The 115343-nt window shown below is 43.0% G+C and carries 104 protein-coding genes and 1 tRNA gene (1 of these 105 running past the window's edge); 48 read left to right on the plus strand and 57 right to left on the minus strand.

The window, feature by feature from the left end; all coding sequences use genetic code 11:
• From ACL6C3_RS19230 to ACL6C3_RS19255, 6 genes are all read right to left on the minus strand, one after another.
• Nucleotides 1–628 carry the beginning of a PAS domain S-box protein gene (locus ACL6C3_RS19230; RefSeq protein ID WP_413160643.1) on the minus strand. The gene continues 3290 nt to the left of window position 1, outside the view, so only the first 628 of its 3918 coding nucleotides appear in the window; its start codon is at nt 626–628; its stop codon lies beyond the left edge, outside the window.
• A 273-nt stretch (nt 629–901) separates the two neighbouring features.
• Nucleotides 902–3010, minus strand: coding sequence for a hypothetical protein (locus tag ACL6C3_RS19235; protein WP_413160644.1), 2109 nt, complete (start codon nt 3008–3010; stop codon nt 902–904).
• Between the two features lie 388 nt (nt 3011–3398).
• Nucleotides 3399–3929 carry an SMC-Scp complex subunit ScpB gene (gene scpB, locus ACL6C3_RS19240; protein WP_413160645.1) on the minus strand — a complete coding sequence of 177 codons (531 nt, stop codon included), beginning with the start codon at nt 3927–3929 and terminating at the stop codon, nt 3399–3401.
• 79 nt (nt 3930–4008) lie between these two features.
• A complete protein-coding gene (locus ACL6C3_RS19245; RefSeq protein ID WP_413160646.1) occupies nt 4009–4860 on the minus strand; it encodes an ABC transporter ATP-binding protein in 852 nt (283 codons plus the stop codon).
• A 50-nt stretch (nt 4861–4910) separates the two neighbouring features.
• Nucleotides 4911–5363, minus strand: a complete 453-nt coding sequence (locus ACL6C3_RS19250) for a tetratricopeptide repeat protein (protein ID WP_413160647.1) — start codon at nt 5361–5363, stop codon at nt 4911–4913.
• A complete protein-coding gene (locus tag ACL6C3_RS19255) occupies nt 5342–5524 on the minus strand; it encodes a hypothetical protein (RefSeq protein ID WP_413160648.1) in 183 nt (60 codons plus the stop codon). The genes ACL6C3_RS19250 and ACL6C3_RS19255 overlap by 22 nt, the downstream gene beginning before the upstream one ends.
• Nucleotides 5525–5615: 91 nt before the next feature.
• On the opposite strand from ACL6C3_RS19255, the gene ACL6C3_RS19260 reads away from it, so the two are divergent.
• Nucleotides 5616–7460: an iron uptake porin gene (locus tag ACL6C3_RS19260; protein WP_413160649.1), complete on the plus strand. Its 1845-nt coding sequence runs from the start codon at nt 5616–5618 to the stop codon at nt 7458–7460.
• A gap of 266 nt (nt 7461–7726) precedes the next feature.
• On the opposite strand, the gene ACL6C3_RS19265 is transcribed toward ACL6C3_RS19260, so the two are convergent.
• Nucleotides 7727–8824: a hypothetical protein gene (locus tag ACL6C3_RS19265; RefSeq protein ID WP_413160650.1), complete on the minus strand. Its 1098-nt coding sequence runs from the start codon at nt 8822–8824 to the stop codon at nt 7727–7729.
• A gap of 722 nt (nt 8825–9546) precedes the next feature.
• On the opposite strand from ACL6C3_RS19265, the gene ACL6C3_RS19270 reads away from it, so the two are divergent.
• Complete coding sequence (locus ACL6C3_RS19270) at nt 9547–11277, plus strand: iron uptake porin (RefSeq protein WP_413160651.1); 1731 nt, start codon at nt 9547–9549, stop codon at nt 11275–11277.
• A gap of 368 nt (nt 11278–11645) precedes the next feature.
• Here ACL6C3_RS19270 and ACL6C3_RS19275 read toward each other — a convergent pair whose 3' ends face one another.
• The 5 genes from ACL6C3_RS19275 to ACL6C3_RS19295 all read right to left on the minus strand — a co-directional run bounded on the left by ACL6C3_RS19275 (nt 11646) and on the right by ACL6C3_RS19295 (nt 18927).
• Nucleotides 11646–11912 (minus strand): hypothetical protein, encoded by a 267-nt coding sequence (locus ACL6C3_RS19275; protein ID WP_413160652.1) that lies wholly within the window; start codon nt 11910–11912, stop codon nt 11646–11648.
• 50 nt (nt 11913–11962) lie between these two features.
• The gene (locus ACL6C3_RS19280; RefSeq protein WP_413160653.1) at nt 11963–12427 is read right to left on the minus strand and encodes a hypothetical protein; all 465 of its coding nucleotides are present in this window, start codon (nt 12425–12427) and stop codon (nt 11963–11965) included.
• Nucleotides 12428–12738: 311 nt separating this feature from the next.
• Nucleotides 12739–13125 (minus strand): response regulator, encoded by a 387-nt coding sequence (locus ACL6C3_RS19285; protein ID WP_413160654.1) that lies wholly within the window; start codon nt 13123–13125, stop codon nt 12739–12741.
• Nucleotides 13115–16735 (minus strand): PAS domain S-box protein, encoded by a 3621-nt coding sequence (locus tag ACL6C3_RS19290; RefSeq protein ID WP_413160655.1) that lies wholly within the window; start codon nt 16733–16735, stop codon nt 13115–13117. The genes ACL6C3_RS19285 and ACL6C3_RS19290 overlap by 11 nt, the downstream gene beginning before the upstream one ends.
• A gap of 314 nt (nt 16736–17049) precedes the next feature.
• Nucleotides 17050–18927 (minus strand): response regulator, encoded by a 1878-nt coding sequence (locus ACL6C3_RS19295; protein WP_413160656.1) that lies wholly within the window; start codon nt 18925–18927, stop codon nt 17050–17052.
• A 646-nt stretch (nt 18928–19573) separates the two neighbouring features.
• On the opposite strand from ACL6C3_RS19295, the gene wecB reads away from it, so the two are divergent.
• Nucleotides 19574–20695, plus strand: a complete 1122-nt coding sequence (gene wecB, locus ACL6C3_RS19300) for a non-hydrolyzing UDP-N-acetylglucosamine 2-epimerase (RefSeq protein ID WP_413160657.1) — start codon at nt 19574–19576, stop codon at nt 20693–20695.
• A 1113-nt stretch (nt 20696–21808) separates the two neighbouring features.
• Here wecB and ACL6C3_RS19305 read toward each other — a convergent pair.
• Nucleotides 21809–22084, minus strand: a complete 276-nt coding sequence (locus tag ACL6C3_RS19305) for a MoaD/ThiS family protein (protein WP_413160658.1) — start codon at nt 22082–22084, stop codon at nt 21809–21811.
• A gap of 144 nt (nt 22085–22228) precedes the next feature.
• On the minus strand, nt 22229–23530 hold the full coding sequence (gene thrC / locus ACL6C3_RS19310) for a threonine synthase (protein ID WP_413160659.1): 1302 nt from the start codon (nt 23528–23530) through the stop codon (nt 22229–22231).
• Between the two features lie 341 nt (nt 23531–23871).
• Here thrC and ACL6C3_RS19315 point away from each other — a divergent pair, with 341 nt between their 5' ends.
• Both ACL6C3_RS19315 and ACL6C3_RS19320 read left to right on the plus strand, forming a co-directional pair.
• Complete coding sequence (locus ACL6C3_RS19315) at nt 23872–24501, plus strand: restriction endonuclease subunit R (protein WP_413160660.1); 630 nt, start codon at nt 23872–23874, stop codon at nt 24499–24501.
• A gap of 343 nt (nt 24502–24844) precedes the next feature.
• A complete protein-coding gene (locus tag ACL6C3_RS19320; protein ID WP_413160661.1) occupies nt 24845–25312 on the plus strand; it encodes a tetratricopeptide repeat protein in 468 nt (155 codons plus the stop codon).
• Nucleotides 25313–25409: 97 nt separating this feature from the next.
• On the opposite strand, the gene gloB is transcribed toward ACL6C3_RS19320, so the two are convergent.
• The gene (gloB, locus tag ACL6C3_RS19325) at nt 25410–26183 is read right to left on the minus strand and encodes a hydroxyacylglutathione hydrolase (RefSeq protein WP_413160662.1); all 774 of its coding nucleotides are present in this window, start codon (nt 26181–26183) and stop codon (nt 25410–25412) included.
• Nucleotides 26184–26365: 182 nt separating this feature from the next.
• Here gloB and ACL6C3_RS19330 point away from each other — a divergent pair, with 182 nt between their 5' ends.
• The 11 genes from ACL6C3_RS19330 to ACL6C3_RS19380 all read left to right on the plus strand — a co-directional run bounded on the left by ACL6C3_RS19330 (nt 26366) and on the right by ACL6C3_RS19380 (nt 37371).
• Nucleotides 26366–26575, plus strand: a complete 210-nt coding sequence (locus tag ACL6C3_RS19330; RefSeq protein WP_413160663.1) for a hypothetical protein — start codon at nt 26366–26368, stop codon at nt 26573–26575.
• A 10-nt stretch (nt 26576–26585) separates the two neighbouring features.
• Nucleotides 26586–27836 carry a glycosyltransferase gene (locus tag ACL6C3_RS19335; protein ID WP_413160664.1) on the plus strand — a complete coding sequence of 417 codons (1251 nt, stop codon included), beginning with the start codon at nt 26586–26588 and terminating at the stop codon, nt 27834–27836.
• A gap of 32 nt (nt 27837–27868) precedes the next feature.
• Nucleotides 27869–29053: a glycosyltransferase gene (locus tag ACL6C3_RS19340; protein ID WP_413160665.1), complete on the plus strand. Its 1185-nt coding sequence runs from the start codon at nt 27869–27871 to the stop codon at nt 29051–29053.
• A gap of 82 nt (nt 29054–29135) precedes the next feature.
• Nucleotides 29136–30062 carry a hypothetical protein gene (locus tag ACL6C3_RS19345; RefSeq protein WP_413160666.1) on the plus strand — a complete coding sequence of 309 codons (927 nt, stop codon included), beginning with the start codon at nt 29136–29138 and terminating at the stop codon, nt 30060–30062.
• A gap of 114 nt (nt 30063–30176) precedes the next feature.
• On the plus strand, nt 30177–31355 hold the full coding sequence (locus tag ACL6C3_RS19350; RefSeq protein WP_413160667.1) for a glycosyltransferase: 1179 nt from the start codon (nt 30177–30179) through the stop codon (nt 31353–31355).
• Nucleotides 31356–31399: 44 nt separating this feature from the next.
• Entirely contained in the window at nt 31400–33418 is a 2019-nt protein-coding gene (locus ACL6C3_RS19355; protein ID WP_413160668.1) for an ABC transporter ATP-binding protein, read from the plus strand.
• A 33-nt stretch (nt 33419–33451) separates the two neighbouring features.
• On the plus strand, nt 33452–34420 hold the full coding sequence (locus ACL6C3_RS19360; protein WP_413160669.1) for a glycosyltransferase family 10 domain-containing protein: 969 nt from the start codon (nt 33452–33454) through the stop codon (nt 34418–34420).
• Nucleotides 34421–34462: 42 nt separating this feature from the next.
• Nucleotides 34463–35434 carry an Npun_R2821/Npun_R2822 family protein gene (locus tag ACL6C3_RS19365; protein ID WP_413160670.1) on the plus strand — a complete coding sequence of 324 codons (972 nt, stop codon included), beginning with the start codon at nt 34463–34465 and terminating at the stop codon, nt 35432–35434.
• Between the two features lie 9 nt (nt 35435–35443).
• Nucleotides 35444–36331 carry an Npun_R2821/Npun_R2822 family protein gene (locus ACL6C3_RS19370; RefSeq protein ID WP_413168370.1) on the plus strand — a complete coding sequence of 296 codons (888 nt, stop codon included), beginning with the start codon at nt 35444–35446 and terminating at the stop codon, nt 36329–36331.
• Between the two features lie 13 nt (nt 36332–36344).
• Nucleotides 36345–36995, plus strand: coding sequence for an Npun_R2821/Npun_R2822 family protein (locus ACL6C3_RS19375; RefSeq protein ID WP_413160671.1), 651 nt, complete (start codon nt 36345–36347; stop codon nt 36993–36995).
• A gap of 4 nt (nt 36996–36999) precedes the next feature.
• Entirely contained in the window at nt 37000–37371 is a 372-nt protein-coding gene (locus tag ACL6C3_RS19380) for a hypothetical protein (protein ID WP_413160672.1), read from the plus strand.
• 53 nt (nt 37372–37424) lie between these two features.
• Here the strand turns inward: ACL6C3_RS19380 and ACL6C3_RS19385 are convergent, their stop codons facing one another.
• From ACL6C3_RS19385 to ACL6C3_RS19400, 4 genes are all read right to left on the minus strand, one after another.
• Entirely contained in the window at nt 37425–38318 is an 894-nt protein-coding gene (locus ACL6C3_RS19385) for a sulfotransferase (RefSeq protein WP_413160673.1), read from the minus strand.
• A gap of 115 nt (nt 38319–38433) precedes the next feature.
• Nucleotides 38434–40014, minus strand: a complete 1581-nt coding sequence (locus tag ACL6C3_RS19390) for a Na+/H+ antiporter (protein ID WP_413160674.1) — start codon at nt 40012–40014, stop codon at nt 38434–38436.
• Nucleotides 40015–40253: 239 nt separating this feature from the next.
• Nucleotides 40254–40376: a photosystem II protein Y gene (locus ACL6C3_RS19395; protein ID WP_413160675.1), complete on the minus strand. Its 123-nt coding sequence runs from the start codon at nt 40374–40376 to the stop codon at nt 40254–40256.
• A gap of 299 nt (nt 40377–40675) precedes the next feature.
• Nucleotides 40676–41248: a gamma carbonic anhydrase family protein gene (locus tag ACL6C3_RS19400; protein WP_413160676.1), complete on the minus strand. Its 573-nt coding sequence runs from the start codon at nt 41246–41248 to the stop codon at nt 40676–40678.
• A 108-nt stretch (nt 41249–41356) separates the two neighbouring features.
• On the opposite strand from ACL6C3_RS19400, the gene ACL6C3_RS19405 reads away from it, so the two are divergent.
• Both ACL6C3_RS19405 and ACL6C3_RS19410 read left to right on the plus strand, forming a co-directional pair.
• On the plus strand, nt 41357–41863 hold the full coding sequence (locus tag ACL6C3_RS19405) for a TIGR02652 family protein (RefSeq protein WP_413160677.1): 507 nt from the start codon (nt 41357–41359) through the stop codon (nt 41861–41863).
• 73 nt (nt 41864–41936) lie between these two features.
• The gene (locus ACL6C3_RS19410) at nt 41937–42377 is read left to right on the plus strand and encodes a VOC family protein (RefSeq protein ID WP_413160678.1); all 441 of its coding nucleotides are present in this window, start codon (nt 41937–41939) and stop codon (nt 42375–42377) included.
• A gap of 20 nt (nt 42378–42397) precedes the next feature.
• Here ACL6C3_RS19410 and ACL6C3_RS19415 read toward each other — a convergent pair whose 3' ends face one another.
• The 9 genes from ACL6C3_RS19415 to fabG form a co-directional block, all read right to left on the minus strand.
• Nucleotides 42398–42547, minus strand: a complete 150-nt coding sequence (locus tag ACL6C3_RS19415; protein ID WP_413160679.1) for a hypothetical protein — start codon at nt 42545–42547, stop codon at nt 42398–42400.
• A gap of 110 nt (nt 42548–42657) precedes the next feature.
• Nucleotides 42658–42816 carry a hypothetical protein gene (locus tag ACL6C3_RS19420; RefSeq protein WP_413160680.1) on the minus strand — a complete coding sequence of 53 codons (159 nt, stop codon included), beginning with the start codon at nt 42814–42816 and terminating at the stop codon, nt 42658–42660.
• A gap of 450 nt (nt 42817–43266) precedes the next feature.
• Nucleotides 43267–43851, minus strand: coding sequence for a peptidoglycan-binding domain-containing protein (locus ACL6C3_RS19425; RefSeq protein ID WP_413160681.1), 585 nt, complete (start codon nt 43849–43851; stop codon nt 43267–43269).
• A gap of 338 nt (nt 43852–44189) precedes the next feature.
• Nucleotides 44190–44792: a peptidoglycan-binding domain-containing protein gene (locus ACL6C3_RS19430; RefSeq protein ID WP_413160682.1), complete on the minus strand. Its 603-nt coding sequence runs from the start codon at nt 44790–44792 to the stop codon at nt 44190–44192.
• 349 nt (nt 44793–45141) lie between these two features.
• Nucleotides 45142–45729: a peptidoglycan-binding domain-containing protein gene (locus ACL6C3_RS19435; RefSeq protein ID WP_413160683.1), complete on the minus strand. Its 588-nt coding sequence runs from the start codon at nt 45727–45729 to the stop codon at nt 45142–45144.
• Nucleotides 45730–45926: 197 nt separating this feature from the next.
• Nucleotides 45927–46862 carry an ADP-ribosylglycohydrolase family protein gene (locus ACL6C3_RS19440; protein WP_413160684.1) on the minus strand — a complete coding sequence of 312 codons (936 nt, stop codon included), beginning with the start codon at nt 46860–46862 and terminating at the stop codon, nt 45927–45929.
• Nucleotides 46863–46939: 77 nt separating this feature from the next.
• Entirely contained in the window at nt 46940–48790 is a 1851-nt protein-coding gene (gene ftsH, locus ACL6C3_RS19445; protein ID WP_413160685.1) for an ATP-dependent zinc metalloprotease FtsH, read from the minus strand.
• Nucleotides 48791–49136: 346 nt separating this feature from the next.
• Nucleotides 49137–51044 carry an ATP-dependent zinc metalloprotease FtsH4 gene (gene ftsH4, locus ACL6C3_RS19450; protein ID WP_413160686.1) on the minus strand — a complete coding sequence of 636 codons (1908 nt, stop codon included), beginning with the start codon at nt 51042–51044 and terminating at the stop codon, nt 49137–49139.
• 314 nt (nt 51045–51358) lie between these two features.
• On the minus strand, nt 51359–52174 hold the full coding sequence (gene fabG, locus ACL6C3_RS19455) for a 3-oxoacyl-ACP reductase FabG (RefSeq protein ID WP_413160687.1): 816 nt from the start codon (nt 52172–52174) through the stop codon (nt 51359–51361).
• Nucleotides 52175–52216: 42 nt separating this feature from the next.
• Here fabG and ACL6C3_RS19460 point away from each other — a divergent pair, with 42 nt between their 5' ends.
• The 4 genes from ACL6C3_RS19460 to ACL6C3_RS19475 all read left to right on the plus strand — a co-directional run bounded on the left by ACL6C3_RS19460 (nt 52217) and on the right by ACL6C3_RS19475 (nt 54696).
• Complete coding sequence (locus ACL6C3_RS19460; RefSeq protein ID WP_413160688.1) at nt 52217–52804, plus strand: Uma2 family endonuclease; 588 nt, start codon at nt 52217–52219, stop codon at nt 52802–52804.
• A 228-nt stretch (nt 52805–53032) separates the two neighbouring features.
• Nucleotides 53033–53356: a hypothetical protein gene (locus ACL6C3_RS19465; RefSeq protein WP_413160689.1), complete on the plus strand. Its 324-nt coding sequence runs from the start codon at nt 53033–53035 to the stop codon at nt 53354–53356.
• A gap of 74 nt (nt 53357–53430) precedes the next feature.
• The gene (locus tag ACL6C3_RS19470) at nt 53431–54102 is read left to right on the plus strand and encodes a Fe2+-dependent dioxygenase (RefSeq protein WP_413160690.1); all 672 of its coding nucleotides are present in this window, start codon (nt 53431–53433) and stop codon (nt 54100–54102) included.
• A 30-nt stretch (nt 54103–54132) separates the two neighbouring features.
• The gene (locus ACL6C3_RS19475) at nt 54133–54696 is read left to right on the plus strand and encodes a PepSY domain-containing protein (RefSeq protein ID WP_413160691.1); all 564 of its coding nucleotides are present in this window, start codon (nt 54133–54135) and stop codon (nt 54694–54696) included.
• A 304-nt stretch (nt 54697–55000) separates the two neighbouring features.
• Here the strand turns inward: ACL6C3_RS19475 and ACL6C3_RS19480 are convergent, their stop codons facing one another.
• From ACL6C3_RS19480 to ACL6C3_RS19490, 3 genes are read right to left on the minus strand one after another with little or no spacing between them, the layout of a single operon-like run.
• Nucleotides 55001–56416, minus strand: coding sequence for a DUF1802 family protein (locus ACL6C3_RS19480; RefSeq protein ID WP_413160692.1), 1416 nt, complete (start codon nt 56414–56416; stop codon nt 55001–55003).
• Nucleotides 56417–56438: 22 nt separating this feature from the next.
• The gene (locus tag ACL6C3_RS19485) at nt 56439–58319 is read right to left on the minus strand and encodes a P-loop NTPase fold protein (protein ID WP_413160693.1); all 1881 of its coding nucleotides are present in this window, start codon (nt 58317–58319) and stop codon (nt 56439–56441) included.
• Nucleotides 58320–58360: 41 nt separating this feature from the next.
• Nucleotides 58361–59032, minus strand: a complete 672-nt coding sequence (locus ACL6C3_RS19490; protein WP_413160694.1) for a hypothetical protein — start codon at nt 59030–59032, stop codon at nt 58361–58363.
• 143 nt (nt 59033–59175) lie between these two features.
• Between ACL6C3_RS19490 and ACL6C3_RS19495 the strand changes: the two genes are divergently transcribed.
• Together ACL6C3_RS19495 and ACL6C3_RS19500 are read left to right on the plus strand one after the other, a co-directional pair.
• On the plus strand, nt 59176–59538 hold the full coding sequence (locus tag ACL6C3_RS19495) for a VOC family protein (protein ID WP_413168371.1): 363 nt from the start codon (nt 59176–59178) through the stop codon (nt 59536–59538).
• 8 nt (nt 59539–59546) lie between these two features.
• Nucleotides 59547–60842 (plus strand): recombinase family protein, encoded by a 1296-nt coding sequence (locus tag ACL6C3_RS19500; RefSeq protein ID WP_413160695.1) that lies wholly within the window; start codon nt 59547–59549, stop codon nt 60840–60842.
• 12 nt (nt 60843–60854) lie between these two features.
• On the opposite strand, the gene ACL6C3_RS19505 is transcribed toward ACL6C3_RS19500, so the two are convergent.
• Entirely contained in the window at nt 60855–61202 is a 348-nt protein-coding gene (locus ACL6C3_RS19505; RefSeq protein ID WP_413160696.1) for a hypothetical protein, read from the minus strand.
• A 13-nt stretch (nt 61203–61215) separates the two neighbouring features.
• Here ACL6C3_RS19505 and ACL6C3_RS19510 point away from each other — a divergent pair, with 13 nt between their 5' ends.
• On the plus strand, nt 61216–61374 hold the full coding sequence (locus ACL6C3_RS19510; RefSeq protein WP_413160697.1) for a hypothetical protein: 159 nt from the start codon (nt 61216–61218) through the stop codon (nt 61372–61374).
• Here ACL6C3_RS19510 and ACL6C3_RS19515 read toward each other — a convergent pair.
• The gene (locus ACL6C3_RS19515) at nt 61371–61529 is read right to left on the minus strand and encodes a hypothetical protein (RefSeq protein ID WP_413160698.1); all 159 of its coding nucleotides are present in this window, start codon (nt 61527–61529) and stop codon (nt 61371–61373) included. The two genes, ACL6C3_RS19510 and ACL6C3_RS19515, sit on opposite strands and share 4 nt — an antisense overlap.
• 636 nt (nt 61530–62165) lie before the next feature.
• On the opposite strand from ACL6C3_RS19515, the gene ACL6C3_RS19520 reads away from it, so the two are divergent.
• Entirely contained in the window at nt 62166–63878 is a 1713-nt protein-coding gene (locus ACL6C3_RS19520; RefSeq protein WP_413160699.1) for a metallophosphoesterase, read from the plus strand.
• Nucleotides 63879–64291: 413 nt separating this feature from the next.
• Complete coding sequence (locus ACL6C3_RS19525; protein WP_413160700.1) at nt 64292–66127, plus strand: aspartate kinase; 1836 nt, start codon at nt 64292–64294, stop codon at nt 66125–66127.
• Here the strand turns inward: ACL6C3_RS19525 and ACL6C3_RS19530 are convergent.
• On the minus strand, nt 66077–66280 hold the full coding sequence (locus ACL6C3_RS19530; protein WP_413160701.1) for a hypothetical protein: 204 nt from the start codon (nt 66278–66280) through the stop codon (nt 66077–66079). The two genes, ACL6C3_RS19525 and ACL6C3_RS19530, sit on opposite strands and share 51 nt — an antisense overlap.
• A gap of 151 nt (nt 66281–66431) precedes the next feature.
• On the opposite strand from ACL6C3_RS19530, the gene ACL6C3_RS19535 reads away from it, so the two are divergent.
• From ACL6C3_RS19535 to ACL6C3_RS19550, 4 genes are all read left to right on the plus strand, one after another.
• On the plus strand, nt 66432–67532 hold the full coding sequence (locus ACL6C3_RS19535) for a permease (RefSeq protein WP_413160702.1): 1101 nt from the start codon (nt 66432–66434) through the stop codon (nt 67530–67532).
• Between the two features lie 41 nt (nt 67533–67573).
• On the plus strand, nt 67574–68347 hold the full coding sequence (locus ACL6C3_RS19540; RefSeq protein ID WP_413168372.1) for a TIGR03943 family putative permease subunit: 774 nt from the start codon (nt 67574–67576) through the stop codon (nt 68345–68347).
• A 502-nt stretch (nt 68348–68849) separates the two neighbouring features.
• A complete protein-coding gene (locus ACL6C3_RS19545) occupies nt 68850–69152 on the plus strand; it encodes a GNAT family N-acetyltransferase (RefSeq protein ID WP_413160703.1) in 303 nt (100 codons plus the stop codon).
• 51 nt (nt 69153–69203) lie between these two features.
• Nucleotides 69204–70073 carry an Rpn family recombination-promoting nuclease/putative transposase gene (locus ACL6C3_RS19550; RefSeq protein WP_413160704.1) on the plus strand — a complete coding sequence of 290 codons (870 nt, stop codon included), beginning with the start codon at nt 69204–69206 and terminating at the stop codon, nt 70071–70073.
• Between the two features lie 144 nt (nt 70074–70217).
• On the opposite strand, the gene ACL6C3_RS19555 is transcribed toward ACL6C3_RS19550, so the two are convergent.
• The 7 genes from ACL6C3_RS19555 to ACL6C3_RS19585 form a co-directional block, all read right to left on the minus strand.
• Entirely contained in the window at nt 70218–70466 is a 249-nt protein-coding gene (locus tag ACL6C3_RS19555; protein WP_413160705.1) for a hypothetical protein, read from the minus strand.
• A gap of 157 nt (nt 70467–70623) precedes the next feature.
• Nucleotides 70624–71238 (minus strand): hypothetical protein, encoded by a 615-nt coding sequence (locus tag ACL6C3_RS19560; protein ID WP_413160706.1) that lies wholly within the window; start codon nt 71236–71238, stop codon nt 70624–70626.
• Between the two features lie 55 nt (nt 71239–71293).
• The gene (locus tag ACL6C3_RS19565; RefSeq protein ID WP_413160707.1) at nt 71294–71818 is read right to left on the minus strand and encodes an H-type lectin domain-containing protein; all 525 of its coding nucleotides are present in this window, start codon (nt 71816–71818) and stop codon (nt 71294–71296) included.
• A 55-nt stretch (nt 71819–71873) separates the two neighbouring features.
• Nucleotides 71874–72764 carry a GUN4 domain-containing protein gene (locus ACL6C3_RS19570; protein WP_413160708.1) on the minus strand — a complete coding sequence of 297 codons (891 nt, stop codon included), beginning with the start codon at nt 72762–72764 and terminating at the stop codon, nt 71874–71876.
• Between the two features lie 206 nt (nt 72765–72970).
• Nucleotides 72971–73897, minus strand: a complete 927-nt coding sequence (locus tag ACL6C3_RS19575) for a hypothetical protein (RefSeq protein ID WP_413160709.1) — start codon at nt 73895–73897, stop codon at nt 72971–72973.
• 241 nt (nt 73898–74138) lie between these two features.
• Nucleotides 74139–74633, minus strand: a complete 495-nt coding sequence (locus ACL6C3_RS19580) for a DUF427 domain-containing protein (protein ID WP_413160710.1) — start codon at nt 74631–74633, stop codon at nt 74139–74141.
• A gap of 104 nt (nt 74634–74737) precedes the next feature.
• Nucleotides 74738–76159, minus strand: coding sequence for a sodium/proline symporter (locus tag ACL6C3_RS19585; RefSeq protein ID WP_413160711.1), 1422 nt, complete (start codon nt 76157–76159; stop codon nt 74738–74740).
• Between the two features lie 329 nt (nt 76160–76488).
• Between ACL6C3_RS19585 and ftsH (ACL6C3_RS19590) the strand changes: the two genes are divergently transcribed.
• From ftsH (ACL6C3_RS19590) to hpsL, 5 genes are all read left to right on the plus strand, one after another.
• Nucleotides 76489–78411: an ATP-dependent zinc metalloprotease FtsH gene (gene ftsH / locus ACL6C3_RS19590; RefSeq protein ID WP_413168374.1), complete on the plus strand. Its 1923-nt coding sequence runs from the start codon at nt 76489–76491 to the stop codon at nt 78409–78411.
• Between the two features lie 95 nt (nt 78412–78506).
• Entirely contained in the window at nt 78507–78905 is a 399-nt protein-coding gene (locus tag ACL6C3_RS19595; RefSeq protein WP_413160712.1) for an MAPEG family protein, read from the plus strand.
• Nucleotides 78906–78969: 64 nt separating this feature from the next.
• Nucleotides 78970–79146 carry a hypothetical protein gene (locus tag ACL6C3_RS19600; protein ID WP_413160713.1) on the plus strand — a complete coding sequence of 59 codons (177 nt, stop codon included), beginning with the start codon at nt 78970–78972 and terminating at the stop codon, nt 79144–79146.
• Nucleotides 79136–79351 (plus strand): hypothetical protein, encoded by a 216-nt coding sequence (locus ACL6C3_RS19605; protein WP_413160714.1) that lies wholly within the window; start codon nt 79136–79138, stop codon nt 79349–79351. Before ACL6C3_RS19600 ends, ACL6C3_RS19605 begins: the two co-directional genes overlap by 11 nt.
• Nucleotides 79352–79393: 42 nt before the next feature.
• Nucleotides 79394–81049: a hormogonium polysaccharide biosynthesis protein HpsL gene (gene hpsL, locus ACL6C3_RS19610; protein ID WP_413160715.1), complete on the plus strand. Its 1656-nt coding sequence runs from the start codon at nt 79394–79396 to the stop codon at nt 81047–81049.
• Nucleotides 81050–81056: 7 nt separating this feature from the next.
• Here hpsL and ACL6C3_RS19615 read toward each other — a convergent pair whose 3' ends face one another.
• The 3 genes from ACL6C3_RS19615 to ACL6C3_RS19625 form a co-directional block, all read right to left on the minus strand.
• The gene (locus ACL6C3_RS19615; protein ID WP_413160716.1) at nt 81057–81632 is read right to left on the minus strand and encodes a DUF924 family protein; all 576 of its coding nucleotides are present in this window, start codon (nt 81630–81632) and stop codon (nt 81057–81059) included.
• 10 nt (nt 81633–81642) lie between these two features.
• On the minus strand, nt 81643–82269 hold the full coding sequence (locus ACL6C3_RS19620; RefSeq protein ID WP_413160717.1) for a CHAP domain-containing protein: 627 nt from the start codon (nt 82267–82269) through the stop codon (nt 81643–81645).
• 112 nt (nt 82270–82381) lie between these two features.
• Nucleotides 82382–83008, minus strand: coding sequence for a class I SAM-dependent methyltransferase (locus ACL6C3_RS19625; protein WP_413160718.1), 627 nt, complete (start codon nt 83006–83008; stop codon nt 82382–82384).
• A 127-nt stretch (nt 83009–83135) separates the two neighbouring features.
• Here ACL6C3_RS19625 and ACL6C3_RS19630 point away from each other — a divergent pair, with 127 nt between their 5' ends.
• The 4 genes from ACL6C3_RS19630 (at nt 83136) to ACL6C3_RS19645 (ending at nt 86684) form a co-directional block, all read left to right on the plus strand.
• Nucleotides 83136–83918, plus strand: a complete 783-nt coding sequence (locus ACL6C3_RS19630; RefSeq protein WP_413160719.1) for an SDR family NAD(P)-dependent oxidoreductase — start codon at nt 83136–83138, stop codon at nt 83916–83918.
• Between the two features lie 315 nt (nt 83919–84233).
• Nucleotides 84234–84698: a photosystem II protein PsbQ gene (psbQ, locus tag ACL6C3_RS19635; RefSeq protein WP_413160720.1), complete on the plus strand. Its 465-nt coding sequence runs from the start codon at nt 84234–84236 to the stop codon at nt 84696–84698.
• Between the two features lie 145 nt (nt 84699–84843).
• Entirely contained in the window at nt 84844–85968 is a 1125-nt protein-coding gene (locus ACL6C3_RS19640) for an NAD(P)/FAD-dependent oxidoreductase (RefSeq protein WP_413160721.1), read from the plus strand.
• A gap of 92 nt (nt 85969–86060) precedes the next feature.
• Nucleotides 86061–86684, plus strand: a complete 624-nt coding sequence (locus tag ACL6C3_RS19645) for a cupin (RefSeq protein ID WP_413160722.1) — start codon at nt 86061–86063, stop codon at nt 86682–86684.
• 225 nt (nt 86685–86909) lie between these two features.
• Here the strand turns inward: ACL6C3_RS19645 and ACL6C3_RS19650 are convergent, their stop codons facing one another.
• Entirely contained in the window at nt 86910–87734 is an 825-nt protein-coding gene (locus ACL6C3_RS19650; protein WP_413160723.1) for an HAD-IIB family hydrolase, read from the minus strand.
• 266 nt (nt 87735–88000) lie between these two features.
• Here ACL6C3_RS19650 and ACL6C3_RS19655 point away from each other — a divergent pair, with 266 nt between their 5' ends.
• Nucleotides 88001–88771, plus strand: coding sequence for an S-layer homology domain-containing protein (locus tag ACL6C3_RS19655; RefSeq protein ID WP_413160725.1), 771 nt, complete (start codon nt 88001–88003; stop codon nt 88769–88771).
• A 22-nt stretch (nt 88772–88793) separates the two neighbouring features.
• Here ACL6C3_RS19655 and ACL6C3_RS19660 read toward each other — a convergent pair whose 3' ends face one another.
• Together ACL6C3_RS19660 and ACL6C3_RS19665 are read right to left on the minus strand one after the other, a co-directional pair.
• A complete protein-coding gene (locus ACL6C3_RS19660; RefSeq protein WP_413160726.1) occupies nt 88794–89567 on the minus strand; it encodes a DUF4058 family protein in 774 nt (257 codons plus the stop codon).
• Nucleotides 89568–89615: 48 nt separating this feature from the next.
• A complete protein-coding gene (locus tag ACL6C3_RS19665; RefSeq protein WP_413160727.1) occupies nt 89616–91268 on the minus strand; it encodes an ABC transporter permease in 1653 nt (550 codons plus the stop codon).
• A 169-nt stretch (nt 91269–91437) separates the two neighbouring features.
• Between ACL6C3_RS19665 and ACL6C3_RS19670 the strand changes: the two genes are divergently transcribed.
• Together ACL6C3_RS19670 and ACL6C3_RS19675 are read left to right on the plus strand one after the other, a co-directional pair.
• Nucleotides 91438–92568 (plus strand): ABC transporter ATP-binding protein, encoded by a 1131-nt coding sequence (locus ACL6C3_RS19670; protein ID WP_413160728.1) that lies wholly within the window; start codon nt 91438–91440, stop codon nt 92566–92568.
• Between the two features lie 113 nt (nt 92569–92681).
• Nucleotides 92682–94559, plus strand: a complete 1878-nt coding sequence (locus ACL6C3_RS19675; RefSeq protein ID WP_413160729.1) for a hypothetical protein — start codon at nt 92682–92684, stop codon at nt 94557–94559.
• A 198-nt stretch (nt 94560–94757) separates the two neighbouring features.
• Here the strand turns inward: ACL6C3_RS19675 and ACL6C3_RS19680 are convergent, their stop codons facing one another.
• The 6 genes from ACL6C3_RS19680 to nadA form a co-directional block, all read right to left on the minus strand.
• The gene (locus ACL6C3_RS19680; RefSeq protein ID WP_413160731.1) at nt 94758–94874 is read right to left on the minus strand and encodes a photosystem I reaction center subunit VIII; all 117 of its coding nucleotides are present in this window, start codon (nt 94872–94874) and stop codon (nt 94758–94760) included.
• Nucleotides 94875–94982: 108 nt separating this feature from the next.
• Nucleotides 94983–95474 (minus strand): photosystem I reaction center protein subunit XI, encoded by a 492-nt coding sequence (locus tag ACL6C3_RS19685; RefSeq protein WP_413168375.1) that lies wholly within the window; start codon nt 95472–95474, stop codon nt 94983–94985.
• 121 nt (nt 95475–95595) lie between these two features.
• Nucleotides 95596–96300 (minus strand): TIGR04283 family arsenosugar biosynthesis glycosyltransferase, encoded by a 705-nt coding sequence (locus tag ACL6C3_RS19690; RefSeq protein ID WP_413160732.1) that lies wholly within the window; start codon nt 96298–96300, stop codon nt 95596–95598.
• A 190-nt stretch (nt 96301–96490) separates the two neighbouring features.
• On the minus strand, nt 96491–97078 hold the full coding sequence (locus tag ACL6C3_RS19695; protein WP_413160734.1) for a TIGR04282 family arsenosugar biosynthesis glycosyltransferase: 588 nt from the start codon (nt 97076–97078) through the stop codon (nt 96491–96493).
• Nucleotides 97079–97099: 21 nt separating this feature from the next.
• Nucleotides 97100–98827, minus strand: a complete 1728-nt coding sequence (locus ACL6C3_RS19700; RefSeq protein WP_413160736.1) for a DUF4157 domain-containing protein — start codon at nt 98825–98827, stop codon at nt 97100–97102.
• A gap of 249 nt (nt 98828–99076) precedes the next feature.
• A complete protein-coding gene (gene nadA / locus ACL6C3_RS19705) occupies nt 99077–100045 on the minus strand; it encodes a quinolinate synthase NadA (RefSeq protein ID WP_413160737.1) in 969 nt (322 codons plus the stop codon).
• A gap of 182 nt (nt 100046–100227) precedes the next feature.
• Between nadA and ACL6C3_RS19710 the strand changes: the two genes are divergently transcribed.
• Nucleotides 100228–101160, plus strand: coding sequence for a TIGR04168 family protein (locus tag ACL6C3_RS19710; RefSeq protein ID WP_413160738.1), 933 nt, complete (start codon nt 100228–100230; stop codon nt 101158–101160).
• A gap of 103 nt (nt 101161–101263) precedes the next feature.
• Nucleotides 101264–101351: transfer RNA gene (locus ACL6C3_RS19715), tRNA-Ser, on the plus strand.
• 97 nt (nt 101352–101448) lie between these two features.
• Here the strand turns inward: ACL6C3_RS19715 and ACL6C3_RS19720 are convergent.
• From ACL6C3_RS19720 to ACL6C3_RS19735, 4 genes are all read right to left on the minus strand, one after another.
• On the minus strand, nt 101449–102993 hold the full coding sequence (locus ACL6C3_RS19720; protein ID WP_413160739.1) for a pentapeptide repeat-containing protein: 1545 nt from the start codon (nt 102991–102993) through the stop codon (nt 101449–101451).
• 73 nt (nt 102994–103066) lie between these two features.
• A complete protein-coding gene (locus ACL6C3_RS19725; RefSeq protein WP_413160740.1) occupies nt 103067–103795 on the minus strand; it encodes a hypothetical protein in 729 nt (242 codons plus the stop codon).
• A 345-nt stretch (nt 103796–104140) separates the two neighbouring features.
• Nucleotides 104141–110566: a hypothetical protein gene (locus ACL6C3_RS19730; protein ID WP_413160741.1), complete on the minus strand. Its 6426-nt coding sequence runs from the start codon at nt 110564–110566 to the stop codon at nt 104141–104143.
• A gap of 803 nt (nt 110567–111369) precedes the next feature.
• Nucleotides 111370–112038, minus strand: coding sequence for a response regulator transcription factor (locus ACL6C3_RS19735; protein WP_413160742.1), 669 nt, complete (start codon nt 112036–112038; stop codon nt 111370–111372).
• 548 nt (nt 112039–112586) lie between these two features.
• Between ACL6C3_RS19735 and ACL6C3_RS19740 the strand changes: the two genes are divergently transcribed.
• From ACL6C3_RS19740 to ACL6C3_RS19750, 3 genes are all read left to right on the plus strand, one after another.
• Nucleotides 112587–113606 (plus strand): ATP-binding cassette domain-containing protein, encoded by a 1020-nt coding sequence (locus ACL6C3_RS19740; protein WP_413160743.1) that lies wholly within the window; start codon nt 112587–112589, stop codon nt 113604–113606.
• 221 nt (nt 113607–113827) lie between these two features.
• A complete protein-coding gene (locus ACL6C3_RS19745) occupies nt 113828–114712 on the plus strand; it encodes an ABC transporter permease (RefSeq protein WP_413160744.1) in 885 nt (294 codons plus the stop codon).
• Between the two features lie 65 nt (nt 114713–114777).
• On the plus strand, nt 114778–115203 hold the full coding sequence (locus ACL6C3_RS19750) for a hypothetical protein (RefSeq protein WP_413160746.1): 426 nt from the start codon (nt 114778–114780) through the stop codon (nt 115201–115203).
• The last annotated feature ends 140 nt before the right edge of the window (nt 115204–115343 follow it).

Consider the following 115343-nt stretch of genomic DNA (forward strand, 5'->3'; position numbering starts at 1 on the left):
CTTTTGTTTGAGTATCTTCTCTCGTTTTTTCTTCTACAAGAATCACCGAACTAACCCGATGAGTCGCCATCAGTTTAGCCACATCTCGCACGGAACAAGTGGGTAAAGCTTGAACGGTTTGAGTCATCATTACTTCTGCAACCTGTCGGAGTCGGAGTAAATGAGCGGGACGCAAAATTTGGTGTAGGGTAGCGTGACTGAGTAAACCAATAATTTCTTGATGATCGTCCAAAACGGGTAGATGGCGAATGCGATGACGCTGAAATAAGTTTAAAATTTGCAACAAATCTGTAGCATCAGACTGTCGCAATGTGATAATATTTTTGGTCATTATATCCCCAACAGTTTGACGGTGAAATTGAACCCCTTTCGCACTCAAACGTACAATATCCCGTTCAGTTAAAATACCGACTAATTCTTTCCCCTCCACAACGAGAAGACAACTGGCTTTAGCTTTTGTAAAGAGTAGGTGAGAATCTAGTTCTATTTCGTCCAAAGAACAAGTAGATACATGGCTACTCATTAAAGTCAGAGCATCACTGATGGTTGTTTTTGGTGTGACAATTAAAGGGTGGCGAATCAGTGCTTGTTCCCAGAGTCCATCTTCCAAAACAGAGTTAGATAACATAGCCAGTTCCTGTAAAAAAAAATTAAAATAAAGTCCTCTCCCTGTCGAGAAGTTGTTCGACCCCAATCATAGGGGTGCTGAGTCTTCTATTTTTAGAATAAACTGTTTAACTTCATTTAGCCACCGTGCAATTACTGAATTTTTCCAAATTTATTAAACATTAATAAAAACTTAAAATGATTTCCAAGCCAAAAAAGGAGATGAAGTTTTTTTCATCCCCAAGTGTTTGTATTGAAAAATTTTATTCAGCTTCGTAACTTTAGATGACTTCAGTTATAGTATAGAGAAGCTAGAATCATCTACGCTTCCACTGATGAGCGGATTGCTAGAAGTGGAGTCGCTAACCGTTGCATCTAATAGCGGATCGCTCGTACCAGTGCTAGAATCATCTACGGTTCCACTGATGAGCGCATCGCCAGAAGTGGAGTCGCTAACCGTTGAATCTAATAGCAGATCGCTGCTAGTAATCGATGAATCAGCAGTAATCAAACTGGTATCATTAGTAGTAGGATTGCTAACGGTCGCATCTAACAACGGATCACCCGAAGTTGAATCATTGACAGTCACATTAATTAAAGAATCACCCGAGGTTGAATCACTAACTGTTGTAGTATCACCTGAGGTTGTAGTCTCACCCGTCAAAGGGTCAACGGTATTATCAACCGTGTTATCTAGTGTATCTGTTGTTTGGTCAACGGTGGGGTCAAGGGTTTCTCCCGAGTCGGTTCCCAAGCTACCATCAACAATATCGGTGGTTTGATCAACCGTATCATCGATAATGTTATCAACAACATCGGTCGTTTGGTCAACGGTAGAATCAAGATTTCCGTCTAAACCACTATCAACAATATCGGTAGTTTGGTCAACGGTATCATCGATAATGTTATCAACAATATCGGTAGTTTGGTCAACAACGGGGTCAACGGTTTCTCCCAAATCTGTTCCTAAAGTATCGTCAACAATATCGGTGGTTTGATCAACCGTATCATCGATAATGTTATCAACAATATCGGTAGTTTGGTCAACAACGGGGTCAATGGTTTCTCCCAAATCTGTTCCTAAAGTATCGTCAACAATATCGGTAACTTGGTCAACGGTATCATCGATAATGTTATCAACAACATCGGTGGTTTGGTCAACGGTAGAATCAAGATTTCCGTCTAAACCACTATCAACAATATCGGTAGTTTGGTCAACGGTATCATCGATAATGTTATCAACAATATCGGTAGTTTGGTCAACAACGGGGTCAATGGTTTCTCCCAAATCTGTTCCTAAAGTATCGTCAACAATATCGGTAACTTGGTCAACCGTATCATCAAGATTTCCGTCTAAACCACTATCAACAACATCGGTAGTTTGGTCAACAGTATCATCAAGATTTCCGTCTAAACCACCATCAATAACATCGGTGGTTTCATCATTGGTAGAATCCAAAGCTGAGTTCTCAGTATTACCCCCATCATTACCTGTAATGTTATCAATTATGGGGGGATTTAAAATAATAGTAGGTTCGGAGAAAGTATTACCCTGGCTGGAATCACTAGGATTCACATCGTTAGTGTTTGTATTTTGAGCGTTTGTATTTTGAGCGTTTGTATTTTGAGCGTTTGTATTTTGACCGTTTGTATTTTGTTCGCTACTATTGCTAGTATTAGTTAAAGCTTTAAAATTCTGGGTAAAATCAGAACGATCAATCTGATTAACATCAACATTTTTGAGAACTGCTAAAAACTTACCCGTTGTTTTGTCTTGGATGATAGTATCCTTAGCATTCCTTCCAGTTCCTTGAAGAATGTTGAGGTTCTCAAAGGTTTGACTTTCGCCTAATTCAATTAAATCTTGTCCATTTTGAAAATCAGTGATAATACTCGCTCCATAAAGTTGAGAACTTCCTGTATTTTCACCAATAACAAAGAAGTCTTTTCCTTCACCCCCGGTTAACGTATCACTTCCCGCATCTCCGTAGACAATATCATCACCGAGATCGCCATAAATGAGATCATTTCCCTCACCACCATAAACGGTGTCGTTTCCTTTTCCACCATGAACGGTATCATCACCGCGATCGCCGCGAACAATATCATTATCGCGATCGCCTAATACGAAATCATTACCCGATCCGCCTTGAATATCATCGTTATTTTTCCCACCATGAATGGTATCATTTCCTTCTTCTCCAAAAAGCAAGTCATCATGTTGGTTTCCGAAAATGAAATCATCTCCACCCAAACCCCGCAAGATATCATTTCCTTCTAAACCAAACAGAAGTTCTTTCTTTTCTGTTCCTTTCACGTCGTCTACTTTGTCGGAGGAAAGTGATAATAAAAGATCGTGATTGGGGAATGTGCTGGTAAAAAAGGAAGCATTAAAGTTAGCCATGTCTCTATTCTCCTGCGTTGTTTGTGAGTGTTTTTAGAATGTGAGGTTGAAGCTTGAAAACCTTTATTTCTAAAAGCTTTTTGCTTACATTCACATCTTAGTGAGAACACCAGGTTAGAGACATCGGCTAATACGCTAATATTTTACTAAGCGAAAAAGCTAAGTTTTATCTACGCTAAATCACTGATTCGTGTAAGCGATTTGGCTTAGATGAAAGACTTAAATATTTGCAAAACATGATTGATCAAGATTGGGAATCCTGTAGGGGCGGGTTCTGCAATGGGCGTATATTACCCAGAAATAACTGATATAAACCCGCCCCTGTGTTAAGAAAAAACTCCAAGCCAAAAACCCAGCTTCTCAATAGAAACCAGGTTTTTGGGTGGATCTAATTTCCGGTTCCATTTTGCTCGGGTTCCTCCTCAGCCTTCATGGGAAGACTCAAAGAGAGTTGTTGAGGAAGCTTATCGACCTGAAAATATTGGTGAAATTTTTTGGTCACTTGTAACCAGTATGAGCGACTTTCTTTCTGTTTTCGCTTGTGAATAAATCCCAATTCTACTAATTCTTGAACCTGTTGATAAGCCCCCGAACCCCGCAGATCGACCAGATCGGTTTGAGCAATTCCGCCATTGAGGGCGATCGCCGCTAAAGTTCTTAACGCTCCGACTCCCAACTCGGGCTGTATCAAAGTATCCATCAAATCTGCATAGGTTTGACGCAATTGTAACGCATAGTATCCTTTCTTGGTTTCTACAACTTCCAAGGCGCTTTCTCGATGAGCATAGTCCGACATCAGTTGAATTAAAGCGTCTTCAACTTCTGAGCGATCGCATTTAATTAGTTCCGCCATATCATTTAAAGAAACGGGTTCACCTTTGAGATATAAAATGGCTTCAACTTTGGCTAATCTGCTCATATAATCGAATCATTCCAGTTATTTTTTCAGGGGGCTTTGGGCGGTAAAAGTCATCAAAAAGGGGAATTTTATCTAACTTTTAGTCTAACTGATGTCCGGTTAATTCTACAAAAATATCTTCTAAATTTGACGGGCGAACCATCAGTCCAGTTTTATCGGGTTGTTGTTCGAGATACAAATTAGCCGCTTCTAAATTGGGGAAAAATTTATATTCCCAAGACTCTTCTTTTTGTTTGACAACTAATCCTTCCCCGTGTTGTTGACGTAATTGTTGAAGTGTTCCCAAAGAGATTAACTTTCCGCCATCCATAATCCCAATGCGATCGCACAAATATTCGACTTCTTCCATATAATGAGTTGTCAATAATATGGTCATTCCTTGCTTATTCAAATCGAGAATAATTTCCCAGAGACGACGGCGAGTTTGAGGATCGAGTCCGACGGTGGGTTCATCGAGAAATAAAATATCGGGTTGATGGAGTAACGCCCGAGCAATTTGTAAGCGGCGCTTCATTCCTCCCGAAAGGGTTTTAACTAAAGCATCTCTTTTTTCGGTGAGTCCGACATAATCTAACCATTGGTTAATTCTGTGTTGACGTTGGGGGTTAGAAATATGATGAAGACGTCCGTGAAATTCCATATTTTCCCACACAGACAAATCGATATCAACGCTGGTTTGTTGTAAAACCACACCGATATGATTTTTCACCTGTAAACTCTGACGGACTGCATCATAACCCGCCACCGAAATTTCACCGCTACTCGGGCGAGTTAAAGTGGTTAACATCCGAATTGTTGTAGATTTTCCCGCCCCATTCGGTCCGAGTAAACCAAAAATTTCTCCGGGTTCAATGGTAAAACTGAGATCGTTAACAACCGGAATTTTATTATAAACTTTACAAACCTTTTGTAAATCAACTGCTGCGCCCATAAAAAGGAAAAATTCTTGGGATAAAAGACCTTATAAATTTTAACAGCAATTTATTCTCGCTGTCGGGCTAACTTTCTTTCGCGAATGGCTTCTAAATGTTGTTTGAGTAGAGAAAGCTGTTCGCCCTTTCCTTGTTCTCCATACAACTCGCTGGCGGTGAGAAGATAAACAACACTATCATCATCTTGGCGCAAATTTGCATAAGCCAAGCCGCAATTATGGTAAGCTTCAGCCAGAGTAGAAACCTGTTGAATGGCTCGGATGAAGTGATTAATCGCTTGACGATAATTTTTTTGTCCAAAGGCGTTATAACCTTGCTGAAACTGAACCGCCGCTTCAGTTCCGGCGGGCGAGTCGGGGAGGGCGGCAGGTATTGGAATGGGTTGTTCAAATAAAATCGAAAGACTACCTGCACCCTGGTAAGCGTAAATCATCGCACCAATTCCAACCCCCGCAACTACAGTAACTAAGGTCAACCAAGTTAGAAAGCTGGCAGTCTCCATAAAGCAGGGATATCAAGTATCAAACGAGTCAACTCAAAGATAATAGCATTTTGAGGTGAACGTTCAAAACGAACCCGAGTCATGCGATCGAGCGCGCCCGTACAGGAGAGTTGTGTTGGCGATCGATGGCGATTTGACGCGATCGCGCCAGTTCTCAACATTTACTGTAAAATGACCCATAATAAGACAAAGAGGAATTGGATATCATATAAAATTTATCCACCAAACCTCGATTCGTGTGAGGAGAGAGTAATGTCAGAACGATCACTGAAAGCTTGGCTGCTGAGTCCGGCTATTTTAGGCGCAAGTTTGCTGGCGTCATCGCCTGTATTAGCGGGAGTCTCTGTTACCCCCGAGACGGAATCAAAAACTTGGGAAATCGCTACAGAAGAAGCTTCTCAATTGCCCACATCTTACCCTGAACTGACGGGATCGCAACCGGAGCCATCGGAACCGTTAGCTCAGGTACCCGTTAATCCTCACAGTGGTGGTATTGGCCCGCAACAACAGATGGGTCAAGTTCCCGTTTCGGAGTTGGACGAGCCGGTAAATGTCGATTCTTCCCAACAGCTTAATGAATATTTTCAAGAGGGTCGGGGTACTCGGAAAAAACAGCAAGTCACTTCTGTTTCCCAACTGTCGGACGTACAACCGACGGACTGGGCGTTTCAGGCGTTACAATCTCTGGTGGAACGCTACGGCTGTATCGCGGGATATCCAGACGGAACTTATAAAGGAAACCGGGCTTTAACCCGTTATGAGTTCGCCGCCGGGATCAACGCCTGTTTAGAACGCATTAACGAACTGATCGGTGCCTCTACTGCTGACTTGGTGACCCGGGAAGACCTGGCGAGACTGCAACGGTTGATGGAAGAATTCGCCGCCGAACTCGCCGCCATCAGAGGTCGGGTAACGGTTCTCGAAGCTCGGGCCGCCGAACTCGAAGCCAATCAGTTCTCCACAACCACCAAGTTAAGAGGGGAAGTGATCTTCTTTATTGGGGATACTTTTGGCGATCGCGCCGAATATACGGTTGCCGGTGGGCCGAATGTTGACGATAGTGACGACCCGACCCAAAGTTACTTCGGTTATCGGGCGCGTTTAAACTTCGATACCAGCTTTACCGGGGAAGACTTGCTGCGGACTCGTTTGGAAGCCAAAGATGTTCCCAACTTAAGCCGCGAAAACCTGACCAATACTTTAATGACTCGTCTCGGTACCGATGGCGGAGAGGGAGACTTCATCCTTGATGACCTTTATTATCGTTTCCCGATTATGGACGGTAGAGGTCAAGTTTTCTTCGGTGCCAAGAGTTTGGACTTGGATGACGTTCAAGATCCTCTTAACCCCTTGCAAAGTACCGGTGGCGGTTCGTCCTCTCGCTTCGGTCGTTACAACCCCACCACATTCCGGGGACCGGAAGGAACGGGGGCGGCGCTCAAGTATCAGCTTAATGACAGAATCCGTATAAACGTTGCATATCTCGCCAGTCAAGATGATGCTCCCGATCCCTCGGAAGGTCGAGGTTTGTTTGATGGTAGCCACTCAGCCGCCATTCAAGTTGTCTTTGAACCGACGGATAATATCGCCCTCGCTCTCGACTATAACCGTCGCTATTTCCGCGAGGATGATGTCAGTGTTAGTGGCGGCACCGGAAGTTTCTTGGCCAACCGTCCCTTTGGCGATAACCCCACAACTAGCGATAACTTGGGCTTCCAGGCGAATTGGAGAATTTCCGATAGTTTTGAAGTTGGCGGTTGGTTGGGTGTGGCTTGGGCTGATGATAAACCCAGTGGCGAAGGGGATGACCTCGATGCAACTATCCTCAACTTTGCGGTCACATTGGCTTTCCCCGATCTGCTTAAAGAAGGGGATTTGGGCGGTATTATTGTGGGGATGCAGCCGAAGGTGGTTTATCACACCCTCGATAATTTAGAAGAAGAAAAAACCGGGATTCACATTGAGGCGTTGTATCGTTTCCAACTCAGCGAATACGTTGCTTTAATTCCGGCGGTTTTCATTATTACTGACCCCGAACATACTGACGAAAACGACACTATTGTTGTAACGACGTTTAGAACTCAATTCCGTTTCTAATTTGAGCGGTTAATTGTTATCCTAAAAACCCGGTTGTTTTGGGGATTAAAAACCCGGTTTCTCAAAGAAACCGGGTTTCTTTGCATTCATCTCGTCATTATGGTGATATAGCATGACTAGCAAAGTTTAGGACATTCTTCTGTTGACTGTTTCCTTTTCAGTCTAAAATTATTGTCCTAGTCAAAAAGCGTACTGCTATCTGGAGATTCCGATCACGGACATCACCAATGAGCAAAGTCTGCTTAAGGAATGCTCCTATCATCTCCTTAAACAAAAGTTGTGTTGTAATGGTCAAAAGTAACTCGGTAGTTTGTAGCTGGGACAGTTCCCGTAGCGTTATCATACCGATCTACCTGCAAGTAGAAGCTACCAGTATCATTAAAATTGGAGATTACATCAGCAATAGTGCCTCCATTTGTACTGCTGCGTAATATTTCATTAGACTGGATAATTCTGTCATTATTAAAATCGCGAATGAGACGAATATCCGCATCAGCACTCATTCCATCCAGACGAATATTTACTCCTTCATAGTTACTGAGTTGAAAAGCATAGATGTCTGCCATATCTGAGTTGGAAACCGCTCCAGATCGGGTTATGTCTCCGTTAAGATTGCCAAGCTGATTCTCCACACCGAGTAAATTGTTTGGTGCAGTCAGTTCAGTTTGTGAGAAATCAAGATTATAGGTTGCAGATCCAGACCCTGAATAGCGGCGAGCTTGAACGAAGTAATTAGTTACCCCTCCAGAAGAAGTTCGATAGTTAATTAGGTCATCTCCATTCCCACCCACAGTAGCACTCGTCAGTGCCGCATCATTGCTATCAAAAATACCATTATTGTTGCTGTCCCGGTAGAGATACAAATCCACATCATCGCCACTGCTAATATTATGAAGATTTGTATTGAGGTTTCGAGCTCCTTGGAAATCAAGTTCAAAAAGATCTGCTGGATCAGAGGCGGAAACGCTATTGTTATCTCTTGAAATAACACTCGAACCTAAACTCCCAATATCAAAATTTGACGACAAATCAAGGTCATAGGTGATACTGGGGACACTAGAATAGCGCCAAACTTGAGCTAAGTAGTTACCAGAAGTTGCTGAGTAGTCGATACTGTCAGTCGTAGTACCCAATGCTGTTGATTGTCTCAGTAAAGGATCTGAGCTATCAACTAACCCGTTGTTATTATTATCACGGTATAAATAGAGATCAGCATCTGCCGTCATGTCGTGTAGAAATAGTCCAATTTGTCGAGTTTGATTGAGACTAAATCTGAAAACATCAGTCGGATCGCTGCTGGTAACTGTAAAGTTGTCTTGACTTACAAGAGTCCCTGAAAGCACCCCAACAGAGGTAGTAGACATTTTCTTTTCTCCTTGCCTTAAAGTTTGAGTCTTTGATCATTGACTTTTAGGCTTTCCCGTATCTGTTTAACCCTCTTTGTATCGAACTGGAGCCAAACCTTGAGTTGTCGTGAGCTAAAACTGTGTAAACTCATCCAATTTTTCTAAACTGATAAAAGAGAGTAAAGGTATCTTCAATCCAGTTGAAGTTGATACCGGTAGGTCTTTTGTCTTCTGGATTACATTATACTCAACCATCTCTATTTTGGGAACTAAAACTTTATCAAAATAAATAATGTTTAATTTTTTTTAATAAAGACAATGATCGTGATGTTTGATTAAGTGCAGCTTCAGAAATAAATCATACAAATTTTTACTAAATCTTTATGATATTTTTTTTTTAACACTCAAAACAATAGACTGCCAACCCCCTACAAAAAAAGATGATGACGGTAATTTCAAGAAAGGCATTTTTTGAATAGAGGGGCGAATATCCAGACTGGAAAGACGATTAATTTTTTGAAAAGTTCCTTTATAAATATCCGGTTTTCTTCTAAAAATCCTGAAGAATAGCCAGAGAAGATCTAAGAGATATGTAGATCGAGAGGAAAACAATAAATTGAGCGGGGTTAATTTTCTCTTTAAACTCGATTCAATTTGTTTCAATCTCTTGGTCTACGGTCACTTCTCCTCACTGTAAAAAAATCATCAAATTTCGTTCGTTTCGTGTGAGGAAATTAGACGTGTACAGAACAATTTTGCATTCTTGGCTATTGAGTCCCATTCTGTTGGGTATCGCTGCAATCTTCGCATCGGGAGCGATCGCAGAAGAATCTCCAACTCCCGCTGAAAACCCGGAAATTGCCGAGTCTCAAACCGATGAACCGACAGAAGAATTCGTCCAGGTTCCCAACTCAAATCCAGAAGAAATCGCCCAAGTTCCCAACTCAAATAATGTCAACCCACTCAACGAATACACCTCAGAAACTCAAACTCTATCTCAGGTAACTTCTGTTAACCAACTCTCCGATGTCCAACCCACAGATTGGGCATTTCAAGCCTTACAATCTCTGGTAGAACGTTATGGGTGTATTGCGGGTTATCCCGATGGAACATACAAAGGAAATCGCGCCTTAACCCGTTACGAATTCGCCGCCGGACTGAACGCCTGTTTGGATCAAATTACCGAACTTTTAGGAAGTGCAACGGCTAATTTAGTCACCCGCGAAGATCTGGCACTTTTGCAGCGTTTACAAGAAGAATTCGCCGCCGAATTAGCCGCCATTCGCGGACGGGTTTTGGCGTTAGAAAGCCGCACCGCCGAGTTGGAAGCCAACCAATTTTCAACCACCAGCAAACTCAGCGGAGAGGTGATCTTTCAAGTCGGGGATACCTTTGGCGATCGCTCGCTGTATAATGTTGCAGGCGGCCCCAACACGGATGATAGCGATGACCCGACCCAAACCTATTTCGGCTATCGGGCGCGTTTGAACATCGACACCAGTTTTACCGGGGAAGACTTGCTGAGAACCCGTCTGGAAGCCAAGGATATCCCCAATTTAAGCGATGTGGAGTTGAATAACACCCTGATGACCCGCACGGGTACCGATGGGACCACAGACGGCTTTGAATTGGATGATTTGTATTATCGCTTTCCTCTGGCTAACGGTCGCGCCCAAGTCTACGTGGGGGCGAGAAGTCTCGACTTAGACGATATTCAAGATCCCGTGACGCCCTTTCAAAGTACGGGGGCGGGGGCGGGGTCTCGGTTTGGACGCTATAACCCCACCACATTCCGGGGGCCGGAAGGAACCGGGGCGGCGGTAAAATATGCGTTTAATGATAAGATTCGGGTGAATGTGGGCTATTTGGCGAGTGATGAAGATGCGCCGAATGCAAATGAAGAACGGGGTATATTTAATGGCAGTCATACGGCGTCTGCACAGGTGTTATTTGAACCCACCGATCGCATTGGAATTGGTTTAGAATATAACCGCCGCTATTTCCGCGAGGGGGATGTTAATGTAAGTGGCGGAACGGGGAGTTTTATTGCCAACCGTCCCTTTGGAGATAGTGCCACCACCAGCGATAATTTAGGGGTACAAGTTAACTGGAAAGTCTTGAACAATTTGGAATTGGGGGGTTGGTTTGGTTCGACTTGGGCGCATCAAGAACAAGATGGCGAAGATGAAGCAACCATTCTCAATTGGGCGGTAACGTTGGCGTTTCCCGATGCACTTCGCGAGGGAGATTTAGGGGGAATTGTTGTGGGAATGCCGCCGAAAGTTGTCAATCACGATATTAACCAATTAGAAGATCGGGATACTTCAATTCATCTTGAGGCGTTTTATCGGTTCCAACTGAATGATTATGTCGGAATTATTCCCGGTTTTTATATGGTTACAGATCCGGATCACAACAGTAATAATGATACCACTTGGGTGGGTACATTGAGAACTCAATTCCGCTTTTAAAATGGGCTAATTGGAGTTCAGTTCGTTAACTGTAAGGGCGGGTGAATCCCGCCTTTATGGTTAACAGCAAACAGTGAACAGTGAACAGGTGATATGATATCCGGTTGATTAATTCTGTTATGGGGTGGGGCGGGTTTATCTCAATGTCGAAGTAGTAGTAAAGATCGTAGGCTAAACCCGCCCCTACGCTGGGGATTATTAATTAGTCGGATCTCATCTGAAAACTGATAACTGTAAACACTCTCGTGGCGTCGTTGCTCTACTTGGGGAGACCCCAAGACCGCACTTCGCGCTGGTCACTGTTCACTGATAACTGTAAACTGTAATCAACCCGCCCCTACATTGCTGAGGGTTTAACCGTTTAATTCTCAACAGCGAACTGGGGTGATATTGGAATCTTTAATTAACCAAGATTGAACGGAGTTTTGTTCGGTTAAACGGGTCTTTATTGAGGTATTAGAAACCTGTTTTTGAGCCTGACAAGAATGCTTTTCCAGAGTATTCAAAAAAGCTTGAGCTTTGAGCCAATCTCCAAAATTTGGCATTTCTTGCTTACAATGGGGGCAGTACCAATAAATTTGGGAATGGCGGATGTGACGGAGTAAGGTAGATGAGCAGCAAGGACAGTTATTCATGGTTCAGCTTCCTTGAAATTCGGATGGGATTGGGCGAGCAATTTGATCTTTCAGGTGGTTCGGGTTGGGGTTTTACAACAACAGTCCGCTTGCAAAATTTCTGTAAATAAAAGACGTTCCTTGAAAGAACTTTCAGCCTGTAATAATCTTTTGGCTGTATCATTGAGTCGGAGTTGACCCTTTCTTGTTAACCGGAAATCTTCACCGCAAATTAATTGACTATTTTTGAGTTTGGATAAAGCCAATTGTTGCGCCAATCGTTTTAAATCCAGTTCGGGCATGAGATAATCAGGATGCTGTACAATCCAGCGATAAGTCTGAGGATCGGTCTGGGCGAGATGATGAACGGCTTCTGCTAGAACGTTTTCAATATCTGTTAAACTCGGAAGACTGATCAAAAAGTTTTTCAAAATTTCAAGCTTGGCTTGGTTTTGAACTTGAAGAACCTCAACAGCAATTTCAATGTAGGACTGATACTCTTGTGGCTGAGACTGGGACAAATGAGACTGGGACAAAACAGATCGATAATCGGTTAAAAGAGAGAATGGATTCAATGCAATTTTATGTTTTTCAAGGTCAGGGTGTTTAAAGGGACTCAGAGTGAGGGAATTATTTTCCGGGTTTCGGGGTTGTCTAATTTCTCAACCCACCAGGAGTGAAAATCGGCTCGACTCTTTCTTTTTCGTTACTTTTTTATGCTACCCGATCAATGTGAGGATTTTGTGAGGGAAAAACCCCAACATTTGTAAGATTTTCTTAACAAGATTTGTTTTAGAGTTTACTGGATTTTTTCACGTTCTGCAAGCCAACAGAGGAACCTCACCCTTTAAGGACAGGACTCCCACCCCAATAATCTTCGGATTTGCTTGACTAAATTTTGGGCCTCAAACGGTTTCACAATCACACCGTTAACCCCTAAATTTGCATATTCTTGTTGTTCGCTGCTTTTGGCCTTTGCGGTTAATAAAATCGTCGGAATGTGTTGAGTTTGGGAATAGGAACGTAATTGTTTAAAGGTGGCCGGCCCGTCTAAATTGGGCATCATTACATCGAGTAAAATCGCATCCGGTTGTTGGGCGAGGGCTATTTCTAAGCCTTCTTGTCCCCCGGAAGCGGCGATCACCTCCCATCCGGCGACGGTTTCTAAAGTAATTTGAATAATATCACGGACGCCATCTTCATCGTCTATCACCAAAATCCGTTTATTGTTCATCGGAATTTTCCTCAAGTTTCACCGGAATACTAAAATAAAAACAACTTCCTCGATCGACAACACTTTCTACCCAAATTTTACCGCCATGTTGTTCAATAATACTGCGACAAATTGCCAAACCCAAACCGGTTCCTCCTTTTTGGCGGGAGTCGGACGCATCAACTTGATGGAAGCGTTCAAAAATACTTTCTATTTTTTCGGGGGGAATTCCTCGACCTTGATCGCGCACCGAAAATAATACGCTCGCCGTAGGAAGATCGCCCCCAAATTTTCGCCACTCCGCTTCTACTGTTAATTCAATCCTCGATCCGCTTTCGGAGAATTTAATCGCATTACTGATCAAATTGGTTAATACTTGAATCATGCGATCGCCGTCGGCTTCAAATTCGATATCTTTGGGAAATATCTGTAAAAGAATTCCCGTGCGATTGGCCATCACCTGCATCTGATCTTGGGCGACCCGCAATAATTGGGCCGCATTAACTCGATGTTTGACCAGTTTAATTCTCCCACATTCTAAGCGTTCTAATTCTAGAATATCATTGACCAGTCTGACCAAACGTTCGGTACTGTCTGCGGCAATTTTAATGACGTGTTGTCCCCGGGGAGATTCCGGGGCGACCAAACCGGTTGATAATAAATTCAGAGCGCCGTGAATTGCGGTTAAAGGGGTTCTTAATTCGTGGCTGACCACCGAAATAAACTCATTTTTCATGCGTTCAATGGCATAGCGTTCGGTGATATCTTCCCCAATACTCATCGTTCCTAAAGCTTCTCCCTGTAAGCTTTGGAGGCGGGTATTATTCCAAGCAATAATTTTTTCTTCTCCAGATTTAGTTAAAATGGTATTCTGATAATAGGAATGAAGTTCTTGTTTGAGGATTTCTTGGAAATGTTGGCCGACTTGGGGTCTTTGAGAGGCGGGTAAAAACGTGGTCAACCAATCTTGTCCTAAAAGTTCGTCTTGAGTATATCCGGTTAATTCTAAGAAAAAAGGATTCACATAATCAATTTTTCCTCGATCGTTTAAACCCACAACCGCCAAACGGACATTTTCCAACAAAGAACGCCACCGTCTTTCGGATTCTTGTAGCGTTGCTTCGGCTTGTTTGCGATCGTTAATATTGGTAATGGAACCGACAAACCCTTTAATTTTACCTGTAATATCGGTTTCGGCGACGGCTTGACCAAACACCCAAGTAACGGTTCCATCCGAGCGTAGAAAGCGATATTCTAACTGAAAAGAACAGCGATCAGATAGTGCTTTTTCCCAAGCTTGAAACACCAAATTTCGATCCTCGGGATGTAAGGCTTTGATCCAACCTTGACCCAAGGCTTCTTCTAGGGAAAGTCCGGCGATCTGACACCATCTTTCGTTGACATACAAACAGTTTCCCGCAGCATCTCGGCAAAAAATACCCACCGGAGAAACTTCTGTTAAAGTGGCGTAGCGCCGTTCACTTTCTCGCAGGGCGGTTTCTGCTTGTTGACGCTCTTTCATCGCAGCAACTCGTTCGCTAATATCGCGTAAAATAGCCGTGTAGGTTTTAGTATTTCCCAGTTGTAATTCAGAAATAGAAGCTTCGGTGGGAAATTGAGAACCATCTTGACGGCGACCATAAACTTCCAGACGTTCTCCGTTATTATGACTGCGATGACATTTGCAGTTAAATTGTTGAATGTGCTGGCGGTAAACCGAAACAAAGTGTTGGGGAAGTAAGATGTCTAAAGATTGATCTAAAACGTCTTCGGCTCGATAACCAAATATTTTTTCAGCCCCTTGATTAAACAGAATAATTTTCTGGTTTTCGTTGACTGAAATAATCGCATCGTTAGCATTATCTAAAATTCCCGCTAACCGAGCTTCTGAGGCTAATAATTCTTCGGCTAAAATGGCTCGGGCTTCAATTTCTCGCTGAAGTTTGGCATTGGTTTTTTCCAGTTGGCTGGTTCGTTGTTCGACTAATTGTTCTAGGTGATCGCGATATTGTTGTAATTCGATTTCGGCTTGTTTGCGATCGCTAATATCGTGATAAACTCCGATCACCGCTACGGTTTCACCCTGATGATTAAATATCGGCACGACAATTGTATCACAAATTCCTTGAGTTTTGTCTTGGCGAATAAAGGTCATTTCACTGAACCAATACCCCTGTTGTTTAATGTGTTCAAGCATGGTTTTGGTGGGAATGGGTGTTTGTTCGGGATAATGAACTAGGGCGGAAGTTTGTCCGACAACTTCGCTTCTACCGTAGCCAAACATTCGCTCTGCGCCTGGGTTCCAGTCAATAATTCGACCTGTTAAATCGGTCATAATTACTCCATCATAAATTTGCTCGAAAATCAGGGCGTGTCGTTGTAAGGTTTGTTCGGCTTGTTTGCGTTCGGTAATATCGTTGGCAATAAAAACAACACTGTTAAAGGAATTGTTCACCCAAATGGGGGCGAGTTGAGCGGTATAGGAGCGCAATTCTCCATTTTTATTCGGGATAGTATACTCGATGCTTTGTAGCTGTTTGGTTAGGAAAACTTTATCCAGAATTTGAGTAATTTTTTTCTTGGTTTCGGGCGCTAAACCCTCAATAATTCGGCCGCCTAACACTTGTTCGGGCGTGAGAGGATCGGGACTGCGATTGGCAAATAAAATCCGACCGTTTCGATCTAATTCATAGATATAAATCGGGGCGTTGGATGTAATTGAATGCAAGCGTTGAGCCAGAGTCCGATAACGAAGTTCACTGTCTTTGAGGGCGGCTTCCGCCTGTTTTCGGGGGTTAATATCTATCCAATACCCAACAATTTCTAACGGTTTACCCTGTTTGTCGGTGACTAACCGCAGTTCGTCTTGTATCCAGTGATAGGTTCCATCTCCGTGCAGAAAACGGTATTCATAGCTATGCTTTCCCCGTTGAAAAACGCGGGGTAATTCGGCAAAAATGCGGGCAGAATCTTCGGGGTGAATGTGTTTCGCCCAAAAGCCCGTATCGGCGAATTCTTGACTCTTGTAGCCCAAGACGGACTGCACATTATCGCTGACAAAAGTTGCAGATTCCTGTCCGGAAGTCGGACTCGAATAAATAACAACTGGACTGGAGGTGATTAAGTGTTGCAGTCGGGCTTGAGCCATTTGTAACTGTTCTTGAGTCAGTTGACGTTCGTCGAGATCTTGCAAGACCTTTTGATTGGCTATAGCTAGGGCTTGAACCGAAAGAGAAAGTTGTTGTTCGAGTTCGGTGTTTGTGGTTTTTAATTGTTCAATTTCAGACCGTTCTCGGTCGGTTTTCCACCCCAATAAAATCCCAACAGTTCCCAGAAGGGTTAGGGTAAAACTCACTTCCAACACATCAACTGAACCGGGTGCCGTGAAAATCAAATAAACAACATAGAGGAAAAGGGGTATAATACTGAGTAATACGCTTCTCAGTCCTCCCCAACTGGCAATTAACGCCATCACCCCGATGAGCGCCAACCCGTTTTCAGGTAGAAGTTCGACCCTCGGATCAAAAACCACCATAAAAACGGTGAAAACCAGTGTTAGAATTCCTCCAAGCCACACGGGAGGTTGAAAGTTTAAGAGGGAGTTTGACAAAATTAAAGGGGAACGAAACATCGTGAACAACTGACACCTAAGCGGGAATAGACACTCTATCCTCTCTGCCGATCGATAGCTAAATTTATAACGAACAAATTGCTAGGATTGAAGACTTCAGTGATATAACTTTATAAATATTAATGAGAGTTCATTAATCTGAGTGGGCTGAAGCCTGTTTAGTTTCCTAACATCTTGGCTGATTTGCGTAAATTTTAGGGATTTGAGGCTGAAAAACCGAGTTGATAGAGTGCAGACTTTTAATATAATTTTAACTTAAATTTATCAAATTGTAATCCGAACGCCCTCCCCATTCTGATAGATTTGGGTTGGTTTTAATCCCCTGTTATTTTTCGTCGCAGTTGGCTGCGTTCTAAACAGTTGAGAACTCGGGCAATGAGTTCGGGTTCTACCAGGGGTTTTTGAATATAATCATCGGCGCCTGCATTCCAAACCCGTTCAACAATTTGACGGTTGCGTTCCTCTGAAAGAATAATAATCGGTAAATCTTGCCAACGGGGATCGTTACGAACCACTTGACAGAGTTCAACACCGCTGAGATCGGGCATAGCAAAATCTAAAATCAATAATTCTGGCGTAGATTGTTCTAAAGTTTGCCAAAATTGTTGCGGATTATCAAGTAAAATGAGGTGAAATCCCCAAGGTTCTAACACACTTCTAATTCGATCTAAAATCTCCGCTTCATTGTCAACAATTAAAATATTGGCTCGGGGGGGAGAACTCGGAGATAAAACCCGGGTAATTGCATCCAAAACTTGCGGGGGAGAAATGGGTTTTTGTAAAAATCCCCGCCCTCCCAAACGGGCAACTTTAACGCGATCGGCAAAGCTTTCTTTGGCTGTAAACACAACCACAGGTAAGGGTGTAGAATGAGAGTTGAGTTCTTCGAGCAGTTCAAAACCCGCTTCTGTGGAGTCAGGAAAGCTCAAATCTAATAAAACAATATCCGGTGAATTCTCGGCAATTAATTTTCGCGCCTGTTGGGGAGAAACAGCAATTTCGGTGTAGATTTTGCGGGTATTGGCAACCGTTGCAATTCCTTCGGCCAAAGCCAGATCGTCATCAACAATTAATAAGCGAGTGTTTAAACTATTAGGAACTTCTTCAGCATCAACCGTCGGCTGTAAGGGAACCGTAGGGGTAACAGAAGCGGGAGGAGGAAGACTCAATTCACTGTTTAAATCGATCAACAAAGCCGACAATTGCATAATTTTTTCAGCAGAAAGTTGAGTTTCCCCGTTTAACATTTGTTCGATTTGACGACAGTATTGAGACGCCTTACCAAAGCCAAAACTTCCCAAAGAACCGGCGAGGGTGTGAGCTTGTTCGAGCGCTTGTTGCTGTAAACTGCGATCGAGAGGACCCGTTTCTAAGGCTTTTGTGGCTTGTTCCAGAATCGCTATTCGGGTGAGATAACTTTCTCGGTGTTTTTTCCAAATTGTGCTTAAATTAATGCTTGTCGGGGAACGGGGAACGGCCGGAGTCGGTTCGGGTGGGGTCAATGTATCGTTGGGAGGAGAAACCGATTTGAGTCGATATCCTAACCCATAAACCGTTTCAATTAAATCGCTTCCAACGCCGCTTTGTTTGAGTTTTTGTCGCAAACCTTTAATTTGAGTTCGCACCGCAGACTCCGAGGGCGGATCGTCAAAAGACCACAGGTGATCGAGTAAAGCATTTTGACTAAAAATCCGCTCGGGATGGCGTAAAAATAATTCTAAAAGTTCGTATTCTTTGGCGGTGAGTTTTAGGAGTTTATCGCAGTAGGTGACTTGACAATTTTTCGGATCGAGTCGCAAACCTCCCCATTCCAAAATCGGCGGTGAACTGCTATTTCCCCGACGCAATAAAGCGCGAATTCTGGCTAAAAGTTCGGAGAGTTCAAAGGGTTTAACCAGATAATCGTCGGCGCCGGCGTCGAGTCCTTCGACTTTTTGATCGGCGGTATTTTGGGCGGTCATTAATAAAACGGGAGTGCGATCGCCTTTATTTCGCAAGCGTTTACAGAAGTTAATTCCATCCAGTTTAGGAAGGAGTAAATCCAACAAAATTAAATCATAGGTTAGTGCTTCTGCTAATTCCCAACCGACTAAACCATCCGACGCCAGATCGACGACGTAGCGTTGACGGATGAGTGCATCTTCGAGTCCTTGCGCTAACCCTTTGTCATCCTCGACTAACAGAATTCTCACGGCGATTGATTCTCCTCCCGATGAACATGATCCGCTTCAGTTTATGGCTGACAAATCAATGCTGAATTGAACAAAAGACTTTTATCCTGATAGTGATAGGCTGAGAAGTAATTTGTGTTTGCTGGCTCTTTTTGGGAATTTTAAATTTCTGCTATTTTTCTATTGTAGAGGACATCGGGCGTCAGGTGACGACTGAAACAAGACAGCTTCCAAAGCCCACGCCCTGGAAGCTGTCTTGAGTTATACCAACCCGTCTCTATATCAATTATCACTGACGGGATTGATCGGCTAGTCTTTTTATCAACTTCGACTAGCGGGATTTATCTGGATTTTTATCAGTGTTTATACAGTAGCGGAAGATTGTGAGGATTTTGTGAGGGTGGCGGTGGTAACGGATATGGTAACGGATGGGTTTGGGTTGGGGATGGGTTTGGGTAACGGGTGGGATAAATGGGGGGAATGGGAATATAATCGTTAAGCGTGTGATTTTGGGGGTTTGAGTAAGGGCTTTGAGTGAAAATGCGGATCGGTTTGGTCACTCCTGTTTGAATTATAAATGAAGGTTCTCGGTGTAAAACTGTATTGACTCTAACATCTGTCTCGATTTTTTGATTGCTGAGTTGGCTCGCCTTTTTGATGAACTGCTATGATTAATTCTGCTATTCGTGTGGCTGTTGTTCTCGGAACTCGCCCTGAGGCGATTAAATTGGCTCCTGTTATTCAACAGTTACGACTATCTTCTGATTTTGAGACTCAAGTTATTTTAACCGGTCAGCATCGAGAAATGGTTAAACAGGTGATGCAACTGTTTAGCTTGGATGCGGATTATAATTTGGAAATTATGCAGCGCGAGCAAACTTTAACGGATATTACTTGGCGGAGTTTGCAGGGGTTAGAAGGGTTATTTCAACAGCTTCGCCCCCATGTTGTTATTGTTCAGGGAGACACGACAACGGCGTTTGCTGCGGCTTTGGCTGCTTTTTATCAGAAAATTCCGGTCGGTCATGTCGAAGCGGGGTTACGCACGAATGATCTGTTTAATCCCTATCCCGAAGAAGCAAACCGTCGTCTGATTTCTCAACTGACTCAATTTCATTTTGCACCGACAACGCAAGCGGTGGAAAATTTACAAAATTCGGGGGTTTTGGGGGAAATTCATCACACGGGAAATACCGTGATTGATGCGCTGTTATCGGTGGCGAAAACTCGGCCACAGTTGAATATTCCTAACTTGAATTTTAGCGAATATCGACTCATTTTGTCAACGGTTCATCGTCGGGAAAATTGGGGAAATCCTCTAATTAGCATTGCGGAAAGTTTTCTGAATATTTTAGATAATTTTCCCGATACGGCGTTACTTTTGCCTTTACATCGCAATCCTACCGTCCGAGAACCTTTACAAAAAATATTAGGAAGTCATCCGAGAATCTTTTTAACTGAACCTCTCGATTATTCTGAATTGGTCGCGGCAATTGACCGCTGTTATTTTGTTTTAACGGATTCGGGCGGATTGCAAGAAGAAGCCCCGAGTTTAGGAAAACCTGTCTTGGTTTTACGAAAAACAACGGAACGCCCAGAAGCTATTACTGCGGGAACGGCGAAACTTGTGGGAACAGAAACGGCGGAAATTGTGGAGGCGGCAACGGAATTATTAACCCATTCGGAGACCTATAAAAAAATGGCAACCGCCATTAATCCGTTTGGAGATGGTCATGCTGCCGAATACATCGTTCAAATTTTACGAAAACGGATGATACAACTTTTGTAGGGGCGGGTTTTATCAGATATTTAATATCATCTCACAGATAGAAGTAATAGAGTTGTTCATTAATAATTGTGTTCTGTTATTTTTTGGGGGTGGGTTGATATTGGTTGTTCATTAATCATTCTGTAGGGGCGGGTTCTACCAGATATTTAATATCATCTCATAGATTGAACTAAACCCGCCCCGACCCCAAGCGCCCCAACAGGTTTGTTATTGGTTATTTTTTGGGGGTGGGTTGATATTGGTTGTTCATTAATCATTCTGTAGGGGCGGGTTCTACCAGATATTTAATATCATCTCATAGATTGAACTAAACCCGCCCCGACCCCAAGCGCCCCAACAGGTTTGTTATTGGTTATTTTTTGGGGGTGGGTTGATATTGGTTGTTCATTAATCATTCTGTAGGGGCGGGTTCTACCAGATATTTAATATCATCTCATAGATTGAACTAAACCCGCCCCGACCCCAAGCGCCCCAACAGGTTTGTTATTGGTTATTTTTTGGGGGTGGGTTGATATTGGTTGTTCATTAATCATTCTGTAGGGGCGGGTTCTATCAGATATTTAATCTCATCTCCGAGATTGAACTAAACCCGCCCCGACCCCAAGCGCCCCAACAGGTTTGTTATTGGTTATTTTTTGGGGGTGGGTTGATATTGGTTGTTCATTAATCATTCTGTAGGGGCGGGTTCTACCAGATATTTAATATCATCTCATAGATTGAACTAAACCCGCCCCGACCCCAAGCGCCCCAACAGGTTTGTTATTGGTTATTTTTTGGGGGTGGGTTGATATTGGTTGTTCATTAATCATTCTGTAGGGGCGGGTTCTATCAGATATTTAATCTCATCTCCGAGATTGAACTAAACCCGCCCCGACCCCAAGCGCCCCAACAGGTTTGTTATTGGTTATTTTTTGGGGGTGGGTTTATATTGGTTATTTTTTGGGCGGGTTTATATCAGTTATTGATGGGAAACACAAATCTGTACGGAACCCGCCCCTACGGGTTTGTTATTGGTTATTTTTTTGGGCGGGTTTATATCGGTTATTGATGGGATACAACAATTTGTACTGAACCCGCCCCAACCCAAAGCAACCCGACAGTTAAAATTATCAATTAACCGCCTGCAACTGCGGGAACAATACTCACTTCATCCCCATCTTTGAGTTCGGTTTGTGTTCCGTCCAAAAAGCGGATATCTTCGCTATTCACGTAAAAATTGAGGAAGCGACGGGGTTCACCTTTGTCGTCACACAAGCTATTTTTAATTCCCGGACAACTGGCTTCTAAAGAATCAATTAATTCGAGAATATTGCTTCCTTCGCATTCGAGAGTTGCTTGGTTGTTGGTGAATTTTTGCAGGGGAGTTGGAACTAATACTTTAACCGCCATATCAGTTTTTGAGGATAAGATTTAGGTGAGTAGGGTGGGTTGGGAAACCAGCTTTATTGTTTGAGGATTTAGGATTTAGGATTTAGGGTAATGGTAACACCTTACCCCAAATTCCTAACCCTCTTAACTCCTGATTTTTGGCAATTAAACCAAAACTTCTTGCCATTCTAAACGGTCTAAGGTGCGGGCGCGTTCTAAGGCGTGTTCAAAGCTTTCTAATTTGGCGTCAATGGTTAGAGGTTCGCCTACATAACCTTGAACCGCTTCTTGAGTTTTTAGGCCGTTACCCGTGATGTAAACAACGGTGGTTTCATCCGGATCAATTTTACCCGCTTCCACCAATTTTTTCAAGACTGCAATGGTGGTCCCGCCTGCGGTTTCGGTGAAAATGCCTTCGGTTTCCGCCAAAAGTTTGATGCCTTCAATCACTTCCGCATCGTTAACCGACTCAATATGACCGTTGGTTTTCCGGGCGACTTCTAAGGCATAAACGCCATCGGCCGGATTTCCAATTGCAATGGATTTTGCAATAGTATTCGGCTTAACCGGCTTGATAAAATCCCGTTCTTCGGTGAACGCTTGGGCGACGGGAGAACAGCCTTCGGCTTGGGCGCCGCTGAAGCGAACCGCTTTATCTTCGACTAAGCCAACTTTAACGAATTCTTGGAATCCTTTATAGATTTTAGTATACAAAGAACCGGAGGCAATCGGCGCCACAACATGGTCGGGAAGTTTCCATCCTAATTGTTCGGCGACTTCATAACCGAGGGTTTTTGAACCTTCAGAATAATAGGGGCGCAGGTTAATATTAACAAATCCCCAACCGTGAGTATTGGCAACTTCCGAACAGAGGCGGTTTACTTGGTCGTAATTGCCTTTAACTGCCATTAAAATCGGGTTATAAATTAAAGTACCGAGGACTTTTCCGGCTTCCAAGTCCGAGGGAATAAATACGCAACAGTCGAGTCCGGCTTTGGCGGCGATGGCTGCGGTGGAGTTGGCTAAATTTCCGGTACTCGCACAGGATACTGTCGAAAAGCCCAATTCTCTAGCACGAGTCAGGGCGACGGATACCACTCTATCTTTGAAGCTGAGAGTCGGCATATTCACCGCATCGTTTTTAATATAGAGGTTCTTCAGACCCAGGCGACGGGCTAACCGTTGGGACTTGACCAGCGGTGTCATTCCGGTACCGACGTCAATGACATCATCGGTGGCGACGGGGAGGAAGTGGCGGTAACGCCAGATGGACTTCGGACCGGCTTCGATGGTGGCGCGGCTGACTTTCTGACGCAGTAGGTCGTAGTTGTACTGAACTTCTAACGGCCCAAAGCAAACTTCGCAAACGTGTTTCGCTTCGAGGGCGTATTCGGCGCCGCATTCTTTACATTGCAGTTTCTCGAAGGTTGCACCTGTGCTTTGGGTTTGAGTTGTTAGTGCCGTCATAAGTCGAACCTCTAGTTGAACGATGTGCTTGAATTCCTGATTTCTAATACAGTATCACAGTGAATTTACGAGGTCAATCATACCCGAGTTTTTTAGTCGGGATTAACTTTAACCTTTAAGCACTAGGGTTTTGAGGGTTTTTAGAGGCGGTATCACTGTCAACTCCATAAAAAATATTTATCGATGCTTCGTTTAACTCCCCATGACCATAGACCCCAAGACCCCAACCTCTGCCGGCTTCGCCTAGATTTCATTGGGTGTGACAACTTCTATAACAATATGTCAGTTTGGGTCTTAAAATTGAATCAAAATTAACTTTATATTTTTCAAAAATAAACCTCATGGTACAAACCATTCAAGCTCAAAATGTCAACATCCGGGACTTAATAGAAAACTTCGGCCTTCAGCTTATTGAAGATGAGGGTTTTTTTCCCGAATGGCAGGAAAATTTACCCGAAGTCACGGAAACCGAAAAGCAACTTTTAGATAAAGTAAAAAGGGGTTTTATTAATTTACTGAATTATCCTCCCTTACTCGAAGATGTGATTAAAATGGCGGTGTTAGACCCAATTTTATTTATTGCGGATTTTTATCTCGCACCTTTTTATGTAAAATCAGAACAATCGATAGAAATTATTAGCGAAGATGAAGGCGTAATTATCAGAGGGAGACTGGATACTTTGGTTTTGAAAGATCAACTTTGGGTGATGGTGATTGAGTCGAAGAAAGCATCCTATTCTGTAGAAGCGGGACTCGCTCAACTGATCGCTTATATGATGGGAAATCCGCAGCCAAAACAGCCCAGTTATGGAATGATTACGGGTGGGGGAACGTTGACGTTTATAAAATTAGTTAAAGCTGAAACGTTTCAGTATGCAAGGTCAAACCTATTTGCAACTCTCAATCAAGGGGATTTGTATCGGGTTCTGCAAATTTTGAAGCATCTCAGTCAAATTGTGATTAATCGTTAATTGGTCGTTAGATATAAATCAAAAAACCGGGTTTCTCAATATAAATCGGATTTGTGGGATGTATCTGCTCGCAACTAGCGCTATAATTCTTGGGCGGGGTTTATTCTCGTCGTTGGAGAGGGGACGGTGACAAATGTTTGAGTCGAGTCATATAACATTTTTTTTTGAAATGAAAAGCGTAGTGCCGGCGTCCCGCTTGCAAGATACCTCTTTCCGATTAATCGTTTTTCAGAACTGATTTGACCCGGGTATATTTTGGGGAAATTTTATGCTAAGATATTCGGGGTTTTAGTTCTCCATTTGCTCGAAAGTCAGTTGTTTGAAAACATCTTAAAAACAGAGAATGAACGAATCGGATATTAACGCATTACTAGAAGATCTAAAAAATCCAGATGAAACGGTTCGCCGTCAAGCCACGCATCAACTGTGGAGAATCTGGTTTGAACAAAAAGGAAGCGCCGGACTCGAACAAATTCGTAAAGCCGAAGTCTGGTTACAAGGGGGAAACCCGAAAGAAGCAGAAGCGGTACTCACTCAACTGATAGAAGATTTACCCGACTTTGCAGAAGCGTGGAACAGACGGGCGGTTTTGTATTATATTACCGAAGAATATGACAAGGCTTTAGCAGACTGTAAACAGGTGATTGAGTTAAACCCAAATCACTTTGGAGCGTTGCACGGAATGGGGTTATGTTATGCGGCGATGGGAGAGTTTACGGAGGCAATTCGAGCCTTTAGACAAGCGTTAGAAATTCAACCCTATTCTTTAGAAAATCAACGATTAATTTTAGAATGTACGTCTCAATTATAAGCGAATTTTGCTCGGGTAGGAAAGCCGTAAAATCAGGGTTTTGATTTTGATTTTTGTTCGGCGAACCTACCCGATGAATCCGAGAGTCAAATAGCGATCAGAATTGATCTTTCATCCCCCGCAAACGGGCAAAACTCTGCACCGGATCTTGACTTTTTACTCGGGACTGGAGAGCCGGATCATCCCAACGGAAAAAAGGATTAGTTAGCTTTTCTAATCCGATGGTAGAAGGAACGGTTGCTTCATCGCGACTGCGAGCCATTTTAACTTGCTCAAAACGATTTTTTAAATCGGAATTCTTCTCATCCACCGTGAGAGCAAATTTGAGATTTTTCAAAGTATATTCGTGAGCGCACCAAACCCGGGTATGATCGGGTAAAGAACGCAATTTAGTTAGAGAATTAACCATTTGTTGGGGTGTTCCCTCAAATAAACGACCACAACCCCCCGCAAACAGAGTATCCCCACAAAATAACTCGCCGATTTGATCTTCAGTTTCAGGGGGAAAATAGTAAGCAATATGGGCTTTTGTATGTCCGGGAACGAAGAAAACTTCCCCACTGCGCGCGCCAAATTTGACCCGATCGCCTTGGGAGAGAAACACCTGTTGTCCGGGAATGCGACCCCGATCTTCAGACCCCCCATAAACCGTAACTTCGGGGAACTTTTCGAGAAGTTGACGATTTCCCCCCACATGATCGCTATGATGGTGAGTATTGAAAATCGTCACCAACTCAGCATTCAGTTCTGCGAGACGTTTGAGAACCGGACCGGCTTCTGCGGGGTCAACCACTGCGGCGATATTGCGAGTCGGATCGTGCAGTAAAAAAATATAATTGTCTGATAATGCGGCCAGTCGCTCAACCTGCATAAAAAATAGCCTCCTGCTCTGTTGTTGTCAATACTCGCTTTACAGAATACTTTGGAAAAGCATCCAAAAATTCGTTCGTTTCGATTACAATTGCTCTGATCATTAAAAATCGGCTCAATAGTGAGCAACTTCCGATATTGTAGCGAACTCCTATTTATGAAATCATACAGGAATGATAAGCTATGCGTTGGTTAAATCCAAATCAATCTAACCCGACTCTAACTCAATTGCTTGATCGCATCCTGACATCAGGTGAGATCGATCGCAGTGAGTATCTGAAGCTGATGTCAATGATCCTCTCAGACAGTCAAATTACCGATGCTCAACGTAGTGAGATTAACCGAATTTTTGACTATGTTCAAACCGGTCGCTTCACGCTTATTGACTTATAAAATCAAGTGAATGTCTCAGATCTATCCGAATTTTCCGAGTCATTGTCAATTTTCTCATCTGGTCCCCGAACCGACGGGTGCATTGATCGTTCCCAGACAAATTGTTACACCATCCCCAACCGATCCGAGTAATATTCAACTTTCGTTAGTGGTTCCGACCTATTGCGAAAGTGAGAATATTCAGCAAACCATCGCCCAGTTGAGTCAAATGCTGGATCGGGTTTTACCCGATGAGTATGAATTGATTATTGTTGATGATGATAGCCCGGATTTGACTTGGAAAATCGCCCTCGATCTCTGTTGCGATTATCCTCAGTTGCGGGTGATGCGTCGTCAACAGCAACGGGGACTTTCAACGGCGGTGATTCGCGGTTGGCAGGTCGCTCGTGGTAAGATTTTAGGGGTGATTGATGCCGATTTGCAACATCCTCCCGAAACGGTGTTAAATCTGATCGCCGACATCAACAAAGGTGCCGATTTAGCCGTAGCCAGTCGTCATGTAGACAATGGTGGGGTGAGTGACTGGAGTTTGAAACGGAGGTTTCTTTCTCGGGGGGCGCAGGTTCTCGGGTTGGTGATTTTACCGGGGGTTCTCAGTCGGGTGTCCGATCCGATGAGCGGTTATTTTTTGGTGAGACGGGAGGCGATCGCCGAGCAAGTTTTATGTCCGATTGGGTATAAGATTTTAATTGAGATATTAGCTCAAGGTAAGATTTGCTGGATCGCCGAAGTGGGGTATGTGTTCCAAGAACGCAGCGAAGGCGCGAGTAAGGTGACTTGGAAACAGTATTTTGAGTATTTACAACACTTAATTCGACTGCGGTTGAGGTTATGGCCTGTACAACGATTTCTGCGGTTTGGAGTTGTGGGGTTTAGCGGGGTGTTTGTGGATTTGGGGATGTTTTACCTGTTTCGTCATCTCGGTTTGGGGTTGACCGTGAGTGTGATTTTATCGGGTGAGATGGCAATTGTTAATAATTTTCTCTGGAATGACCGATGGACGTTTGCCGATTTGAGCCATCAACAGCGCAGTTGGGCGAAGGGGTTTAAAAGGTTCTTAAAATTTAATATCATTTGTTTGGCGGGGTTGGTGTTAAATGCAACAATTGTTAATATACTGTCTCGCGGTTTAGGAATGAATGAATATCTGGGTAAACTGATAGCGATCGCGATCGTGACGTTCTGGAATTTCTGGGTTAATCTAAAGTTGAGTTGGCGAGTGACGGAAGTGGATGAGGAGGTCAGATTGAACAGAAGATGATTAAAAAATTGAGCAAGCGTGAGGGATAGACCATGATGACAACCGGCTATAAACCCGAAAAAAAAGAGGCATCAAAACCATCAATTGCGGTTTTTTATCCCAGTTTTGAAGGCGGAGGTGCCGAAAGCGTAGGCTTGTGGATTTTAGAGGCTTTAAAACCCAAGTACCGGGTGACGCTGTTGACTTTATTTCCTTTGGACTTGCAACGGTTAAATTTAGCCTATGGAACTCAGCTTTCTTCGGAAAATATCACCGTTCAATCGATTTTTCCTGGGGGTTTTCAAAGCAGCTTTAAGTTTTTAATGGCGAATAACACAAGCATGAAGAAGCTGTTTAATCATTGGTTTATTCGTCAGTTTAAGAAGCAGGCTCAAGGCTATGATTTAGTGTTATCGGCTTACAATGCTACGGATTTGGGGAAAAAAGGAATTCAATATATTCACTGGATAGATGTTTTTGACAAAGATGGTGAGTTTTATACAAAGATTTCCGATTTTTCCGAGGAAAGAATGAAAGGCAATATTTCCATCGCAAATTCCTATGTGGTGGCGGATGCAATTCTAACAGAATATGGGATAGAGTCAACGGTGATTTATCCTCCGGTTGTCTTGGACGCTCAAAATATTCCTTGGGAACAAAAAGAAAATGCCTTTATTTGTAGCGGTCGATTAACGGAAGCGAAACAACCTCACAAAGCGATCCAAATCCTGAAAAAAATTCGGGAAAAAGGCTACGACGTTAAACTGTATCTAACCGGAGGAGGTGGCGGTTTATACGGTTGGAAGTATTTGCGATTTCTCAAAAAAATGGTCGCCGAAAATTCCGATTGGGTGACACTGTATCAAAATCTTCCCTACAAAGACTATGTAAATGTTTTGGCGAAATGTCGGTACGGAATACATTATAAAAAAGAACCCTTTGGGATTTCAATTGCTGAAATGGTGAAAGCGGGTGCAATTCCTTTTGTGAGAAGTGTGGGGGGACAGGTGGAAATAGTCGGACAAGAGAATCAAGATTTGTTTTTTGACGGGGTAGAAGAAGCGGTCGAAAAAATACTGTTGGTTTTGAACAATTCCGACAAACAACAACAACTCAGATCCGATTTAGAAGACCGTCAGAAAATCTTTTACACCCAACATTTTATGAAGGAAATTCGTGAGTTTGTCGAGAATGAATTTTCATGTTATCAACCGATAAAATCCGACCTCACTCTCTAAACAATCGGGAGGAAGTGGCCCTTCTCTAAAAACGACTCGGGTTGATGAATAAATGGGGAGATAGTTTTCTCAGCACTCTACTTTGATCGACTATCCTAATTTGCTAGAAGCAGACGTTCAAAAGTTAATGAAAACCATTGCAAACTATCACGTTATCGATCCCAAAAATATTGGAGATTTCTTATCTTCTCCCTTGCATTACTTCGATTTTCCCGGATATGAAGTCAGCAAGATAGATCTTCGGACTCTCAACGAAGCCGAGGCTAAAGATGATTCTCAATGTCTACTCACTCATCACGCCATAGTCGGCGGAGGTGGGTTAATGTTTGAGCGATTTCTCAATCATTTTCAACGCTTACAAGCTCGTAAAAATGGTCATCGTTTAGTGCTTTGGGGAGCCGGACACCAAATTTATAAGCTCGATGGTTCTGTTGAGTTTGATTATACTCCTTATTTAGAACAGTTTGATGATGTTGGAATTCGAGATTTTGACTCGGGATATGATTGGGTTCCTTGTGTAAGCTGTATGCACGAAGCTTTTGATCGCCAATATTCCATTGAACATGAGTTTGTGGTTTTTTCCCACAAAAAGTTTCAAATTGCGATTGATAAATTTCCTCGGAAAACAAATGAGTCGGAGAACTTTGAGGAAATCATTCGTTTTTTGGCGTCCGGTGAAACCATTTTAACCAGTTCTTTTCACGGAGCCTATTGGGGAACGCTGCTGGGACGAAAAGTTTTAGCCTTTCCGTTTACCAGCAAGTTTTTCACGCTCAAGCACCCGGTTGCACTGTATCCCGTAGAAAAATGGCAACAACCCAAAAGGGAGATTAAACTGTTTGGAAAAACACTGTATCAGCACTTTGATGAAACTAAATTTTTGTGCAGTACCGAGGGCTGGCGATCGCATCTAGATCGGTGCCAATCTTATCCGAATAGTTTACAAGAGTGTCGCGATCGCAACCGTTGGTTCTACAATAAGATTATGAATAATCTGGATCATCTCTAATTCCCGATACGGAATTGATTTTTGAGCGGTGACTAGCGGTAAATTCAAACATCTGTTCATCGCCGAGCTATCCAACTAGCCCATCCAAAACCAAAAAAGGAGGATGTGTACTTCGTGAAGATTTCAGTCGTAGTCGGAGATCTCTCTAGCAGTGGTGCGGGGCGATGGGGGGGAGCAGTGCGTCCCTTTTTGCTATCTCAAGCACTTCAGCAACTCAACCTTGAGGTAGAAATGGTTGGCTTTGTGGACAACGATCGAGAGCCGGCCATCAATCAAAGCATTCCGATTATTTCAGTTCCCAAAAAACATAACATTTATCCACAATTCTTAATTTCAGCCCAACAGTTGCTTCGTCAAATTACAGGCGAAATCATTTATGCTTATAAGCCCAAACCGACGAGTTGGGGTTTATCTTTAATCAAAAAAATGCAAACAGGCCGCCGGGTAATTTTAGATATTGACGACTGGGAGTTAAGCTGGCATGGGGGAGAACAGTGGAAATATCACCCAACATTTAAACAATTAGCCCGGGACCTGTTGAAACCCGATGGAGCCTTCAGACAGCCGGATCACCCCTTTTATCTGAAGTGGATGGAAAGTCTGGTGTCAAAAGCAGATGTAATTACCACTCACAACCAATTTTTGCAAAAACGCTTTGGGGGGGTTTATGTCCCCAATGGAAAAGATGTGAACCTGTTCGATCCGACAAAATACGACCCTCAACAGAGTCGCTCGGATTACGGTTTGAGCGACTATCGAATTCTGATGTTTCCGGGAGCGCCCCGACCCTATAAAGGCGTTGAAGATGTTTTAATGGCTTTAGATCTCCTCGATCAACCCGACTTGAGACTGGTGATTGTTGGCGGGAGTCCATACGATGATTACGACAACGAGTTGACGAATAAATGGGGACGTTGGATCATTAAAATACCCAAAACTCCAGCTTCAGAAATGCCCAGAATTGTTGCTGCGGCTCATATTATCGTGATTCCTCAGCGAGATAGTCCTGCGGCGATGGCTCAATTTCCGTTAAAGTTGACAGATGGGATGGCAATGGCTAAACCTGTCTTATCGACCTATGTCGGCGATATTCCCGAAATTTTAGGGGATACGGGTTATTTAGTCGAACCCAACTCCCCCCAACAGCTAGCCGACAGTATTCGCCAAATCTTTGAACATTGGGAAGAAGCTGATGCAAAAGCAATTAAGGCCAGAGAAAAATGTGTCGAGAAATATAGCTTGGAAGCAATGGCTGTAATTCTATCGAAAGTGATTGCAGGTTTATCGGTTTGAGTGGAGTTCTCGTTTAATGTTTTTCCATCAAGGATGGTTGTCAAATGTCTTCTAATCTTCCGTTTCTTTTAACATACGCTAGGCGTTATCCGCTCAAGATTTTTCTGACGGTTTTACTGGGATTTTCCGGGGCAGTTTTTAATGGTGTGGGTACCACGTTAATTGTTCCTGTTGTTCTCACCTTTTTGGGCCAAGATGTCCAAGTCGGCGCCGATGCAGCGATTATTAAAGTTTTGCTGTCACCTTTTCAAGGGATTCCCGAAAACTATCGATTGGGGATCATGGCGGGGGCTATTGTTTTTGTAGTGGGTTTAAAAAATCTAACCAACTATATTGGTGGCTTGGTTTCGGGTTCTCTGGGACGAAATTTAGTGGCCGATCTGAGAAAAGAGGGTATAAAACTTTTGCTAGAAGTTGACCTCGATTATTACTCAAAAACCCGGGTCGGAGATATTCTTAATCGGCTGTCAGGAGAAATTGGAAGAACCTCAAGCTCCGTTAGTATTATTATTAGAATTTTAACGATATCAATCACACTTTTAGTTTATTTGAGCATTTTAATTTCCATTTCCTGGGAACTCACCCTAGCCTCAATGCTCTTGGTGGGAATTGTGGTGTTATCCAACCAATTTTTTATTAGACGTTCCAAAGTTTTAGGAAAAAAACTAACAGAAGTAACCCGAGCTTATTCGATAGCCACCTTAGAAACGTTAGGCGGAATTAGACTCGTCAAATCAGTCGCCAGTGAGGACAAAGAATATAACCGGTTGCAGAAGTTAATCCTGGACCGAGAGAAAGTCAGCTTTCAAAACCAGATTAATGAGTCTGCCATCAGTCCGATTAATGAGATCACCAGCATGATTGTGATTCTCTTAATTGTTGTACTCGGACGCCTATTTTTTGCCGAACGAATTGAAAGCCTATCAACGGTTATTCTCACCTATTTATTTATTCTGTTTCGGACTCTACCCCTGCTTTCAAACTTAAATAGCGCCCGCAGTAGTTTTGCAAATGCTTACGCCGGCGTTGAAATTGTCAAAGACTTCCTCAACCGCAAAAATAAACCGATTATGAGCCGGGGAACCCTTCCGTTTACCGGCTTAAAAGAGGGAATTCATTTTGAGCAGATTTCCTTTGGTTATCCCGATCACGAAAGCCTGGTTCTCAAGGAAATTGATGTGTTTGTTCCCAAAGGGACAACCCTGGCCTTGGTGGGAGGTTCGGGCGCCGGAAAGTCAACTTTAGCCGATCTCGTGCCGAGATTTTACGATCCGACTCGCGGTAAAATTACAATTGACGGTGAAGATTTGCGAGAATTTGACCTAAAAACGCTCCGGCAAGCGATGGGAATTGTTAGTCAAGATACGTTTCTGTTTAATGCTTCTGTTCGCGATAATATTGCCTATGCTAAACCCGATGCAACCAATGAAGAAGTGATCAAAGCCGCAGAAAGAGCCAATGCTTATGAATTTATTGCTCAGTTACCCGAGGGGTTGAATACTCAGATAGGCGATCGCGGTTTATTATTATCGGGAGGTCAACGTCAACGGATTTCAATTGCCAGAGCGCTGTTAAAAAATCCCGAAATTTTGATTTTAGATGAAGCAACTTCGGCTTTAGATACGGTTTCCGAACGATTGGTTCAAGAGGCGATTGATGAACTCAGCCGCGATCGCACAACCATTGTCATTGCTCACCGTCTTTCTACCGTTCAAAAAGCCGATCAAATTGCGGTGTTAGAAAAAGGACGATTGGTAGAACTCGGTAGCCACGAGGAACTACTCGCCCAAGGCGGTCAATATGCTAAATTGTACACGATGCAATTTGCCGATGAAGCGGAACGAGATCAAGCCATTATTAGAAGTTCCTATGAAGTTCGTTCTCGTCTCAATCCCATGATTGGTTTTCTACAATTATTATCCGATGATTTAGTTGACGATCCAGACGAACGTTCGGAACTGATTAATGAGTCCTATCGTTCGGCAACCAATATCCTAGAAAGTTTGGAATTTATAGAAGACAGTGTTAAACTGCGGATGAATCGCAACATCTCATCAACTTAAAGAACAAAGAAAATTCTTAAAAAGGTAAAAGGCATGAATCCTAAAACTGTTGGTATGATTACCAGTTATCCCGGAGCCAATCAAACAGATTGGCTGTGGAAACAAACCCCCGAGAGCTTTGGAAAATGGGGGAATATTATCATACGAGCCAACGACCCCAAACCGGATTTTCTCCTCCTCTATCAGTTCGATTTTCCCCGGAAATCAACACCCAAAAAAAAGTTATCCCTGCGAGAACGTCTCCGTCAACTGCGTCAGCCCCAACCGCCCGAACCCAATCTTCAAGAACAATTTCGGGGCGTTCCAAAAGAGCGGATGATTTATCTTTTGCGAGAACCTCCCCTTGAGGAAATCTTAGAAATTAATCAATATAATTATCAGCAAGCCCAACAGTATTGTGATTATGTTTCCGGCCCGGATCGGTACGCTCCCGTTCCCGATTATATGCCGGCTATTTGGTATCACGGTAACTGTTTTCGAGAGTTGAATGAGATGGAACCCCCGCAAAAAGTTCGCCCCTGTTCTTGGATTACATCGGGAGTCAATCGCTCCCAAAATCATCAAAGACGGCTCAATTTTTTAAAGGAGATTGTTGAACAAAATTTGGAGGTTGATATCTACGGCCGCAATTTGCCCGACTGGTCAAAGGCTCAAGGTTCTCTCAATAATAAATGGTACGGTATGGCGCCTTATTCTTACAATTTATCGATAGAAAATTATGCCGAAAATGATTTGTATGTCAGCGAAAAACTTTGGGATGCTTTATTAGCTTGGTGTTTGCCAATTTATTATGGGGGGCCGGCGGCCGATAAATTATTACCGCCCGGAAGTTTTTTGCGTTTGCCGAGTATTGATGAAAAAGGTATTGCTTTTATAAAAGAGGTGATTTCTACACCGGATCGCTGGTATGAAGCGAAAGAGGCGATCGCAGAAGCCCGACAAATTATTCTGCACAAGCTAAATTTAATGGCTTGGTTAGATGACTACGCGAGTAAATTTTGATAAAAGCATTTTGACTCAAAATCTAGCGAGAACACAGGCAAAATGAAACAGGGAATTTGTACGCTTGGAAATGATATCGTCTACGACCAACTGGTCGCTTTATTGAACAGTATTGATACCATTTTGGGTTCAGAAACGCCCGTTTGTATTTATCCTTTTGACGATCAACTTGAAAAAATTAAAGCTGAAGTTGAGAGGCGTCCTAACGTTTTTATCTACGAGGATACGGACTCCATTCAACGTTGGGATGAATTTATGGCTGTTGCTTCTCCGGCGAGTGTGAAGCGAAACTATCGAATTTATGGCGGACATCGGCGTTTTTGTGCGTTTGATGGTCCTTTCGATCGCTTTGTTTATCTCGATGCCGATACCTTGGTGATGAACAGTCTCGACCGGGTATTTGATGGGTTGGAAAATTATGATTGTGTCACCTACGATTTCCAACATTTAGACCCCAAAATGATTTACAATGTTAAATCACCTTTGCTGTTTAAAGTGTTTTCTCCTGAGGAAGTTCGCCTAGAAATTTTTTGTTCGGGATTTTTTGCTTCTAAAAAAGGATTATTTCCTCCGCAGCAGCGAGAATGGTTACTTTCACAGTTAAAAAATTCCGAGTCAGAAATTCTTTATCCCACCGGCGATCAACCGGTTTTAAATTATATGTTTATGCGGTCAAAGTTACCCATTTGTAACCTCGCCCACCATCTTCCCAATTCAGAAAAAACGGGTAATAGTGTTACGTCCAGTCATTTTGAAGCGCAAGATCATATTGTTTATGATAAAGGAAAACGCCTGACTTATCTCCACTATATTGGCATTGCCCCCCGAGTCATGCAAGCGGTTTGTCGGGGCGAAAATATCGAGTTTCCCTATCGAGATATCTTCTTACACTATCGCTACCTCCACGAACCGGAAAAGCGTCCGGTGTTTACAAGTCCTGGGGTTCCCTATAATTATTCACCCAAACCGAGTTTATTTAAACGAGTTTTGAGAAAGTTAAAATTAACAAAATGAGGATAAAATATCATGCGTGGAATTTATATCGTTGCCAACGATAAGGTCATGGAAAATGCAATTGCTTTACTCAATAGCATTCGCTTTTATAATCAAAACATCCCGATTTTTCTGATTCCCTTTAACGAAGACTATCATCAAGTTGCCGAAACCTTAGGTCGTTTGCATGACGTTAAAGTGTTTCCTGATTTAGATTTTCTCGAACAGTTAACCCAAAAAGTCGGAGAAATTTTTGATCGGGATTTTCTCAAACTTCCTAATAAAATGCGAAAGCTGGTGGTTTGGTTTGGGCCGTTAGACGAATTTCTCTATATCGATACCGATATTGTGGTGTTTGAAGATATTGTCGCGAATTTAGATTATCTTTCTGAAGTCGATTTTTTCTGCTGTGACTATCATTTTTCGGGTCAAAAGTTGCGGAATATTTTCTCGTCGTTTGTCCTTGAAAACAATCTTTTCACCGAGAAAGAACTGGAGGATGTATTTAACAGCGGGTTTTGGGCATCTAAAAAAGGTATTATTAGCTTAGAACAACTTTATGATACTTTGAGAGAATGTTCGCAACATCGAGAATATTTTGATTTTACTCAAGGTGTAACCGATCAACCCATCCTGAATTATTTGGTTCTCAAAAACATTCCCAAGCGGGGAAATTTAGTAAAAACACCCGCAGGAGGGCCGGGAAGTTGGGCGGGTTCGCCTCATTTTAAAGAAAAAGATCATATTCTTTATGATGGCGGTAAACGTCTACAATATATTCATTGGGCGGGTACAAGAATGCAACCCGGTTGTCCCTACTGGAAGATTTGGGAACATTATCGTTATTTGCATGAAGGAAAACCCGCATGGCAAAGAAAATTAAGTCGTTTTTTCCCGTTTTTAGCAACTCGGACTTAACAGGAGTAAACCAATGACTGAGGGTATTTATACACTGGCGAATGATGTTGTTTACGATCAATTCGTGGCATTACTCAACAGTATTGAAGCCAATGCAGGTCGAGAAATTCCCGTTTGTGTGATTCCTTATAACGATCAACTAGACCGGGTAAAAGCCGAAATCGCCAACCGGAAAAATGTTAAATTATTTGATGATGTTGCGGTTATAAACGATTGGGAAAATTTTGTTAGTGAAGCCTGGAAAGCCCACCGGAGGGCGCAGGAAGTTTGGAAACAGCGAGAGTTACCCTCTGTTTATCGTTTGGCAATGCACCGAAAACTGTGTGGAATTAATGGAGAATTTGATAAGTTTGTTTATTTTGATGCGGATACGCTGTTAATGAGTCCTTTGGATGCGGTTTATGAAAAGTTAGATGAATATGATTGGGTTGCCAATGATTTTCAGTATAAATCGGATCTCAAGTATATTTTTGACCGTCCTCAAGAACAATTACTTCGGGTATTTGAAGCGGAAAAGTTGCCTTCTCATATTTTTTGTGCGGGATGGTTTGCCTCGAAAAAGGGGGTTTTAAATTCGGAAATTCTCGATGATTTACTCCGGAAACTGAAAGCGGGTGAAGCCGATGTGATGGCTTTATTTGGGGCCGGATCAGTCTTTGTTTAATTATATGGTGTTACGAAGTAATATTTCTTTCTATAATTTTGCTTATCATGGCATAGAAACGGCTACGGGAAGTCACTGGTCTTCACAATTTGATCAGGTGGATCATGTGTTGTATGACAACGGTAAACCGATCACTTATATTCATTATATGAGTGTTCCGTCTTCTAAATTTACCAAACTCTGTGCGGGGGAAGATACGGATATCCCCTACAAAGAATTATTCCTGCATTACCGCTATTTGAAATCTCCCAACTCGCGCCCAACTCTCAAGCGTCCCAGTTGGTTTGAACAGAAAAAACGAGCGGTTTCTAAGTTTGTGAATCAGAAAATTGACAATTTTAACTACAAACTTCGTCGGTTTAAAAGTCGGGAATAAGCCATAAATCAATCCAGCATAGGGGTCATGTCCGAAAATAGAATGTCACTAAATTACTTTAACCAAGCGGACAAATCTCGATTTAGATAATCTTGTAACTTCAGAACATCTTCACGGTAGAAATCTAACAAAACCTCTCGTTCTTCGGGAGAAAGAGAAACAGATTGCTTAGATTTGGAGTTTTTAGAAATCAGCCAAGAACGAATGGCTTGACGTTTTTCTTGGGGTAATAAGGTTCCTACAGTTGAACGAAAAACGGTTTTCAAGGGGTTTGGTTTTCGGAGTAAACGATTGATCGAACTATTTTTAGGGATTGATGCGGTTTGATCTTTTTGAGAGGTGTCCGGTTCAAAATCCGTCGAAACTCCAATAAATTCGTATATGCTTTTCATCATTTTAACCGAATTTTCGCACAAGTCTTTGTAGAAAAAGACTCGAAATTGCTGAGTTCCAAAGGTCTCTTGAAAACTTTTTATAGGATTGTAATATAATCCTTTACGAAGTTGAAAAGATGATGGAGATTGCCGAGTTAACGGGAGAGTTTGTTCACTATCAATTGCATCTCGTAAGTGCATGAGATAATCTGAAAAAGCTCGTTCTACAGGATGACGTAAAACAACAAAAATTTTGGCATTGGGGATATATTTCTGAATCCGAGGGATAGATGTTTCATAATGAAACAAACAATTAACAGAACCATCTCCAATTGCTAATTCATCGGTACATTGGGAAAAATTATTCAGGTACTTTTCATAAGAATAGCGAAAAGCACGTTTTTCATAGTAAGCTTGATTATTAGCAATCGTTTCTGGAGGTAGCTCACTCTCTAAAAAATTAGGCTCTTTAGCCCTTCCCAAACCGATTTCAGGGTGCTGTTCCATATACTTATAAATCGAACTGGTTCCGGCTTTCTGGATACCCGCCATTAAGAAAGTAGGTAAAGGCATTTTCAAATAAAGTTTGATGATTTTTTCAAAGCAATTTTTTTTTGAATATTATAGTAGGGAAAACTTGTTATTCGTTATGTCTGCAATAAAACTTTACCTAGAATAGAAATCTTTTCTATTCTGTTGCTTTTTCTTTCTCCTGTCCTTCAAACACTTCCCAAAGCAGGGGAGAAAGGTTGCTATCGAGACGACCCGAACGAATTAACTGTGCATAGGTATCGGCTTCGATATCGACCATTTCCTCTAACAATAATTTTAAACTGAGTTCTTGTAAAGAGGGATGTTCGGCTTGCATTTTATCGATTTTTTCTTGAATTTGTTTTAACTCAAGATTGACTAAATCGGCTTGATATCGATAAAACTCCGGGTCGGTTTCTTGTCGGCGAATCACGTCCGATAAATGATTTTGCACTCGGTTTAACGCCACCCGACGGGCGATTAATTCTAAATATTCTTGACGCAAAGGTTGATCGCCAATTAACCCCAATTTGTCGAGTAAGGGTTGAGTTGTTAAACCTTGAACTAATAAAGTAAACAATACCACGCCAAAAACAGTCGCGATAATTTCATCCCGTTGTTGTAAAGCAATGGGTACGCTCAACGCCAACGCAATAGAAACCGAACCCCTCAATCCTCCCCACCACAAAACGGTTTGAATTTTGAAATCAATTTCAGATTTAGCCAAGCCATTACTAATCGCACTTAACCCGTAGGTACTAATCGCTCTAGTAACAATCATTCCGGCAATTGTAATTAAAATGGGTTTAATATTGGCGGCTAAATTGGGAAATTGAATCTGATCGCCGATTAACAGAAAAACAATTGAATTGACAAAAAACGCCAGAAACTCCCAAAATTCACTAACAATAATTCGAGTGCGGGGATTCATCCCAATCCGAGAACCAAAATTCCCCAAAATCACACCAACGGTAACAACACCAATGACACCGGAACCCCCCAACTCCTCCGTTACGACATAAGTTCCGTAAGCGGAAACCAGGGTTAAAGATTGTTCAACCAAAGGAGAATCAAACCGTTGAGTCAGATAGGAAATTCCGAAGCCAATTAAACTCCCAACTCCTACACCAATTCCCACAAAAGTAAAAAATTGTAATAAAGTTTGGGAAACCGAAAATTCAGTCGTTCCCATCGGTATCCCGACTAACAAACTAAAAGCAACAACCGCCACCCCATCGTTAAATAAACTTTCTCCTTCCATCAAAGTTCGTAAACGTTGGCTGGCGCCCAATTCTTTCAGCAAGGCGACAACAGAAATGGGATCGGTTGCTGATAGACTCGCTCCCACTAATAAAGCGATCGCCAATGGAATTCCTGCAAACCAATTTAACCCAAAAGCAATACCGACAACCGAAATAATCACCCCGACAACTGCAAACAAGGTAACGGGAACTAGATCTCGTTTCAACTCCCGCCATTTCATATTCCAACCCGCCTCAAACAGTAACGGGGGGAGAAAAATTTCTAAAATCAGTTCGGGGGAGAGGTTGACCAGGCGAATGTCTTCAAACGCCAGAATCGATCCGACAATCACCAACAGCAGGGTGAAGGGTATGCGACGAAACCACACAAACAGACGGGAGACGGTGGCTACACTCAGCGAAACCAGGAGAACTAATAAAAATTGCTCTAGGTTTTGCTTGATGGCGATTTCAGTTAGGGCAGTTTCTGGGGTCATGGGATAAATCGATGCTCGGTTGCCAAAAACACTCAATAGAGCAGGGAACGGGGAACAGGGAACGGGGAACAGTGGCGGAAAGATTTCACCGTCTAGGATGGGTGAATCAGTCTATATCCTAACCACCCGTTCAACTGCTTTATCATACCAAGCTCTGGGGGTTGTCCGGCAACTCAAAACCGACTATCCCCTCAAAATGAGAGAACAGTCGGCGTTGATCTTATGGGTTGCTCTCAGGTTTATTTGCTGCTCAGGAACGTTTGAGCTTGTCTGAGGGCTGCGGCTCCGATATTAAACACAGCCCAACCGCCAGCGATCGCGATCGGCATTAAAACCACTAGCAGGCGAAAATCGAAATCCATTTGCTCTCCTCCAGTTTCTTAAAAAAATTCTCATAACTTTATTTTTATCTCATTTTTCCCAATTGCTCAATCATTGCTCAATCAAAAATGTTTATAGGTTGTCGGGAAGAGGGGAGGTGGGGAGAGGGGGAGGTGGGGAGGAAAGAAGTCAGAAGTTAGAAGTCAAAAGTCAGAAGTTCAGGAGTTGCTGTGTTCAGGAGTTGCTGTGTTCAGGAGTTGGGAAACAGATTTTTGCGTAGGGGCGCATGGCAATGCGCCCTCCTAAACAGCCCAATTATTGCCTATAGCAAGATTACCCCTTACCCCTTACCCCTATTCCCTGTTCCCTGTTCCCTATTCCCCATTCCCTTTTCTGCGTGAACCGAAGCCAACTGCTGATACTGTTGGGCGTGTTCGATCAAGTGATCCGCTTCGGCTTGTGACACCTCTCGTAGGGGTTTAGCGGGAACACCGGCCACCAGGGTTCGGGGAGGAACATCTTTGGTAACAACGGCCCCCGCCCCGACAATACTACCGCTACCCACCCGGACGCCGTTCAAAATTACCGCCCCAATGCCGATCAAGCTTCCCCGTTCGATGTGGGCCGAATGAACCACCGCCCGATGTCCGACTGTAACAAAATCTTCCAAAACCGTAATCTGACCCGGATCGCCGTGTAAAATAGCCCCATCTTGAATATTGCTATTGGCTCCGATGATAATCCGTTCCACATCGCCTCGCACGACTGCCGAATACCAAATGCTGACCCCAACGGCGACCTCTACCCGTCCGATGACAGCGGCGTTCGGAGCGATAAAAGTCGCCGGTGACAGATCCGGAGTCGGCCAGTCTATGGCATCGTTACAGATAAATTGATTGGCTTGGTTACTCATTGCTTAATTATAAATTTATACCTAATTCGGCAAATCTTCCCCGAAAGGAAGGAATCACCCCCGCTATAATAGAGTCTACAAGCTAGCAGTGCGAAAACTGATTTCAGCATGAATTCTGCCTTGCAGTATCCTATATTTGGCCCGGAAATTCGCTGTCCTCACTGTCGTCAAAAGATTCCCGCTTTGACGTTGACAGATACTTATTTGTGTCCCCGTCACGGCGCTTTTGAAGCCGATCCTAAAACGAGTGAATTAGTTCATCTTCAGTCGGGACGGCATTGGCGTCAGTGGAACGGGGAATGGTATCGACAACACACCCATCCTGATGGTATTCGATTTGAAATTCACGAGGCGTTAGATCGCCTTTATACTCAAGGTTATCGTGCTACTCGCGTGATTATTGCCCAGCGTTATCGAGAGTTGATTAGTTCCTATCTCGAACGCAGTACCCCCTGGCGAGGACAGTCGGATAACACTCAACCGAAACTCTACGGTTTACCTGTAGAATTTAGTCCCGATCCCAAAGATGAACCTTGCTGGGATGTGATTAATTTTGATTTGGAAAAAGAACAAGGTGTGCCAATTCGCTATCCTTATTTTCGCTTGTTTGAATAGTTGATTTCATCAAAAGCGGAAACTTTAACCCGTTCTTTGGGAATTGCTCGCTGTTTCTCATCTTCTTTTTTCTATGCACCATGCTTCTATTCGCACGGCTAACATCCATCGGGCGATCGCATTTTATGAACTTCTTGGTTTTCAAGTTTGCGAACGCTTTACGACAGGCTACACTCTGGCTTGTTGGATGGAGGGTTTAAACGGGCGAATTGAATTAATTCAAATTCCCGAACCCAAACCCGCACCGGATGCTTTTGGCGACGAACATTATGTAGGATATTATCATCTTTCTTTTGATTTGACGGATGCCACGCCCAATTTACCCCAGTGGGTTAATCATCTCACAGAACAGTTGGAAAAGGCAACTCAAGCCCAACCGGATTTATACCAACCGTTGAAAATTTTACTCGAACCGACTCAGCAAATGATTGGGAATTCGGTTTATGAAGTCACTTTTATTGCCGATACTGATGGTTTACCGTTGGAGTTTATTCGCTTACAAAAGACGGGGTAAAATGGGTTAAATACAATTGATTAAGACTGGTGAGTTAGGGGGCGAGTTCGAGTAGCATTAAAGATGAATTCGCTATAATCTGCTAACTCATCCAATCCCAGAAGATTCAGTAAGATTTCAATGATTAGCCAAGTTAATATTTTAATGGAAAGTTGCTGTAAAATCATCATACTGTTCTCCTTCGTTGGATGAAACTTGAAAAGCGATCAATTCTCTAAAGTTTTGAATCGAAGTTACTCATCCAGCCTGTTATTTAGCCCGGTTATCTTTTGGTCATTTTTTAGTCATTGGGTTTCTCGATCTTCTGTTGATTTTGCTGTTGATCGAGTTTTTTTTCCAGCCAAGACAGCAAGCGCTGAGAGAGTTTAAACTGTCCGTTGAGAATTTCATCGGAAATCGCGATCGCCAGTAGTAAAATACACAATTCAATGGGTTCCATTTGATTTACCCTCCCGTTCAATTTCTAACCTTTTCTAGAGTTTTATATCATCTCCGATTAATTGATTCTCATTATGTAGGGGCGGGTTCAGGGACTATCTCTGACATCCATTACTAAAGTTCAATAAACCCGCCCCACCCTGATAACAGCATTAATCAACCGGACATAGTATTACAGGTAATTTCGGTTAGAGTAGACTGTGAATGTTAAGTATTTACTACGGTAAAGGCAAAACTCGAATTTGTCGTTACAGAAAATCTCAGAACTTTAATTCAAGTGATCATTCTCAACTGAAGTGATTCTCAGGTTTTCTCAGGTTTTCTCAGGCGTCTATCAATTTAAGTGGATGGGAAAAACCCGATCTCTCAATAGAAACCGGGTTTTTGTTCTCTAAACGTTAACCGACGAAATTTTCGGGAGTGGGGGAAAAATCCCCCATTTCTCAGGTGACTATTCACCCAGTTTCCGCCAAGTTTCTTTCCCAACAATACCGTCAACTTTTAAACTTTTATTGGCTTGGAAAGTTTTAACGGCATCCCGAGTTTGTGGCCCAAAAATGCCATCAAGAGACAGCCAAAAGAAACCGTGGTCATACAGACGCAATTGAAGACATTCAACCGCATCACCGACATCACCTTTGGAAAGGACAGGCATCTGAACATCGTAGGGATAGGATGTAGGTACAAACGGAGAATAGAACTTCTTACCGAGAGGAAATTCTTGTCCGCACAGCGCCCGCCAGGTATATTTCCCGATAATTCCATCAACAACTAAGCCACCATAATTCGCTTGAAAATGCTTAACAGCCTTTTCCATTTGGGGGCCAAATTGTCCGTTGAAACCGATGTTATATTTGTAAGCGATTAAACGTTGTTGTGCGAAACGAACCGCCTCACCTGCGGCACCTAATTTTATAAGAGGTAGGACAATTCCGCTCGATTTAGCCGCAGCATATTCAATCGGTTCAGAAGCGGGAATAGCAGTAGCAGTTGCAATTGCTTCTCCGTTGGTTTCGATGTTGGTCATTGCACTCATGGTTGATCTCCTAGACTAATAAACAAGAGTTAATTTGTGTTTTTTCTTGTTTGCTTTACAACTATAATATAGCCGCTAGAGTTGCTAGGTAAAAAGTCGCTTTTTTGTGTTACTTTACTTGAGCTATTAACAGTTATTTCAGTGAGTTAACTCATATAAACTACAAGAAAAACGACATCATTCAACTCAAAAATAAACTCGATAAACTGGAATGAATGGTGTGTTTTCACCGAGGCTGCCATACAGAAACCCGCTTTCAAAGAGAAAACGGGTTTTTAGGGTGTGTTCCCTTCTACAAACGAATTGGCATCGGGGGATTTCCCCCCATTTCGAGGTGATTATTCGCCCAACTTACGCCAAGTTTCTTTCCCAACCACACCGTCAACTTTTAAACCTTTCAAGCGTTGAAAAGCTTCCACTGCTTGGCGAGTTTTTAGACCAAAAATGCCATCAATATACAAGGGATAGGGAAGTTTGAAATCAATGTCAGACAGACGCAATTGGAGACATTCAACCGCATCACCGACATGACCTTCGTAAAGGACAGGCATATTAACATCGTAGCGGTACCGTGTCTCTACAAACGGAGAATAGAAACTCCGACCCAAGCGACGAAATTCTGCGTCACCGTTACACAGCGCACGCCAGGTATTTTCTCCGATAACTCCATCAACATCTAAGCCACCATAATTGCGTTGAAAATGCTCAACAGCCGCTTTCATTTGGGGGCCAAATTGTCCGTTAAACTTAATGGGATATGCGTTAGCAATTAAACGTTGTTGGGCGAAACGAACCGCCTCACCTGCTAAACCTAATTTTAAAAGAGGTAAGTCAATTCCGCTCGATTGAGCCGCAGCATATTGAACCGGTTCAGAAGCGGGGATAACAGCAGCAGTTGCAATTGCTTGTCCGTTGGTTTCGATGTTGGTCATTGCACTCATGGTTGATCTCCTAGATTGATAAACAAGAGTTAATTGTGTTTTCCCTTGTTTGCTTGACAACTCTAATCTAATCGTTAATAGGGGAGGATTAACAGTCGCTTCTTTGTGTTACTTTGAATGAAGTCCAAAGGTGAAAACCAACGTTAACACAACTGAACTAACTCATATAAATTACAACCAAACGAGTTAAGCCGTCGAACCTCAATCAAGAAGCAAAACGGTTGAAAAGACGTTATCTAGGGTACAAAAATAAAACCCGATCTCTTTGTGAAATCGGGTTTTTACAAGTATTAATAGGAACAAGGTAAATTTCAGGATTTGGGGGAAAAATTCCCCCAGTTTAGGCAAATTATTCGCCCAGCTTGCGCCAGGTGTCTTTCCCAACCACACCGTCAATGTTTAACCCTTCACGGGCTTGAAAAGCTTTAACGGCGTCCCGAGTTTTCTCGCCAAAAATACCATCAATGTACAGCCAAAAGAAACCGTTGTCATAGAGGCGCAATTGGAGACATTCAACCGCATCACCCACCGAACCCTGGTAAAGTTCAGGCATATTAACATTGTAGGGATATTTGGTATTTTTCAGGGGGAAAGAGAAAGTCCAACCCAAGCGAGTATATTCTTGGTCGCACAGCGCCCGCCAGGTATTTTCGCCAATGATTCCATCAACACGTAAGCCACCATAATTGGCTTGAAAATGCTCAATAGCAGCTTTCATTTGAGGGCCAAATTGTCCGTTGAAACCAATTCGATATCCGTTAGCCATTAAACGTTGTTGGGCGAAACGAACCGCCTCACCTGCTAAACCTAATTGCAAAACAGGTAAATCAATTGCGCGAGATTGAAGCGCAGCAGATTCAACAGGTGCAGAAGTAGGAATAGCAGTAGCAGTTGCAGTTGCTTGTCCGTTGGTTTCAATGTTGGTCATTGCACTCATGGTTGATCTCCGAGACTGATAAACAAGAGTTAATTGTGTTTTCCCTTGTTTGCTTTACAACCCTAATCTAATCCCTAACAGACCGATGCAAACAGTCACTTTTTTGTGTTACTTTGAATGATTTAAAATCATTAACACAACTGAATTAACTCATTTAAGTTACATCAATCTAAACCCTTTGAACGGCGCAGATCTAATTATAGAGGATAACGATCTTCTAACTTTTGAGCTAAATTGAGAATATCGTCTTTTCTCGCCAAAACCTCCACCCAGTCCGAGGGGATATTTTCCAAGCCATAATAAATCCCGGCGAGTCCTCCCGTTACCGCCCCGGTGGTATCGCTATCATCCCCTAAATTAACGGCTTTGAGGACTGCTTCGGAATAGGAAGATGTGGTCAGCAAACACCACAAGGAGGCTTCTAAAGTATGCAGAACATAACCGCTCGATTCTATTTTTTTTTGTTCTACCGTCTCAATATCTCCGGGTAAAACTCGTTTAAAATATCTTAATTGGTCAGCAAATTCTTCTTGTTCGTAGAGGGGTTTAATCCGTTCTATTCCGCTTAAATAGGCTTCTTTGAGCGTCATTCCTTGCAATAAAGAAATGGCGATGCTAATATAAATTCCGCAGGCCATTTGCGATCGCGCATGAGCATGAGTAATCTTTGAACAGTCGTGAACTTTGGCAATTAAATCGGGAAAAGACTCTTGTTTGTACAAAAACGCCAGGGGTAAAATTCGCATCAAAGACCCATTTCCATTACTGCGATCGCTGGTTTCTCCGGCTTCGGTGGGGGGAACGCCTTTTCGCAGACGATTAATGGCAATTTGAGTCGTTACCCCAATATCAAAAACGCCCCCTCTAGCGGTCCAAAATCGTTCTCTATACCAGCGACAAAACGAGTCGGCGATCGCGTTTAAATCATAGCCTTGATGACATAAAACATCCGCCAAACAAAGCGTCAGAGAACTATCATCAGACCAAGTTCCCGGCGGTTGATTATAAGTTCCATAGCCGGTCATCGTGGTGACGGGATGAAGACGCCGTTCCGATCGCACATGAAACTCTACCGGAACCCCCAACGCATCTCCCACACACAACCCAATTAGTGCCGATGCGATTTTACCCATGACATCAAATTCAACCTATTCTTTAGTCTTATTTTACCCCCGGTTAATTTCTCTGAAAACAAATTAATAAAATTATCTCAATTGACAGGCTGAACCCGATCCAGCCAAGCTTGCAATTCTTCCCCTTCAATCACCTCTTTGGCTAAAAGATGACCGGAAATTTCATCAAGTAAAGCGCGATTTTTATTTAAAATATCCAGCGCCAACTGATGGGCAGTCTCCACAATTTCCTTCACTTCTTTATCAATCGCTTCGGCCGTTTTTTCACTCAGATTTCGACGAGTATTTGATTTATTTCCCAAGAAATTCGCTTTTCCCTCTTTCCCATAAGCTAACGGTCCCAAAACCTGACTCATGCCATAGGTTGTAACCATTCTTTCAGCCAAGTCTGTCGCCCGTTGCAGGTCACCAGAAGCCCCATTTGTAACTGTTTTAAAGATAATTTCTTCAGCCGCCCGTCCGCCGAGTAACATGGCAATTTGTTCGCGAAATTCGGTTTCATCCATCAAGAAACGGTCTTCGGTTGGCAATCTTAACGTATAGCCTAACGCCCCAATTCCACGCGGAACAATAGAAATTTTAGCAACCTTTCCGCCCCCCGGCATTAACGCCCCAACAATAGCATGACCGACTTCGTGATAGGCGACAATTTTCTTCTCTTTTTCATTGAGAACCCGGCTTCTTTTTTCTAAGCCGGCGACAACCCGTTCTATGGCTTCTTGAAAATCTTCTTGGGCAACGGTTTGACGTTGATTTCTAGCCGCCAATAACGCCGCTTCATTGACTAAATTCGCCAAATCTGCGCCGCCAAAACCGGGAGTTTGGGTGGCAATTTGATGTAAATCCACATCTTCTCCCAGTTTAACTTTTTTAGCATAAATCTCTAAAATAGCTTTGCGTCCCGCCAAATCTGGACGGTCAACTAACACCTGTCGGTCAAACCTTCCGGGTCTTAATAAAGCCGCATCCAAAGCTTCCGGGCGGTTAGTTGCAGCCAGTACAATAACGGTTTGATCTCCAACCCCAAACCCATCCATTTCAGTTAACAATTGGTTGAGGGTTTGTTCCCGTTCATCGCTGCTACCACTTTGAAAACCGCCACCGCCACTTCTAGACTTACCAATCGCGTCTAATTCATCAATAAAAATAATACAAGGCGCCTTCTTTTTCGCCTGTTCAAATAAATCACGAACTCGCGCCGCACCCGTCCCCACAAACAATTCTACAAACTCGGAAGCAGAAATACTAAAAAAGGGAACACCCGCTTCTCCAGCAACGGCTTTCGCCATCAACGTTTTACCCGTTCCGGGCGGACCAACTAACAAAACTCCTTTGGGAATTCTCGCCCCAATTTCGGTGTAACGTTTGGGATTTTTGAGGAAATCAACAATTTCCGCCAATTCGGTTTTTGCTTCTTCAACTCCGGCAATATCGGCAAAAGTAATTTTATCAGATTCTCCCTCAACATAAACTTTAGCCTTACTTTTGCGAATTGAGAGGGAACCTTCGGGGTCGCGTTTGCCTAAAAACTGAAAAGCCGCCACTAAAATTAAGGGCGGAATAATCCAACTCAAAAGCACATAAAACCCGCTATTTTTCGGAGGTGGTGCCGCTTGAAAGACCACTTTATTTTGTTCTAAACGTTTGGCTAAATCCGGATCAAAAATGGGAGTTGTGGACAGTAACGGCCCAAATTCTTCTTGATTTTCTCCTTTGAGGCGATAGCGAATTTCATTATCTCCCACCTGCACCCCGGCAACTTGCCCATTTTCGACTTGTTGAATAAAAATACTGTAGGGAACACGCGGCACTTTTTGTTGACGGGGCAGAACCAAATAGGCTGCAAACAATATCCCAGAAATAATTAATAAAATTTTACCAATTTGTTGGGAGTCGGGGAATCGAGATTTCTTTTTTTTAATACTCATCGCAGGTTTAGGGGTAGCGGAGAATCAGTAGGGGTGAAATCCCCCGAAATCCCCCTTAAAGATCCCCCTGTATCTCCCTTAAATATCCCCCTGTATCCCCCTTAAAAAGGGGGACTTATTATCCCCTCTCTTCCCCTTGAAAAAGGGGACTCTTAAGTTCAGTTCCCCCCTTTTGAAGGGGGGCTAGGGGGGATCGAATTCAAAAGGGAGTTTGGCATCCAGTTTTCCTCTTGCCTCCCTTTTTAAGGGAGGTGCCGTAGGCGGAGGGATAAAGGGGGGCTAGGGGGGATGTAATTTCAAAGGGACTTTTAATCCGGGGGGGGATAATTCCCCTACTTCTATTATTTTAACCAACCGTTGCGGCTTGTTTGTGTTCAAATTGAATCTGATTCAAGAGATTTTGCAACTCTTCGCCTTCAATCACCTCAACATCAAGGATTTTTTGGGCTATGGTTTCCAACAAATCCCGATTATTTTTGAGAATATTCAGGGCTTTATTGTGGGCAGATTCAACAATATCCTTGACTTCCGCATCGATGGCTTTTGCCGTATCGTCGCTGACATTACGACGGGGGTTTCCCATCATATTATCGCCCAGAAAATTGTTTTGTTGTCCTTTTTCGTAGGCAAGCGGCCCCAACACCTTACTCATGCCGTACATCGTGACCATGCGTTCGGCCAGGTCTGTAGCCCGTTGCAGGTCGTTGGACGCGCCGGTGGTAATACTGCCAAACACCACCTCCTCAGCCGAACGTCCGCCCAATAACGTGGCAATTTCGGCTTTAATTTCCTCGGAACTCATCAAGAACTTGTCTTCGGTGGGCAGTTGCAGGGTATAACCCAAAGCGGCCATTCCGCGAGGAACAATCGAAATTTTGGCGATTTTTTTCGAGTCACCAACCGCAGCAGCCACCATTGCATGGCCAACCTCGTGATAGGCGACAATTTTCTTCTCTTTGTCGCTGAGAACCCGGCTTTTCTTCTCTAACCCGGCGACAACCCGTTCAATGGCTTCGGAAAAGTCTTCTTGGGCGACTTTTTCCTGACGACGACGGGCGGCTAACAGGGCGGCTTCATTAACCAGGTTGGATAAGTCAGCCCCAGAAAAACCAGGAGTTCTCGCAGCAATGGTTTTCAGGTTAACATCAACATCGAGTTTCACTTTCTGGGCGTAAATTTCCAGAATTTGCAGGCGTCCACTCAAGTCAGGACGGTCAACCAAAACTTGACGGTCAAAGCGTCCGGGACGCAACAAAGCGGGGTCAAGAACTTCCGGGCGGTTGGTTGCAGCTAACACAATTACTGTAGCTTCTCCGGCGCTAAACCCGTCCATTTCTGCTAACAATTGGTTGAGGGTTTGTTCGCGTTCGTCGTTTCCGCCGTACATACCCCCGGAATTTCGAGAACGGCCGATGGCGTCTAATTCGTCAATGAAAATAATACAGGGCGCTTTCTTTTTCGCCTGTTCAAATAGGTCGCGAACTCGCGCCGCACCCGCCCCAACAAATAATTCTACAAACTCCGAACCGGAAATGCTAAAAAAGGGAACGCCCGCTTCTCCGGCTACGGCTTTCGCCATCAAAGTTTTACCGGTTCCGGGAGGTCCGACGAGTAAAACACCTTTGGGAATACGCGCCCCAATTTGGGTAAACCGTTGGGGAGATTTCAAAAATTCGACCACTTCTTCGAGTTCGGCTTTGGCTTCTTCTACGCCGGCAACGTCTTTAAAAGTGACTCGGGTGGATTCGTTTTCAACGTAAACTTTTGCCCGACTTTTGCTAATAGAAAGCGCACCTTGCGGCCCGCCCAAACCGCCGCCGGCACGACTTTGTAAAAAGCGGCCGATACCTATCCAAATTCCAACGAAAATTAACGGCGGAATTACCCAACTCAGCAACGTGGTAAACCAGTTATTTTGAGGGGGCGGGGCGGCGGCAAATTGTACGCCTTTGTTTTCTAAACGTTTGGGAAGTTCGAGGTCAAAAATCGGCGTGGTTGACAGAACTTGTCCTTTTTCTTGGTCGCCTTCGGGTTTGAGTTGATAGCGGATTTGATTTTGGTCGATGTAAGCTTGGGTAACTTGTCCGTCTTCAACTTGTTCGATAAATAAACTGTAGGGAACTCGCGGAATATTCTCTCCGAATAAACCGGGTAAAAAGATATTAGCCAGCAGAACTAATCCTGCTAACCATAACAAGATACTTCCCAGAGGGATATTATTCGGAAATTTGGGTTTTTCGTCTTTGACTGCCATATTTTTACGGTTCTGTGGTCTATTTTGTTGGGTGTATCAATTGCTAAAGTTTTGGCAATTTTCAAAAAATTAGGTTGAATTTACCCTACCTCGGTTTGGAAATTGTCAACGTTTTGGCAACTTCTACAAGGTTAATGGGTTTGATGCACGATATCCGTCTATCTTGAGACAGAGAAGAAATCGCAAAAATTTAAGAAGATTTGTTTAAAGGCTTTGATGATCGGCGATTGAATAGACAAAGGTCTGTTTTCAATCCGAGAAATTGATCGATATCATTCTTCAACACCTCCCATCTTGACGATTTTTTCTCTACTTTAAATATTGCCATAAACGGGAACCGTTGCGCCTCGAATATCTCGGGCCTCTTCAGACGCCAGGAAACAAATCACTTCACCGATAGATTCGGGTTTGACCCATTGGTCGGCGTTGGCATCTCCCATTGCTTCTCGGTTACTCGGCGTATCGATAACACTCGGAAGGACAGTATTGGCGGTGATATTCGTGCCTTTGGTTTCTTCGGCAATAGACTGAGTTAACGCAACAACTGCGGCTTTTGAGGCACAATAGGATGCCAGTTGCGCCCCCGGTTGGACGGCACCCCGCGAACCCACTGTAATAATTCGTCCGTAGCCATTTTGTAACATTTTGGCAAGGCTATGTTTGCAAACCAGGAATGTTGTATGTAGGTTTAAATCAAAGTCTTTTTTCCAGTTTTCATAACTGTATTCGTGAACTTTTCCCATCGCAAACCCCCCAACCAAATGAATTAAAACATCGACCCGTCCCATATCTTCTACCAGTTGTTGAACGGCAGATTCTTCGGTGAGATTAACAGAAACAAATCGAATCGTTTCAAAATCAGTTGGCGAAAGGATGCCTTTTAGACGTTCGACTTCCGCTTCGCTACGATAAGGAATTGTGACTTTTGCACCTTGGGAAATAACGAGAGGGGTGACGCCCATGCCGAGACCCCCAGTTCCCCCAGTGAGTAAGACTTGTTTGCCTTTCATGGGTTGATTGAGTTGACTTCTTCTGTTTAAGATAACGCGATATTTGTTTAAAATCGGGTGAGGTTTTCTCGACATTGCGATCGCATTTTTCGGCTTGACAAAAAGTTCAAATTGTGGCAATAGCCTTATATAATAAAAGAAACTAACGCCGAGGTTCGTTTGATGGTGACACAAACTGAAAAACCAACTTATACCCCAGAAGAATACCTAAAACTCGAAGAACAAGCGGAATTTAAAAACGAATATCGGGATGGAGAAATTATACCTATGGCTGGCGGAACAACAAATCACAACAAAATTGCTGGAAATTTCTACAAAAGATTTCCTTTAACCATTCAAGACCAAGATTATGAGGTTTATATTGGTGATGTAAGATTATGGATTCCCGACGCCAGAACTTACACCTATCCTGATATTATGGTAATTGAAAGTGAACCTATTTTTCAAGAAAATCGCCGGGATATTCTCACAAATCCCTTGTTAATTGTGGAAGTATTATCGAAATCAACTCAAAGTTATGATCGAGGGGATAAGTTCCGTTCCTATCGTTCAATTCCCAGTTTTCAAGAATATATTTTAATCGATCAATCCGGCTATCATCTCGAACAATATTCAAAACAAGCCGAAAATCAGTGGTTATTCAAAGAGTACGAAGGCGAAGAAGCAATATTAACGTTAGAATCCGTTGAGTTACAGATTCCATTAAAAGAAATCTACGAACGGGTGAACTTTGAACAAACAGAAGAATAACAATAATAAAAATTCTGTTAGTCTGGGACAATTTTAAAATTACTGAGGCGATCGCGAAAACCCTCGGCCAACTTCACGGGGGCAAAATTATCATTATCAGTTTACCCCGGATCGGTAGCCCCTTTCAAGTTTACCGACCCCCGGCTTAAAAAAATCATGGCACCTTTCCGAGTTCTTTACTTTTCTTGCCTATCGTGGTCATAACTGTCACATTTCGAGGAATTTTTTATGAACTCCAAAGCCGTTGCACTGTTTCTGAGCATTGGTTTGGCCACCAGTCTCGCCGCCTGCGGAACAACCGACGCCGGTGGTGGCGAGGAAGGCGGCGACGAGTCCAGTGCGATCCCCACCCCGTCACCCTCCGCCAAAGCCGCACAGTCTCAAAGGGTTAATTCATTCCTTTGGGCTTCGGGGGGAGAATCTGGAGAATCTGGAGAATCTGGAGAATCTGGAGAATCTGGAGAATCTGGAGAATCCGACGAATCCGACGAATCCGACGAATCCGACGAAGGGGGCGAATCCGGGGAAAAGCAATCCCGTTCTTTATCATAATTCCCGGCGATACATCCAATCAAAAACTTAAGTTCGACTCAAGTTTTCTCTCAATTATACTGTGTTTAAGTGCCATGATTTTATCCATCGATAACGTCCTCACCGCTCAAGAGTTAGAACAGATTCACGTAATCCTTAAAACCGGGGAATTTGTGGACGGAAAACTAACGGCCGGCACCTTCGCCAAAACCGTTAAAGACAACTATCAACTCAAAGGAAATACGGACGCCGCAGCCGAGGTGAAGGCGGTGGTCAATCAGGCACTTAAACGCAATGCGCTGTTTCAAGCGGCCGTTCGTCCGAAGTCAATTCGCCCGATTCTTTTTAGTCGTTATCAACCGGGAATGTCCTACGGATTGCATACCGATAATGCTCTGATGGGGGATGAAAATTTAACCCGTTCCGATCTATCTCTAACCTTATTTTTGAGCGCTCCCGAGAGTTATTCCGGCGGAGAACTGATCATAGATACCAGCTTGGGCGAACAGTCTTTTAAATTAAATGCCGGCTCAATGATTGTTTATCCTTCCACATTTTTACACTGTGTTAGTGAAGTGACGGAAGGAATTCGACTGGCTGCTGTAACCTGGGTTCAAAGTATTGTTCGGGATGCTGATCGCCGCGAAATTTTATTCGATCTCGATACCGTTCGGCGGGCGATGTTTGAGAAGTACGGCAAAACTATAGAGTTTGATTTGCTCTCAAAAACCCACGCGAACCTGCTGCGAAAATGGGCAGAAGTCTAAGATTAATTTAACACAAAATAGGATATTTTAATGATGAATTTCCGAAAAACTCACCGCCAAATTGCGCCGATTCTGTTTATTCCTCTGCTGCTTTCGGCTTTAACGGGTATTTCTTACCGGATTGGTCTAACTTGGTTCGGTTTACCGGGCAAATTTGGCGGTTTTATGATGTATTTCCACGAAGGACGTTTTTTAGGAAAACCCCTGGTTCCGGTTTACGTTTTGTTGGTGGGGCTGGGATTGTTGGGGATGATTGTGAGCGGTTTCACGTTAATTAAGCCGCGCAAACAATCGAAATCTGTTAAGCTAAATGAGCGGAGATTTCACCAAATTATCGCTCCCATTGCATTGCTTCCCCTGGCGGTTAGTGCAGTTACCGGCGTCGGTTATCGACTGGGAAAAGCCTGGTTTGGGTTGTCTTCGGATCAGGTGGGTTTTTTACTGAGAATTCATCAGGGTTCTTACCTGGGTCCGGCGCTCAGACCGATTTATGTTTTGTTAGTAGGATTAAGTTTAATTGTGTTGTTGGTGACGGGTTTACAGATGACGGGTATTTTCCGCAAACGCCGCCCCCAAAAAACTGAAAATAATTGATTAAATCTAGGAGCGGGTTTTTACACCAAACCCGTGTTGTAGGGGCGGGTTCGACGTGAATTTTGTTACCTATAATTAATCTAAATAAACCCGCCCCGTCCCCGGAATTAATTCAGTAGAGACTAAAAAAACCCGGTTGATTCTACGGCTTCCTCAAATAGATAATGTGTATTATTAAAGAAACCGGGTTTTTGGCGTGGTACCTCATCCGAACACACACCGCTATAATTGTTGGGGTGGGGCGGGTTTATAACAATTGTTTCTAAGTACGAGAAGTTATTGCGGAACCCGCCCCTACAGAGGTTTAATTAATTTCCAGTTCCCGCAGAAAGTAAAATAGATAGTTCCCATTATCGTCTATTTTTCGTCCTAAATAACCCGTTAACGGTGATGACAGTTCTATCAAAATTCCTGATAAATTTTCTTGAGGCATATTCAATGTTAGACAAGCACCATAAATTACGTCTACTTTTACAGCGTCCTGTTTTGTTTGTTCTTGACACAGTTTAACGGCTTCAACAATTTTACTTCGCAGTTGAATGTCTTGTTTGACTTTTTCAATATATTTATCAATTTCACCGTCAATTTGTCCGGCTGTTAGATAATCTTTCAGTTCAAATAGATTAACCGAACCGGGATATTTTGCTTGAAGTTCAACCAAGTTTTGTAAAGTCATGGGATTCATAATACTGATAATAGATTGTTGTGCAGATTTCTCAAGATAACTTGTAGGTTTACCTGGGCCAATAATTAATTTAACAGCAGTTGTATAGCTTTCTCTACCTAAATGTCTCATACCAATTCGATAGAGTTGTTCTGCTGTAGAGTCAGGAAGACTCTTACCTGCTTTGCATTCTCCCACCATTGGATAGGGTTTATGACAATACAAATCCATCCCACCCGCACCGCCTTTTGCATCGGTATCAACCTCAAAACCCAAAAACGCCAAACTTTGACGAACGATATTTTCAAAGGCAGTTCCTTTTTCATATTTTCCGCCTGTTTCTGCGGTTCCCAACTCATTAATTGTAGAAATCCAATCGGGTAAAGGTTTAGTTATTTTTTGTGTTTTCCAACCTATAAATTGTTGAATTTGCTCATCTAATTGTTTCGCCCCAGAATCAGTTATGGCTAACTGAGAAATTGCCATTTGTAATGCTTCTAATTCGGGATATAATGGAGGCTCACGGTTGAGTATTTGACGGTATCTTTGCTCAAAAGCTTCGTTAGTTAAAATTGGGTTATTTTCACTAAGCGTTAAAGTTGGAGAAAGCGGAAGAAAGCGGGGGCTAGAATTAACCGCAACTTCCAACGGTTGACTGAGTTGATAAACCCGCAAATAGGTTAGAAAAAAATGTCCTCGCTTGGCTAAACTTGCGTGTAAAGCTTCCTCTGTCCAAACCGTTAACTGAGATAACAAATCAAACCGTTCTGCTTCGTTAACGATTTGACAAAGTTCACATTTTGCCCAACTTTTAATTCTAACTTTTTCCGAACCCAATTCGGCTAAACTCTGATGAACCGTTGGTAAAAAATTCGGCCGATAATATTGTTCGTTTGGGAGGGGGTTGGATGATGTATCTGCGGGATAAAGAGCGAACTGTCTGTCGGGATTAATAAAAATTCCGGCGATAATTAAGATAGTTCGCCCTTGGTTTAACGCTTCCACATCGGGAGCGGGTACACGCAAAGCAGTATCAATTGAAACAGATTGACTCACGTTTATTTCCTTTTAAACTAAACTAAAAATCTGCTAAATCTTGTTCATCACTAGCATCATCTTCTTCAAAAGATAATTCACCCAAGTCAAACTGTTCTTCTTCGATCATGTCATCAGGGACAATATAGGAAGGATCGCTGAGAATTTCTTGAAGTAAAGGATTACTCGCGCCCAATAAATTTTCAGCACCTTTTTCAGCAATAAATTGTTCAATTTCTTCTTTTGTGAGTTGATATTCAACTTCCCGTTTATTGTAAACCGAACGAATTGCAATGAGCGGTTGAAGCTCATCTTCTTTCAGTTCAACATATTCTCCGCCTTTATCGATCAAAGGTGTAATATATGTATTCTGAATATAGGGAGTCATTTTTCGGTCTTTGGAACGAACTAAACAACTTCGGGTTAACTCAATCCCAAAGTTTTCGGGTTGGGTTAATCTTCGGAGTCCAGCGCCTAATGAATTTCCTCCCGTGTATTGTAACACCGCCACCCCAATTTTGACTTCTTTTCCGTCTTCGGTTCCAATGATTTTAAAGTTGATATAGTTGTCTTTTGCAGATTTATTTTTGACGCTTTCAGTGACATCTTGAATCAAAACTCGCTCAACGGTTTGACCAATTAACCCTCGAAATCCAAATAATAAAGCATCTGCTATTGAGTAGTTATCATCAATATAGTTGTCAATTTCCAGTTGCATTTCTATATCGAAAGCAGATTGAACTTTATTTTCGGGAGGATTTTCTTTTTTATCTAAAAGCTGAGGAAGTTTTTCTTTGCACCAAGTTAAAACAGTTCGGACGGTTTCAGATTTAGTTTTTCCAAGTTTTCGCAATTCTGTTTCATCAAATGGATAAAGCGCATAAGGGGGCGTGAGATTTGTTTCTTTGTACAACTGGCTGAGTCTTAATTTTACTAACTCAACAACTGATTCTTCATCCATAAATTTCAAGTTGAGTGGTTCTCCATAAGCGGAAACTTTCTGCCAAGATAGACGAGCTTTTTTAATCTTATCTTGCCAAACCGCAGGTAACATTACGCTGAGAATAACGCCATTGGTTAAGTTCTCAAACAGTTCTTTAATGAATCCAGCAACAATTTGTGCTTTAGTAAAGCCCAATTCATTAAATTCTTGGCTATCTAGCTCATCAAAGCAAATCAAGATTTGATTGTACTGGCTGATAATATCTAAAGTTTCAACGACGGTTTCAAAGGATTGGGATTGAGTGGGGAGTCTCAATTCATTTGCTTTATATTGAGCAATTTCTTCACCCGCTAACCAGCTAACTGCATAGGGAAACTGTTCAGATGAAAGTGTCCAGAATATCGCTTTGATAATATCAGGATTTTTGTCAGCTATTTTTTTGCGAAAAGCTCTAGTGAACTGCTCAAGTTTTTTTGAAATAGATTTCGATGAGGCATTTTGAAACTTCTCAACCAAACTGGAAGGATCATACTGATTTGATTGGGGATTAACAACTTTAAGAACATGGTTAACCATTGCAGTTGCTAACTCTTGCCATTGTTTTACCTCTTGATGACCTAATTCTTTCAGACTATTAGCTAATATTTTTTGAAAGCTATGTCTGATATCTTGATCGAGATTTCCGTATTGATTGGCATAGACAAATAACGTATTACCCTGAGTTTGCAATTGATGGCGAAGGCGGCTGATTATGTGACTTTTTCCTGTTCCATATTCCGCAGTCACTACAATTGAGGTTGTTTGATTTTGTTTGAGGGCTTGCAGAACAGCATTTGAGGCGTCAGCATTGAGAGATTTGACATCAGTAATCGTGTAATTCCAAATGTGGTTATGGCGCACACTATGATCGCTAAAAGGATTATTTTCCAAAAGGGCTAATTTGATATCTTCGAGGGGAGAATGAACGTTTGAATGTGTCATGGTACTGTCGTAAAAATTTAAGGTTTACAAACAATTTACAATTAGAAACTGAGCCGTCTGACGTAATAGCGCATTCCTCCAAGTTCGGTTTTGATCGAGTCTTCAGCTTTATCGGGGGTAATATCTGTCATCTCACCGCCTATGAGTTGGATCAAGTCATTGGCTTGCATTTCCAACATCCAATCACTAAACTGCGATCGCGTGACTTTTTCCCCAATTTCCCGACGCATCCGGTAAATTGGCACCAGATTGTCATAATTGAAATCACGGTTGAGGCGATCGTAAACCTCCAAGGCGACGGACTTAAACTCATCATAAGATGTAATCTGATTTTCTGAGATAGAGGGTTGAGGATTGACCTGTTTTGTGTTATTATTTATCTGTCGCAACCACCGCAAAACCGCGTTAAAATCCTTCGTTCTCACCCGTTGTCTGGCGTTATATTCAAAGTCAGGACTTTTTAGAGAAGCCTCTAAAATCTGCAAACCAATATCGGTTAGAGAAACTTTAACAGATCGGTTTTTGGTTGTGATCGCGATCGCACCTTTTTCGTTTAATTCGTCTAGTACGGGTTGATAGGTGGCGACTTTCTCTTTACCTTGTTTAACCGACTTCATCAAATCACTTTGCTTGATTTCATCGGTTGCGCCGCCTAAGTCCCACAGCATCAGCAACAGACGAGTTTTGATTTTTGAATCTACAGAATTGGGCATTGTTTTCGGTACTAACTGATGAGTTGAAATTCTGATATCAGCTTAGATTCTCCTTCTATCTAATATTGTATGCCAGGTCATTTTAGATTAAAATCCGTAATATCACGGAAATTAAGTGATTGTTTGTTACTTAGGTGTAGATGATGAAAATTACTCAATCTCTCCATGCGGCGATTTTAGTTTCCGATTTAGAAAAAGCCGATTATTTTTATGGAACAATTCTCGAACTTCCAAAAACCGAACGTTCTCTCAAATTTGCCGGAAGTTGGTATCAAGTGGGAGACTTTCAAATACATTTAATTCAAGCGCCTGCGGTAATTCCCGATGTGGTTAATAATGAAAAATGGGGACGAAATCGACATCTCGCTTTTTCTGTTGATAACTTGGAAGCGTTCAAACAAAAACTAACCGAAAATAACTGCATTTTTCAAATGAGTTCATCGGGGAGGGCGGCGTTATTTGTTCAAGATCCCGATGGCAATATTATCGAACTGAGTCAAGCTTAAATCCTCCCATGAAAATTATTGCTTATTCCTACAGTGATCCGTTGTTAGAAACACCGCCTAACCGGATGATTTGGGGCTGGGAAGTGGATCGGGTTTATCAAGATTTGGGAGAACGTCAACAACTGGATCAACTGTTAGCAGACTGCGAAGCTGAACCGACAGAATATCTGTTAATTCGACGGTTTGAAGAATTGGGAGATACTTTAAAACAAGTTAGCGATCGCCTCTTGCAATTGGAAGCATTAAATGTTAAAATTATTGCCATAGAATCTAATTTGAATCGTTCAATTTCTGATGCGACTCAAGTTGATTTAATTAAACTGATCGCCGAAATTCAAACCAGTCAACGCAGTCGCCGCATCCGCCAGGGACACGCCCGCAACCGTATCAAAGCCACGCCACCCCCCGGAAAAGCCCCCTACGGTTATCGTCGGGGGAAAGAACGCTATATTTTAGATCGCGCAACAGCCCCGGTTGTTAAAGAGTTTTTTGAACGGTTTTTAATATACGGTTCGTTGCGGGGTGCGGTGCGATATTTGGAAAGGCGATATAGCAAGAAAATCTCGGTGACAACCGGGAGAAGATGGTTAACAAATCCCGTTTACCGAGGAGATTTAGAATATAAAAATGGGGAAGTTCTTCTCAATACCCACGTTGCAATTTTATCACGGGAAGAAGCCGCCCAAATTGATCGACTGTTGCGGCGAAATCAACGAATGTCTCCAAAAACCGCAAGTGCGCCCCGTTCGTTGGCGGGTTTGGCTGTATGCGGAGAATGTGGCTGTTTGATGACGGTTAGCCGAGTGACAACCTATCGCAAAACTCGGGAATATTTGTATCTTCGCCCGACCGCTTGCCCCCGTCAACCCAAGTGTAAAGCCCTATCATATAATAACATTTTAGAGGCAACTATTCAACGAATTTGTGAAGATTTACCTCGGGCGGTTTCTGAGTTAGAATTACCCAATTTAGAGAGAATTAAAATAGAACTTCAGCAAACCCTAACAACAAAACAAGAAATTCTCACTCAACTTCCCCAGTTAACCGCAACGGGAATATTAGATGAAGAAACCGCCCAACTGCGAACTTATAAGCTAAAAACAGAGATAGCCCAACTGCAAGGAAAACTCGCTCAATTTCCCCCGGTGAGTTTAGTTGAAACCGCAAAAGCCGTTTCTATTCGGGAATTTTGGTTAGATTTATCGGAAACTGAACGAAGATTTTATTTTCGAGAATTTATCCGTAAAATTGAGATTATTCGACAGGGAAAGGACTGGGAATTAAAGGTTGAGTTTATTTTTTAAGCGTTCAAACCGTTAAGTTAAATAGGATAATAATGTCTGTTTGTTTAACTGCGGTTTGGCTTGAGAAACTGAACCCGCTTTGGTTCCCGGAAAACGTGCAAGTGCGGCGGCTGAAGTTGATTTTCCTTCGGAGTTATTGTTATTAACTAAAATAAAATGATTCAGAATTTCTAACTGGGCGTCAACAATTTCATCTTTTTTTTCATACCATTTGGCTAGGGCAACGGACAAGGTTTCGATCTCATCTTCTAAAGGTGTGATTAACTCTACTAATTCTTGACGTTTAGATGGGGGAAAAAGTCGGGGTTTTTCTTTCAACAATTGCAGAAAAGCTTCTAGGTTTTGATGGTGAAAAGACATAGATAAATATTTGATGCGTGTTAAAAATTGTAGCAGTTTAGGACTCAATCGCCTGCGATCGCTTGACAAATTTTATCGGTTAATTTTAAAATACCATAAATTGGGTACAGCCCGGATAAACGATGAAGTAGAACATCGCCCATCACAGGACTATACCCGGTTTACAGTTTAGCCTTTGCTAAGGCGAATATGCTCCATCACTCGACGTTTGCGTTCATCGGATGAACTCAAGGGGTTGTACGAGGTTGATGAAGCTTGGCTGAACGTTCCTAGACTGCGGGCTAGGTGTTCTTTAACTTTCTGCTTTTGCTGGTCTGAACTGGCCATAACTATCTAGAGGGAAGTCGCATCAGGTGTTTGACTTCTATATTTTTATACGAATTGAGAACCTTTTGACAAATAAAATTAGAGAAGTTGAGAAGTCAGGTTTATCCTGTCACCGGAACCCACTTTCGGGGGTTGGGGGACTCCGGTTAGATGTCCTACTCTACAGGTTTTCCGGGTGAAAAATTTCTCAGATTCCACCTTGACGAAATTGCAAGTTTAGGTAATATTTATACATAGGAGAAGAAATTCTAATCATAACCTTATAGTTCAGGAGGTATAGTCATGTTTTTTCCTTTGTGTCTATTTTCGTTCTTCGTTCTCGCTGCCTACCTGACAGTTCCTCTAGTTTAACGTGTTACTAAATTAGAGCTTCCTCTTACCGAGAAAAGATAGGTAAGAGGAAGCTCTTTTATGGATTTAAATTTCGCTAGAATCGCGGTTAGTTAATATTTTTAGATTGGCTCCTATTATTTATTATAACACTCAACTCGACTGAAAAGCAATCGGTTGCTCATCAACAGCCAGAACTCTACCATGTCGTCAGCTTCAAATCAAACTCCCATCACCCCGGACTCACCCCGGAATCTTTGGATCATAGCTGTTTTAATTCTTACACTATTTATACTGCTTTTGGCGATGATTTTCCTATTTCCGCAACCCAAACTTTTAACCGATCCTTTTTTACAACTTCCGACAGAAAATTCTGTGCGAGTGGTGTGGTTTACCGAGTTTCCCGGTTCCCGTCACCTCGTCAGTTACGGGGAAAATTTAAACCAAAAAGTGATCGCTCAAACCACTAAACTCAGCCGCATTCGAGAAGATCAAAAATCCCGAGTCGGAGAACAAACCGAAGACGGAACCGTTTACCAAAAACCAACCCTCCGCGACATTTGGCGACACGAAGCCGAAGTCACCGGTTTAACCCCAGGCGTGCGAGTTCCCTATCAAGTCACTAGCGTAACAAATCAAGGCGGAACCGTCAAGAGCGAGGTATTTTCTTTAGCCGCAAAACCGCAACCGGGAACCCCTTTAAAAATATTATTAACTTCCGATCATCAGTTAAAACCGATGACTGCGGCGAACTTACAAAAAGTTACGGAAACTGTCGATAATATTGATGCGGTTTTCTTGGCTGGAGATTTAATTAATATTCCTGATCGCGCTTCCGAATGGTTTGATGATAACCGGGGCGGTGCTTTTTTTCCGCTGTTGCAAGGTCGGGGAAATTACCAACTGGAAAAAAACGGTGTAATTACCACCTACACAGGAGGTCAGCTTATTCAGAATGTACCGTTATTTCCGGGAATTGGCAACCATGAAGTGATGGGTAAGTTTTCAACGGATATCGATTTGAACGAACAGTTCAACAGTCCCTATCCCCGCCAAGCCGCCGAGAAACTTTATCAAAATAATCGGCAAAAAATAAACCCAAAAAACGACGAAAATATCAAAAAAGAATGGTTAATAAACAATAGCTTTAACAGCGATACATTCGACGAAATATTTACCTTACCCGGCGATAATAAAAACTATTACGCTGTGACATTAGGTGATATTCGCTTGGTGAGTTTATACATTACCAATATTTGGCGAAATCCGGGTTTAAATCAAAACGTTAGGGGGAGATTTCGAGAACGAGATCGGGAATTTAACCAACCGGAAAATTGGGGTTATGGACAGCATATCTTTGAACCGATAAAAAAAGGTAGCGAACAATATAAATGGTTACAACAAGAATTAAACAGCCCCGAGTTTAAACAAGCAAAATATAAAGTCGTGATGTTTCATCATCCGCCCCATACTCTCGGCGACAATATTCTTCCGCCTTATACCGACCCGGTACAAATTATAGACCGAGATGACGCCGGAACAATTCAAATGATTCGATATGAATATCCCAAGTCAGAAGATTATATTATTCGAGATGTTATCCCTTTATTAGAACAAGCCGGAGTTCAACTCGTTTATTACGGACATTCCCATTTGTGGAACCGTTTTGTGGGTAAAACCGGAATCAACTTTTTAGAATCATCCAACGTCGGAAACACCTACGGGGCTTATTTGGGGGAGAAAAGACGCTTTATTCCTCCCGGTTTTGAACTTAAAAATTATAGTGCCGTTGGCGATCCGAACAATTTAGAACCTGTTCTCCCCAATCTGCGACCAATTTTATCAGAAAACGGTCAACCTTTACCCTATATTGCCAGTAACGATATCACCGCCTTTAGTATTTTTGACACCGCCACCGGAAGCGTCAGTAGCTACTATTTTGATACTCGACAACCGGACTCCGAAGTGGTAAAATTTGATGAATTTCAGTTAGAGTATGCAAGAGGCAATAGGCAATAGGCAATAGGCAGTTTACAGTTTACAGTTTACAGTTACCAGTTATCAGTGTTTACTCTTGACTGTTCACTTATCACTGGTCACTTATCACTGGTCACTTATCACTGGTCACTTATCACTGGTCACTGGTCACTGTTAACTGTTCACTGATGAAAGCCCCGTGAAAAATCTGCTAAAAAATATTTCCTGTGATATCCTGTCGTCTAAAATATGGAGCAGAAGAAGTCAACAGCTTGGACAGTAGACAGTCTAACAGATGTCAGGAGTCACCGAGTCAGGAGTTGGGAGGTTCAGAAGTCAGAAGGCACTCATGCGCTCTTGCAAAAGTAAAGACTGTTTTCTATTCCCTATTCCCTGTTCCCTGTTCCCTGTTCCCTGTTCCCTGTTCCATTTCCCGTGATATTCTCAAAGTAGCTATGCTAATTGTTCAAAAATACGGTGGTACCTCAGTCGGATCGGTTGAACGCATTCAAGCGGTTGCTCAACGGATCGTCAAAACAGCCCGAGAACATTCTGTCGTTGTCGTCGTGTCGGCGATGGGAAAAACCACAGATCAACTCGTCAAGCTGGCAACCGCAATTTCCGCAACACCCAACCGTCGGGAAATGGATATGTTACTCTCCACCGGCGAACAAGTCAGCATAGCCCTGATGAGTATGGCGATCCAAGAAATGGGACAACCCGCCATTTCCATGACCGGCGCCCAAGTCGGTATCGTCACCGAAGCCGAACACACTCGCGCCCGAATTCTCCACATTCAAACCGATAGAATAGAACGTCACCTCAAAAAAGGCAAAGTTGTCGTTGTAGCGGGCTTCCAGGGGATTACAGGCCGGGAAGAATTAGAAATTACCACCCTCGGGCGGGGCGGTTCCGATACGTCGGCGGTGGCGTTGGCAGCAGCCCTGCAAGCCGACCAGTGCGAAATTTATACCGATGTCCCCGGAATTTTAACCACCGATCCGCGTCTGGTTCCCGAAGCCCAGTTGATGACGGAAATTACCTGCGATGAGATGTTGGAATTGGCCAGCTTGGGGGCGAAGGTGTTGCATCCTCGGGCGGTGGAAATTGCCCGGAATTACGGGATGCCGTTGGTGGTGCGATCGAGTTGGAGTGATGAACCGGGAACCCGCGTGACTTCCCCAACCCGTCAACCCAGACCCCTAGAAGGGTTAGAATTAACTCACCCCGTCGATGCGGTGGAATTTGACACCAACCAAGCGGCGGTTTCTCTGTTGCGGGTGCCGGATCGCCCCGGTATTGCGGCGAAACTGTTTGGAGGAATTGCCCTACAGCAGTTAAATGTGGATTTGATTATTCAGTCGATACACGAAGGCAATATTAACGATATCACCTTTACCGTCGGCAAGGATTCCTACAACAAAGCGATCGCCGTAGCCGATGCTTTATTACCCACTTTGGGCGAAAACGAAGATCCCAATTTGGGACAACCGGAAGTGAAAGGGGATGAAACGCCGATCGCCAAAGTCAGCATTGTTGGGGCGGGAATGATCGGGCGTCCGAATGTGGCATCGGGGATGTTTACCACTTTAGCCGAAGCCGGGATTAATATTCAAATGATTTCGACTTCCGAAGTCAAGGTCAGTTGTGTGATCTCAGCCGTTGACTGCGATCGCGCCGTAGAAGCCCTGTGTCAGCACTTTGAAGTGAATTTAGGTTCTTCGGCTTCCCTGGCCGCTTCTGCTTCCCCCGCTTCAACAATACCTTTACCGCCCGTGCGGGGAGTTGCCCTCGATCGCAATCAAGCCCGTTTAGCCATTCGTCACGTCCCCGACCGTCCCGGTATGGCCGCGAAAGTGTTTGCACTGTTAGCCAAACATAACATTAGCGTCGATATGATTATTCAATCTCAACGCTGTCATCAAGTCAATGGGGTTTTGTGCCGCGATATTGCCTTTACTTTGGCACAAGTGGATGCAGATGTTGCCCAAAAGGTGTTAGAAGAGGCGACAGACGAGTTAGGATGTGGGGAAATTGTCGTTAACAAAGCGATCGCCAAAGTGAGTGTAGTCGGCGCCGGAATGGTGGATCATCCCGGTGTGGCGGCGCGAATGTTTGAAGCGTTGGCCCTAGAAAAAATTAATATTTCCATGATTGCCACCTCAGAAATTAAAATTAGTTGTGTAGTGGATGAAGAACAGGGTACACAAGCGTTACAGGCCGTTCACCGGGCATTTGGGTTATCCGGCGATCGCCCCGTTATTGTCCCCGAACCCGTTGCGGTTCACTAAATTTTCGCTTTCCAAAAGGGGGCAATATTCCGGATAAGAATTGGAGGGGTTAGAAAACTGAATTGCCATGTAAATGGTATCATCGGATAGAATAAAAGTTTCTAGCCAAATTGTCTTGGCATTTTCATCTTGATGTGCTTCTCCCTCTACCACTCAAATGGCTTTTGTCCATAAATTGTTAATATCCCAGTGGGGTGAGGCACACGGGTCTTCAGCACCTAAACTGTAGAGATGGGCCAAAGCACGTCTGTACAATGCCACGCCAACTCCCAACCGGGTGCGCCCTGTTCAAACTTGATGAGGCATGGAATCAACCTTAATTAATCAGCTTAATAGCGGGTTTACGCTTTTTCTCAGCTTACTGGTTGAGGCGTTACCATTCCTGCTATTGGGAGTCTTATTTTCAAGCATTCTCAATCAATTAGTCGATGAACGCAAACTGCTGTCATTGGTTCCCTCTCATCCGCTATTAGCGGCGTTATTTGGTAGTTTGGTCGGATTTTTATTTCCGGTGTGCGAATGCGGCAACGTTCCGGTGGCCCGTCGGTTTATCATTCAGGGAATACCCGCTTCGGCGGCGATCGGATTTTTATTCGCCGCCCCGACGATCAATCCTATTGTTATATGGTCTACCTGGATAGCTTTTCGCGACCAACCGGAAATTGTTTTTCTGCGCGTCCTCTTATCGCTGATTATTGCCACTTTACTCGGTTGGGTGTTTAGTTTCCAAAAAGACCTGCGCCCCATCCTCCAACCCGCGATCGCCCGTCTGTTACCGCCCCCTCGGATGAACGATAAAAAAACCGCCGAAGCCGGTGAAAGTTCGCCGTTGTTGCAACCGGGGACTTATTTGTTGGGTTCGGCCGAACAACCCGTTAGGCTAGAGTCTATTCCCTTTTGGCAAACTGCACAAGGCTTCGGCACAACCGACAAAAAGACTTCAAAACTCCAAAAACGCCCCAAAATTAAATTGCGATCGCTATTTTTGCGCCCTTCTAAAGAACGTCTGGGCTTGATGGTCGAAAATATGGTACAAGAATTGCGGGAGTTGGGCGGAGTTTTGGTCATTGGTAGTGCGATCGCCGCTTTGATTCAAGTGGCAATGCCCCGAGAAATTATTCTCAGTTTAGGACACGGGCCGGTTTCTTCCATTGTGGCAATGTTGTTATTGGGGGGAGTTGTTTCGATTTGTTCAACCGTTGATGCCTTTTTTGCCCTGTCTTTTGCCGCCACATTTACCAGCGGTTCGCTGTTAGCATTTTTGGTCTTTGGGCCGATGATTGATATTAAAACTGTCGGTCTAATGTTATCGGTATTTAAGCCGCGAGCGGTTGTATATTTAATGATATTAGCCGCACAAATGACCTTTATATTGACCTTGATTGTGAATTTAAACCTCAGTTAATTTCTATGGTTTATCGTCGCTTAAATACTGCCCGCCGCCGCATGATTCCCCTTTGGGAAAAAGTAGAACCCTGGATCGATCCGATCGCTATTTTAGCCTGGGGTATTTTATTATTAAAATATTGGATAACCGGCAAACTCAATATTCTGATTCATCCCAATTATTTCGCTTTAACAATTATTGGCGGAATAGGATTAATTGGCATCGGAAGTGTAAAATTTTGGCAAGTCGTACAAGCCCATACCGTTGAGTCGGAAAAACCCAAAACATCCCAAAACGTTCAACATATTAGCCTGTTTCCTCCCGGCTGGAGTAGCGTTCTTTTCCTCGCTGCGGCAATTTTGGGGTTGTGGATCACCCCCCGCACTTTCGGCAGCCACACGGCCTTACAACGGGGGCTAACGGAATCTTTACCGACGACTCGCACCCAACCCCAAGAATTTCGGACTGCCGCCAGACCCGAGGAGCGATCGCTGATAGAATGGGTACGGATGTTAAATGTTAACCCCGAACCCGACGCTTATACAGGTCAAAAGGCAAATGTAATCGGTTTTATTATTTATCCGCCTTCCCTTCCTCAAGGGTATTTGTGGTTATCTAGATTTGTAATTACTTGCTGTGCGGCTGATGCTTATCCGGTGGGTATACCGGTGTTGCTTCCACCCGATACTAGCCGCCAAGATTATCCTCAAGATAGTTGGTTAGAAGTCGGTGGGGAAATGACCACACAAACCATTGCCGGCGAACGAAGATTAACGATAAAAGCAACAAAATTAACTAAAATTCCCGAACCGAGAAATCCTTACGAATATTAACCCGAATCAATCATTTTTCTGTAGGGGCGGGTTCTACAAAATCTATACGACCACTCCGAGATTTAGCTAAACCCGCCCCGCCCCCAGAACACGCATTAATCAACCGAATTTTATCTCATAATTTATCATATATAATTCAGAATTAACTAAAATTCCCGAACCGAGAAATCCTTACGAATATTAACCCGAATCAATCATTTTTCTGTAGGGGCGGGTTCTACAAAATCTATACGACCACTCCGAGATTTAGCTAAACCCGCCCCGCCCCCAGAACACGCATTAATCAACCGAATTTTATCTCATAATTTATCATATATAATTCAGAATTTTGTTAACCCTTATGAAAGTTCGTCAGGTGCAAAAAAGCGATTATAGCGAATGGTTGAGAATGCGGAATCAGTTGTGGTGTTCTCCCGAGAAAAATCTAGAAGAAAATTTAGCGGAACATTCCCAATAAATCGACCATTATTATAGCACAAATGACCCAAATTTAGCAACATTTGTGATAGAAAGACCCAACGGCAAATTAGGGGGATTTCTAGAAGCAAGTGTTCGCAATTATGCCGAAGGGTGTACAACTTCTCGGGTTGGGTATATTGAGGGATGGTACGTTGACTCAGATTTACGCCGTCAAGGATGGGGGAAAGCGTTAGTCTTGGCGGCGGAAAATTGGGCAAAACAGCAAGGAATTGAAGAAATGGCGAGTGATTGCGAGTTAGATAACGGGGTCAGTTTACAGGCGCATTTAGCGTTAGGATATGTGGAAGTAGAGCGAATTATTTGTTTTCGCAAAGGGTTAACTTAGGACTGAAAAAAAGACTAAGAGTTAACGGTTTGAGGGGGTTAAATTAGCAGAATGTACGACAACGTTTGCAAGTTCCTCGCTGAAAATTATAGTCAGGATTTTGCCCAATGGTTACTCGGAGAATCCATTGAACTAACCCAGTTGAGTCCATCAGAATTAATGGTGGAACCTATTCGCGCCGATGCACTAATTTTGTTAGAATCTCAAGATACCGTTCTGCATCTGGAATTTCAAACCCAACCCGACCCAGAAATTCCCTTTCGGATGGTCGATTATCGATTGAGAATTTATCGTCGCTATCCTCAAAAACAAATGCGACAAGTGGTTATTTATCTCAAACCCACAAACTCAGAATTAGTTCAACAAACGGTTTTCGCCATAGAGGGAACTCGCCACGAATTTGAAGTGATTCGCCTTTGGGAACAACCCGTTGAAGAATTACTTCAGTTTCCCGGTTTATTACCTCTAGCTATTTTGGGTCAGACGGAAAATCGGGTTCAAACCCTGCAACAAATCAACCAACAGATTGAAACCCTAAGCAACCCACGCCAACGAAGGAACGTCACAGCAGCCACTTCAATTCTAGCTGGATTATTATTAGAAAAAGATGTTATTCAACGGTTACTGCGGGAGGAAATTGTGAAAGAGTCTGTAATTTATCAGGAAATTGTCGCCGAGGCGACAGCAAAGGGTTTAGCAGAGGGACTGCAACAAGGACGACAACAAGGACTACAAGAAGGACGACTCGAAGGAGAAGCGACAATCGTGTTACGCTTACTCAGACGAAGAATCGGTGAGATTGACGCAACTCTAGAAGCAACGATTCGAGGGTTATCTATCACTCAATTAGAAACATTAAGTGAGGCTTTATTAGACTTTACCAACCGAGATGATTTAGTAAACTGGTTAGAAAGTCAATAGTGCAATTTATAAAGATTTCATTCCCATACAAACTCGGTAACTCATCGGAACCGGGTTTTTTTAGCGTCAACCTCGAAAATAGAATAAGGGCGCAAAAATTGCACCCCTAAAAAGAGTTGTACATCGAGTTTAATTTATTTTGAATTATCGATTATCCGGATGATTACCAGAAGGAAGGTCGGTAGACTCAGGACTATCCTCACTGGGAACATGAGATTCTACCGTACTCGGTGAAGTTCCACCCGCACCACTGGGCGCATCTCCGGCTCTTGCATTTTCAGTTTCTTCTGCGGTAGCATTAGGATTAGCATTAATTTCTGCCGTTCTCGCCCCTGGATTTTGAGCAACTTCTTCGGGTAAATTTTGCGAATTCTTTGTCTTTGTATTCGCCATTATTTATTCCTCTTTAACGTTCATCTCCCAACTTAACAATTATTTCCTCAAATTCCTTCTGTCGGAAGGTGTATTTAGAGAAATTGAATTCAACATCTACAGAAAACTAAGCTCGTTGTTGCGCTTTAGCGCAGAATATAAACAACTAAAAAATTGCTCAGTTATTGATAGGTGATAGCATAATCAGTAGAGATGGATAATTCAAATGAACCGATTTTTTACCCATTCGAGAACGATATTTGAGTTCGATTTTATGGGTTCCGGGAGTTAAAACTTTGATAAAAATACAAACAAGAGTTTGCCAACTGTGGGAATGAGTAATCCCTAACCCCCAGTTTTTATCATCGTAAATTTCATCATTAATAAAGATTCGGATATCGAGAGGAGCTTTATAGCTTTCTGTATATCCATGACCGTGAGCAATAACGTTAACTTGGCTATCGGTTAATACATCTAGATTATAGCTGACAACCGTTTCCCAGTTCGTGTTATTGGTGTAATTTTGCTCTTGTTCTAAATTTGCATGAACAAAAAATGACTTGAAAGATTTAGAAAATAGTTTTTGCTGTTCTTGAAAGTTAATCTTTACTGCTTGAATTTCTTCTTTTAGTTCCGCTTTGGTTTTTGCAAGTTCATCCTGTGTCGATTTTAATTCAGCTTTCAACGCTTTGAGACTTTTCAACTCAGTTTGAAGCTGTTCGCGAGTGTTGGTTAACTCAAAAATTGATCGTTCGTAATATTCTAGCGGTGTCTTGTTGTCGTTGGAATTCATTAGATTTATCCTTTATTCAAATCCTACAAACAATTAAGATAGTGCGGTCGCACAACTACAAACCATAAGCCAACCAGTTAACATCACATCCCAAAACTTCAGTATGTCCCCAAGTATGAATTTCTAAAAAAAACCCCTTGCAGTCAATATCAACAGCTTTAACTTTTAATCGATGAGTAGCTTCTCTAGAAACGTTAGCATAAGAGATTCCCACTACAACTTTTGGAGGGTTTTTGAAGGCTTTCTCAAACTCAATGTATTGTCGAATAAAGCGATTATCTCCTTTTGCATCACTCAGAGTTCCTTTCCATCCCTTAGTTTTGTTAATGCTTCCTGCAAAAATACCGCTTTCTATTCTATAGAACTTTTCTTTTTGCTTTTGTAATTCGGCATTTGTGGCTTTAATTTCTTCTTTGAGTTCCGCTTTTGTTTTTGCAAGTTCATCCTTTGTGGATTTTAATTCATCCTTCAACTGTTTGAGACTTTCTAACTCGGTTTGAAGCTGTTCGCGAGTGTTGATTAACTCTTGAATTGCTCGTTCGTAATATTCGAGAGGTGTTTTATTGTCGTTGGAGTTCATTAGATTTACCCTTGATTAAAATTTTACTACCAGGGAATTCATTCCCCGACAAACTTCAAATTCCACAATCAATCAGTCTCGATAAAAGAGGTTTAAAAGAACCAACACCACCTTTATCCCAGTTATCCCATATTCTCGCCGGTAAATGTCCCGAAGGAGCGGAAGTTGAAAAATTTACAGATTTGTACCAAAGCCAGATATTGTTTACACACCATCCAACTTTCTCTCCAAAAGCATTCCAGACTCGATCTTCTTTTTGGTGAGTATTTCTCAAACTGTGATAAACTTTAGTTTGTATACTCAAGCCAAAATGTCCATCACTATATTTTATCCAGAGTCGATCAATAGTTCTCAAATCTTCGGATAATAGTAAATTTAGATCGGTTTCCTGTAATTTTCCTTCTTTGTCTTTACCGGTTAACTCAAGCAGTTTTTTAAATGTTTCTTCGTCGGCTTCTTTCCACATTTTATTTTCTAGAAAATACTTCAGCTTTCGATAGTTCAAGGATAAACAACGTTCGGAAATATCGGAAGTTAAGCTATTGATATGATTTTTTATATTTTGAGTTTCTGAATAACAGTAGTTAACTTGTGCTTCTATTTTTCTGCTGAACTTTTCAAAAGATTCTGTAGTCTTACTACCGATCAGGTTTTTGAGATTTTTAATTTCTGAATAACAGTAGTTAAGTTGTGCTTCATTTTTTCTGTTAAACTCTTCAAAAAATTCTGTTGTCTGTTGAAGTTCTTGTTTGGTGTTGGATAATTCTCTTTGGGTGTCATCGAGTTTAGCTTGGGTTGTTGCGAGTTCATTCTGTGTGGATTTTAATTCATCCTTTAACTGTTTGAGACTTTCTAACTCAGTTTGAAGCTGTTCGCGAGTATTTGTTAACTCTTGAATTGCTCTTTCGTAGTATTCGAGAGGTGTTTTATTGTCGTTGGAGTTCATTAGATTTACCCTTGATTCAAATTTTACAAACAATTAAGCTCGTTGTTGCGCTTTAACGCATTAAGAAAGCTATAATAGTGCTGAAGCACAACTACAAACAATTAAGCTCGTTGTTGCGCTTTAGCGCACGAATCAAGCTATGATAGTGCGGTCGCACAACTACAAATGATAAGATGGTGCGGTCGCACAACAACGCATCGTTAAATTTATTCGGTTGGTTTAGAAAACATTTGCTGTAAATTGGAGAAAGATTGAGTAACTTGTGTTTTGATGTCTTGATTATTTAACTGTTTTTGTGACGGGGAAGACTCAATTTCTAACTTGGTTGAATCATAAATTTTGATGGTATTACTCCAAAATTGACACAAAACACCGTACTTTAACCAATCTTCAACGGCGAATTTTCTTAACTCCGGCGCTTTCCTTGTCAAAGCTACCATTCTGGCTGCATTTAGTTGAAGTTGACCGTAGGTTTCAATGATGGTTTGTACGGGAGTGGTTGGGGTTAATTTGGTTAGTTCATAACATTCTATCAACCGATAATATTCAATATCTGATAACTGAAAACCAAGCTTTAATCCCAACCCCAATTTTTGGCGACAGGGATCAAAAGGATTCGGAATTAATTCTGCACTGTGTCGCCGCAATTCTCCGCGAACTTGTTCGAGGGTTTTATCGACTATTTCTTCGATTTGGTCGATTAAATAACTCGCATCATTGAAAACTTGAGTTTCCAATAATTCAACCTCTCGAATTAAACCTTTCGCTTCTACTATTGATTCCATCACCACTAACGAGATTTGATTGATGCGGTTTTCAATATAAGCATCGGTTTGTTTAATCGTCTTGTTGACTTCTTTTATAGTTTCTTGACGAATGCGATTGATTTCTTGCAGGTTTTCCTTTACTTTTTCATCGGCTTGATTTATAATATTTTCAATATCATTAACGGTTTTAGTTTCGAGTTTTTCTATTTTTGCCGTTACTTTATCGGTTCGTTTGGCGACAATGTAATCAATATTATTGGCGAGTTTATTCAACTTTTTTGCCGAACGATCAACAAAATCCCGTTCTACTTTTTTCGCCGAACGTTCTAGCTTTTTAACCAAGCCGCCAAATATCCATCCAAGCATCAGTTCAACTCCCGGAACGAAAATTTATAAAGTTAGATCGATTAACCGATAACTCTAAGATACTCGCTAAATTATTATTAAGCCTCCGTAGATTTACGGAACTTTCAATTAAACCGATAAAATTCGTAAAAAAATGAGTAAAAACCCCCCTTTTTAAGGGGGGAAGGGGGGATTAGGAGAGGGGTTGGGGGAGAGGTTAAAAGGGATGAAAATTCGGGTAAAATATTAGGGTAAAATCAACTTACCAACCCATTGTTCCGGGACCACCTTTAAACGGACCAACAATATTTTTAGTCACCCAACCGCCATAAAAATCACCCGCTTGGGGTTGAACCAGTTCATCACCTACATAACAAGCATCCATCAGACTTGCATAGAAGCTATAACAGTCTTTGATCGCAACAAAATTAGGTGTCGGTTCAAAGTAACGCCAAGCGGCTTGACGAACGTGTTTATCGCCCAATTTAATATCAGAATAAACACAGCGTCCTTTCCATTCACACACCGTTACTCGGGGAGTTTCTATCAAATACTCTAGCTTGATGTCGTCTGCGGGGATATAGTAAGAGGGAGGATGACTGGTTTCTAAAACTCGTTTGGCGTTTTTACTATCTGCGATCACTTCGCCATTAAAGATGATTTTAATGGGTTGACTGACTTCTTCCCAAATGGCGGGACGGGGATAGTCCCAAACTGACTCTTGACCCGGTTGCGGAGGAATTCGTTGTGGTCTCATTTTAACAGGTTTTGAACTACAAGTTTTTCAGAGAGTTAAACACTGAAATTATAACTTAAGTTCTATTTTTCTGCTGCGGTTGGCGATCGCATTTTAAACGGGGTTTAAACTGATTTTTTGGGTTGTCGCATCAATAGCAAAGAACACCCATAAATTAAAAAACCCGCCATCATTCCCGGTAAGACTTCGTAAATTGAATTTGACAGTCCTAAGACTCCATTCCAAAGGGCGGCGACGGTAATTCCGCCAATCATCATCGCCACGCCCACAATAGGAGTAACGGGACGTTTCCACACTCTTAAAACCAATAAAGGTCCCAAACCGGAAGCGAGCGCCGACCAAGCAAAAACCCCCAACGCAAACATATTTTTATCGCTGGCTAAAGCAATGGTTAAAACAATTACTGTTACCATTAATGTTGCTAATTTTGCCAGTTTGTAAGAATGTGCGGTTTCGGGAAAAATATCTTGACTTAAAGCCGCAGAACAGGATAAAATTTGAGAATCAGCAGTGGAAACAACGGCCGAAAATAATCCCGCTAAAATTACACCCACCCAAATCGACGGTAACAATTGAATCGCCATTTTAGGAAGGGCGAGTTCGGGGTCGCCATTGCTGATTAAATCGGGAATGAGAACTCGGGCAGCCAATGCAACCCCAATAGCAGCGGCGGAAAAGATTAAATACAAAACTGCGTAAATATTGCGGGTTAAACCCATATTTTTAGCAGAATCCAGTGCCATCGCTCGTACCATAATATGGGGTTGACCGACCACACCAAAACCCGCAACTAACCAACTCAATAAAAACAGCCCAAATCCAAACTCAAGATTGGGGGGAATGGGGTTAATTAAAGTCGGATCAATTTGTTCGAGTTTTGTCCAAAGTTCTCCAATTCCGCCACAAGCTGCAACCGCAACAATTAACAACATTAACATCGAAAACATCATCACCACAGACTGCACCGCATCCGTCCAAATCGAAGCCCGAATTCCCCCAGAAAAGCAGTATAAAACCACAATAACCGCCCCGACAATAATTCCTAAAGAGTAATTCCAACCGAAAACCGCATGAAGCGCTTTCCCCCCGGCGATCAGTTGAGCGGCTGCATAAGCCCCAAGAAATAGAATCGTAATGACAGCAGAAATCACCGCAATAAATTGATTTCCTCTGGGGTTGTTATTTAAAAAAGAACCGATGGTTTCCGAGTTATTTTCTTCGGAAACTTCTCGCAACGGTTTGTGAATAAAAAACCAGGCAATATAGTCGCCGAGAAACCATCCCAGGAGTAGCCAACCCGCAGAAATTCCGGCTTGATAGGTAAAGCCAATTGTACTGATGAACATCCCGCCACTGTGAGCGGTGGCAAAGGCAGAAAGTCCGGTCAGCCAAGGGTTAACGCTGCGACTGGCGAGCAAATAATCGCCGGTATTATTTTGTTTTTGAGTGGCCGAATAAATGCCGACTCCGGCAAATAACAGCAGAAAAAAGATAAAACCAATTGCAATGACGATTTGACTTGACATCAGCTAAAAATCAGTTATAATACTACTACCAACAAAAAAATTCAGAAACAAATATTCGTTTTTGTATCCTATCGCGTTTGGGGGAAGGTTGCAGAAATTGAAAACCCCATAAATGAAGTGAAACTGGAGAGGGAGCGAGTCGAGAAAATCAGATGTTCTCAGGTGTGTGAGTCGAACTGAGATGGTAGCCGCCGCGATCGCGGCACTCAAAAATCGCCAACAGAAATTCACAGGCGGCAAAACCCTTGCTGTCGCAAGAACGCTACACTAATATTTATACCCCCAGCAATGATGATGTATTAGCAACAGCGAAAAAAGGCACACCAAATATGAAAAACCCACCGAAACAAGTATGGAAAGAACGGCTTGCGACTGGTGGTTTCACAGTTCGATCCCTGACGAACCGACACCTATGGCGAATTTTGGGTAGTTGGATCATTACTCAAGGGATACTCTTGGGAACCCCCGCCCTAGCCGATAACACACCGAAACCCATAGAATACAGTGAACTCTTGCAAAAAATTAAGGCGGGGGAAGTCGAGCGTATCGAAGAAGATCCAGCCCGACAAATTGCAAAAGTGACACTCACAGGCGATGAAAAAGGTGATTCTCCCCATGTGGTTCGGTTGTTTGACCGCAACCCCGAACTGTTAGAGACCGCCCGCGCCCAAAACGTTGACTACGAGGTAATTCCCACCGCCGATAATAGTGCGGCAATGGGGTTAATTGTCAACCTCCTGGTGATATTTGTCGTCTTGGCGTTTTTGCTGATGATTCTGCGCCGCTCGACCCAGGCGTCGGGACAGGCGATGAATTTTGGCAAATCCCGAGCAAAATTTCAAATGGAAGCGAAAACCGGGGTTCTGTTTGATGATGTCGCCGGCATTGAAGAAGCCAAGGAAGAATTGCAGGAAGTCGTCACCTTCTTGAAACAACCCGAACGCTTTACCGCCATCGGCGCTAAAATTCCCAAAGGCGTTCTGCTCGTCGGGCCGCCCGGAACCGGAAAAACCCTGCTCGCCAAAGCGATCGCCGGAGAAGCCGGTGTTCCGTTTTTCAGCATTTCCGGTTCGGAATTTGTGGAAATGTTCGTCGGGGTGGGGGCTTCGCGAGTTCGAGATCTGTTTAGAAAAGCCAAAGAAAATTCTCCCTGTATCGTCTTTATCGATGAAATTGATGCGGTCGGGCGTCAGCGAGGGGCGGGAATTGGCGGCGGAAACGACGAACGCGAACAAACCCTCAACCAGTTACTCACGGAAATGGATGGTTTTGAAGGCAATACGGGTATTATTATTATTGCCGCCACAAACCGCCCCGACGTACTGGATACCGCTCTACTGCGTCCGGGTCGCTTTGACCGACAGGTGATCGTTGATTTACCCGGCTACAACGGCCGTTTGGGTATTTTAGAGGTTCACGCCCGCAACAAAAAACTCTCCGATGATGTTTCTTTAGAAGGGATCGCCCGTCGGACTCCGGGATTTTCCGGGGCGGATCTGGCAAACTTGTTAAATGAAGCCGCCATTCTAACCGCCCGTCGCCGGAAAGAGGCGATTACCATGTTAGAAATTGATGATGCTGTCGATCGCATTACCATCGGTTTATCTTTAGCTCCCCTGCTTGATAGCAAGAAAAAACGGCTGATTGCTTACCATGAAGTCGGACACGCCCTGTTAATGACGCTGTTAGAAAATTCCGACCCCCTCAACAAAGTTACCATTATTCCTCGTTCGGGCGGAATTGGAGGCTTTGCTCAACAAATGTTCAACGAAGAAATGGTCGATAGCGGTTTGTACACTCGGGCTTGGTTGATCGATCAAATTACCATTGCTTTGGGGGGACGAGCCTCCGAAGATGTGATCTTTGGAGATGCGGAAGTTACCGTCGGCGCCAGTAACGATATCCAACGGGTGACGAATTTGGCTCGGGAAATGGTGACTCGCTACGGAATGTCTGACTTGGGGCTGCTTTCGTTGGAAAGTCCCAACGGGGAAGTTTTTCTCGGCCGCGGATGGCCCACTCAGTCGGAATATTCTGAAAAAGTCGCCACCCAAATCGATCAGAAAGTTCGTGAAATCGCTTTCAAGTGCTACGAGAGAGCCTGCCAAATTGTTCGGGAAAATCGAGAGTTAATTGATAAACTTGTTGATTTACTTCTCGAACGCGAAACCATCGAAGGCGATGAATTCCGCCGGATTGTTTCTGAGTATACCGCTCTGCCTGAAAAGCAACTGACTCAAACTCCCGGTTAAGATTCAGAAACCTCCTTGTCAAATTTCTTTCTCTAACAGGACTGTCAGAGGTTAGCATAGGGAGAGAAAGCTGTTATCAAACAAGGGGGTTCCTGATGTCACCTTGGCCGAGTCTAGTCACGGCGATCGCCCTACTGGTCTACTTAGTTTTAACGATTAATGTCGGTCGGGCGAGAGCTAAATATAAGATCATGCCACCTCAAATGAGTGGAGATCCCAATTTTGAGCGAGTTGTGCGAGTACAGCAAAATACTTTAGAACAACTCGTGCTTTTTTTACCCGCATTATGGCTATTTTCTCAGTTTGTGAGTCCGATTTGGGGCGCGAGTCTGGGGGCGGTTTGGGTGGTCGGACGAATGGTTTACGCTTGGGGTTATTATCAGGCGGCTGAAAAACGAACCCTCGGCTTTGCCATCGGCAGTCTCACCGTTTTAACCTTACTCGGCGGAGCTTTAGTCGGGATTATTTTCCCCCTGCTTAAACCTTTGATTTAGCCCCGTATAAAGCTAACATGAAATTGCGGCACGACTCAATTCTTAGTTCTGATTAAGCCTTCAAATGTCCGAGCCAAATTCAAGAGAAAATCCCCTCTTTCAAGTCAACGAAAAAATGTATCAGCAGTTGCTAAAGTGGCAACAAAAGCTCGAACAAACTCAACCGGAAACCCCAACTTCACAAAAGTATCATCTAACTCAGTTAGAGCCTCAGAAAAACACCAATCAAAATGATCACTAAGCTTGATGTTTTGGAGCTTGCCTTGCTACAGGCTCAAAGTACCACTCAACTCAAAGCCTTAATTATTCATTACACCCATCAAGAAATTTTACAAGCCTACAATCGGCTTGCATTGGAACAGCAGATCAAAATTCAGAAAATTTGGCAAGGAGAACTTGAGTCGGGAATCGACACAACCGCACGCATTGGATTTTCAATCCGGTGAACGGTTGAGTCAAAGTTATTTTACTGATACCAGAGTGCTTCAATGTCAAACCCCAAAAGCCAACCCCCACCAACTCAGGCCCAGAATTTTTTCAACTCGGAAAATGATGGCGCTGACGAGAATTTTGAAAAGAATTTAGAGGGTACAACTGCTCAAACACCTAATCAAATTCCCTTCATCCTCTGGGTAATCGGGGCTGTTTTTATTGTTGCTTGTTTGATGTTTGGAAATGGCAAATCTTTCGATCAAATTTTGTTGGCGATCGCCGCCATTTTTTGGATTAGCCTCTCTTACCGATATCCCCGTCAAGCCCTTTGGATCTTCCTGATTTACACTCCCTTTGCCGGTACCGTTGCTTACTGGATTGGTAACGATCATCCCCTGTTTCACTTGGCAAAAGATGGCTTTTATTTTCCCGCCTTGATTGCCATTATTCAACGGGTGCGAAAACAGGGTTTACCCCTGATTATTCCCAAATCGTTAAAAATCCCCCTGTTGGGCTTATTGGGAATTTCTCTGCTGACATTTCTCTACGTGAATGGCGGACAACAATTCGGAGCCAATCCGGGCGGACAGGCGATTTTAATGGGGATTTTTGGTTTAAAAGTTTTGCTGGGATATATTCCCCTCATTCTCTGCGGTTACTCTCTCATTCAAAATCGAGATGAACTTCATTTCCTAACCCGTTTACAGGTTGTTATTGTAATTATTTGCTGTGTTTTAGGAGTCGTTCAATATTGGTTAGTTGTTACGGGTCGATGTCCCGATAATACCGGACTTCCCGATTATTTATTGCTGCGAGCAAATTTACAACGAAAATGTTTGGTCGGGGGAGCATTGGGTTACTATCCCGCTAATAATTTTATTCGTTTACCCGGTACATTTGTTGCGCCTTGGCACTGGGCTTGGTTTTTAATTTCTAGCACTTTTTTCTGCTTTGCAACCGCATTTAGTGACCCCAAACTCCGCTGGCAAACCGCAGGTTGGTTATCTTTATCTCTGGTTGTACTCAACGCCATTCTCTGCGGTCAACGTACAGCTTTATTAGCCGTTCCGATTATTATTGTCGTTTTAGTTATTGCTACCAGTCATATTCCTCAACTCAAACGCTTGGTTATTCTCCTGTTAGGAATTGTTTTGTTTATGGGGGGAACTCATTTACTTTTTCCCGGTATTATTTCTCAACGTATGGAGAGTTTTGTCTCCCGTTGGAATGCTTCCCCTCCGACAGAATTTGTTACCGAACAAGCTGAATGGACGGCGAGAACCCATCAAGGTGTTTTGGGAAATGGTTTGGGACGGGCGACCAATGCGGCGCGTGCGTTGGGAGAGACTCGACTCATTGAAACCTATTATCCGAAGTTAATGTATGAAATTGGGCCTTTGGGGGTAATTGCCTTTTTTGCGGTGGTCACAACCCTAACTTTTCAAGGGTTTAGGGCTTATCATCAAGTTCAAGATCACAGTTTGCGGGGTTATGGTGTCGTTTTTTGGGTGTTTGTTTTTCTGATTAGTTATAATTCCTATTGGTATCCTCTCGATACCGATCCGGTGGCGGTTTATTATTGGTTTTTTGCCGGGGTTCTGTTGAAACTTCCCCACCTCGAACGAGAAGAAATAAAAACCTTAGCCGCAGCAGAACTTGAGCAAGAAAAACAGCAATTCTCACCCGATCAAGCCAATGAATTCTTAACGTAAATTAGACTTAAAATGAAGAACCGGGTTGTTTTAAAAACTCTTGTTCTTCCGGTGTGCTTTCCCTCCCTAAAATCGAGTTTCGATGGGGAAAACGTCCAAATTGTTTAATGATTTCCCAGTGACGAATGGCATAGTCAATCGATGATTTACTATCGGGATCGTCACTCAATTGACTTGTTAATTCAATAGATTTTTCCTGATCGGCTAATTTTTCGCTGTGTTCAAAAGGTAAATAAATAAACCAACGTTGTACGGGTAACATTTGCCTATCAAACCCTTGACTTACCGCATATTTTGCCGCTTCCAAAGCTTGAGAATCTGTTGCAAACGCTTCGGGTTGACCCCGAAATAAATTTCGCGGAAACTGATCCAAAAGCAAAATCAACGCCAAACAACTATCGGGCGATTCTTTCCAATTCTCTAATTTTCCCTGTGATGCCAATTCATAATCTGTTAAAAAAAGGCTTCTGATTTGTTCGTCAAACTCCGAATTTTTCTGAAACCAAACTTTGCGAGGTTTCCCATAATTTTCATCTTCGGGACTCCCAAACCAGAAGGCTAAAATTTCTGCAACTGTAGACATGGATTTTGGATTAATTAACTTTTTCTTTCCCCAACAACTGATTCACCAAACGGGTATGATATTCGGGGGTGGTTTGGGTTCCTTGATTGGGTTGTTGTTGGGAATTTGTGGGTGCTTTCTCCGGCTGTTTCTCCGGCTCTTTTTGGGGTTGAGAAATCGGCGGAGTCGGAACACTTTCAGCAATGATATAGGGACGACCAAACCCTAAAAAAGACCAAGGATCGCGCCGTCTCCGCATCACTTCACCGCCATTAGAATCATTGTCAATCGCCGTATTTCCCTCAATACTAATAATACTACTATCGGGGTTGACCGACTCCACAATCCCCACATGATCGGCTATTCCATCCCCTCGCCAAGAATAAAACACGACATCCCCCACTTGCGGTTGAGAATGCCAGCGAGTATTATATTGAAACCATCGCACACCATCGGGACAATAAGCAAACCCTTTCGGCGTGCGAATGGCTAAACAAATCCCCGCTTGTTCCAAGCAATAAGACACAAAAATTGCACACCAAGGAACGTGATTCATTCCGTACCATTCACCATACTTAGTGCTATTACTACCGGGAGGATATTCAGTATATCCAACTTCATTTGCTGCAATTTGAACAACACGAGCCGGATGGGTCATTGAGGGGTCTCCTGTTTTTTTGAGTAAAAAGGTGAGGAATAGCGATGGTATAATCTCGACTATAGGTTTTGTTTTACCACAAGTTTCTGCCTTTTTCTCAAACGCTTAATACTTAGTTATTTTCTCCGTTGAACTTCTGAAATTTGGTCAGCAAAATTGGCCCCAACAAGTGATAATGACCCACACAAGACCATCCGACATTTTGACCAAATTCTCTCCGCTGCGATCGGCTGTAAAACCGAAGTCCACCCGGAGAAACGGGAACCCAAGTTTGTCCAGTTGAATCATTTCCTTGATAATCTGCTAAATAAAAACATCCCGACGGACGCAAAACCCCGTTAATTTCCTCAAAAACCCGTTGAGGATGAGGATAATGTAAAAAACTAATCGTACAAAATACCGCATCAAACTGATGTTCCCCAAAGGGGAGAGACTCCACATTTCCGGGTGTAAACGTCAGGCGTTGGGGGTAACGGTTTCGCGCGCGCGCTTGATGGATCATCTCCTCCGACAGATCCAGTCCCGTTGCGGTAACAGTCGGAAACTGTTTGGCGATGCGATCGACAAGGCGACCCGTCCCACAGCCGAGATCGAGAATATTTGCTTCCTGCTTGAGTTGAACATATTCTAACAACCGCTTGTGAACCGCCTGATAAAATACCGTTGTGAACAAACAGTCGTAACCCGGCGCCCAACGGTCAAAAAACCATTGTTTGTTTCTCAAGAATGTTTCGGTCATTGTCTTTTTCTCTTAATCGTTGAAATTCTTTCTTCTGGTAAATCTACAGGTAAATCTACTCAATTCCACAGAGTTAATATCAAAATGTTAAAATTTTCAAGAGCTAACCTCCTAAAAAGAAAATCTGATGAAAACTGCATTAATTACAGGCGCGTCCTTTGGCATTGGGGAAAGTTTTGCTCGCGAATTAGCCAAAAGTAAAACGAATTTGGTTTTGGTGGCGCGTTCAAAAGATAAACTCGACGAACTCGCCCAACAACTCCAAGAAAAACATCAAATCAAAGCCGAAGTTCTTGCCAAAGATCTCACCGAACCGGGAGCAACCCAAGCTGTTTTTGATGAGGTGACTCAAAAAGGAATCACAATCGATCTGTTGGTAAATAATGCAGGTTTTGGAGATTACGGCCTGTTTATTGAACGGGATCTCGAAAAACAGGTCAAGATGATCCAACTTAATACTATCGCATTGGTTGAACTCAGCCACCTGTTCTTAAAACCCATGACCCAAAGACGTTCGGGATCGATCATTAACGTCGCCTCCATCGCCGGTTTTCAACCCATTCCCTATATGTCGATCTACTCGGCGACAAAAGCCTTTGTTCTGCATTTCAGCGAGGCTTTATGGGCAGAAAATAAAGATACAGGTATTCATATTTTAGCACTTTGTCCGGGGCCGACAGAATCGAACTTTTTTGAGGCGGCTGAGTTTCCCTCAACCTTGGGCGGTGGGGGAAAACTGGTTTCCGCCTCGGAGGTGGTTAGAGATGCACTGAAGGCGTTAGAAAAAAATCAGTCAACCCTGGTAACGGGCGGTTTTGGAAATAACCTGATCGCCAATATCTCCCGTTTTGTTCCCAGAGATGTGGTTGTCGCTATGGTTGAGAAGCAGTTTAAAACCCCAAAAAAATGAACCGTTATAACCCCTGTAGGGGCGGGTTCAGTCCAGATGCGTGTTTTCCCACTCTCAATTTATATAAACCCGCCCAACCCATGTAGGGGCGTCTGCGAACAGAAGCGTGTTTTCCCACTCTCAACTGATATAAACCCCCCAACTCATCCCAGGTTTCCCTGTTAGCGTCTGGGGGCGGGTTTATTGAGATTATTGGTGAGAAACATATATTTTTGCCGAGGCGCGCCCCTACAAAGCAGTAACCTGTTTCCTACGATCGCAATGTCTGCAACAATAGATCGGGTAGAGGATGTAACATTGATAAAAATTTGAGCTATGAAACGTTATCGTTCTATTTTGGCTTGCCTATTGGCGTTTGTCATGGCGTTTATGGTTGGTTGTGGTTCTCCACAAGTTAAAGAACCCCCAACTTACAGCGATGCTCAACTCCAACAAATTCAGAAGTATCAATCTGATATTTTAGGGTTGCGCGATCGCATGACCAGCGAATTACCCGCCTACATTAATACCAGCAAATGGGTTGAGGTGGATAATTTTGTTCACGGTCCGTTGGGAACTTTGCTTCAGGAGATGAATTATCTAACCAAAAATCTCCTTCCTAACGATCAACCTCCGGCGCGAAAATTATCCCGAGAAGTGTTTGAACATTTGCTTCAAGTCGGTGAAGCCGCAGAAAAAGCGGATCGATCTTTAGCCGCTTCTAGCTATCAGGCTGCATTAGAAGATCTGGATGCTTTCTTGAATTTAGTTCCTCAAGCTTCTCAAGCGCCTCAAGCGTAAAATACAATCAAACCTTTGACCGCAGATGAATATCGGTGAATACGAGTCATATTAATTTGCTGTATTGATCGATATAAATCTGCGGTTAATTGTTTATTTTTGGATAAAAAACTAGACAAAAAAAGACAGCAAACGTTTAAAGACTATGACTCATGTTGTTGTCATTGGATGCGGAGTGGTTGGGGCGACCATTGCTTACGAACTCAGCCAAATCCCCCAATTAACCGTTACAGTTCTCGATCAAAATTCCCCCGCCCAAGCGTCTACGGGAGCGGCTTTGGGGGTATTAATGGGTGCCATTAGTCACAAAACCAAAGGGCGGGCGTGGCAAATGCGATCGTGCAGTTTACAGCGTTATGAAACGTTAATTCCCGAATTGGAAAACATTACAGGTCGTTCGATTTTGTTTAATCGCAAAGGCATTTTAATGTTATGTTTTGCGGGAGAAGATTTAAACAAATGGGAAGAATTAATTGCCACCCGTCAAAGTCAAGGTTGGCATTTACAACTCTTAGATCTCGATCAAATTCAATCAAACTATCCTCAAGTTAACTGTGAAAATGTCATCGGGGCGATTTATTCTCCTCAAGATCGACAAGTCGATCCGACTGCTTTAACTTTAGCATTAGTTGAAGCCGCCCAACACAACGGCGTTAACTTTCAATTTGGGGTAAAAGTCGAGGCGTTTCAAACCGTTAATTCGAGCGAAACTCAACGCATTTGTCCGCAAATTTTTACGACTGGGGGAGAATTAGATGTTGATGGGATTGTGATCGCCGCAGGACTGGGAACAACCCGCCTACTTCCCACAGAAACTCATCAAAAATCGATTAAAATTCGTCCGGTTCTCGGACAAGCCGTACAGTTAAAATTGTCTCAACCTTTGGGAGAATTAGAACCCGTAATTAGTGGCGATGATGTGCATATTGTTCCTCTGGGAAACGCTGAATATTGGGTCGGTGCAACGGTTGAATTTCCGAGTAATGATGATGATATTGTTATCGATCAAACTCAAATTAATCCGGTCATGGAAGGCGCTATTCGGCTTTGTCCGGCGTTATCGGAAGCGAAAATTATTCGCCAATGGTCGGGGTTGCGTCCCCGTCCCGATGGAAAACCCGCACCCATTATTGAATATTTGTCAGGATTTGAAAATATTTTATTGGCAACCGGACATTATCGCAACGGCGTTTTATTAGCCCCCGCCACCGCTGAAACCATTCGTAAAATGATTGTAAAAAAATTCGCGATCGCCAGTCAAGAGTCTTAAGATATAACAGTGAGGAAACGTTAACGTCAACTAATTGTTGAAAATTGTTCGCTGTTAACAGCCACCTGAAGTCTTTATCGAAAGGAAATTCTATGAATAATCGGGATTGGCTGGTGAGGGAAGATGGCAACTGTTTAGCCTGCAAGTCAGCCAGAGAATGGGATTTACTCAAAAGTGAGTATCGCTTACATCGGTTTCTCACCGAAATCGAAGATGTGATCAACCAAGCCTTTGAAAAGGGTTTAACCGAAGTTGATTTCTTAGCAGATTTGCGCCTGTTAGTCCGTCAATTAATCACCAATTCCTATTGGTTGAGAACCCAAGTTCCCGAACCCTGCACCAAAACCGGAACTTCGATCATTATGTTGTATGATGAGTTAGGATTTCCCCTCACAGTCCAGACAGAAACCGTCTTACCGGGTTGCGGTTCTCCCATTCACAATCATGGCACTTGGGGAATTGTGGCGGTGTTAAAAGGACAACAAAAAAATGTTTTTTGGAAGCGTGAACCTTCTCCCGATTTTCCCGACAATATTGAAAAAGTCGGCGAAAAAATTCTCACCGAAGGGGAAATTATTAGTTTTACATCCGATGCAATTCATCACATTGAAGCCGTTGGCGACGAACCCTCTTTAACCTTTAATTTGTACGGCGAAACCAACGCTTCTAAGCGGTTTCAATTTGATGTTGAAAGCCATTTAGCCAAGCCTTTTTAAGAGGGATTATCATTCTATTGCTTGTAGTTGGGCTTTAGCCCTTGATCATATCATATCCGACTAATCAATAATTATTCTGTAGGGGCGGGTTACGCCTACGATTTTTACTACTACGGAGAGATTGAGATAAACCCGCCCCACCCTCATAACACTGTGAAAATTCAAAAAAGCTTGTAGTTGGGCTTTAGCCCCTCTATAATGCGCTCTCCGCGCCACAACAAACGGTTAATTTAAGTTGATATCTAGACGCCTGCTAATTTCTCTAACTGCATTCGCCCAACCCTGACAACCCGATAAAATGGCAACTTCCCAACCCCGATTTTGTAAACCCGGATGGGGTCCTTGTTTACCGGGGATAATAATCGGAATTTCGACAACTTCTAACATCGGTAAATCGTTAGGGCTATTTCCCAAACCCACTGTAATGATTTTAGCATCCGGTTGATGATTTTGGTACTGTTCAATCAACCATTGCACCGCCTTTCCTTTTCCCGCTTTTTGACCAATTAAATGAGAAAAGCGATCGCCAACCACCACCTGAAAACCCCACGGGTTTACCGCTTGTTCAATTTCAACACTGGTGAGATTTTTCGGAGTAACAAAAGGTTCGGTAAACTCCCGATTTTTCGCCCGTTTTACATCTTCTGGGTGCAAACCGGTTAACTGATGAATTTCGGCTTCACTCAAGTCTCCAAACCCTTTTAACGGTTGATTTAAAACCTCTGCGACTTTTTGGAGTCCCTGACGCGCTTCTGTATAGTTAAAACCAAACTGCATTAAATAATAATCACCCCAGTTTTCAGTTTGGGGAGAAGCTAAATTTTGTTCAGAAATCGGGATAAACACTGCACTCCCATTTTCCACAATAAACGCATCCGTTAATCCAATTTGTTCGCGGAGAACTTCCACTTCAGAGCGGGTTTTACTGGTAACAGGAATTACCGGAATTTTCAGTTCTTGCAGTTGTTTAAGGACGGGTAAAGCCGCATCATAACCGTAGTCATCGGAGTTGAGTAACGTTCCATCCAAATCGGTAAAAATCAGTAACATATCCCCAAACCTAACATTAATATAACATTTCCCCAGAAACCCAGTTTCTTTGACAAGGTTGGTGGGTGACAGCAAAAAGTTGGTGATTTTAGCAGTTTAGTTATTTATTTTCACCCACCCTACTTTAGTTTACCTCAATTTGCATCTATAAATCTTTCGGGTCTAACTCCATCGCTGTTTTTTTGAGAATAACCGGATTTATTGCTAACTGAGGAGAAAAAAATCTCTATGAATGACGATTAACTTTTTGACTCTCTTAGTTAGGTATGAACGCTCAGTTGTTTCGATTTCGACCTTTGAGAAATGTTTTATCTTTAGTGATTTTATCGCTCATCGTTTCGCCAGTCCAAGCCAGTGAAATTACTTCATCTATTACAACCAGGATTCCGTTTGTAGATGTCAATCAAGATCTTTATCAACAAGAAATTCACCAAGCAAGTGAAGCCGGACTGATGATCGGATTTCCTCAACAACAATTTCGCCCTCAACAGCCTTTAACCCGAGAACAATTGGTTTCCGTTGTGATAGAATTATTTTACAAAGTTCCCTTAGAAAATTCAAATATTCCGTTTCCTACAGGTCAGATAACCACTTTACCTAAACTTCCAACCACCGTCGAAAAAAATCCCTTTCCCGATGTTGATGCTAACCGATGGAGTGCGGCGAAAATTCAATTGGCGCGTGAAATTGGATTTATTCGAGGGTATAAAGATGGTCTTTTTCGTCCCGATCAAGCGGTGACTCGGGCTGAATTAATGGCGATGTTGTGGTCAGTTGATCGCTATATGAATGAACTCCGAAAATGGGATGGTCGAGAATTTTTTGATACCCCAGAACCGACAAACTTTTCTGATATTAACCAACATTGGGCGAAAGATACGATTTTAAAAATGTCATCCAATTGTCAAGCTGCATCCCCTCTCAATGAAACCGGAAACGCTTTCGCTCCCGACCAACCCGCCAAGCGAAATTATGTGGCTGCGGCGACGGTAAGAACGTTAACCTGTTTAAGTATTTTCCCCCCTCCTCCGTCTTAATTTGTTGGAGATTTACTGAGAATTATCGAAGTTGGCGATCGCGAAGTTGACTATCAAGCCAAACTGCATTTTCTTCTGTTAAGGGGGGTACGGGTTCGCGAGAATAATCAATTCTCAAATCAAAACCCCCTTGTGTATAAATTTCCTGTAAAATTTCTCCTAAATTAATCATCGGTTCGGAATCTTCTAACTGTAAGGGGAGGGGAATTTTGGGAAGTTCATCTCGGAGATTGAACGCATATAAATCGGCTTGGGGACGGGAATTGCTGCGACTGATTAAAATCCGATAATCACTTTTAATTTCCTCTCCATAAACTAACATCGGCTGTCCCTGTCGTAACAAATCGATTTCAACAAAATGGGTTAAACTATCTAAAATTTTCTGACGTTTTGCTTCGTATTGTTGACGACTTTTTCCGGGTTGTTTGTTGATGGGGGATAAAATTTCAATCGCTGTGATGACTTCCTCGGTTCCAACTCGACGAATTTCTAAATAGCTTTCGGTTAATCTTTCGGTCTGGGGAACTAAGACGGTTATCGGTTGTTTTGAGGAGGAAACTGAAGTTAAATCAATGGGAGTTTTAACACCGTTTAAATGGGCGACAGAAACATCAGGAATTCCAACTAACACCGAACTTTCCCCAACCGTTTGATAGACCCGTTCTTCTACGGCGACAATATATTTTGGTCGAATTTGAGGCGCTACAAAATTGGCGATCGCAGTAATCAGTCGATGATGAACACCGGACCAAAATTGCTCCAAGTAGGGATTGATTCCCGGAAAAGGAGAAAGCATCGCTCAAATTCCTACAACTCAGCTTACAAAGATTATACCATTTTCTAGCTACAAATCAACGGAATTCTGACGAGATTGAGCAATTTTCCAACTCATAAAAAGAACCGGAATCATTCCGACAGCAACCAAGGCTAAAGCTGGACCTGCGGCTTCGGCTAACCGTTCATCTGCGGCTAAATTATAAACTCGCACGGCTAGGGTATCAAAATTAAACGGTCTAACCACTAAAGTTGCGGGTAATTCTTTCATTACATCGACAAAAGTTAGCATTCCTGCGGTTAATAAACCGCCCCACATAATGGGTGCGTGAACCTTAACTAAAGTGCTGCTTGGGTTGTGACCTAAACTCCGTGCTGCATCATCTAAACTGGGTTTAATTTTACTCAAACTGGAGTTCACCGCCCCAAAAGAAACCGCCAAAAATCGCACCAAATAGGCAAAGATTAAAGCCGTAATGGTGCCGCTGAATAACAACCCGGTAGAAATGCCAAAAGTTGCCCGCATAAAGCTATCAATGGCGTTATCAAACCGACCCAAAGGAATTAAAATTCCCACTGCAATAACCGAACCGGGGATAGCATAACCCATCGCCGCAATTTGTACGGAAAAGCGCATTTCTAGACTCGGTTGCAGTCGCACCCCATAAGCCATAATTAAAGCAATCACTATCGCTAAAACTCCGGTTATTGTGGCAACGAGCAAGCTATTTCCGGCAAACTCAAAAAAGCGTCGGTCAAAAACCGTTCCTAGATTTTCTAGGGTCATTTCAAACAATAAAATCCCCGGCAGCAACAACCCCAAAAACACCGGGATAAAACAAGCGACAAACGCCAAACCCGCTCGAATTCCTTTGAGTTGAAACGGGTTTAACTGTTTAAATCGACTGTTGGCTTGATAATATTTGGCTTGACGGCGCGACCAAATTTCGAGTAAAATTAAAGCCAAGATAAATAACATTAAAACTGCCGCCAGTTGAGCCGCAGCCACCCGTTCTCCCATCCCGAACCAAGTTCGATAAATTCCGGTTGTAAACGTATCGACCCCGAAATATTGAACGGTACCAAAATCATTTAACGTTTCCATTAAAGCCAACGCCAAACCCGCCATAATTGCAGGTCTGGCTAAAGGTAAAGCAACAGTTAGAAAACTACGCCAGGGGTTACAACCGAGAGAGCGACTCGCCTCTAACATACAGGTTGCTTGTTCTAAAAAAGACACCCGAACTAATAGATAAACGTAGGGATAAAGCGTTAAAATTAGAAGCAGAATTGCGCCGACCATTGAACGAATACTCGGAAACCAATAATCTCCCACCGCAGTCCAACCGAAAATTGCTCTTAAACTGCTTTGAACCGGGCCGTAAAATTCTAACCATTCGGTATAAACATAGGCTAAAATATACGCGGGTGCTGCCAGAGGAAGTAACAATAAAAATTCAAACCAACCACTTCCCGGAAAGCGACACATTGTTACTAGCCAAGCCGTTCCCACACCCACGATAAAAACACCCAAACCCACACCCAACATGAGAATCAATGAGTTTTTGAGATAACCCGGTAAAACGGTGGCAGCCAAATGACCCCAAACTTCGCTAGAATTGGTAAAAATACTGCTGAGAACAAATAAAACCGGACTGGCGATCAGCAAAGCGACAACCATCACAAAAACCGTCCAAGCGTTAAAGCGAAAAACCCGAAACATTCTTTTCCTCAATTTGGTTAACGATGACCCGTTGTAACACAGTCTACAAAATTTAACACAATATTAATGAGAAGATATCCTAAAAACAGAGTAGTATTATTCGGTGCTTTTTGATTTAAAATTGCAATAAGCTACTCTAAGGGTAGGAGTTGGGTTAGTCAAGTTAAACATGGGCCAGTCTGTTATTTTACATCTCGATCAAGTCAGCAAACAATTCGCACGCCAAGATGTTCTTGCGGTTCAAAACGTCACGCTGACCTTATCTCAAGGCGACATCTTGGGTTTGTTGGGGCCGTCGGGCTGTGGGAAAACCACATTGTTGAGAATGATTGCTGGATTTGAGCAACCCCAATCGGGTATAATTAAAATCGCCGAACAAGTCGTTGCCAGTCCCGACCGTTGGCTCCCTCCCGAACAGCGAGATGTGGGGATGGTGTTTCAGGACTACGCTCTATTTCCCCATTTGACCGTTGAGAAAAATGTCGCTTTTGGCTTACAACGTCTCAAGAAAAAGTCAAAGGAACAGGTGAAACAGCGAGTCGGTGAAGCGCTAGAATTGGTGGGGTTGAGCGGGTTGGGAAGCCGTTATCCTCACGAACTCTCTGGCGGTCAACAGCAACGGGTGGCTTTGGCTAGAGCGTTGGCGCCGCGTCCGGCTTTGGTGCTTCTCGATGAACCCTTGAGTAATTTGGATGTGCAGGTGCGTCATCGACTCCGCCAAGAGTTGCGAGAAATTCTCAAAGCTGCGGGAACTTCTGGAATATTTGTCACTCACGACCAAGAAGAAGCGCTTTCGATATCCGACTGGGTGGCCGTGATGCGTTCTGGATGTTTAGAACAGTGTGGCACCCCCGAAGAAATTTATCAACATCCGGCGTCTCGGTTTGTCGCGGAGTTTGTGACTCAGGCTAATTTTATTCCCGCTCAACGTCGGGGCGATGTGTGGGAAACTGAACTGGGAAGTTTTGTCATTGATAGTAATAGAATTGAACAGACATTTAATGGCAATAGCAACAATTTAGAGCAGGTTGAATTAATGGTGCGTCAGGAAGATTTTATTCTTCAACCCGATGAAGATGCACCTGTGATTATCCGCGATCGCCAATTTTTGGGCCGAGAACTTCATTATAGTTTACAAGTTCCCTCTGGGCGAGAATGGGTGGCTCGCACCCGAGCGGGAGAGGCTTTATCAATAGGAATGCGAGTTCACGTGTCCGTCGCCAACAACGCTGTACAAGTGTTTCCCGCCAACTCAAAGCAGACTCCATCGAATTGGAAGCCTTTTATTCGCGCTAAGTGAGTATAGCATCAATTTGGACTGACGCAAATGTTACAAATCTTAGAAATCTTTGATCCCAATCGGCATCTATACTTTTAATACAGTATTAAAGTTAAAATGCTGAGGATAAGGCAATGTCAAGAAAGAAAAAACGTGGTGTTCCAACCTTGTATTCAGAAAGCAAGGTAAAAGTCGGGGTATCTTTGACTCCTACTGGAGCAAAACGATTGGGTGACATTGCTAAACAACTTGGTTTATCTCGCTCTGAGTTCGTTGAACGCATCGCTAGAGGTGAGTTTGATGTTTCTGGAAATGGTAGTGAAACGACAATTACATTAGCCACACAAGCAGAAGCAAAAGCCTCTAACTCAGTCGCTAGTTTAGAGCAAAAGTCTGTTGCTCCCCAAGTCGAAAATCAAGCAAGTCAACCCTCTCAAAATCAAGATTCAACTGCTCTGGTTGAACTTCAAGAACGTTGTCAAACGCTTCAACGTCAATCAGAGGAACAAGCCAACACCATCAACAGTTTAGAACAACAACTCGCTAAACTGTCTCAGTTCGAACAACAACTCGCTGAAACTGTCCCAACTGAAGACTATCAACAGTTACAACAGCAGTTACAACAGCAGTTAGAAACTGTTAAGCGGTTACAACAACAATTAACCCAAACTGTCCCAACTGAAGACTATCAACAGTTACAACAGCAGTTACAACAGCAGTTAGAAACTGTTAAGCGGTTAGAACAACAATTAACTCAAGCTGTTCCAACCCAAAATCATCAAAAGTTACAACAACAGTTAGAACAGCAGTTAGAAACCGTTCAAAACTTAGAACAACAATTAGCTGAAATGGTTTCATCTGAAGACTATCAGCAGTTACAACAACAGCTAGAACAACAGTTAGAAACCGTTCAAAACTTAGAACAACAATTAACTCAAGCTGTTTCATCTGAAGATTATCAGCAGTTACAACAACAGTTACAACAGCAGTTAGAAACTGTTAAGCGGTTACAACAACAACTCGCTGAAATGGTTTCGGCTGAAGACTATCAGCAGTTACAACAACAGCTAGAACAACAGTTAGAAACCGTTCAAAACTTAGAACAACAACTCGCTGAAATGGTTTCGGCTGAAGACTATCAGCAGTTACAACAACAGCTAGAACAACAGTTAGAAACCGTTCAAAACTTAGAACAACAACTCACTCAAACTGTTTCATCTGAAGATTATCAACAGTTAGAACAACAGCTAGAACAACAGTTAGAAACCGTTCAAAACTTAGAACAACAACTCACTCAAACTGTTTCATCTGAAGATTATCAACAGTTAGAACAACAGCTAAAACAGCAGTTAGAAACCGTTCAAAACTTAGAACAACAACTCACTCAAACTGTTTCATCTGAAGATTATCAACAGTTAGAACAACAGCTAAAACAGCAACTAGAAACCGTTCAAAACTTAGAACAACAACTCACTCAAACTGTTTCATCTGAAGATTATCAACAGTTAGAACAACAGCTAAAACAGCAGTTAGAAACCGTTCAAAACTTAGAACAACAACTCACTCAAACTGTTTCATCTGAAGATTATCAACAGTTAGAACAACAGTTAGAACAGCAAGAAGCAATCGTTTCCGAGTTGAGACAGAAATTAGAACATCAAAATGTCTCAATAACTAACTTAGAAAATCAACTCACCCGGATACCGGAACTTGAAAGCCAACTCGCTCACAGTTTAGCTTCCGCAAGTACAAAATCTCAAGCAGGAGTTTCTGTAGAAAGTTCTCCAAGTTCGACTCAAACCTATCACCAACCTCAGCCTATTTATCATCCCTGGAATACAAATATTGGGTTAAGCAACTCATCAGAAAGTTATGGAGCGTTAAAACAAAAAATAGAAGAACAGGAAAAAACCATCAACAATTTGCAACAAGAAATAATAGACTTAAGACGTCTAGCAACGATAGCAGAATCTCATTTAGGAAGATGGCGTTCTAACACCTTCTCCCGTTAAATTTCAAGTAGGGTGCATCAAACAATTATTTTTGAAAAGCCACAAAAATTTGTTTTTGATTTGATGGACTCTACTTTTTGGGTAGGGTGTATCAGATAGAGAAGAGCTATCAAATAGTTGTTGCTTAAAACTTACACAGTAAAAATCCCCCAACCGTTAGTTTGCTGGAGGATTTTTCGTTGTGTTCAACCGAGAGTTTTAGGCTTCGCTTTCAATGTAAATGAACAGCAAACCCATCACAACAACGGGTAACAGCCAGCAAACAATCGGAATCAAAATCCAAGGCAAATATGCAGCCGCGTATGAACCGGTCATCTTAAATTCTCCTATTTCACAGTAGCAAGATTTTCAGCGAGATTGGATCTGAGTTGCTTTAACCCGTGTTAAAGGTTATCAAGTTCAAAAATTCAACTCAGAACGAGGTTAGTTGTTGACAATTCCTCGGAAAATATCATCGACAACCGAGAAGTTTTCCAAGAGGAAGAAGGCAACAAAAGCCCCACCCATTCCACCGATAAAGAAGCCACCCGCAAATTGACTCCAGCCTTCAGAAGATTGTAAGAAATCAGCACCTTCAGCTTTTTTGCGGAAGGAAACTAAGCCATAAGCGGATAGACAAGCTGTTGCAATTAAAATCAGAGCAATTCCTGAAATTAATCCGCCTAAGTTGGCACTGGTGCTATCGCGTAATGGCCCAAGTTTCACCCAGGGGCCAATGATAAAATAGCCGTGAGCCATGCCAATTTCTAAGCCGCGAATCAAGGGAGAAAGGCCTTGACGATAAGCGGGTAAATTGCCGATAAATGTCCGTGTAAAATCGGAATCACTGATGGGTGTAGACAGATGTCCGGTGAAGGGATCGCCCTTATAGGGTTGAGCAAATCCTGAATCTCTGGCCTCGTCAGCCGCACTCATATTGATTTTCTCCTGTATGTTTGACAATTGGTAGGAAACTTGAGCTTCTATTTTACGCATCTCGGCGTCATCTAGTCGCACAAATCAACAGGAGCGTTAAAAAAGTTCACATATTTGTTGATTAATGTTTACTTCTGTACCAATTCGCGAGTCTTGTGGGAGAAACGCCCAACAAATAGGCGATAATAATGATTTGATTGATTAACGTTGTCCGCAATACCCCCAACTTTTGCCAGCGTCGGCCCGAAGTTGTTACCGCCAGGGGGACAAGGGCAATTTTTCCCCGTCGCCGCAACCGGCGCACCAGTTCAAAATCCTCCATAAAAGGCAGTTGCGGGAAGCCGCCCCCATCCCAAAAGGTACTCGCTTTGAGAAAAATCGCCTGATCCCCGTAGGGCATTTGTAGAAATTGCGATCGCCATTTTACCCCCCGTTCAACCCAACGTAAACCTCCCACAGATGCGGTTATTTTCAACTCAAACGCCCCCGCAACGACTTTGGGTTCATCGAGTAGCTGACGCACCCACTTCTCAAATTTCAGGGGTAATTGTGTGTCCGCGTGTAAAAACAGTAAAATCTCTCCCGTTGCTGATTTTGCGCCGATATTCATCTGATGGGCGCGTCCCCGATGGGTTTCGATAATTCGCAGTTCAACATCTGCATTTTTCCCAAATGTTTGGGCGATTTCTATTGTATGATCTGCGCTGCCACCATCTACAATAATAATTTCAATTTGAGGAGCATTTTGCAGGTTTGACAGCACGGAGGCGATGGTTTGTTCCTCGTTTAAAACGGGGAGAATAATGGAAATTTTATCTTCATTCATACCATATCCGGTTGATTAATTCTATTATGGGGTGGGGCGGGTTTATCTAAATAATTTCTGGGAAACACAGATTTTTGGGGAACCCGCCCCTACAAAATTATAATTAATTAATCGGACATGATCTCATTATTCATTTTGAGGATTGTTAGGAAATCTATAAAAGATAACCGATGATAAATGATTGGAGAGATTATTTTAAATCTTCGGGGCGATCAATATCGGCTAACTGCGGTAACAATTCAACCGCTAAATTTAGACGTTCACAAACCGTTATCGTCTGTTGAAACACTTCCGAAGTTCCCCAATTAATCCCCATAAAGACTTCCGGAATCAACCGACTTAACCCAATTAAATAATAACCCCCATCATCGGCAGGCCCCAACACAATATCCCCTTGTTTCAGCTTCTCAAACGCCCCAAATAAGATTTCAAGACTTAAATCCATGCAGTCGGTTCCAATTGCCGTTACAGCCGTTTTTCCCAACTCAAAAGCCCCTTGAAACGACTCTCGCAGGCGATCGCCCAAATCCCCACTTCCCTGCAAATTATACCGCAAATCCGCCCCCAACCAATCCCGCATCAATTCCCCATTTCCGCCCGTATAACAAATTTCAGTAGAAATCGGATAAGATGCGGCAAATTCTCTCACCAATTTAACCGTTTTTTCGGTCATTTGACGATGAAATTCCGCCGCACCTTCGGTCCCCAAAGCCGGAATTAATCGGGTTTTCGTTTTCCCCGGTTCTGGATAGCGAGTAAAAATAATCAAATGTTGCATTAATTCCAAATCAAATCAAAATCACTCTTGACGCAATTCATTCAATTTAGTAAACAATAAAACCACCTCGCTTGTAAAGTCTCCCCATTGTTCGACCGGAAGATTGTAAGAGTCAAAACTGCGAATTTCCAAAACAGCACCCTGCTTGCGGTGAGTCACACAAACCCCTTCAGGAGAAGTTGTTTCCCATTCCGGGCCAACAGATTCCATCGAAAAGTCTTCATCCGACCACTGTTTATCTTCGCCGTTAAATATCCCCAGAACCCACTCAGAAATCGTCATTTCTGGATTAGCATCTATACTTCGACCCGTCTCTTTTCCGGCGGTTAAACTGTGAGGAAAAAGCGGTTTATGGGCGAGTGTTAAACTCAGTCCTGCGGCGGTCAGGATATGATTTAAAAAATCGGCATGATTGTTAATTTTAACCTGCTGTCGAATCTCTCCCAAATTCGTTCGACTTAACACCGGAACTAAGATTTTACCCGTGCGAATTTTCGGGTGTAAACTCATTTCAGGATTTTCATGGTTAATAAATCGATACTGACCCCCAACATAACTCCCCATCAAAGCAACCAGACCTTTATATTCTAAAGATTCATTCAGAGTTTGGGTTTCCTTAACCGCCTGAACAATCACAATTTTATCCGCTTGTCCGATGACTAAACCCTGATAATAGTCCTCAGTTTTGAGATCAGAAATATTGTTGAATTTTGCCAGATTTTCTAACATCTCAAAAATCCGATCCAGCCGGACTCCCGCAGTTACATGAAACGATCCTGAAATCTCATTACCCTTTTGAAAAGGATGCCATCCCAAAACATAATCTTCGGGGAGTTGAATATATTCTCCCGTTTGCAAATTGACTAAATTATCACTGACCCAGTTTTTAAGATTTTCGACAATACGGGTTAATTCTTGCGGGTTTTTCGTCTCATTCACCGGATCGGTAATATATTCACAATACCAACTATCCTCGTAACCATCGGGCGTTAGTTTCCAAGAGTTACCATTCATAATTGCGGTTTTACTCTTTTTAATAGAACGGTCGTTAGTTGGAATAAAAGGTAATTCTCGACTTTTTGTTTTAAAGGGAGAAACTTCTTTTTGTTCGCTTTCGGGTTTTAGGTTTCCCTTTTGTAAATCCATCGGAACTTCGATTTCCATCCCGATTTGTCTTTGAACAATATTCTGGGGATTTATAGTCGGATTCGGAAAACTCAATTGATAGTTAGAATCAATCCTGAATTCATCGGCACGTTTACCCATTTTATCCGCTTCTTTTTCCAGGATTTTATTATCATTAACCGATGTATTATTAACTTGCAAAGTTGATTGAACTCGACCCTGTATCTGTTGAACAACGTGCCAAAGTTCGTGGGGTAAATGTTCTTCTTGACCGGGCGCTAGATAAATATCTCGATCTTGAGTATAAGCTAGGGCTTGTAATTCCGCAGGTTTGGCAGAATTATAATGAACTTTCACATCATCGATAGAAAAACCGCAAAGATATTCAATACCCGCTTTCAACTCATCCGGTATACCGGTTGTATTTTCTGGACTTGAAAAAACTTGAACCGGTGCAAATTTATCAGTTTTCTCGCCTTCGTTTTTATGTTGCGGAAATTGGCGGGTAACAGTCCACTGACAAAAGCAACGGCTAGCTTTTGAGTTGGGTTTCGACTGCTGATAAGTCATTAAAAATTCCTGTAACTGTTCCGGCGACAAACTCTTGGCTGTCACTGTTCTCATCTTAATCTTTACAGAGAACCAATTACTGAAGTGAATTTTACATTTAGATTATATTTTAATCACCAATATTGTAGGGGCGGGTTTTACAGTCACCAGTCACCCTTCGGGTTCAGCAGTCGCTCTCTTGCAAACTGTGCTTCTGACGGAAACCGCCGGTAGCAAAGTTTGCAAGAGAGTGTTTTCAGTGAACAGTGACCAGTTATTAGTACAGTAACCATTTAGGGCGCATGGCCATGCGCCCCTACAATTTTAACGACTCATTTCTAACATTCGCTGAATGGGTTTTAATGCGGCGACCCTAATATTTTCAGGAAGGGTAATTTCCGGGGTTCTATTTTTCATCGCCAGATAAAGTTTTTCAAGAGTATTCAAACGCATATGCGGACATTCATTGCAAGCACAACTATTCATCGGTGGGGCGGGAATAAACTGTTTATTACTCGCTTCTTTTTGCATTTGGTGAATAATTCCCGGTTCGGTTGCCACAATAAATTCTGAACAGTCGCTTTCTTTGGCATATTTCAACAAAGCAGTCGTTGAACCGATATAATTCGCGTGGCGTAAAACCGGCGTTTCACATTCGGGATGGGCGATCACTTCGGCTTGGGGATATTCAATTTTTAGCTGTACAATCTTCTTCTCGGAAAAGTTTTCATGCACCATACAAGCCCCCTCCCAAAGCACCAAATCCCGCCCAGTTTCCGCCATCACATAACGGCCTAAATTGCGATCCGGTGCAAAAATAATCGGCTGATCTTCGGGAATTTGCCGAACAATATCGACCGCATTTGAACTGGTGCAGATAATATCGCTCATCGCTTTAATTGCCGCACTACAGTTAATATAAGACACAACTAAATGATTCGGATGTGCGGCTTTAAACCGGGCAAATTCTTCGGGAGGACAAGTATCAGCCAGGGAACATCCTGCTTCTAAATCGGGTAACAAAACTAATTTATCCGGGTTAAGAATTTTAGCGGTTTCTGCCATAAAATGAACCCCCGCAAACACGATCACATCGGCGTTGGTTTTGGCAGCTTGGCGAGACAAACCGAGAGAATCTCCGATATAATCGGCAACATCCTGAATATCGGGATCTTGGTAGTAGTGGGCGAGGACAACCGCTTTTAACTCCCGCTTGAGGTCATTGATGGCCGTAAACAAATCATCGGGGGTTGTTTGGGGTTTCGCTTGTTGATAGACTGTGGTTGTAAACATGAATGCGTCCTTTCAGTTGGATGAGTTAACAAAACGTAACTTCTAATTATAGTTGATTTCACCAAAATATGCCGCAGATCGGGGGGGCTTGTCTGTTGCAATTGACACCACAGTTGAAAAATGGACTTTGAAAACGGACTGAAATTGCCTATTCTAGATCAAGAGAGGCAAGAGAGTCACAGATGAATCAAAGTTGTAAACAAGTTATTAAGATTGCCGTCGTTGGGGACGTACACAACCAATGGGAGTCTCAAGACGCGATCGCCCTCAAACAGCTAGAGGTTGATTTGGTGCTGTTTGTCGGCGATTATGGTAACGAAGCGGTTGAGGTCGTGCAGGCGATCGCGAATTTAGATTTGCCGAAAGCTGCGGTATTTGGCAACCATGACGCCTGGTATACGATGACCAAGTGGGGACGCAAACATCGCCCCTACGACCCGGAAAAGGAAAATTGGGTCCAGCAGCAAATGGATCTGTTGGGAGAAGCCCATGTCGGTTACGGAAAGCGAGATTTTCCCGAATTTGGACTGACGGTGGTGGGAAGTCGCCCCTTTACTTGGGGAGGGCCAGACTGGAGAGATGGTGAATTTTATCAAAAATGGTTTGGGGTTAACAGTTTTGAAGAGTCAACCCGTCGTATGGTAGAAGCGGTTGAAAGTTCAACTGAAAATACCGTGATTTTCTTGGGTCATACGGGGCCAACCGGGTTGGGAGAGGCACCAGAAGACCCCTGTGGGAAAGATTGGAAGCCCATCGGGGGGGACTACGGCGATCCGGATTTTGCCAGTGCGATCGCCCAAACCAGGGCTTTAGGAAAACAAATTCCTCTCGTTACCTTTGGTCATATGCACCATAATCTTCGCCACACCAAAACTCGTCGCCGTAAGTGTGTTGAGGTGGGTTTGGAGGGGACGGTTTATCTAAATGCCGCCCGAGTCAACCGCATTGAAGACCGAAACGGCCAGAAACAACGGAATTTTTCTTTGGTGACGTTAGAAGGCGATCAGGTGTCTGAGGCGAAATTAGTTTGGGTTGACCCCGATTTCCGCATCGCCGAAGAAGAAATTTTGTATCGTCAGCCTCAGGCTGTTGTCGAAGCGGCATCTATGGTATAATCTTAAGTTAGCTTTGAAATTAGAGACCCGGATTGAGACCCTCTTTCCATCTCAAAGGCGGATCTCAAATCTCTAATCTCTAGCTGACAACAGAAGATGAATTGGAGAGGTGGCAGAGTGGTCGAATGCGCTCGACTTGAAATCGAGTAGAGGTTAATAGCTTCTCGTGGGTTCGAATCCCACCCTCTCCGTACTTTCAGCCCCTACAACATAACCTTTTGACGCGAATTTGACGCGAATTTGGAGCGAATTTGGAGCGAAACTAAAATTCGCTCAATCAAAGAGTTATTAAGAAGGTTGTTTGAGGTGAAGCTGTTGGCGAAAATCATCGCTATATTCGGCTTCCAAATAATTCTGAGCGGCTTGAATTTGCTGAGGGCTAATCATTTCTACATCGCTGAGATTTGCGTGTCTGAGGTTGGCTTGTTTGAAGTTAGCATTTTTTAGATTAACCCCTCGCAAATTAGCACCTTTGAGGTTAGCTTCTTGAAAATTCGCATCTTGAAAATCGGTATAAAATAGGTTGTCAAGACCGTAAAAATCTGCTCGAATTAAAATAGCTTGATAAAATTGAGCTTGATTTAAACAGGCTCCACATAAATTCCCATCGGTTAAATTTGCAGCCTGAAAGTTAGCTTGAGCCAAATTCGCCCCTTCTAAATTTCCCCGTTCTAGGTTAACTCCTTGAAGTTTGGCGTCTTGAAGTTTGGCTTCTCTCAAGTTGGCTCGAATTAAATTAGCATCTTTTAAATTTGCCCCTTGTAAGATAGCCTGTTGTAAATTTGCCTGCTGTAAATTTGCACCTTGTAAGTTAACTTCTCGTAAATTTGCCCGAGTTAAATTCGCCCCTTGTAAGTTCGCTTCGCGCAGATTTTTCACCTCTCGTAAATGGTTCGTCCTCACCAAATAAGCTTGACTTAAATTTGTTCCTTTTAACGTCGCTCCTTGTAATTCTGCGCCCATTAAATCCGCTTGTTCTAAATTGGCATCGGTGAGATTAGCATCGCTAAAATTCACTTCGGATAAAATCGCCTGTTTGAGATTAGCCCCCCGCAAACAAACCCCTTGAAAATCAACCCGAGAAAGATTGGCTTGTACAAACTTTGCTTTTCGGACAGAATAGGCTTGTTTGAGATGGCTTTCTTGCAAATTAGCGCCTTGAAAATCCGTACATTTGAGGTTTGCACCCGCCAGGTTTGCACCCGCCAAGTTTGCACCGATAAAGTTAGTTTCGTGGAGATTTGCCCCTTGAAGGTCGGCCCCTTGCAAATTGGCTCCGCTTAGGTTAGCATGACTGAGGCTACATCCTTGCAAGTTGGCGCCTTTGAGGTTGGCTTCAACTAAACTCGCACCCGAGAGGTTAATCTCTTTGAGGTAGGCTTGAGAAATATCGAGTCCATCGAGAGAAACGCCCTCATTGTTGAGGTCTTGCAGGGCTTTGAGTCGCGCCCGACTGGTTGAGACTCCCGATGTGGCGGCGCTATCAACGACTTGCCATGCTTCGTAAATTGCCCGCTGTCGGCGTTTATGGCTTTCTAAGAGGTACAAAGCCGCAACGGTGGAAATACTGAAGCTTTCGATATGGTCAACGGTAATCAGGGAAAGAACTTCTTGAGTAATACACTGTAAAGCCGTGTCTTCTACCTGACAAATGGTTTCACCGGCGACCCAATTTTCAATCCGGTTAACAAACAGCAGACCAATATAAGCAATCACCAACGCCAGGTAAATCCGAAACCACAGACATTTATCAAAGGAACGAAATAAAGGCGAGCGGGCTTGAATATTTTTCCACTGATACCATTTTACACGTTGGGGTCGTTTTAGAGTCATACGAAGATTTTACCGCCTGATAAGAAGTCACGAGTTGATGACAACCCGTGCTTTCTCAAGTGTTAATCTATTCTTACCATAAACCGCGAACGGGCGTACCATTGGGCGGTTGCCGGGGTTCACTGCCGACGGCGACACAATCTCCATAGAGACGTTCGCAGACTTCGTTTATTTTATCTTGATCGGGTAACGGATTTTCATAGCCTCGAAATAACGGCCCGGTGATAATGGCTTCGTATTCTTCTTTGGTCATCTGTTCAATTGTAATGTCAGCCAGCGCCAAACCTTGGGTTAACTGGGTGACTCTCTGTCCGGCGGTAATGGTTAAGGCGTTGGGGTCGTCGGGGTTGTCTTGGGTAGCGAGTTGAATTTCACCTTCTAACACATTAATTGTACCCACTCCGTCTTCATCGGCGCTCATTAAATAAATCGTTCCTTGGACGCCGATGGCGAACCCCGAAAGACAACCGTTAGCGGGTCCCGAAGCCACCAAAAAACCTTGTTGGACTTCGAGACATTGACCGACAACAATTGAAGAATTTTCGCTCATTCGTCCCGCAGCGCCCGTGTTAAAATCAATCTGCGCTCTGGCTTGTTCGGTGCGGACTTCTTCGCCTAAAGTTGCATCATCGTTTTCTTGGGCGACTTGGTTTTCGATAAAGACTTCGTTGTTATCTCCGAGAATTTCTGTTAAGATTGCTAAATCGATTTGTGCGATCGCCTCAATAGCAGTAAAAGCGATTATTAGCGCGACTCCTAAACTGCTAACACCTGATTTTATGGGTTTGAGTGAACTCCTCATTTTCTCTCTCCTTTCCCTATCAATGTTTGACTCATCTATCGATGAACTTTTCCATGCAAACGGGAGTATTTCGGGATAGTTGATCTCCTATGGTGATCAATTTAAAGATTATAGGATAATCTAAGTCATTTGACAGTGGAGATGTTGGGGAGACTCTCACCCGTGACCCGTGACCCATCATCAGTAAACACTTAATAGCCTATCGCGAGAACTGTAAAAGCTATTGACTGTTAAATAAGGTGCTAAGTCCGAAGACCTAACACCTCATTTATTTTAGACCAATTGTGACGAAAGGGGTTTTTTCACCTCCCCAGTTGAACTAGGAAGGGAGAGAGTAGCTAACGGTTAGACAATTTGTTCAGAAGAATTAGTTGTCGTCCCAACAAAACCCTGAGAAACTTGAAACTCAAAGGCTTGATAGAAGTTGATTTGAGTCACTTCTTGAACCCCGTAGAATTGAGTCAACTCTTGAGCATTTTCGGTGATAAATGTATCCAATTCTAACTCGGTATTTTCAGCCAGGAATTCATCGCTGTAAGGGTCAATACCTTCTTTTAAACCCGCACCGAAAGCAAACTCAACAACTTGGCGTTTGCTGATTTCATTGACTTCTTTACCGTAGAAGTTGGTGAGAACATCGCCATTTTGTTCGATGTATTCGTCGAGGTCATAAGAATCATCGGTTTCAACACCTTCTTCGAGGAATTCACCCTGCATTCCACCGATTAATTCATCATCTTCAACCTCGCCGCTATCATCGGTATCGAGTTCTTCTAGATTGTCCTCAATTAACTGAGCATTTTCTTCGCGGAACCACTCGGTATCTAACAGAGAAGATGTGCTAACTCCCATTTTGGAAGTGTAGTTGAAAGCGGCTTCGTAGTTAAAGGTATAAACCTGTTCAACCCGATAGTTTTCAACCAGTTCGTTACCCAAACCCTGATAATATTCGAGGTTCACAAACTCTCCGACATCTAAGCCGATTTCGGTCGCGGTTTCTAAGATGAATGTCTTGACAACTGAAGCATCGAGTTCGCCAACTTGTTCTACAGAAATCTCGAAGTGTTCAGCGATTTCTGACTTGTATTCTTCGATAAATCCATGAACATCAATCGGAGACAATTCTAAGCCATTTGCCAAGCCGTAGGTTGAAGCGTGTTCAACAATTTGACTGTCGCTGAGTTCTTCAACCGAGACTCCAAAAGTGGCTTCTAAAACCGATTGTTGAGTGGATTTGTAGAACTCGACATCGACTTCTTCTTCTGCAACAAACTTGCTGTACAAACCACCGACAACCATTTCTGAAGGAAGTTCTGCGACTTGTTCAACCGCAATTTCAAACCGTTCGGCGAGTTCATGTTTAAATTCTTCTTTCAGGTAGTCTTCATCGACGTATTCTAACGGGTTAATTCCGTTTTTCCATCCCTTACCGAACATGAACTTCATTAAGTCTTTATCGGGGATAGACGCCACATCAAAATCTCCATCTTCCATGTCGTCGGCGTCATCAACGTTGTCACCTACGCCATCATCAGAATCATCATCCATTTCGGAGTCATCATCCATTTCGGAGTCATCATCCATTTCGGAGTCATCATCCATGTCAGAATCATCATCCATGTCAGAATCATCATCAGAGTCATCATCCATGTCAGAATCATCATCCATGTCAGAATCATCATCCATGTCAGAATCATCATCCATTTCCGAATCATCATCCATTTCCGAATCATCATCCATTTCGGAGTCATCATCCATGTCATCGGAGTCATCATCCATTTCGGAGTCATCATCCATGTCATCGGAGTCATCATCCATTTCGTGATAGAACTCGGCGATTTGTTCGGCGTTGTCTTTGCGGTATTTTTCGAGGTCGATAGGATTGGATTGAACTTTTTCGACTCCGATAATTTCTTTGAACTCGCGACTGAAACCAATTTCAATCACCTGTTTAACATCGAGTTTAGAGATGTCGGTAACTTCAATTTCCAACTCGGTGAACAATTGAGTTTGTTGTTCAACAGTCAACTCGGAAATTTGATATTTCAGGTAATTAACATCGAGTTTCGCGAAGGTTTCATCTAAGCCATCGACAATTTCCGCATCCGTCAGAGGAACAACTTCACCCCGCAGAACATCGTCTTCTGAGACTTCGTAGAATCCTGCAATTTCAGTCGTTAACGTTTGGCGAATATATTCGTAATCAATTTCAGACTGAACCAGTTTGACTTCGATGCTTTCAAATTCTTCGCTTCCAAAGAGTTGAACCAGTTGTTGAGGAGTCAATTCTTCAACGGTGGTGACTTCTACTTCGAGGACGGTGTTAATTTGTTCGAGGGTAACGGTTCCCGCTTCGACTAAACCGTTCAGTTGATACTCGACGTAATTTTCATCAACTTCAACTGATTTTGCGACAGTTTCAATATCGAGTTGTTGGATGTATTTTAGAACATCCGCATCGGTAAAGGGAGCGTCTCCTTCTACATCATCATCGGTAGAACCATCATCGGTTGAACCATCATCGGTGGTTCCATCATCGGTTCCATCATCGGTTCCATCATCGGTGGTTCCATCATCGGTTCCATCATCATCGGTTGAACCATCATCGGTGGTTCCATCATCATCGGTTCCATCATCGGTTGAACCATCATCGGTGGTTCCATCATCATCGGTTCCATCATCGGTTGAACCATCATCATCTGTTGTATCTTCAACAGTATCATCACCTTCATCACCGACTGAAGAATCATCGCCTTCGTCTTCAGCAATATCATCGCCTTCGTCTTCAGCAACGAACGCTTCAATTTCGGTGGCGAAGTTTTGGGTAAAGTATTCGATGACGTTTTCTTGAGTAATTTCCGCATCAGCTTCTAAGCCAAGAGCGGTAATAATATCTTCGCCGTAGACAGAGACAACGAAGTCTAAATTAAACTCGGTCGGTACGGGTTCAACCGTTGTTTCTTCACCGAGAATTTCCTCGAACTGGCTATCAGAAATTAACTGAGAAACTTGTTCGTCCGTGAGGTTATCAATATCCTCGACAGCAGTTAATTCAACCTCTAGAATTTCTCCAACGCTGCTGAGATTTTCTGCGGTAATAACCTGAGTCAGTTGGTAGCGAACGAAGGCATAATTAATGTCTTGTTCTCCATGTTCAACGCTGACAACGTTCGACTCGGTGAACCATTCAGACGCCAATTCTGGGGTAACTTCTGATTCTTCTACTCCCGCAGATTCAGCAATTGCAGTTACATTTGTTTCCGCTAAGAAATCGAGGATTTCAGTTTCGGAAACCATCACCACTTCTTCACCGGTAATGGCGGCGATATCAACACCGAGCGCTTCTGCAATTGCAGCGGCGTAAGTGGCTTTAACGTATTCGAGGTTAACCAGTCCTTCTAAGCTGAATTCTTCGCCGTGTTCAACCGCAAACTTGAAGATTTGCTGGAAGGAAAGTTCAGAGATATCCTCTACATCTTTGTAGTAGTCTTTCAGTGCGGTTTCGAGTTCTTCGCCGAATTTGGCTTGGTATTCTTTGGCGTCGAACCAGTTCAATTTGCTGACATCAACAGCACCTTCTTGTTCGTAGAGGTATTGAACAATTTGCAGTTTGCTAACTTCGCTAATCGACTCGACATTAAAGGTGGCTTGAACATCGCCTTCAAAGGTGTGACGGAAGTAGTCAAAGTCAATGTCTTGAGATATACCACCGACTACAAAATCCAGCACAACTTCTACATCGAGTTCGCTAACTTCAGTGACTTCGAGATTGTAGAAAGCGGCGATTTTTTCGGCAAATTCTTCGCGATAAACTTCAACTTCTGTTTCTTCGATGTAACCGGAAAGGTCAATTCCTTGTTCCAAGCCAACCGTTACCATGAACTTATAGACTTGTTCGGAACTGATTAAACTAACGTTTGCTACTCCGAAGAACGTGGTCAGTGCTTGCGCGTTTTCTGTGCGATAAAGTTCGACTTTGAATGCTGACAGTTGTTGTTCGGGTTCAAAGTTTTCACCGAAGAAGTATTGTTTGAGGTCTTCGAGAGTCAGGTCTTTTTCTTTCTTACCGATAGATTCTGCAAAGTCTTCCAGTTCATCTTTGAATTGTTTGCGAACCCATTTTTCATCGATGAAGGGATGCTTTCCACCGAAGACAAATTCTAAGGTTTCATCAACGGTAACGTCTGTACCGAATTGAACTTCTAAAGCTTCTTTGTAGACTTCTTTGAGGTATTCAACGTCTACAACTTGCTTCAGGAGTCCGAGTTTAAAACCTTCGCCTTTGAAGAATGCTTTGAGTTGACCGTCGGTTAAGTCATCGATGTCTTTAAATCCACCTTTGAAAAAGTCTTTGAGTTCTTTTTCAAAGCCTTTGAGTTCTTTCCGCAGTTCCTTGAAGTTAAAGACAGAACCGCTTAACTCTTGTTCGAGGATAAAGGATTTAACTTGAGAAACTTCTAAAGTGCTGACTTCTTCGATGGTGATATTGTAGAATTCGGCGAGTTGAACCGCATATTTGACTTTGGAATATTCGACATCAACTTCAATTTCTAAGTTGGCACTGTCGAGAACTTGTTCGTCGGTCAGTTCGCTGCTATTCTCAACGTCAAGTTCTTCGCGAATTTCTTCACCGTATTGTTTTTTGATGAATTTGAAGTCGAAGAATGCAGAAGTATTTAAACCTTGTTTAATTCCTTCGGTTTCCAGATATTCGAGAATTTGTTCCGGGGTTGGATTTTCTCCGAGTTCTTCGGCAATTTTCTCGCCGTAAATGGATTTTAGATAATCAAAGTTAACTTTCGGAGAAGGACTATTTCCTTTACCAACCACTTCTTCTTGAACGAATTGAATTAAATCGCTTAACTTCAATCCTTCAACAGATTCAGTGTCAAAGAACGCTTTGATTTCGTCTTCAAACTGCTTGAGAATTTCATCGATATCAAAGAACTTAGACAGTTTAAATCCTTTCAGTTCAGACAAGTCTGTTTTAGTTAACAAGTCTTGCAGTTCTTCGTTGCTAATTTCGCCTTCGATACCGAGTTTTTCTAACAGTTCGGCGTTACCGCGAACAACTTTAACATTCAGATAAACCTGAGACGGGGGTTCTACATCATCACCGTCATCAACGCCGTCATCGACATCATCATCGTCGTCATCGGTATCATCGCCGTCATCGACATCATCATCGTCGTCATCGGTATCATCGCCGTCATCGACATCATCATCGTCGTCATCGGTATCATCGCCGTCATCGACATCATCATCGCCGTCATCGGTATCATCGCCGTCATCGGGAACATTCACATCGGGAACTTCTCCAACAATACCGTCACCTTCTCCACCACCAATGTCGGAGTCGTCGCTATCTTCTCCTGCGATATCGTCGTCGGAGTCGTCTGAGTCGTCATCGGAGTCGTCGTCTGAGTCGTCTACATCATCATCGGAGTCGTCGGAGTCGTCTACATCATCATCGGAGTCGTCATCATCGTCGCTGTCATCTACAGGAGGAACATCATCCCCGTCTGTGTCATCATCGCCTGTAACAATTAAGTTCAGGTTGCTAACAATAGACTCAACTAATTCTTCGATATCTAATTCAGCAAGACTAGAAATTTGCAGAACTTGTAGAACTTTTGAAACCGAGAATGAGAAGCTAAATTCACGGTTTTCTTCGCGTCCAAAATTTAACCAGTGGTCTACCAAGTTAATTTGACCCGACTGCACAAATTCAACGAGGTCTTGGTTGAGTTCGAGGTATTCCCCAACTTTAAAGAAGTTGCTAAATTCCCTTAATTCTTTTTTCCCGAACTTGGCAAAATGCTTGAATAAGCTAAAATTACCGCCTTCAACAAAAGACTCTAAATCGGAGTTTAAGCTGAGATATTCGCCGGGTTTAAAGAAGTCGCCACATTCCCGTTGTTCGTATTGTCCGAACTTCAGAAAATGACGGAAAGCACTCACAAATTTACCTTGACCTTGGAAGACGTTATCGAGGTCGGTGTTCTTTTCAAGGTATTTTTGCACCTGAAATAAATGACTGAACTCCCGACCTTCTTCTATTCCGGATTCTAGGAAATGTTGCAGTAAACTCGAACGGCTAACGACTTGAGAAACATCGACGTTTTTCTCTGCGTATTGGGTGATATTGAAGATGTAGCTAAATTCCCGACCTTCAAACCGACCAAACTCCATGAAGTGTGCTTTTGCATCGAGTTGACCCGCATCAACTAAGGCTTTAATGTCGGGGTTCAATTCACAGTAAGCGTCTTCATCAAATAACTCGTCTAGGATGTCATCTGTTGATTCTGTATCATCCAGTTCAACTCCGGTTTGTACCCCTTCTTCGGGAAGTTCTGAAATGGGTCCGGCGCCGTCTCCAATTCCGTTATCGGGTTCGACGGGTATGGGGGTTTCGTCAACGTCATCGTCTAAACCGTCTTCGATGTCATCATCCATGTCATCATCCATGTCATCATCCATGTCATCATCCATGTCATCATCCATGTCGTCCATGTCGTCGTCCATGTCGTCCATGTCGTCGTCCATGTCGTCGTCCATGTCGTCCATGTCATCATCGGAGTCGTCGCTGTCTTCGTCCCCGTCTTCCATCATCGTATTTTCAACGGCTTCAGCATCATCATCTCCGGGTACAACATCAACAGACTCAACCCCTTCTTCTTCGGTTATTTCAACACCGGGTTCTGTGGTGGTGGCTTGCATTTCTTCTTCTACAGGAAGGCCAGTTAAAGGGTCAAAGATTAAGTCGTCCATAGCTAAATTAAACCTCTACTTGAATGGCAAAAACTTTAGTGAAAAAAAATCTGTAGGTTACTGAGTGACTGAAGGAGGTTTACTTGTTTTCCTCGCAATTTCAGCCAGACTATAAGGGGGTGTTCGGTTGATAAAGACCTGCGGGTTAACTTGTCTTGAGTGGGTTTACAAGCATGAATTGATTTCCTCCTTTATGCTTGGTTTTTTTAGTTCTCATCTTTGAGATTTTCATTTGAGGTCTTACACCGAACTTTTTGTTCTATACCCTGATTATAATAAACGCTTTTAAGATCTCTATGAGGGTCAGATGAGAAGTTTTTTAGGTTTTATTCGACCTATACTTTCAATTCTTACATCTGGAATCAACAACAGCATCCGTTAAATTACGGATCTTCTAAAACAAGGCTTAAACTGGCTTATAATGGCGATTTATGGGATGTTTTGAACTGTAAACCCAAGTTATAAGTTTCATTTTTATAAAAATCTACGTGTTTTCACGGAGAGCTTACAGTGATAATTTATTCAATTAAAATTTTGTTTCATAAAAAAAGAAGTCACTCCGTTTTTGTTGAGATTTGTGTAACGGAATGACTTAAAAATAAATTTTGATGGATTGTAAAGCTTCCTTTAAAAACAAGGAAAAAATACTAGATGATCAGTTTATGTTCTGCCTCTACCGAAAGATAGATTTCCGAGAATAGCACGGGCAGGGCTTGCCAACGGCTCCGTCTGAATCCTGAAGTCAGAACCCTTCTACCCAAGACGTGTTTTGAAAAGAGCAGGTTCCCCAATCTTCCCGTAAATTAAGGACAGAGACGATAACCCATTCCGCGAACGGTTTCAATGCGATCGCCGCCCAATTTTTTCCGCAGATAGCCGACATAAACATCAACAATATTCGAGCCGGGATCGTAATCATACCCCCAAACGCGATCGAGGAGTTGTTCTCGACTCATCACCTGTTCGGGATGGCGCATAAAAGTTTCGAGAAGCTGAAATTCTTTGGCGGAGAGTTTAATGGGACAATCGGCGACTTGGGCTTGACGAGTATACAAGTCCAACATAATATCCCCTGCGGTTAATACTCGTTCCTCTTTTACCGGTGAGGGAGTATGATGGCGCAAGCGGGCGCGAACTCTGGCCAACAACTCGGCGAAGCGAAAAGGTTTGGTAACATAATCATCGGCGCCTTCTTCCAAACCGGCGACCTTATCTTCGATATCATCGCGAGCCGTTAAAATAATGATCGGGACCGTTTCTCCCTGGCCCCGCAACTGCTTCAAAATTTGAAAGCCATCCTGATGGGGAAGATTTAAGTCCAGGATGAGCAAGTCAAATTGATTTCCCAATGCTTTTTCTAAGGCGTCCCGGCCATCATTGGCCACTGTAATGGTAAAGCCATTGGCTTTCAGCCCCTTTTCTAGAAAGGCGGCGATCCGAGGTTCATCTTCTGCAATCAAAATCCGGCTCATTAGACAGAACTTCCTTCAGGAGAATGATTTCAACACAATTGATCAAAACGAATGGTATACGTGAAATCCTCAAGATGCAGCCGATGTTCTTTCGAGTCCCTGTCAATCCAAATTGATATTTTGTAACAGTTTACCTTTTGTTCTGAGCATTTTCGGCGATCGCTTCACCTGATCGTCAACAGATCGGGTTTTTGTTTTCCATCAGTAGATGCTTGGTCTGCCCTGGGATTTGCATCTTGACGGCATATCGATTCCATCTTAACAGCCAACCGTCAACCGTAAACAGCGATTCAGCCAAAGATAGATAGCGATCGCCCGTCGGTAACATCCACAAAACACATAGATACTGTTTCCCCTAACTGGTAGTTTTCCCAAAATCTTGCGCGAAAATATCAACCCTTGTAGTTATACGACTCAGAAATTGATTTTTCTCAACTTTTTGTCGGTTTTCCTCACCTGAGGTCTTGTGTCGAGGTTCTCAGGGTTTTCTTGGATCTCTTAAAATATCTATTGATGTCAATCAGGGCAGTCCCCAATGGAAGCGCAAAATGACACCTGCCATTTTAATTGAAAAACTACAAAAACGTTATGGTTCTGTAGAAGCGGTCAAAGATGTCTCCCTATTCGTCAAACCGGGGGAAATCTTCGGTTTACTCGGCCCCAACGGTGCGGGTAAAACAACCACTCTGCGGGCGCTGTGTACGTTAATAACGCCCGATTCCGGTCGTTTGGAGGTTTCTGGGGTAAACGTGGTTGAAAAGCCGCGACAGGCCAGAGGTCGCCTCGGTTATGTTGCCCAAGAAGTCGCCTTGGATAAGGTGTTAACGGGTCGCGAACTCCTGCAACTGCAAGCGGCATTATACCATCTGCCCCGGCCCACGATTAAAGATCGGATTAATAAGGCGATCGATTTATTGGGTTTGGCGGATTGGGCCGATAAAAAAAGCGGGACCTATTCGGGCGGGATTCGCAAACGCCTAGACTTGGCCGCCGGACTTCTCCACCAGCCGGATGTGTTGGTGTTGGATGAACCGACGGTGGGTTTGGATATTGAAAGCCGGGTGGCGGTTTGGGATTTCCTGCGTCAGTTGCGTCAGGCGGGAACAACGGTGTTAATTACCAGCCACTATTTAGAAGAAGTGGACGCTTTGGCCGATCGCGTGGCGATTATTGATAAAGGCGTGGTGATTGCGACGGGAACTCCTTCACAATTAAAAGATCAAGTGGGAGGCGATCGCATTACCCTGAGAATTCGGGAGTTTTCTCCGATGGAGGAAGCCGAAAAAGCGAAATCTCTCCTGGAGTCTTTACCGTTTGTTACCGAGGCGATTATTAATACCGCCCAAGGCAATTCTCTCAATTTGGTGGTCCAACCTCAAAGCGATGCGTTGTTATCGGTACAACAGGCGTTAAAAGAGGCGGGTTTACCCACCTTTGGGATCGCCCAGTCTCGACCGAGTTTGGATGATGTTTATCTGGCGGCGACGGGTCGAACCCTGATGGATGCGGAATTAGCAGGTGTTGCGGTTCGCGATCCCAAGGCCGAGAAAAAACAGAATATGCGTTAGGGTGAGGGGAAAGGGGAAAGGGGAAAGGGGAAAGGGGCAAGAGGCAAGAGCTCATGTGGTAAGAGGTAATTCTAAACTTCTGAACTCCTGACTTCTGAACTCCTGACACCTGACACCTGACACCTGACACCTAATATTGAAGGCATTGGTTTCTAGAGAGAATTATTGCATTAAACGTCTTGCTGAAATTGGTAAAAAAGTTGTAACGAGATCTTGTAAATATGACAGGTACAACCACTTCTAATTCTTCTAATTTGAGTTTATCTCCGAGTCAACGGGAAACGATAGAACCCAATCCCGTCGGAGAATTTCTCCAAGAAACGTTGGCGTTAACTCGTCGGTTGTTTATTCAGCTTCAGCGCCGTCCGTCTACGCTGATTGCGGGGGTAATTCAACCGCTGATGTGGTTAATTTTGTTTGGGGCGTTGTTTCAAAATGCACCCAAGGGTTTATTTGGAGAAAGCCAAAATTATGCTCAATTTCTCGGGGCGGGAGTTATTGTGTTTACCGCTTTTGCCGGGGCGTTAAATGCCGGATTGCCCGTAATGTTTGACCGAGAATTTGGCTTTTTAAATCGTTTGTTGGTGGCGCCGCTAACGACTCGTTTTTCGATTGTTATCGCCTCGGCAATTTTTATTATCACCATGAGTTTTATCCAAACCGGTGCTATTATCGGCGCAGGTGCGTTTCTGGGGGCGGGACTTCCGGGAATTCCTGAATTGGGTTTGATTGGGTTGATGATATTATTGTTGGTTTTGGGGGTAACGGGTTTAAGTCTGGGTTTGGCGTTTGCGTTACCGGGACACATTGAATTAATTGCGGTGATTTTTGTCACGAATTTACCGCTTTTGTTTGCGAGTACCGCTTTGGCGCCGCTTTCGTTTATGCCGGGATGGTTACAGGTGGTTGCTTCTTTGAACCCCTTGAGTTACGCCATTGAACCGATTCGTTATCTGTATTTACACGCGGATTGGTCTTTTGGTAGTATTGTCATGCAAGCGCCTTTTGCTAATATTTCGTTAGGTGCTGCGATTGGGGTTTTATTTGGCTTTGCGATCGTCGCGTTATTGCTGATTCAACCGCTTCTGCGCCGTCGCTTTGCATAAGTAAAGCTTTTCGGTCGGATTCATAAAAATTGATAACCCTCTCTATCTCCGGGGAGGGTTAAAATATGTTCAATTGGTCTATCTTTGGAAATAGCGATTTAGGTGTGAATGCAATGAAACTTAATCTTAAGTCTGGTGTGGGGATGGTTGTCTCTATGCTATCGGTGATGGGAGTCGGTGTTACCCTGTTGACACAGCCCGGTGTTGCCCAACAAAATACCGTCAGCCCCTTGCAGGATTTTAACAGCCAGCACAATGATAATGGTACGAGTCTGGGTATCGATCAAAGTACCATGTATAACCTGATTCATCGGGCGCAAATGGGAACTTTAGAAGTTAATCCCAATGCGGTCTCCGATCAACAAAAAGATAATATTTTGGATGCGGCCGCAGAATTTCGCGCCAAGCAACGCCAAGTGTTTGAACAACGAACTCCTCAAGTTGCCGATGAGGGTTCTTCTACTGTCGAGTCTCTGAATCTTTCCAATTAAATTCAATCCAATCAAGACCTATTTTCATATACTCCAAAAACCCGGTTTCTTTGAGAATCCGGGTTTTTTAATTGCAAGCTAAAATCTATTCAATAATTGATAATTAATAATGGATAATTTTTATTTTTTATCCTTGAAAT

Source organism: Capilliphycus salinus ALCB114379 (assembly GCF_047276495.1).
Lineage (GTDB): Bacteria > Cyanobacteriota > Cyanobacteriia > Cyanobacteriales > Microcoleaceae > Capilliphycus > Capilliphycus salinus.

Bases quoted from the DNA above. Each gene is read 5' to 3' on its own strand.
- ACL6C3_RS19235 (WP_413160644.1), bottom strand. From the start codon at position 3,010: ATGGCTAACTTTAATGCTTCCTTTTTTACCAGCACATTCCCCAATCAC.
- scpB (WP_413160645.1), bottom strand. From the start codon at position 3,929: ATGAGCAGATTAGCCAAAGTTGAAGCCATTTTATATCTCAAAGGTGAA.
- ACL6C3_RS19245 (WP_413160646.1), bottom strand. From the start codon at position 4,860: ATGGGCGCAGCAGTTGATTTACAAAAGGTTTGTAAAGTTTATAATAAA.
- ACL6C3_RS19250 (WP_413160647.1), bottom strand. From the start codon at position 5,363: ATGGAGACTGCCAGCTTTCTAACTTGGTTGACCTTAGTTACTGTAGTT.
- ACL6C3_RS19255 (WP_413160648.1), bottom strand. From the start codon at position 5,524: ATGTTGAGAACTGGCGCGATCGCGTCAAATCGCCATCGATCGCCAACA.
- ACL6C3_RS19260 (WP_413160649.1), top strand. From the start codon at position 5,616: ATGTCAGAACGATCACTGAAAGCTTGGCTGCTGAGTCCGGCTATTTTA.
- ACL6C3_RS19265 (WP_413160650.1), bottom strand. From the start codon at position 8,824: ATGTCTACTACCTCTGTTGGGGTGCTTTCAGGGACTCTTGTAAGTCAA.
- ACL6C3_RS19275 (WP_413160652.1), bottom strand. From the start codon at position 11,912: ATGAATAACTGTCCTTGCTGCTCATCTACCTTACTCCGTCACATCCGC.
- ACL6C3_RS19285 (WP_413160654.1), bottom strand. From the start codon at position 13,125: ATGAACAATAAACGGATTTTGGTGATAGACGATGAAGATGGCGTCCGT.
- ACL6C3_RS19290 (WP_413160655.1), bottom strand. From the start codon at position 16,735: ATGTTTCGTTCCCCTTTAATTTTGTCAAACTCCCTCTTAAACTTTCAA.
- wecB (WP_413160657.1), top strand. From the start codon at position 19,574: ATGATTAATTCTGCTATTCGTGTGGCTGTTGTTCTCGGAACTCGCCCT.
- ACL6C3_RS19305 (WP_413160658.1), bottom strand. From the start codon at position 22,084: ATGGCGGTTAAAGTATTAGTTCCAACTCCCCTGCAAAAATTCACCAAC.
- thrC (WP_413160659.1), bottom strand. From the start codon at position 23,530: ATGACGGCACTAACAACTCAAACCCAAAGCACAGGTGCAACCTTCGAG.
- ACL6C3_RS19315 (WP_413160660.1), top strand. From the start codon at position 23,872: ATGGTACAAACCATTCAAGCTCAAAATGTCAACATCCGGGACTTAATA.
- ACL6C3_RS19320 (WP_413160661.1), top strand. From the start codon at position 24,845: ATGAACGAATCGGATATTAACGCATTACTAGAAGATCTAAAAAATCCA.
- gloB (WP_413160662.1), bottom strand. From the start codon at position 26,183: ATGCAGGTTGAGCGACTGGCCGCATTATCAGACAATTATATTTTTTTA.
- ACL6C3_RS19330 (WP_413160663.1), top strand. From the start codon at position 26,366: ATGCGTTGGTTAAATCCAAATCAATCTAACCCGACTCTAACTCAATTG.
- ACL6C3_RS19335 (WP_413160664.1), top strand. From the start codon at position 26,586: ATGTCTCAGATCTATCCGAATTTTCCGAGTCATTGTCAATTTTCTCAT.
- ACL6C3_RS19340 (WP_413160665.1), top strand. From the start codon at position 27,869: ATGATGACAACCGGCTATAAACCCGAAAAAAAAGAGGCATCAAAACCA.
- ACL6C3_RS19355 (WP_413160668.1), top strand. From the start codon at position 31,400: ATGTCTTCTAATCTTCCGTTTCTTTTAACATACGCTAGGCGTTATCCG.
- ACL6C3_RS19360 (WP_413160669.1), top strand. From the start codon at position 33,452: ATGAATCCTAAAACTGTTGGTATGATTACCAGTTATCCCGGAGCCAAT.
- ACL6C3_RS19365 (WP_413160670.1), top strand. From the start codon at position 34,463: ATGAAACAGGGAATTTGTACGCTTGGAAATGATATCGTCTACGACCAA.
- ACL6C3_RS19375 (WP_413160671.1), top strand. From the start codon at position 36,345: ATGACTGAGGGTATTTATACACTGGCGAATGATGTTGTTTACGATCAA.
- ACL6C3_RS19380 (WP_413160672.1), top strand. From the start codon at position 37,000: ATGGTGTTACGAAGTAATATTTCTTTCTATAATTTTGCTTATCATGGC.
- ACL6C3_RS19385 (WP_413160673.1), bottom strand. From the start codon at position 38,318: ATGCCTTTACCTACTTTCTTAATGGCGGGTATCCAGAAAGCCGGAACC.
- ACL6C3_RS19390 (WP_413160674.1), bottom strand. From the start codon at position 40,014: ATGACCCCAGAAACTGCCCTAACTGAAATCGCCATCAAGCAAAACCTA.
- ACL6C3_RS19395 (WP_413160675.1), bottom strand. From the start codon at position 40,376: ATGGATTTCGATTTTCGCCTGCTAGTGGTTTTAATGCCGATCGCGATC.
- ACL6C3_RS19400 (WP_413160676.1), bottom strand. From the start codon at position 41,248: ATGAGTAACCAAGCCAATCAATTTATCTGTAACGATGCCATAGACTGG.
- ACL6C3_RS19405 (WP_413160677.1), top strand. From the start codon at position 41,357: ATGAATTCTGCCTTGCAGTATCCTATATTTGGCCCGGAAATTCGCTGT.
- ACL6C3_RS19410 (WP_413160678.1), top strand. From the start codon at position 41,937: ATGCACCATGCTTCTATTCGCACGGCTAACATCCATCGGGCGATCGCA.
- ACL6C3_RS19415 (WP_413160679.1), bottom strand. From the start codon at position 42,547: ATGATGATTTTACAGCAACTTTCCATTAAAATATTAACTTGGCTAATC.
- ACL6C3_RS19420 (WP_413160680.1), bottom strand. From the start codon at position 42,816: ATGGAACCCATTGAATTGTGTATTTTACTACTGGCGATCGCGATTTCC.
- ACL6C3_RS19425 (WP_413160681.1), bottom strand. From the start codon at position 43,851: ATGAGTGCAATGACCAACATCGAAACCAACGGAGAAGCAATTGCAACT.
- ACL6C3_RS19430 (WP_413160682.1), bottom strand. From the start codon at position 44,792: ATGAGTGCAATGACCAACATCGAAACCAACGGACAAGCAATTGCAACT.
- ACL6C3_RS19435 (WP_413160683.1), bottom strand. From the start codon at position 45,729: ATGAGTGCAATGACCAACATTGAAACCAACGGACAAGCAACTGCAACT.
- ACL6C3_RS19440 (WP_413160684.1), bottom strand. From the start codon at position 46,862: ATGGGTAAAATCGCATCGGCACTAATTGGGTTGTGTGTGGGAGATGCG.
- ftsH (WP_413160685.1), bottom strand. From the start codon at position 48,790: ATGAGTATTAAAAAAAAGAAATCTCGATTCCCCGACTCCCAACAAATT.
- ftsH4 (WP_413160686.1), bottom strand. From the start codon at position 51,044: ATGGCAGTCAAAGACGAAAAACCCAAATTTCCGAATAATATCCCTCTG.
- ACL6C3_RS19460 (WP_413160688.1), top strand. From the start codon at position 52,217: ATGGTGACACAAACTGAAAAACCAACTTATACCCCAGAAGAATACCTA.
- ACL6C3_RS19465 (WP_413160689.1), top strand. From the start codon at position 53,033: ATGAACTCCAAAGCCGTTGCACTGTTTCTGAGCATTGGTTTGGCCACC.
- ACL6C3_RS19470 (WP_413160690.1), top strand. From the start codon at position 53,431: ATGATTTTATCCATCGATAACGTCCTCACCGCTCAAGAGTTAGAACAG.
- ACL6C3_RS19475 (WP_413160691.1), top strand. From the start codon at position 54,133: ATGATGAATTTCCGAAAAACTCACCGCCAAATTGCGCCGATTCTGTTT.
- ACL6C3_RS19485 (WP_413160693.1), bottom strand. From the start codon at position 58,319: ATGACACATTCAAACGTTCATTCTCCCCTCGAAGATATCAAATTAGCC.
- ACL6C3_RS19490 (WP_413160694.1), bottom strand. From the start codon at position 59,032: ATGCCCAATTCTGTAGATTCAAAAATCAAAACTCGTCTGTTGCTGATG.
- ACL6C3_RS19495 (WP_413168371.1), top strand. From the start codon at position 59,176: ATGAAAATTACTCAATCTCTCCATGCGGCGATTTTAGTTTCCGATTTA.
- ACL6C3_RS19500 (WP_413160695.1), top strand. From the start codon at position 59,547: ATGAAAATTATTGCTTATTCCTACAGTGATCCGTTGTTAGAAACACCG.
- ACL6C3_RS19505 (WP_413160696.1), bottom strand. From the start codon at position 61,202: ATGTCTTTTCACCATCAAAACCTAGAAGCTTTTCTGCAATTGTTGAAA.
- ACL6C3_RS19510 (WP_413160697.1), top strand. From the start codon at position 61,216: ATGCGTGTTAAAAATTGTAGCAGTTTAGGACTCAATCGCCTGCGATCG.
- ACL6C3_RS19515 (WP_413160698.1), bottom strand. From the start codon at position 61,529: ATGGCCAGTTCAGACCAGCAAAAGCAGAAAGTTAAAGAACACCTAGCC.
- ACL6C3_RS19520 (WP_413160699.1), top strand. From the start codon at position 62,166: ATGATTTTCCTATTTCCGCAACCCAAACTTTTAACCGATCCTTTTTTA.
- ACL6C3_RS19525 (WP_413160700.1), top strand. From the start codon at position 64,292: ATGCTAATTGTTCAAAAATACGGTGGTACCTCAGTCGGATCGGTTGAA.
- ACL6C3_RS19535 (WP_413160702.1), top strand. From the start codon at position 66,432: ATGGAATCAACCTTAATTAATCAGCTTAATAGCGGGTTTACGCTTTTT.
- ACL6C3_RS19540 (WP_413168372.1), top strand. From the start codon at position 67,574: ATGATTCCCCTTTGGGAAAAAGTAGAACCCTGGATCGATCCGATCGCT.
- ACL6C3_RS19550 (WP_413160704.1), top strand. From the start codon at position 69,204: ATGTACGACAACGTTTGCAAGTTCCTCGCTGAAAATTATAGTCAGGAT.
- ACL6C3_RS19555 (WP_413160705.1), bottom strand. From the start codon at position 70,466: ATGGCGAATACAAAGACAAAGAATTCGCAAAATTTACCCGAAGAAGTT.
- ACL6C3_RS19560 (WP_413160706.1), bottom strand. From the start codon at position 71,238: ATGAATTCCAACGACAACAAGACACCGCTAGAATATTACGAACGATCA.
- ACL6C3_RS19565 (WP_413160707.1), bottom strand. From the start codon at position 71,818: ATGAACTCCAACGACAATAAAACACCTCTCGAATATTACGAACGAGCA.
- ACL6C3_RS19570 (WP_413160708.1), bottom strand. From the start codon at position 72,764: ATGAACTCCAACGACAATAAAACACCTCTCGAATACTACGAAAGAGCA.
- ACL6C3_RS19575 (WP_413160709.1), bottom strand. From the start codon at position 73,897: ATGCTTGGATGGATATTTGGCGGCTTGGTTAAAAAGCTAGAACGTTCG.
- ACL6C3_RS19580 (WP_413160710.1), bottom strand. From the start codon at position 74,633: ATGAGACCACAACGAATTCCTCCGCAACCGGGTCAAGAGTCAGTTTGG.
- ACL6C3_RS19585 (WP_413160711.1), bottom strand. From the start codon at position 76,159: ATGTCAAGTCAAATCGTCATTGCAATTGGTTTTATCTTTTTTCTGCTG.
- ftsH (WP_413168374.1), top strand. From the start codon at position 76,489: ATGAAAAACCCACCGAAACAAGTATGGAAAGAACGGCTTGCGACTGGT.
- ACL6C3_RS19595 (WP_413160712.1), top strand. From the start codon at position 78,507: ATGTCACCTTGGCCGAGTCTAGTCACGGCGATCGCCCTACTGGTCTAC.
- ACL6C3_RS19600 (WP_413160713.1), top strand. From the start codon at position 78,970: ATGTCCGAGCCAAATTCAAGAGAAAATCCCCTCTTTCAAGTCAACGAA.
- ACL6C3_RS19605 (WP_413160714.1), top strand. From the start codon at position 79,136: ATGATCACTAAGCTTGATGTTTTGGAGCTTGCCTTGCTACAGGCTCAA.
- hpsL (WP_413160715.1), top strand. From the start codon at position 79,394: ATGTCAAACCCCAAAAGCCAACCCCCACCAACTCAGGCCCAGAATTTT.
- ACL6C3_RS19615 (WP_413160716.1), bottom strand. From the start codon at position 81,632: ATGTCTACAGTTGCAGAAATTTTAGCCTTCTGGTTTGGGAGTCCCGAA.
- ACL6C3_RS19620 (WP_413160717.1), bottom strand. From the start codon at position 82,269: ATGACCCATCCGGCTCGTGTTGTTCAAATTGCAGCAAATGAAGTTGGA.
- ACL6C3_RS19625 (WP_413160718.1), bottom strand. From the start codon at position 83,008: ATGACCGAAACATTCTTGAGAAACAAACAATGGTTTTTTGACCGTTGG.
- ACL6C3_RS19630 (WP_413160719.1), top strand. From the start codon at position 83,136: ATGAAAACTGCATTAATTACAGGCGCGTCCTTTGGCATTGGGGAAAGT.
- psbQ (WP_413160720.1), top strand. From the start codon at position 84,234: ATGAAACGTTATCGTTCTATTTTGGCTTGCCTATTGGCGTTTGTCATG.
- ACL6C3_RS19640 (WP_413160721.1), top strand. From the start codon at position 84,844: ATGACTCATGTTGTTGTCATTGGATGCGGAGTGGTTGGGGCGACCATT.
- ACL6C3_RS19645 (WP_413160722.1), top strand. From the start codon at position 86,061: ATGAATAATCGGGATTGGCTGGTGAGGGAAGATGGCAACTGTTTAGCC.
- ACL6C3_RS19650 (WP_413160723.1), bottom strand. From the start codon at position 87,734: ATGTTACTGATTTTTACCGATTTGGATGGAACGTTACTCAACTCCGAT.
- ACL6C3_RS19655 (WP_413160725.1), top strand. From the start codon at position 88,001: ATGAACGCTCAGTTGTTTCGATTTCGACCTTTGAGAAATGTTTTATCT.
- ACL6C3_RS19660 (WP_413160726.1), bottom strand. From the start codon at position 89,567: ATGCTTTCTCCTTTTCCGGGAATCAATCCCTACTTGGAGCAATTTTGG.
- ACL6C3_RS19665 (WP_413160727.1), bottom strand. From the start codon at position 91,268: ATGTTTCGGGTTTTTCGCTTTAACGCTTGGACGGTTTTTGTGATGGTT.
- ACL6C3_RS19670 (WP_413160728.1), top strand. From the start codon at position 91,438: ATGGGCCAGTCTGTTATTTTACATCTCGATCAAGTCAGCAAACAATTC.
- ACL6C3_RS19675 (WP_413160729.1), top strand. From the start codon at position 92,682: ATGTCAAGAAAGAAAAAACGTGGTGTTCCAACCTTGTATTCAGAAAGC.
- ACL6C3_RS19680 (WP_413160731.1), bottom strand. From the start codon at position 94,874: ATGACCGGTTCATACGCGGCTGCATATTTGCCTTGGATTTTGATTCCG.
- ACL6C3_RS19685 (WP_413168375.1), bottom strand. From the start codon at position 95,474: ATGAGTGCGGCTGACGAGGCCAGAGATTCAGGATTTGCTCAACCCTAT.
- ACL6C3_RS19690 (WP_413160732.1), bottom strand. From the start codon at position 96,300: ATGAATGAAGATAAAATTTCCATTATTCTCCCCGTTTTAAACGAGGAA.
- ACL6C3_RS19695 (WP_413160734.1), bottom strand. From the start codon at position 97,078: ATGCAACATTTGATTATTTTTACTCGCTATCCAGAACCGGGGAAAACG.
- ACL6C3_RS19700 (WP_413160736.1), bottom strand. From the start codon at position 98,827: ATGAGAACAGTGACAGCCAAGAGTTTGTCGCCGGAACAGTTACAGGAA.
- nadA (WP_413160737.1), bottom strand. From the start codon at position 100,045: ATGTTTACAACCACAGTCTATCAACAAGCGAAACCCCAAACAACCCCC.
- ACL6C3_RS19710 (WP_413160738.1), top strand. From the start codon at position 100,228: ATGAATCAAAGTTGTAAACAAGTTATTAAGATTGCCGTCGTTGGGGAC.
- ACL6C3_RS19720 (WP_413160739.1), bottom strand. From the start codon at position 102,993: ATGACTCTAAAACGACCCCAACGTGTAAAATGGTATCAGTGGAAAAAT.
- ACL6C3_RS19725 (WP_413160740.1), bottom strand. From the start codon at position 103,795: ATGAGGAGTTCACTCAAACCCATAAAATCAGGTGTTAGCAGTTTAGGA.
- ACL6C3_RS19730 (WP_413160741.1), bottom strand. From the start codon at position 110,566: ATGGACGACTTAATCTTTGACCCTTTAACTGGCCTTCCTGTAGAAGAA.
- ACL6C3_RS19735 (WP_413160742.1), bottom strand. From the start codon at position 112,038: ATGAGCCGGATTTTGATTGCAGAAGATGAACCTCGGATCGCCGCCTTT.
- ACL6C3_RS19740 (WP_413160743.1), top strand. From the start codon at position 112,587: ATGACACCTGCCATTTTAATTGAAAAACTACAAAAACGTTATGGTTCT.
- ACL6C3_RS19745 (WP_413160744.1), top strand. From the start codon at position 113,828: ATGACAGGTACAACCACTTCTAATTCTTCTAATTTGAGTTTATCTCCG.
- ACL6C3_RS19750 (WP_413160746.1), top strand. From the start codon at position 114,778: ATGTTCAATTGGTCTATCTTTGGAAATAGCGATTTAGGTGTGAATGCA.